104 protein-coding genes and 2 tRNA genes (1 of these 106 cut by a window edge) are annotated in these 115,343 nt (G+C 61.5%); 52 read left to right on the forward strand and 54 right to left on the reverse strand.

Translation table 11 applies throughout. From position 1 onward, the window contains the following. Nucleotides 1-1,031, forward strand: the 3' portion of a protein-coding gene (locus tag FFI94_RS07505; protein ID WP_138872427.1) for a sorbosone dehydrogenase family protein. 205 nt of this gene lie to the left of the window's left edge; 1,031 of the gene's 1,236 nt are visible here — the last part of the coding sequence; its start codon lies off the left edge, out of view; its stop codon occupies nucleotides 1,029-1,031. Nucleotides 1,032-1,070: 39 nt separating this feature from the next. Here FFI94_RS07505 and FFI94_RS07510 read toward each other — a convergent pair whose 3' ends face one another. The 5 genes from FFI94_RS07510 to FFI94_RS07530 all read right to left on the reverse strand — a co-directional run bounded on the left by FFI94_RS07510 (nucleotide 1,071) and on the right by FFI94_RS07530 (nucleotide 6,218). Further along, nucleotides 1,071-2,651 carry an SLC13 family permease gene (locus FFI94_RS07510; protein WP_138872428.1) on the reverse strand — a complete coding sequence of 527 codons (1,581 nt, stop codon included), beginning with the start codon at nucleotides 2,649-2,651 and terminating at the stop codon, nucleotides 1,071-1,073. Nucleotides 2,652-2,754: 103 nt separating this feature from the next. Next, entirely contained in the window at nucleotides 2,755-3,411 is a 657-nt protein-coding gene (locus FFI94_RS07515) for a hypothetical protein (RefSeq protein WP_138873652.1), read from the reverse strand. Nucleotides 3,412-3,660: 249 nt separating this feature from the next. After that, nucleotides 3,661-4,641, reverse strand: coding sequence for a ribose-phosphate diphosphokinase (locus FFI94_RS07520; RefSeq protein ID WP_138872429.1), 981 nt, complete (start codon nucleotides 4,639-4,641; stop codon nucleotides 3,661-3,663). Next, nucleotides 4,638-6,137, reverse strand: coding sequence for a bifunctional UDP-N-acetylglucosamine diphosphorylase/glucosamine-1-phosphate N-acetyltransferase GlmU (gene glmU / locus FFI94_RS07525; RefSeq protein ID WP_138872430.1), 1,500 nt, complete (start codon nucleotides 6,135-6,137; stop codon nucleotides 4,638-4,640). The genes FFI94_RS07520 and glmU overlap by 4 nt, the downstream gene beginning before the upstream one ends. A 10-nt stretch (nucleotides 6,138-6,147) precedes the next feature. After that, a tRNA-Gln gene (locus tag FFI94_RS07530) sits at nucleotides 6,148-6,218 on the reverse strand. Between the two features lie 184 nt (nucleotides 6,219-6,402). Here FFI94_RS07530 and FFI94_RS07535 point away from each other — a divergent pair. The 11 genes from FFI94_RS07535 to FFI94_RS07585 all read left to right on the forward strand — a co-directional run bounded on the left by FFI94_RS07535 (nucleotide 6,403) and on the right by FFI94_RS07585 (nucleotide 20,917). Continuing rightward, nucleotides 6,403-7,035 (forward strand): TetR/AcrR family transcriptional regulator, encoded by a 633-nt coding sequence (locus FFI94_RS07535; protein ID WP_138873653.1) that lies wholly within the window; start codon nucleotides 6,403-6,405, stop codon nucleotides 7,033-7,035. Between the two features lie 185 nt (nucleotides 7,036-7,220). Beyond that, nucleotides 7,221-7,862, forward strand: coding sequence for a ScbR family autoregulator-binding transcription factor (locus FFI94_RS07540; RefSeq protein ID WP_138872431.1), 642 nt, complete (start codon nucleotides 7,221-7,223; stop codon nucleotides 7,860-7,862). A gap of 335 nt (nucleotides 7,863-8,197) precedes the next feature. Beyond that, entirely contained in the window at nucleotides 8,198-8,671 is a 474-nt protein-coding gene (locus tag FFI94_RS07545) for a holo-ACP synthase (RefSeq protein ID WP_138872432.1), read from the forward strand. Then, a complete protein-coding gene (locus FFI94_RS07550) occupies nucleotides 8,668-8,910 on the forward strand; it encodes an acyl carrier protein (RefSeq protein ID WP_092807046.1) in 243 nt (80 codons plus the stop codon). Before FFI94_RS07545 ends, FFI94_RS07550 begins: the two co-directional genes overlap by 4 nt. After that, nucleotides 8,907-10,097 (forward strand): acyl-CoA dehydrogenase family protein, encoded by a 1,191-nt coding sequence (locus tag FFI94_RS07555; RefSeq protein ID WP_138872433.1) that lies wholly within the window; start codon nucleotides 8,907-8,909, stop codon nucleotides 10,095-10,097. Before FFI94_RS07550 ends, FFI94_RS07555 begins: the two co-directional genes overlap by 4 nt. Beyond that, entirely contained in the window at nucleotides 10,094-11,014 is a 921-nt protein-coding gene (locus tag FFI94_RS07560) for an amino acid--[acyl-carrier-protein] ligase (RefSeq protein WP_138872434.1), read from the forward strand. Before FFI94_RS07555 ends, FFI94_RS07560 begins: the two co-directional genes overlap by 4 nt. Beyond that, nucleotides 11,014-12,000 carry a DUF1839 family protein gene (locus FFI94_RS07565; protein ID WP_138872435.1) on the forward strand — a complete coding sequence of 329 codons (987 nt, stop codon included), beginning with the start codon at nucleotides 11,014-11,016 and terminating at the stop codon, nucleotides 11,998-12,000. The genes FFI94_RS07560 and FFI94_RS07565 overlap by 1 nt, the downstream gene beginning before the upstream one ends. Then, a complete protein-coding gene (locus FFI94_RS07570; RefSeq protein WP_260683906.1) occupies nucleotides 12,000-14,543 on the forward strand; it encodes a glycosyl hydrolase 2 galactose-binding domain-containing protein in 2,544 nt (847 codons plus the stop codon). The genes FFI94_RS07565 and FFI94_RS07570 overlap by 1 nt, the downstream gene beginning before the upstream one ends. A gap of 103 nt (nucleotides 14,544-14,646) precedes the next feature. Continuing rightward, nucleotides 14,647-18,273: a transcription-repair coupling factor gene (gene mfd / locus FFI94_RS07575; RefSeq protein WP_138872436.1), complete on the forward strand. Its 3,627-nt coding sequence runs from the start codon at nucleotides 14,647-14,649 to the stop codon at nucleotides 18,271-18,273. A gap of 7 nt (nucleotides 18,274-18,280) precedes the next feature. Continuing rightward, nucleotides 18,281-19,102, forward strand: coding sequence for a MazG family protein (locus tag FFI94_RS07580; protein ID WP_397495421.1), 822 nt, complete (start codon nucleotides 18,281-18,283; stop codon nucleotides 19,100-19,102). 333 nt (nucleotides 19,103-19,435) lie between these two features. Further along, the gene (locus FFI94_RS07585) at nucleotides 19,436-20,917 is read left to right on the forward strand and encodes a sugar transferase (protein ID WP_138872437.1); all 1,482 of its coding nucleotides are present in this window, start codon (nucleotides 19,436-19,438) and stop codon (nucleotides 20,915-20,917) included. Nucleotides 20,918-20,952: 35 nt separating this feature from the next. Here FFI94_RS07585 and FFI94_RS07590 read toward each other — a convergent pair whose 3' ends face one another. Then, a complete protein-coding gene (locus tag FFI94_RS07590) occupies nucleotides 20,953-21,465 on the reverse strand; it encodes a YdcF family protein (RefSeq protein ID WP_260683907.1) in 513 nt (170 codons plus the stop codon). Between the two features lie 327 nt (nucleotides 21,466-21,792). Between FFI94_RS07590 and FFI94_RS33595 the strand changes: the two genes are divergently transcribed. Further along, the gene (locus FFI94_RS33595) at nucleotides 21,793-23,517 is read left to right on the forward strand and encodes a hypothetical protein (RefSeq protein ID WP_185993151.1); all 1,725 of its coding nucleotides are present in this window, start codon (nucleotides 21,793-21,795) and stop codon (nucleotides 23,515-23,517) included. A gap of 33 nt (nucleotides 23,518-23,550) precedes the next feature. Here FFI94_RS33595 and FFI94_RS07600 read toward each other — a convergent pair whose 3' ends face one another. The 7 genes from FFI94_RS07600 to FFI94_RS07630 form a co-directional block, all read right to left on the reverse strand. After that, a complete protein-coding gene (locus FFI94_RS07600; RefSeq protein ID WP_260683910.1) occupies nucleotides 23,551-24,645 on the reverse strand; it encodes a cellulase family glycosylhydrolase in 1,095 nt (364 codons plus the stop codon). Nucleotides 24,646-24,874: 229 nt separating this feature from the next. Then, on the reverse strand, nucleotides 24,875-25,960 hold the full coding sequence (locus tag FFI94_RS07605) for a GH39 family glycosyl hydrolase (protein WP_138872441.1): 1,086 nt from the start codon (nucleotides 25,958-25,960) through the stop codon (nucleotides 24,875-24,877). Next, a complete protein-coding gene (locus FFI94_RS07610) occupies nucleotides 25,953-27,035 on the reverse strand; it encodes a glycosyltransferase family 4 protein (RefSeq protein WP_260683913.1) in 1,083 nt (360 codons plus the stop codon). The genes FFI94_RS07605 and FFI94_RS07610 overlap by 8 nt, the downstream gene beginning before the upstream one ends. Further along, nucleotides 27,032-28,621, reverse strand: coding sequence for a flippase (locus tag FFI94_RS07615; RefSeq protein ID WP_138872442.1), 1,590 nt, complete (start codon nucleotides 28,619-28,621; stop codon nucleotides 27,032-27,034). Before FFI94_RS07615 ends, FFI94_RS07610 begins: the two co-directional genes overlap by 4 nt. Before the next feature lie 10 nt (nucleotides 28,622-28,631). Next, nucleotides 28,632-29,564, reverse strand: coding sequence for a glycosyltransferase family 1 protein (locus tag FFI94_RS07620; RefSeq protein WP_260683915.1), 933 nt, complete (start codon nucleotides 29,562-29,564; stop codon nucleotides 28,632-28,634). 35 nt (nucleotides 29,565-29,599) lie between these two features. Beyond that, complete coding sequence (locus FFI94_RS34140) at nucleotides 29,600-31,003, reverse strand: O-antigen ligase (RefSeq protein WP_260683916.1); 1,404 nt, start codon at nucleotides 31,001-31,003, stop codon at nucleotides 29,600-29,602. Further along, the gene (locus tag FFI94_RS07630; RefSeq protein ID WP_138872444.1) at nucleotides 31,000-32,874 is read right to left on the reverse strand and encodes an alpha/beta hydrolase family protein; all 1,875 of its coding nucleotides are present in this window, start codon (nucleotides 32,872-32,874) and stop codon (nucleotides 31,000-31,002) included. Before FFI94_RS07630 ends, FFI94_RS34140 begins: the two co-directional genes overlap by 4 nt. Before the next feature lie 76 nt (nucleotides 32,875-32,950). Between FFI94_RS07630 and FFI94_RS07635 the strand changes: the two genes are divergently transcribed. After that, nucleotides 32,951-34,087, forward strand: coding sequence for a glycosyltransferase (locus tag FFI94_RS07635; protein ID WP_138872445.1), 1,137 nt, complete (start codon nucleotides 32,951-32,953; stop codon nucleotides 34,085-34,087). Here FFI94_RS07635 and efeB read toward each other — a convergent pair. Genes efeB through efeU form a run of 3 tightly spaced genes read right to left on the reverse strand, consistent with a single transcriptional unit; the run spans nucleotide 34,060 to nucleotide 37,381 of the window. Then, entirely contained in the window at nucleotides 34,060-35,340 is a 1,281-nt protein-coding gene (efeB, locus tag FFI94_RS07640) for an iron uptake transporter deferrochelatase/peroxidase subunit (RefSeq protein WP_138872446.1), read from the reverse strand. The genes FFI94_RS07635 and efeB overlap by 28 nt on opposite strands. A gap of 2 nt (nucleotides 35,341-35,342) precedes the next feature. Next, the gene (efeO, locus tag FFI94_RS07645; RefSeq protein WP_138872447.1) at nucleotides 35,343-36,470 is read right to left on the reverse strand and encodes an iron uptake system protein EfeO; all 1,128 of its coding nucleotides are present in this window, start codon (nucleotides 36,468-36,470) and stop codon (nucleotides 35,343-35,345) included. A gap of 14 nt (nucleotides 36,471-36,484) precedes the next feature. Continuing rightward, nucleotides 36,485-37,381 carry an iron uptake transporter permease EfeU gene (gene efeU / locus FFI94_RS07650; protein WP_138873656.1) on the reverse strand — a complete coding sequence of 299 codons (897 nt, stop codon included), beginning with the start codon at nucleotides 37,379-37,381 and terminating at the stop codon, nucleotides 36,485-36,487. Nucleotides 37,382-37,626: 245 nt separating this feature from the next. On the opposite strand from efeU, the gene FFI94_RS07655 reads away from it, so the two are divergent. The 7 genes from FFI94_RS07655 (at nucleotide 37,627) to FFI94_RS07685 (ending at nucleotide 42,669) form a co-directional block, all read left to right on the forward strand. After that, nucleotides 37,627-38,337, forward strand: a complete 711-nt coding sequence (locus tag FFI94_RS07655) for a lytic transglycosylase domain-containing protein (protein WP_260684464.1) — start codon at nucleotides 37,627-37,629, stop codon at nucleotides 38,335-38,337. A gap of 196 nt (nucleotides 38,338-38,533) precedes the next feature. After that, complete coding sequence (gene eno, locus FFI94_RS07660; RefSeq protein ID WP_033234550.1) at nucleotides 38,534-39,820, forward strand: phosphopyruvate hydratase; 1,287 nt, start codon at nucleotides 38,534-38,536, stop codon at nucleotides 39,818-39,820. Nucleotides 39,821-39,842: 22 nt separating this feature from the next. Then, nucleotides 39,843-40,511, forward strand: a complete 669-nt coding sequence (locus tag FFI94_RS07665) for a septum formation initiator family protein (RefSeq protein WP_138872449.1) — start codon at nucleotides 39,843-39,845, stop codon at nucleotides 40,509-40,511. Further along, nucleotides 40,508-41,053: a DUF501 domain-containing protein gene (locus FFI94_RS07670; RefSeq protein WP_033234548.1), complete on the forward strand. Its 546-nt coding sequence runs from the start codon at nucleotides 40,508-40,510 to the stop codon at nucleotides 41,051-41,053. Before FFI94_RS07665 ends, FFI94_RS07670 begins: the two co-directional genes overlap by 4 nt. Continuing rightward, a complete protein-coding gene (locus tag FFI94_RS07675; protein WP_138872450.1) occupies nucleotides 41,050-42,012 on the forward strand; it encodes a Ppx/GppA phosphatase family protein in 963 nt (320 codons plus the stop codon). Before FFI94_RS07670 ends, FFI94_RS07675 begins: the two co-directional genes overlap by 4 nt. Before the next feature lie 99 nt (nucleotides 42,013-42,111). After that, nucleotides 42,112-42,188: transfer RNA gene (locus FFI94_RS07680), tRNA-Leu, on the forward strand. A 136-nt stretch (nucleotides 42,189-42,324) separates the two neighbouring features. After that, entirely contained in the window at nucleotides 42,325-42,669 is a 345-nt protein-coding gene (locus FFI94_RS07685; protein ID WP_138873657.1) for a TraR/DksA C4-type zinc finger protein, read from the forward strand. A 337-nt stretch (nucleotides 42,670-43,006) separates the two neighbouring features. On the opposite strand, the gene FFI94_RS07690 is transcribed toward FFI94_RS07685, so the two are convergent. Together FFI94_RS07690 and FFI94_RS07695 are read right to left on the reverse strand one after the other, a co-directional pair. Then, nucleotides 43,007-43,354, reverse strand: a complete 348-nt coding sequence (locus tag FFI94_RS07690; RefSeq protein ID WP_138872451.1) for a DUF3703 domain-containing protein — start codon at nucleotides 43,352-43,354, stop codon at nucleotides 43,007-43,009. A 62-nt stretch (nucleotides 43,355-43,416) separates the two neighbouring features. Next, on the reverse strand, nucleotides 43,417-43,935 hold the full coding sequence (locus tag FFI94_RS07695; protein WP_138872452.1) for a hypothetical protein: 519 nt from the start codon (nucleotides 43,933-43,935) through the stop codon (nucleotides 43,417-43,419). 136 nt (nucleotides 43,936-44,071) lie between these two features. On the opposite strand from FFI94_RS07695, the gene FFI94_RS07700 reads away from it, so the two are divergent. Beyond that, the gene (locus FFI94_RS07700) at nucleotides 44,072-45,478 is read left to right on the forward strand and encodes an ATP-binding protein (protein WP_397495430.1); all 1,407 of its coding nucleotides are present in this window, start codon (nucleotides 44,072-44,074) and stop codon (nucleotides 45,476-45,478) included. On the opposite strand, the gene FFI94_RS07705 is transcribed toward FFI94_RS07700, so the two are convergent. Continuing rightward, nucleotides 45,475-46,155, reverse strand: a complete 681-nt coding sequence (locus FFI94_RS07705) for a response regulator transcription factor (RefSeq protein ID WP_138872453.1) — start codon at nucleotides 46,153-46,155, stop codon at nucleotides 45,475-45,477. The two genes, FFI94_RS07700 and FFI94_RS07705, sit on opposite strands and share 4 nt — an antisense overlap. A gap of 104 nt (nucleotides 46,156-46,259) precedes the next feature. Here FFI94_RS07705 and FFI94_RS07710 point away from each other — a divergent pair, with 104 nt between their 5' ends. Continuing rightward, complete coding sequence (locus FFI94_RS07710; protein ID WP_138872454.1) at nucleotides 46,260-46,940, forward strand: metal-dependent transcriptional regulator; 681 nt, start codon at nucleotides 46,260-46,262, stop codon at nucleotides 46,938-46,940. Between the two features lie 26 nt (nucleotides 46,941-46,966). On the opposite strand, the gene FFI94_RS33600 is transcribed toward FFI94_RS07710, so the two are convergent. Continuing rightward, nucleotides 46,967-47,134 (reverse strand): hypothetical protein, encoded by a 168-nt coding sequence (locus tag FFI94_RS33600; RefSeq protein WP_185993153.1) that lies wholly within the window; start codon nucleotides 47,132-47,134, stop codon nucleotides 46,967-46,969. Between the two features lie 324 nt (nucleotides 47,135-47,458). Then, complete coding sequence (locus FFI94_RS07715; protein WP_138872455.1) at nucleotides 47,459-48,136, reverse strand: tellurium resistance protein; 678 nt, start codon at nucleotides 48,134-48,136, stop codon at nucleotides 47,459-47,461. Nucleotides 48,137-48,493: 357 nt separating this feature from the next. Here FFI94_RS07715 and FFI94_RS07720 point away from each other — a divergent pair, with 357 nt between their 5' ends. The 7 genes from FFI94_RS07720 (at nucleotide 48,494) to FFI94_RS07750 (ending at nucleotide 57,936) form a co-directional block, all read left to right on the forward strand. Further along, entirely contained in the window at nucleotides 48,494-50,800 is a 2,307-nt protein-coding gene (locus tag FFI94_RS07720) for a bifunctional diguanylate cyclase/phosphodiesterase (RefSeq protein ID WP_260683922.1), read from the forward strand. A gap of 268 nt (nucleotides 50,801-51,068) precedes the next feature. Next, nucleotides 51,069-53,156, forward strand: a complete 2,088-nt coding sequence (locus tag FFI94_RS07725) for a bifunctional diguanylate cyclase/phosphodiesterase (protein ID WP_260683924.1) — start codon at nucleotides 51,069-51,071, stop codon at nucleotides 53,154-53,156. Between the two features lie 90 nt (nucleotides 53,157-53,246). Next, nucleotides 53,247-54,077, forward strand: coding sequence for an SDR family NAD(P)-dependent oxidoreductase (locus FFI94_RS07730; RefSeq protein ID WP_138873661.1), 831 nt, complete (start codon nucleotides 53,247-53,249; stop codon nucleotides 54,075-54,077). 3 nt (nucleotides 54,078-54,080) lie between these two features. Beyond that, entirely contained in the window at nucleotides 54,081-54,986 is a 906-nt protein-coding gene (locus tag FFI94_RS07735) for a TIGR03619 family F420-dependent LLM class oxidoreductase (RefSeq protein WP_138872456.1), read from the forward strand. Nucleotides 54,987-55,025: 39 nt separating this feature from the next. Further along, nucleotides 55,026-55,712: a nitroreductase gene (locus FFI94_RS07740; protein WP_138872457.1), complete on the forward strand. Its 687-nt coding sequence runs from the start codon at nucleotides 55,026-55,028 to the stop codon at nucleotides 55,710-55,712. A gap of 57 nt (nucleotides 55,713-55,769) precedes the next feature. Then, nucleotides 55,770-56,903 carry a methyltransferase gene (locus FFI94_RS07745; RefSeq protein ID WP_138872458.1) on the forward strand — a complete coding sequence of 378 codons (1,134 nt, stop codon included), beginning with the start codon at nucleotides 55,770-55,772 and terminating at the stop codon, nucleotides 56,901-56,903. Between the two features lie 175 nt (nucleotides 56,904-57,078). After that, nucleotides 57,079-57,936 (forward strand): Bax inhibitor-1/YccA family protein, encoded by an 858-nt coding sequence (locus FFI94_RS07750; protein ID WP_172937472.1) that lies wholly within the window; start codon nucleotides 57,079-57,081, stop codon nucleotides 57,934-57,936. Between the two features lie 51 nt (nucleotides 57,937-57,987). Here the strand turns inward: FFI94_RS07750 and FFI94_RS33605 are convergent, their stop codons facing one another. Further along, nucleotides 57,988-58,230: a PLD nuclease N-terminal domain-containing protein gene (locus FFI94_RS33605; protein WP_185993154.1), complete on the reverse strand. Its 243-nt coding sequence runs from the start codon at nucleotides 58,228-58,230 to the stop codon at nucleotides 57,988-57,990. Between the two features lie 151 nt (nucleotides 58,231-58,381). On the opposite strand from FFI94_RS33605, the gene FFI94_RS07760 reads away from it, so the two are divergent. Next, nucleotides 58,382-59,125 (forward strand): enoyl-CoA hydratase/isomerase family protein, encoded by a 744-nt coding sequence (locus FFI94_RS07760; RefSeq protein WP_138872460.1) that lies wholly within the window; start codon nucleotides 58,382-58,384, stop codon nucleotides 59,123-59,125. A 58-nt stretch (nucleotides 59,126-59,183) separates the two neighbouring features. On the opposite strand, the gene FFI94_RS07765 is transcribed toward FFI94_RS07760, so the two are convergent. Further along, the gene (locus FFI94_RS07765) at nucleotides 59,184-60,401 is read right to left on the reverse strand and encodes an acetyl-CoA C-acetyltransferase (protein ID WP_033234533.1); all 1,218 of its coding nucleotides are present in this window, start codon (nucleotides 60,399-60,401) and stop codon (nucleotides 59,184-59,186) included. Between the two features lie 123 nt (nucleotides 60,402-60,524). Continuing rightward, the gene (locus tag FFI94_RS07770) at nucleotides 60,525-61,484 is read right to left on the reverse strand and encodes an SGNH/GDSL hydrolase family protein (RefSeq protein ID WP_260683930.1); all 960 of its coding nucleotides are present in this window, start codon (nucleotides 61,482-61,484) and stop codon (nucleotides 60,525-60,527) included. An 80-nt stretch (nucleotides 61,485-61,564) separates the two neighbouring features. Here FFI94_RS07770 and FFI94_RS07775 point away from each other — a divergent pair, with 80 nt between their 5' ends. The 3 genes from FFI94_RS07775 to FFI94_RS07785 are packed head-to-tail and all read left to right on the forward strand — an operon-like array spanning nucleotide 61,565 to nucleotide 64,759. Then, the gene (locus FFI94_RS07775; RefSeq protein WP_138872462.1) at nucleotides 61,565-62,950 is read left to right on the forward strand and encodes a cystathionine beta-synthase; all 1,386 of its coding nucleotides are present in this window, start codon (nucleotides 61,565-61,567) and stop codon (nucleotides 62,948-62,950) included. A gap of 40 nt (nucleotides 62,951-62,990) precedes the next feature. After that, nucleotides 62,991-63,542, forward strand: coding sequence for a hypothetical protein (locus FFI94_RS07780; RefSeq protein ID WP_138872463.1), 552 nt, complete (start codon nucleotides 62,991-62,993; stop codon nucleotides 63,540-63,542). Between the two features lie 44 nt (nucleotides 63,543-63,586). Continuing rightward, the gene (locus tag FFI94_RS07785) at nucleotides 63,587-64,759 is read left to right on the forward strand and encodes a cystathionine gamma-synthase (protein WP_138872464.1); all 1,173 of its coding nucleotides are present in this window, start codon (nucleotides 63,587-63,589) and stop codon (nucleotides 64,757-64,759) included. 54 nt (nucleotides 64,760-64,813) lie between these two features. Here FFI94_RS07785 and FFI94_RS07790 read toward each other — a convergent pair whose 3' ends face one another. Beyond that, nucleotides 64,814-65,611, reverse strand: coding sequence for an FAD:protein FMN transferase (locus tag FFI94_RS07790; protein ID WP_138872465.1), 798 nt, complete (start codon nucleotides 65,609-65,611; stop codon nucleotides 64,814-64,816). Further along, nucleotides 65,608-65,856 (reverse strand): hypothetical protein, encoded by a 249-nt coding sequence (locus FFI94_RS07795; RefSeq protein WP_138872466.1) that lies wholly within the window; start codon nucleotides 65,854-65,856, stop codon nucleotides 65,608-65,610. The genes FFI94_RS07790 and FFI94_RS07795 overlap by 4 nt, the downstream gene beginning before the upstream one ends. 197 nt (nucleotides 65,857-66,053) lie before the next feature. Here FFI94_RS07795 and FFI94_RS07800 point away from each other — a divergent pair, with 197 nt between their 5' ends. After that, on the forward strand, nucleotides 66,054-67,130 hold the full coding sequence (locus tag FFI94_RS07800; protein ID WP_138872467.1) for a bifunctional lysozyme/C40 family peptidase: 1,077 nt from the start codon (nucleotides 66,054-66,056) through the stop codon (nucleotides 67,128-67,130). Nucleotides 67,131-67,192: 62 nt separating this feature from the next. Here the strand turns inward: FFI94_RS07800 and greA are convergent, their stop codons facing one another. Both greA and FFI94_RS07810 read right to left on the reverse strand, forming a co-directional pair. Beyond that, a complete protein-coding gene (gene greA / locus FFI94_RS07805) occupies nucleotides 67,193-67,687 on the reverse strand; it encodes a transcription elongation factor GreA (RefSeq protein WP_033234619.1) in 495 nt (164 codons plus the stop codon). Between the two features lie 287 nt (nucleotides 67,688-67,974). Beyond that, nucleotides 67,975-68,400 (reverse strand): DUF4307 domain-containing protein, encoded by a 426-nt coding sequence (locus FFI94_RS07810; RefSeq protein ID WP_185993155.1) that lies wholly within the window; start codon nucleotides 68,398-68,400, stop codon nucleotides 67,975-67,977. A gap of 184 nt (nucleotides 68,401-68,584) precedes the next feature. On the opposite strand from FFI94_RS07810, the gene mca reads away from it, so the two are divergent. The 3 genes from mca to FFI94_RS07825 are packed head-to-tail and all read left to right on the forward strand — an operon-like array spanning nucleotide 68,585 to nucleotide 71,803. Continuing rightward, on the forward strand, nucleotides 68,585-69,457 hold the full coding sequence (gene mca / locus FFI94_RS07815; RefSeq protein ID WP_138873662.1) for a mycothiol conjugate amidase Mca: 873 nt from the start codon (nucleotides 68,585-68,587) through the stop codon (nucleotides 69,455-69,457). 2 nt (nucleotides 69,458-69,459) lie between these two features. Beyond that, nucleotides 69,460-69,774, forward strand: coding sequence for a hypothetical protein (locus FFI94_RS07820; protein ID WP_033234527.1), 315 nt, complete (start codon nucleotides 69,460-69,462; stop codon nucleotides 69,772-69,774). Between the two features lie 19 nt (nucleotides 69,775-69,793). Next, nucleotides 69,794-71,803, forward strand: coding sequence for a thioredoxin domain-containing protein (locus FFI94_RS07825; RefSeq protein WP_138872469.1), 2,010 nt, complete (start codon nucleotides 69,794-69,796; stop codon nucleotides 71,801-71,803). A 5-nt stretch (nucleotides 71,804-71,808) separates the two neighbouring features. Here the strand turns inward: FFI94_RS07825 and FFI94_RS07830 are convergent, their stop codons facing one another. Beyond that, nucleotides 71,809-73,317 carry an aldehyde dehydrogenase family protein gene (locus tag FFI94_RS07830; RefSeq protein WP_138872470.1) on the reverse strand — a complete coding sequence of 503 codons (1,509 nt, stop codon included), beginning with the start codon at nucleotides 73,315-73,317 and terminating at the stop codon, nucleotides 71,809-71,811. 126 nt (nucleotides 73,318-73,443) lie between these two features. On the opposite strand from FFI94_RS07830, the gene FFI94_RS07835 reads away from it, so the two are divergent. Continuing rightward, complete coding sequence (locus FFI94_RS07835) at nucleotides 73,444-74,586, forward strand: acyl-CoA dehydrogenase family protein (protein WP_138872471.1); 1,143 nt, start codon at nucleotides 73,444-73,446, stop codon at nucleotides 74,584-74,586. Nucleotides 74,587-74,596: 10 nt separating this feature from the next. Then, nucleotides 74,597-75,289 (forward strand): GntR family transcriptional regulator, encoded by a 693-nt coding sequence (locus FFI94_RS07840; RefSeq protein WP_138872472.1) that lies wholly within the window; start codon nucleotides 74,597-74,599, stop codon nucleotides 75,287-75,289. Nucleotides 75,290-75,305: 16 nt separating this feature from the next. Here FFI94_RS07840 and FFI94_RS07845 read toward each other — a convergent pair whose 3' ends face one another. Continuing rightward, nucleotides 75,306-75,926, reverse strand: a complete 621-nt coding sequence (locus FFI94_RS07845; protein ID WP_138872473.1) for a TetR/AcrR family transcriptional regulator — start codon at nucleotides 75,924-75,926, stop codon at nucleotides 75,306-75,308. A 146-nt stretch (nucleotides 75,927-76,072) separates the two neighbouring features. On the opposite strand from FFI94_RS07845, the gene FFI94_RS07850 reads away from it, so the two are divergent. After that, complete coding sequence (locus FFI94_RS07850) at nucleotides 76,073-76,855, forward strand: oxygenase MpaB family protein (RefSeq protein WP_138873663.1); 783 nt, start codon at nucleotides 76,073-76,075, stop codon at nucleotides 76,853-76,855. Nucleotides 76,856-76,888: 33 nt separating this feature from the next. Here the strand turns inward: FFI94_RS07850 and FFI94_RS07855 are convergent, their stop codons facing one another. From FFI94_RS07855 to FFI94_RS07900, 10 genes are read right to left on the reverse strand one after another with little or no spacing between them, the layout of a single operon-like run. Then, a complete protein-coding gene (locus FFI94_RS07855) occupies nucleotides 76,889-77,794 on the reverse strand; it encodes an oxygenase MpaB family protein (protein ID WP_138872474.1) in 906 nt (301 codons plus the stop codon). An 8-nt stretch (nucleotides 77,795-77,802) separates the two neighbouring features. Beyond that, nucleotides 77,803-78,360 carry a mce associated protein mas1a gene (locus FFI94_RS07860; protein WP_138872475.1) on the reverse strand — a complete coding sequence of 186 codons (558 nt, stop codon included), beginning with the start codon at nucleotides 78,358-78,360 and terminating at the stop codon, nucleotides 77,803-77,805. Beyond that, a complete protein-coding gene (locus tag FFI94_RS07865; protein WP_138872476.1) occupies nucleotides 78,347-79,567 on the reverse strand; it encodes an MlaD family protein in 1,221 nt (406 codons plus the stop codon). The genes FFI94_RS07860 and FFI94_RS07865 overlap by 14 nt, the downstream gene beginning before the upstream one ends. Continuing rightward, a complete protein-coding gene (locus tag FFI94_RS07870; RefSeq protein ID WP_138872477.1) occupies nucleotides 79,564-80,634 on the reverse strand; it encodes an MCE family protein in 1,071 nt (356 codons plus the stop codon). Before FFI94_RS07870 ends, FFI94_RS07865 begins: the two co-directional genes overlap by 4 nt. Next, the gene (locus tag FFI94_RS07875; RefSeq protein ID WP_138872478.1) at nucleotides 80,631-81,728 is read right to left on the reverse strand and encodes an MCE family protein; all 1,098 of its coding nucleotides are present in this window, start codon (nucleotides 81,726-81,728) and stop codon (nucleotides 80,631-80,633) included. Before FFI94_RS07875 ends, FFI94_RS07870 begins: the two co-directional genes overlap by 4 nt. Then, the gene (locus tag FFI94_RS07880; RefSeq protein ID WP_138873664.1) at nucleotides 81,725-82,780 is read right to left on the reverse strand and encodes an MCE family protein; all 1,056 of its coding nucleotides are present in this window, start codon (nucleotides 82,778-82,780) and stop codon (nucleotides 81,725-81,727) included. The genes FFI94_RS07875 and FFI94_RS07880 overlap by 4 nt, the downstream gene beginning before the upstream one ends. After that, nucleotides 82,780-83,811, reverse strand: coding sequence for an MCE family protein (locus FFI94_RS07885; RefSeq protein WP_138872479.1), 1,032 nt, complete (start codon nucleotides 83,809-83,811; stop codon nucleotides 82,780-82,782). The genes FFI94_RS07880 and FFI94_RS07885 overlap by 1 nt, the downstream gene beginning before the upstream one ends. Next, entirely contained in the window at nucleotides 83,808-85,010 is a 1,203-nt protein-coding gene (locus FFI94_RS07890) for an MCE family protein (protein ID WP_138872480.1), read from the reverse strand. The genes FFI94_RS07885 and FFI94_RS07890 overlap by 4 nt, the downstream gene beginning before the upstream one ends. 3 nt (nucleotides 85,011-85,013) lie before the next feature. Next, nucleotides 85,014-85,871, reverse strand: coding sequence for an ABC transporter permease (locus FFI94_RS07895; protein WP_138872481.1), 858 nt, complete (start codon nucleotides 85,869-85,871; stop codon nucleotides 85,014-85,016). Then, nucleotides 85,871-86,680: an ABC transporter permease gene (locus FFI94_RS07900; RefSeq protein WP_138872482.1), complete on the reverse strand. Its 810-nt coding sequence runs from the start codon at nucleotides 86,678-86,680 to the stop codon at nucleotides 85,871-85,873. Before FFI94_RS07900 ends, FFI94_RS07895 begins: the two co-directional genes overlap by 1 nt. Before the next feature lie 293 nt (nucleotides 86,681-86,973). Here FFI94_RS07900 and FFI94_RS07905 point away from each other — a divergent pair, with 293 nt between their 5' ends. Beyond that, a complete protein-coding gene (locus FFI94_RS07905) occupies nucleotides 86,974-88,215 on the forward strand; it encodes a TetR/AcrR family transcriptional regulator (RefSeq protein WP_260683939.1) in 1,242 nt (413 codons plus the stop codon). A gap of 4 nt (nucleotides 88,216-88,219) precedes the next feature. Here the strand turns inward: FFI94_RS07905 and FFI94_RS07910 are convergent, their stop codons facing one another. Next, on the reverse strand, nucleotides 88,220-88,888 hold the full coding sequence (locus FFI94_RS07910; protein WP_138872484.1) for a hemolysin III family protein: 669 nt from the start codon (nucleotides 88,886-88,888) through the stop codon (nucleotides 88,220-88,222). 163 nt (nucleotides 88,889-89,051) lie between these two features. Between FFI94_RS07910 and FFI94_RS07915 the strand changes: the two genes are divergently transcribed. Next, on the forward strand, nucleotides 89,052-89,819 hold the full coding sequence (locus FFI94_RS07915; protein WP_138872485.1) for an isoprenyl transferase: 768 nt from the start codon (nucleotides 89,052-89,054) through the stop codon (nucleotides 89,817-89,819). A gap of 6 nt (nucleotides 89,820-89,825) precedes the next feature. Here the strand turns inward: FFI94_RS07915 and coaA are convergent, their stop codons facing one another. After that, complete coding sequence (gene coaA, locus FFI94_RS07920; RefSeq protein ID WP_138872486.1) at nucleotides 89,826-90,758, reverse strand: type I pantothenate kinase; 933 nt, start codon at nucleotides 90,756-90,758, stop codon at nucleotides 89,826-89,828. Between the two features lie 172 nt (nucleotides 90,759-90,930). Between coaA and FFI94_RS07925 the strand changes: the two genes are divergently transcribed. From FFI94_RS07925 to FFI94_RS07940, 4 genes are all read left to right on the forward strand, one after another. Further along, nucleotides 90,931-92,202 carry a DUF885 domain-containing protein gene (locus tag FFI94_RS07925; RefSeq protein ID WP_260683940.1) on the forward strand — a complete coding sequence of 424 codons (1,272 nt, stop codon included), beginning with the start codon at nucleotides 90,931-90,933 and terminating at the stop codon, nucleotides 92,200-92,202. Further along, nucleotides 92,199-93,506 carry a serine hydroxymethyltransferase gene (glyA, locus tag FFI94_RS07930; protein WP_138872487.1) on the forward strand — a complete coding sequence of 436 codons (1,308 nt, stop codon included), beginning with the start codon at nucleotides 92,199-92,201 and terminating at the stop codon, nucleotides 93,504-93,506. Before FFI94_RS07925 ends, glyA begins: the two co-directional genes overlap by 4 nt. A gap of 76 nt (nucleotides 93,507-93,582) precedes the next feature. Beyond that, nucleotides 93,583-94,542 carry a patatin-like phospholipase family protein gene (locus FFI94_RS07935; RefSeq protein ID WP_138872488.1) on the forward strand — a complete coding sequence of 320 codons (960 nt, stop codon included), beginning with the start codon at nucleotides 93,583-93,585 and terminating at the stop codon, nucleotides 94,540-94,542. A 319-nt stretch (nucleotides 94,543-94,861) separates the two neighbouring features. Next, nucleotides 94,862-96,241, forward strand: a complete 1,380-nt coding sequence (locus FFI94_RS07940) for a PhoH family protein (protein WP_185993156.1) — start codon at nucleotides 94,862-94,864, stop codon at nucleotides 96,239-96,241. Between the two features lie 44 nt (nucleotides 96,242-96,285). On the opposite strand, the gene FFI94_RS07945 is transcribed toward FFI94_RS07940, so the two are convergent. From FFI94_RS07945 to FFI94_RS07965, 5 genes are all read right to left on the reverse strand, one after another. Beyond that, nucleotides 96,286-96,690, reverse strand: a complete 405-nt coding sequence (locus FFI94_RS07945; protein WP_138872489.1) for a carboxymuconolactone decarboxylase family protein — start codon at nucleotides 96,688-96,690, stop codon at nucleotides 96,286-96,288. 30 nt (nucleotides 96,691-96,720) lie between these two features. Then, a complete protein-coding gene (locus FFI94_RS07950; RefSeq protein ID WP_138872490.1) occupies nucleotides 96,721-97,149 on the reverse strand; it encodes a limonene-1,2-epoxide hydrolase family protein in 429 nt (142 codons plus the stop codon). 13 nt (nucleotides 97,150-97,162) lie between these two features. After that, the gene (locus FFI94_RS07955) at nucleotides 97,163-98,773 is read right to left on the reverse strand and encodes a serine hydrolase (protein WP_138872491.1); all 1,611 of its coding nucleotides are present in this window, start codon (nucleotides 98,771-98,773) and stop codon (nucleotides 97,163-97,165) included. A gap of 88 nt (nucleotides 98,774-98,861) precedes the next feature. Further along, complete coding sequence (locus FFI94_RS07960) at nucleotides 98,862-100,433, reverse strand: MFS transporter (protein ID WP_138873666.1); 1,572 nt, start codon at nucleotides 100,431-100,433, stop codon at nucleotides 98,862-98,864. 97 nt (nucleotides 100,434-100,530) lie between these two features. Further along, nucleotides 100,531-101,196 (reverse strand): TetR/AcrR family transcriptional regulator, encoded by a 666-nt coding sequence (locus tag FFI94_RS07965; protein ID WP_260683942.1) that lies wholly within the window; start codon nucleotides 101,194-101,196, stop codon nucleotides 100,531-100,533. A 325-nt stretch (nucleotides 101,197-101,521) separates the two neighbouring features. On the opposite strand from FFI94_RS07965, the gene FFI94_RS07970 reads away from it, so the two are divergent. Continuing rightward, nucleotides 101,522-102,238, forward strand: a complete 717-nt coding sequence (locus FFI94_RS07970; RefSeq protein ID WP_138872492.1) for an NADPH-dependent F420 reductase — start codon at nucleotides 101,522-101,524, stop codon at nucleotides 102,236-102,238. Between the two features lie 55 nt (nucleotides 102,239-102,293). Here the strand turns inward: FFI94_RS07970 and FFI94_RS07975 are convergent, their stop codons facing one another. Together FFI94_RS07975 and glpX are read right to left on the reverse strand one after the other, a co-directional pair. Further along, a complete protein-coding gene (locus FFI94_RS07975; RefSeq protein ID WP_138872493.1) occupies nucleotides 102,294-103,697 on the reverse strand; it encodes a class II fumarate hydratase in 1,404 nt (467 codons plus the stop codon). A gap of 100 nt (nucleotides 103,698-103,797) precedes the next feature. Beyond that, complete coding sequence (gene glpX, locus FFI94_RS07980; protein WP_033234502.1) at nucleotides 103,798-104,832, reverse strand: class II fructose-bisphosphatase; 1,035 nt, start codon at nucleotides 104,830-104,832, stop codon at nucleotides 103,798-103,800. A gap of 180 nt (nucleotides 104,833-105,012) precedes the next feature. Between glpX and FFI94_RS07985 the strand changes: the two genes are divergently transcribed. Then, nucleotides 105,013-105,582, forward strand: coding sequence for a DUF4245 domain-containing protein (locus tag FFI94_RS07985; RefSeq protein ID WP_138872494.1), 570 nt, complete (start codon nucleotides 105,013-105,015; stop codon nucleotides 105,580-105,582). Between the two features lie 34 nt (nucleotides 105,583-105,616). On the opposite strand, the gene FFI94_RS07990 is transcribed toward FFI94_RS07985, so the two are convergent. Genes FFI94_RS07990 through FFI94_RS08000 form a run of 3 tightly spaced genes read right to left on the reverse strand, consistent with a single transcriptional unit; the run spans nucleotide 105,617 to nucleotide 107,699 of the window. Continuing rightward, nucleotides 105,617-105,847: an exodeoxyribonuclease VII small subunit gene (locus FFI94_RS07990; RefSeq protein WP_138872495.1), complete on the reverse strand. Its 231-nt coding sequence runs from the start codon at nucleotides 105,845-105,847 to the stop codon at nucleotides 105,617-105,619. Further along, nucleotides 105,844-107,115 carry an exodeoxyribonuclease VII large subunit gene (gene xseA, locus FFI94_RS07995; RefSeq protein WP_138872496.1) on the reverse strand — a complete coding sequence of 424 codons (1,272 nt, stop codon included), beginning with the start codon at nucleotides 107,113-107,115 and terminating at the stop codon, nucleotides 105,844-105,846. Before xseA ends, FFI94_RS07990 begins: the two co-directional genes overlap by 4 nt. Next, nucleotides 107,112-107,699 carry a lipid droplet-associated protein gene (locus tag FFI94_RS08000; RefSeq protein ID WP_138872497.1) on the reverse strand — a complete coding sequence of 196 codons (588 nt, stop codon included), beginning with the start codon at nucleotides 107,697-107,699 and terminating at the stop codon, nucleotides 107,112-107,114. Before FFI94_RS08000 ends, xseA begins: the two co-directional genes overlap by 4 nt. 109 nt (nucleotides 107,700-107,808) lie before the next feature. Here FFI94_RS08000 and FFI94_RS08005 point away from each other — a divergent pair, with 109 nt between their 5' ends. Next, the gene (locus tag FFI94_RS08005) at nucleotides 107,809-108,822 is read left to right on the forward strand and encodes a 4-hydroxy-3-methylbut-2-enyl diphosphate reductase (RefSeq protein WP_138872498.1); all 1,014 of its coding nucleotides are present in this window, start codon (nucleotides 107,809-107,811) and stop codon (nucleotides 108,820-108,822) included. 67 nt (nucleotides 108,823-108,889) lie between these two features. On the opposite strand, the gene FFI94_RS08010 is transcribed toward FFI94_RS08005, so the two are convergent. Continuing rightward, nucleotides 108,890-109,888 (reverse strand): DUF6542 domain-containing protein, encoded by a 999-nt coding sequence (locus tag FFI94_RS08010; protein WP_138872499.1) that lies wholly within the window; start codon nucleotides 109,886-109,888, stop codon nucleotides 108,890-108,892. Nucleotides 109,889-109,982: 94 nt separating this feature from the next. Between FFI94_RS08010 and FFI94_RS08015 the strand changes: the two genes are divergently transcribed. Continuing rightward, nucleotides 109,983-111,158 (forward strand): exonuclease SbcCD subunit D, encoded by a 1,176-nt coding sequence (locus FFI94_RS08015; protein WP_138872500.1) that lies wholly within the window; start codon nucleotides 109,983-109,985, stop codon nucleotides 111,156-111,158. Beyond that, complete coding sequence (locus FFI94_RS08020; protein WP_138872501.1) at nucleotides 111,155-114,133, forward strand: AAA family ATPase; 2,979 nt, start codon at nucleotides 111,155-111,157, stop codon at nucleotides 114,131-114,133. The genes FFI94_RS08015 and FFI94_RS08020 overlap by 4 nt, the downstream gene beginning before the upstream one ends. Here the strand turns inward: FFI94_RS08020 and FFI94_RS08025 are convergent, their stop codons facing one another. Beyond that, complete coding sequence (locus FFI94_RS08025; RefSeq protein WP_260684465.1) at nucleotides 114,134-115,252, reverse strand: AI-2E family transporter; 1,119 nt, start codon at nucleotides 115,250-115,252, stop codon at nucleotides 114,134-114,136. It abuts the gene before it with no gap. Nucleotides 115,253-115,343 lie beyond the last annotated feature (91 nt).

Genomic DNA, 115,343 nt, shown 5'->3' on the forward strand with positions numbered 1-115,343 from the left:
AACTCGCGGTCACCACAGTCCTCGACGGCCTGGACCATCCCTGGGATGTCGTGGCGGCACCAGACGGCACGATCTTGACCGGGCAGAGATCAAGAGGTTTTGTCGTCCGCCGCAGTGACAACACAACAGGTCCCGTCGCAGCAGATCTCTCGGACCTCTATGCCCGGTCCGAAACCGGTCTCATGGGAATCGCGCTTGCCCGTGACTTCGCTCAGTCCCGCACCCTGTACACCTGCCAGGGATTCAGCGCTGGGGGAGTGACGGACATCCGGGTGATCTCGTGGACAGTCGACGCCGGATGGACCGAACTGACGCGAACCGGAACCGTGCTGTCCGGCCTCCCGGTCTCGTCGGGGCGACACGGTGGGTGCCGGATTCTTGCCGCCGAAGACGGAACGCTGTTCGTCGGCACGGGCGACAGCGCAAACCCCGGTGTTCCGCAGGATCCGAACTCGCTGGGCGGCAAGGTCTTGCACGTCAACGCAGACGGCACGCCGGCGGCGGGCAACCCCGACCCGTCGAGTCCGGTGTACACACTCGGCCACCGGAACGTTCAGGGATTGGCCGTTCAACCCGGAACCGGCAGATTGTATTCGGTGGAGCAGGGCACCAGCGTCGACGACGAGCTGAATCTCCTGACCCCCGGCGGAAACTACGGCTACCGACCCGATCGGGCGCCGGGAACATACGACGAGTCGGTGCCGATGACCGATCCGTCCCGCGTGCCCGGCGCGATCGAAGCTGTGTGGAGTTCGGGTAACTCGACCCTGGCAACCGCGAGCGCGGCATTTGCGTCGGGCAGGCAATGGGGTCAGTGGGACGGCAGCGTTGTCATCGGCGGACTCAAGAGCAAGAAACTGATCTTCCTGCGACTGAGCGACGACGGCCGCAGCGTCGACGCCCAGGCGTACGGGTTGGAAAACCAGTACGGACGTCTGCGTTCGGTCACTCCCACGGCAAACGGATCGCTTCTTGTCACCACCGACAACGGCGACAACGACAGCGTGCTCCTCGTGACGCCGACTCCGTAGCCGATACCAGCAGTAGCCGGGCATCAGCGATAGCAGCTGTCAGAAGCTCCAGATCAGCGGAATCAGAACCGTCGCAACCACGAGGAACCACAGGAGCATCGGGAGTCCGAGCTTCCAGTAGTCGCCGAACTTGTAGCCGCCAGGACCCATCACCATCATGTTGGCGGGGGTGGCGACGGGGGTCAGGAACGACGCTGCGGCCGCGACGGTCACCGTCATGAGGAGCGGCACCACCGAAATATTCAGCTCGGAGGCCACGGAGATCGCGATTGGCGTGATGATCAATGCCGTTGCGGTGTTGCTGATGAGCTGGCCGAGCGTCGCGGTGACGACGAACAGTCCGGCAACAACGACGTACGGGCTGGCGCCGCCGATGACGTCGACAAAACCGTGAGCGAGCTTCTCGGCAGCGCCGGTCTCTTGAATTGCCGTGGAAAGCGGGATCATTCCGCCGACCAGAATGAGGGTGGTCCACGAGATCGAGCGGTGGGCCTGTTCGACGCTGATCACGCGCAGCAGGACCATCGCGCAGGCGGCAAGAAGACCCGCAATGGCAGACGGGACCAATCCGAACGTCAACATGACCACCATGGCGGCGACAACAACGAGGGACATGATCGCGCGGGTGCCGAGCGGCGCGGCCTGCTTGCGGATCAAGGCGGGCGGATCGACCACGAGGACGTTCGGGTCCACCGACGTGTGAGTGTCCAGATCGTCCCAACTGCCCTGCAGCAGCAGAGTGTCGCCGGCAGCGAGCCTGATACCGCCAGGGCCACAGGGCTCGCCGGCCCGCGCAGCGGCCAGAACCACCAGATCGCCGCTGTCGGTCACCATGCCGGGAAATACCTTGTCGCCGATGATCTCCGAACGGGGCGGAACGATCACCTCGACGACACCGTCGTCCTTGGTGATCAGCGGCGCATCGGATTGATCGCAACCGCCAGCGACGGCGTATTGCTGCGCGAGAGTCTTGGCATGGCGGCTCAGGTCCGGTGACATCGACGTCCCGGCGCGATGCGGCAATACGCGAGGGCCGAGAAACACTGCGATCGCGATGGTTCCGAGAACCAGCGGTGCACCGATCAAGGTGAAGTCGAAGAAGCCGAATGCGCCCGCACCGGCGTCGGCGGCGGCGTCGGAGACGATGATGTTGACCGGTGTGCCGGTGAGCGTGAGCATCGAACCGGCATGCGCGGCAAAGGCGAGCGGGAGCAGCAGTTGCGATGTGGACCGGCCGAGTCGGACCGCGAGGACGACCACCATCGGGATCAAGGCGGCTACCGCACCGTTCACACTGATCAACGCCGTCAGTGCGGCGACCAGCAACATGATTGCGCTCAACAACCGAACGCGTGAATCGCCGACCTTCGTCAGAAGTTTCTCGCCCGCCCACGTCGTGACTCCGGTGGCATCGAGCGCTTCGCTGACGACAAAGAGCGCTGCGATGAATATGACTGTGGGATCACCGAATCCGGCCAGTGCCTGTTGCACCGAGATCACGCCGGTGGCATACAGCGCCAGTGCCGTTCCGATCGCGATGATTCCGACCGGAATTCTGCCTATGACAAACAGCGCCACAACTACGGCAAGCACGACAAACGTGATGGTGATGTCATTCACGATTCGTAAAGCTACCTTCCAGCACGGCTACCGTCCTGCACCGGATACAGAACGACCCCGTCTCGGCAATGGAGACGGGGTCGAGGGGACGGACGCGGTGGAATTAGTTGGAGGCGGCGATGCGCGCCTTCTCGAGAGCAGCGAGTGTGCGAAGCACTGTTGCCTTCTGCTTGTTGAGATCGCTCAGGCGCGCGCGAGCAGGCAGACCCTGGGCAAGTTCGGCGACCTTGATCTGCTCGTCGATGGAACCGAGCTGGTCGAGAAGCCCCAGAACGCGTGTCTGCAGCGTGTTGATGTCGACGGTGTCCGTCTTCACCGGAGCGGCAACACGAGTCGCAGCGCCCGTGCTGGAGGGGCGGGAAGCGCGCGCAGGCGACGTGTCCGCAACGACGGTGGCCGCGCGCGGGCGAATCGCCTTGCGGACAGCGGCAGCGTCGGGGAGAACGTCCATGCGGATTTCGTTGAGGACGCGGCGGGCTTCGCGTGCCGTGACACGGTACTCGCGCTCTTCGTCGTCGTCGGACTGCAATGTTCCGCCGAGCGGGCGCAGACCGTACATGCCGAGGAACCGCTTGGCGTCGTCGATGATGCCTTCGTTTTCGCGGCAGCGTTCGCAGCGCGGTTCGTTGCGGAACATCTCTACGGAGTTGTCGTCGCCACACCAGACACAGGATCCTGGGCGCCACCGCCGGACCGTGGGAACTGAAGAATTCAGTGAATGAGATTCGGGCCGGGATTCCAGGGTTTGCGCGTCGATCACGACGAGCCACATTAGGCGAAGATTGCGGGCAGGTGAACATCAGCTCGGTATCGACCTGGGATTCTCCGCGAGGGCGTGACCAAGATCATGCCGATTGTCCGATTCTCGGGTATCTGTGTGTCGCACAAATGGTTTCGTGGAGACCTCTCGGTCTGGTTCGCCCGGTGAACGTCCCCGCGAAACACGAAGGGCGCGTACCCGCGACCGTCTGGTCACAGATACGCGCCCGCTCCGCGTAAACGCGAAAGACTATGCGCTGCCGTCGAACAGTGAAGTCACAGAACCGTTCTCGAAAACTTCCTTGATTGTCCGCGCTAGCAGAGGTGCAATCGACAGAATCGTCAGGGTCGGGAACTGCTTCGACTCGGGGATCGGCAGCGTGTTGGTCGTGATGACCTCTTTGGCGCCGCAGTTGGCCAGGCGCTCGGCGGCCGGATCCGAGAAGATGCCGTGTGTGGTTGCAATGATGACGTCGACGGCACCGGCGTCCTTGAGTACCCGGACAGCGCCGGCGATGGTGCCGCCGGTGTCGATCATGTCGTCGATCAACACACAGGTGAGGCCGTTGACGTCACCGACCACACGGTTGGACTTGACCTGGTTCGGAACCAGCGGGTCGCGGGTCTTGTGCACGAACGCCAGCGGCGCGCCGTCGAGGGCATCCGCCCACTTCTCGGCAACCTTGACGCGGCCGGCATCCGGGGAGACGACGCAGATGTTGTCGGTGCCGTAGTTGTCGCGCACGTACTCGGCGAGCTGGCCCTGAGCGTGCATGTGATCAACCGGACCGTCGAAGAAGCCCTGAATCTGATCGGTGTGGAGGTCGACCGTGATGATCCGGTCGGCGCCTGCGGTCTTGAGCAGGTCCGCGATCAAGCGAGCGGAAATCGGCTCGCGTCCGCGGTGCTTCTTGTCCTGGCGGGCGTACGGGTAGAACGGCAGCACCGCGGTGATGCGCTTCGCGGATCCACGCTTGAGAGCGTCGATCATGATGAGCTGTTCCATCACCCACGTGTTCAGCGGCGCCGGATGACTCTGCAGCACAAACGCATCCGACCCACGCACGGACTCTTCGAAGCGAACGAAGATCTCACCGTTCGCGAAATCGCGGGCAGTCTGCGGGGTGACTCGGATGTCGAGTTCCTTCGCGACCTGCTCAGCCAACTCGGGATGCGCACGACCCGAGAACAACATCAAGTTCTTCTGGTTGTCGATCCAATTCGCAGTCACTGGTTCATGCCATCCTTTTGTACTTGCTGATCTGTGCGCTCTGATTCCGAAGCCGTTGCTGCATCGGCCGCAGGAGTACCGGGTCGATTCTTCTCGACCCAACCCTCGATGTTGCGTTGCTGACCGCCCGAGACCGCAAGGGCCCCAGCCGGAACGTCGAATCGCAAGACGGTGCCGGCGCCGGTGTACGCGCCGTCCCCGACATGAACCGGAGCGACGAACATCGTGTCCGAGCCGGTTCGCACGTGCGACCCCACCACAGTACGGCGCTTGGTCACCCCGTCGTAATTGACGAAGACGCTCGACGCTCCGATGTTGCTGTGATGGCCGATGGTGGCGTCGCCGACGTAGGTAAGATGCGGAACCTTCGAATGTTCGCCGATCTCGGCGTTCTTGGTCTCCACGTACGCACCGAGTTTGCCGTGAGCGCCCAGGGACGTGGCCGGACGGAGGTATGCGAAGGGGCCGACGGTGGCGTCGTCGCCGATGGTCGACTCGCTTGCATGCGAACGGATGACAACGGCTCGTGCGCCCACAGTGACATCGGTCAGAGTGGTATCCGGGCCGATCACAGCGTCTTCGCCCACTGACGTGGTGCCGGCCAACTGCACGCCGGGGAGCAGGGTCACATCTTGCTCGAGAGTGACGTCGCAGTCGATCCACGTACTTGCCGGATCGACGACGGTGACGCCCGCGCGCATCCACTTCTCGAGGATTCGACGGTTCTTCTCACGTGCCAGCGTCGACAGCTGCACACGATCGTTCGCGCCGGCGACCAGAACCGAATCCGCAATGTGCTGAGCCCGGACACGCTTGCCGGCGCGACGGGCGATCATGATCACATCGGTGAGATAGAACTCGTGCTGAGCATTGTTGGAGTCGAGGGAGGACAACGCGTCACGAAGCGTCTCGACGTCGAACGCGTAGACACCGGAGTTGACCTCGGTGATCGAACGCTGCGAGTCCGTCGCTTCCTTCTCCTCGACGATCGCATTGACTTCACCGTCGGTGGTGCGCAGGATCCGGCCGTAACCGGTGGGGTCGGATGCCGTGGAAGTCAGGACCGTCACTGCGGCCGCCGGCGCGCTGGTGTGGCGCTCGAGTAGATCCGCGATGGTGGCGCCGTCCAGGAGGGGAACGTCGGCAGCAGTCACGAGTACGGTGCCGCGGAAATCTGCAGGCAAACCTTCGAGACCGCAACTGACCGCGTGGCCGGTGCCCTTCTGCTCGTCCTGAACGGCGATCGTGATCGAACGATCCAGATCGGTGGCGACGGATGCCACAGCTTCGGATACCCGTTCGCGATCGTGGCCGACGACGGTCACCAGATGCGTCGGATTCAACGACGCAGCAGCGTGGAGGGAGTGCGCGAGCATGGTGCGGCCGGCAAGAGTGTGGAGCACCTTGGGAGTCTTGGACTTCATCCGAGTGCCTGCACCCGCTGCGAGAACGATCACGGCGGTTTGCACTTGTTTGAGCTCCCTCTTGTCGATCATCAACTACCGGCTCCGCCGCCAGGACTCGAACCTGAACTATCTGAACCAAAATCAGAGGTGCTGCCATTACACCACGGCGGATTGCCACGCTCTCCGAACCTTGCGGCGGATTACGCGCAAGAATAATCGCATGCCGACCCGGTCTAGGTCGAACCGCTCCTCCGTTTTCGTGTCGAGCAGTGCCGATAGGCTTGCTGTGAGCGGTGCGGTGACAACCGTCCGGCGTGTGGGGAGAGAGGCAATCATGGCGACGGTTCCCAATCCGATGGGCAGTGATCGCGCACCTGAACGGGCAACTCGGGTGCGGATGACGGGAACACAGCGTCGTCAGCAGTTGATCGAGATCGCCAGGGCACTTTTTGCCGAACGTGGATACGAAGCAACCTCCATCGAGGAAATCGCGCAACGAGCAAATGTCTCGAAGCCTGTCGTCTACGAGCACTTCGGCGGTAAAGAGGGCTTGTATGCCGTCGTCGTGGATCGTGAGATGTCGCGACTGCTGGAGATGATCACGTCGTCGTTGTCGCAGAACCGCTCGAGAGTTCGAGTCGAGCGGGTAGCGCTGGCGTTGCTCACATACGTCGAGGAACACACGGACGGCTTCAGGATCTTGGTTCGTGACTCGTCCGTCGTAGCGCCGAGCGGCACCTATTCCAGTCTCCTCAACGACGCCATCAGTCAGGTGGGATACCTGTTGGCCGGAGACTTCTCGCGGCGTGGATTCGACCCGGGACTTGCAACGATGTACGCGCAGGCGCTTGTCGGGATGGTGTCGACCACAGCCACGTGGTGGCTCGACGAGCGCTCACCGTCCAAGGAAGTCGTGGCCGCGCATCTCGTCAATTTGTGTTGGAACGGACTCACCAATCTCGAGGCCGATCCGCAATTGGAGGGTTAACGCAGGCGTGCCTGTCGCTGAAGTGTGGAGCGCAGTCTAAGCTGTGTTGGCTGTATCACGATCGTTCAATGGGCAAACGTGGTTTTGTTTGCGTGGGGTGTTGTTCCCAAGCGCCTTCCATTTTGACGCTGTGAACGGGTAATGGTGAGGATTCGTTCGATGTGTGGTGATTGGAGGCCGGATCGATGGTGAGGCAGGAGCGGGCGGAAGCCACTCGTGATTCGGTACTGCGCGGTGCAGCGGGCGTATTTCTGCGTCTGGGTTACGCAAACGCCAGTTTGAGCGAGATCATTGCCGAGTCGCAGGTGACCAAAGGGGCGCTGTACTTCCACTTCGGTTCCAAGGAAGAGCTCGCCCGTGCGGTGATCGACGAAGGGTCTGCTCGTTTCGACGCCAAGTCGGAATTGTGGCTGGATCGACGAACGCCGGCATTGGAATCTCTGATCGGAGTCTCGTCGGTGGCAGTCGACACTGCCGCACACGACGTACTTGTTCGTGCCACGTTCCGTTTGTTGGTCGAGATCGGCGACTACCGGGGATCGGGTCCGGCAACGTTCGAGGGGTGGCTCGACATCTTCCGGGAACTCGCCACCAGAGCTGCCGATGAAGGTGACCTGAAATCCGACGTCGACTCCGCGGATATTGCGCGTTTCTTGTTGCAGATGGTGACGGGTGTCCGATTGATAGCTTCGGCCACGGGAACTATGCGCGATTTGTCTGACTCGATGAAGACGTCCTGGAACATCATTCTTCCCGTTGTCGTTCCGGAATCGAAGGTCGAGTACTTCCGACAGTTTGCTGCTCGTCGTCTGAGTAGCGACCACTGAGTCTGATCCGGTTGAGTCGGTCCGAACCACGTTCGGGTCGATGACCTGGGGTCCTTCTGGGATATATCTCCCGTTTGTGTTGAATTGACGGCGCCGCGGAAGTGGTATTCGCCTATATTGGGCTTTTGAAACAAACTCAGAGTATGTTTATCTCGTAACTAAATGTCCGATGGTTCGATCTTGCTGACTTGCTCGACGTTGCGGTATGTTCTCTCGGTAGCTGAACAATTGCTGCAAACGGCCGATCGGTCAGGGAGTTCGATTGTTCGAGACGAAGTCGGTGTACCGGGCGGGGTAGGGGGTCGCCCGGTCCATCGATGAAAGGGGTATCGAAGATGGGTGAATCTGTACCGTCGGGGACTTCGGCAGTTTCGGCTGTTTCGTCGGCACCATTCGATGCAAGTCCTCGGATCGGCTGCGACGTGGTCAATGTCGTGGATGTCAGTCGAAGCATCGACCTGTTCGGGAGTCGATACCTCGAGCGGACGTTCACTGCTCGCGAGTTGGAGATATGCAGCGGGGCCGCCAGGGACCAGCGACTCGCGGCGCGTTTTGCCGCGAAGGAAGCGGTGGTCAAAGTTCTTCGACCCGCTGACACGGCAATTCCATGGAATTCCATCGAGATTACGCGTGAGCTGTGGGGGGGATGTGGGGTAGAGCTTTTCGGCGAAGCAGCAAAACTTGCTGTGGCGCAGGATCTTCAGGATTTCCAAGTATCTATTTCGCATGAGGCCGACGTCGCCATCGCCATGGTGATTGCCATGCGTCGTGGCGGTTCGCAACAAACAGAAGGACGAAGTCACCGATGAGTGATCAGGCAATTCGCAAAGTGCTCATGGAACATGGTCGGCTTGCAGTCGATGTCGGCACTATCGACGTCGACGCCGATCTGTACGCGTTGGGTTTGACCTCTCACGCAAGCGTCAATGTGATGCTGGCGCTGGAAGATTCGTTCGATATCGAGTTTCCGGACGAGTTGCTTCGGAAGAGCACTTTTGCCAGCGTCCGGGCGATCGAGAGTGCGTTGATCGGCCTGGGTGAAGCGTGAGCATCCCGCATCCCGACGTCATTGTCGAGCCCGCCGTTGATCGGGCGCGCCGCGTCGCAGACGAAGTTGCCGCCGTGTGGGCGGCCGAAGTAGACGAAGACTCTCGATTCCCCGCCGAGGCGGTTGCCGCGATGCGCGAGCAGCGTCTGCTCTCGGTCGCCGTTCCCACCGAGCTCGGTGGCGACGGCTTGTCGTTGCGTGAGGTTGCCACGATCGCGCGCATCATCGGATCACGCTGTGCGTCCAGCGGAATGATCTTTGCGATGCATCAAACGCAGATCTACTCCCTGATCAAGCATGGCAACACGGAGGCGCTGCGGGCATTTGTAGTCGAATCCGTCGACAAGCAGTTGCTGCTTGCATCGGCAACAACGGAGTTGGGGATCGGCGGCGACGTCAGCCGAAGCTATTGTGCTGTAGAGGATCTCGGTGGCCATCTGCTGCTGATCAAGAACGCCCCTGTGATTTCGTACGGCCGGCATGCCGACGCGATTCTGGTCACCGCCCGTCGTTCGCCGGAAAGTCAGCCTAACGATCAGGTACTTGTTATCTGCCGCAGCGGGGATCTCACTCTGGAAAAAACCGCCGAATGGAACGCATTCGGATTGCGTGGAACATGCAGCCTCGGGTACATCCTGCGGGCGACGTCCACGCCGGACATGATGATCGCAACTCCGTACGCCGATATTTCCACCAACACCATGCTGCCGGTGTCACACATCGTGTGGAGTTCGGTGTGGCTCGGCATCGCGGACGCGGCACTCGACAAGGCGCGCAAGTACGTGCGTGCCGCCGCGCGTAAGCAGCCGGGAGTCTCGTCGCCGGCAGCGCTGCGATTGGCTGAAACAGCATCGACTGCACAACAATTCGCTGACCTGGTGGAGGCGTCCGCGTGCCGCTACGACCGCGCCGTCGGATCTCGCGGCGAGTTGGGCGGGGCGGCGACAACAGATAGCGTCGGTTTCTCGCTGGCAATGAACAACCTGAAGGTCGCCACCTCGAGATCGGTGGTGGAGATTGTCGGTCAGACGATGTTGATCTGCGGTATCTCCGGATACCGCGAAGACAGTGAGTACTCGCTCGGGCGTCATCTCCGTGACGCCCACGGGGCAGCCGTGATGGTGAACAACGATCGCATCATGGCGGGATCCGCTCAAATGGCCATCGGATACCAAGGAACACTATGACTACTGAACTCGATCTAGCCAGGGCCGAGTTTCAGCGTGAATTGCTGACCGCCGGAATTCTCATCAAAACAGATGTCTTAGGTCTTTACGGTCGTTCCGGATTGTTCGAGGACATCATCGACGGAATCGACCGGGTGGTCGTGGCTGCGGGTCCCGGATCCGCCGCGACGCGTCTGCGTTTCCCACCGGTGTTTCCCCGCACGAGTTTCGAGCGCACCGATTACATCGCGTCGTTCCCCAATCTGACCGGTGCGATCAATACCTTCAACGGAAGCAATCGTGATCACGCACAGTTGCTGGCAGATCGCGCCGGCGGTGAATCGTGGGATCGCTATCTCGAACCGACCGAGACCATGTTGGTGTCGGCTGCGTGTCACCCTGCCTACGCTCAGTACACGGGTGAGCTGCCCGAAGGTGGAGTGCTCCTCGATATCTACGGTTTCTGCTTTCGGCACGAGCCCGCAATCGATCCGGCCCGTATGCAGGCGTTCCGGATGCACGAGTTCGTGACAATCGGCGACGCTGACGCCGCCGCCGCCCACCGCAAGAAGTGGATCGAACGCGGGATGGAGGTCTTGGGTGACCTCGGTCTCGACGCCACGCCAGTCATTGCCAACGATCCGTTTTTCGGAAGGGCTGGTCGGATGTTAGCGGCTAACCAGCGAGAGGAAAACCTGAAGACGGAGTTGACAGTTCGGTTGTACGGCGATCTCGACGAGGGTACGGCGATCGTGTCGTCCAACAACCATCTCGATCATTTCGGCAAGACCTTCGACATCACCACCGCCCGCGGTGAGGTCGCCCACAGTTCCTGCGTCGGTTTCGGAATGGAGCGAATCGCTTTGTCTCTCTTACGAACTCATGGACTTGACATTGCTGCCTGGCCGGGTGGCGTCCGCGGACATATGGGTTTGTGATGGCCAGACTCCTCGATATCACCCCTGACCGCTACAACTCGCATGCCGTGCATCACGAGGATCGGGTGTGGGCGCAGACCAACTGCTACCTGGATCTGTGGATCGAGGTTCTGCATTCGCTCGGCCTCGATCCGGTGCCCGCAATGGCATGTGCGTTTTCGTCGAGGTTCGACGGTGCGCAGTGGACGTTCCTCAAGTTCAAGGCCGAGGATATTTTTGCGCTGTACGGGATCGACGTGGCGGAGATGAACGTCTGGCGCGCGCCACTGATACACATCGAGGACAATCTCGAGGCGGGAATGCTGTCCACGGTGGAGGTGGACGGTTACTGGCTGCCCGACACGTTGGGTACGAGTTACCATGAGACGCATACCAAGACAACAATCGTTCCCAACCGTATCGATCGGATAGCGGGAGAACTCGAGTACTTCCACAACAGCGGATATTATGTACTTCGGGGCGACGATTTTTCCGGGGTGTTCGATCTCGATCGTTCCAGCATTCCGCCTTTCGTTCCGTATGTCGAGCAGGTCCGACTCTCGCCCGTTCACGAGATGAACGCGGGAAATATCGCCGAGGTAGCGCGGCGGAACGTGGCAGTTCGGCCCCCGGGAAATCCGGTGCGAGAGCTGGGACGCAGGGTCGTCGAGGATTCGGAATGGATCCGCACAGCCGGCATGGAGGCATTCCATTTGTGGTCGTTCGGGCTGCTCAGACAGTGCGGCGCCAGCGCTGAACTCGCCGCCGATGTCAGCGAATTTCTCGATGCTTCAGGGTTTTCCGGTACATCAGAGGCATCAGCGGGGTTCCGCAGCGTAGCGGCCGGCGCGAAGAGCGTCCAATTCCAGATGGCACGTGCGGCGAGGGGACGCGTCGTGGATCCCCGTGACCAACTCGACGAGATGGCGGTGTCCTGGACACAGTCCATGGACATCATCACCTCCATTGTCGGAGTTGATTCCCAGCGACATCTCAGGTTGGTGTGATGCCGCGGAAATTTGCCAGCGATCTTCTCGAAGAAGCCGAGTGGCGCTGTATTGCAACGCTACCCGGTGAAATAGCGAATCCCACGCAGCTGTCGGGAAAGACCGGATGGCTTGCGGCTACGGTGCCGGGCACGGTGGCCGGAGCGATCCGCGAATCCGACGGCTCCGCCGCGGCACGCCGGGTAGCGGCCGACGTCAATGATTGGTGGTTTGTCAGCAGGGTTGCCACGGCTGGTGAGGGTCCGTGGCTGCTCCAGCTACAGGGGCTGACGGCAGGCGCGGAGGTCTGGGTCGATGACACTGTTGTCTTGTCTTCGGACTCCATGTTCGTTCCCGGTGAAGTAGTCGTAACCCGGGAGGTGGCCAAGAGTAGTGAATTCACACTCGCGATCCACTTTCATTCTCTGGCAAATGTTCTGAGTTCGCGTCGACCGCGTGGCAGATGGCGTTCGTCGCTCGTGCGTGAGCAGGGTCTGCGATGGATACGTACAACTCTGCTGGGAAGTGCGCCCGTGTTCTCCGGCGTTCCGGTGCCGGTCGGACCGTGGCGGGGTATTCGAATGTTGGATGTCGGCAAGGCAAGTGTCGTGTCTCGGACTCTCGACGTCACCGCTGACGGAGCGTCCGGGGCCGTCACGATCTCGGCGCGTCTCACGGGTGTTCCCCACGACGTTACAGCAGTGCCGGTGACCGTCGGAATCGTTCGCGGTTCCCTCACCGTGACATCGCGAGACGGCGGACTCGCCGTCGTATCGGGCGTCGTCGAAATTCCGGATGTGGATCTCTGGTGGCCGCACACGCACGGTCGGCCGCATCGATACCCAGTGTCGATAGAGGTAGGAAGACAAGTTTTCCGATTGGGGCACATCGGGTTTCGTAGTATCGAGGTCGATCGAACCGGTGGTGGATTTCGGGTATCGGTCAATGGGGTCGACGTGTACTGCCGGGGATCGGTGTGGGTGCCCACCGATCCGGTCGCCTTCCGCGGCGAGGAGCAAACAACGTCGGTGCTCGAACGTTGTGCAGCGTCCGGCGTGAACATGCTGCGTGTACCCGGAACCATGGTTTACGAGAGTGATCACTTCTGGAACGAATGCGCGAGGCTGGGCATTCTTGTCTGGCAGGACGCGATGCTCGCGACCCTCGATCCGCCGGACACCGACGAGTTCTTTGCACTCTTTGCCGCTGAGGTACGTGCGTTCGTGGAACAGGTCGGTGGCAACCCGGCGCTCGCAGTTTTCTGCGGAGGCAGCGAAACCGAACAGCAACCGACCATGCTCGGTCTGGTCGATCAGCACATCTCGATCGTTCACTCTCGCTTGCCTGCGTTGCTCGAGGAAATCGCACCGGGACTCGCGTACGTGACCTCGTCCCCGTCGGCGCCGCCTGAGCATGAAACATTGGCCACTCACGTAGGTACCGGAATCGCCCACTACTTCGGAATAGGTGGGTACCGGCGTCCACTCGACGACGTGTTGAGCGCGCGGGTGCGATTCGCTACGGAGTGCCTGGCGTTCTCCATTCCGCCGTCGAACACTGTCATCGAGAACGAGTTCGGCTCGGTGTCCGTAGCGGGCCACCACCCGTCGTGGAAGGCCGCTGTGCCACGGGACAACGGGTCGTCCTGGGACTTCGAGGACGTTCGTGATCACTACGTCACAACATTGTTCGGCGAAGATCCGAGCGAGGTTCGCTGGTCCGACCCGGAGCGCTATCTCGACTTGGGGCGCGCAGCGATCTGCGAGGCCTTCGGCGCAGCGCTCGGTTACTGGCGTCGAGCAGATTCCGGGTGTGACGGTGCGCTGACTTTGGCATTGATGGATCTCGAACCTGGTCCAGGGTGGGGTGTTCTCGACTGGCAGGGCACACCGAAAGCTCCGTGGTACGTGCTGCGTCGATATTCGAAACCAGTGGCCCTCATCGTCACCGACGACGGCCTGGACGGACTCCGACTCGACGTGATCAACGAGACCGGCGACCCATTGGTCGCCGAAATTCGCATCCGCGCGCACAGCAGGTCTGGTGTGGTGCCGGTCGATGTGGTCGCACCCGTCAAGGTCGACGCCCACGGGAAACGGAGTCTGACAGTAGACGAGGCGGTGGGGCGATTCACCGATCTCACACACGTCTTCAAGTTCGGGCCACGCAACTACGACGCCGTCACCATCACTCTCGAGAGCGAGGAAGGCGTGGTTATCGACGAGGTTGTGCACCTGTTGGGAAGCCCGGCCAGACCCCTCGAACGCACAGTCGGCCTCGCTGCCATCGCCCGAAGCGTCGGCGACGGCTGGGTTGTCGACGTCACCTCGGAAGGTACGGCGCAATACGTGTCGCTGGATCTGCAGGGGTTCGAGCCGGAAGATTCCTGGTTTCATCTCGCACCAGGTGGTGCGCGGACGGTGAGGCTGCGTCGCACCGGTCAGGCGAAGATGGTGATCGGTCGCGTTCGAGCACTCAATTCCCATTCCAGCGCCCCGGTCAGTCCGCCGTCGGTTGCCGATCCACCTCGCCAAGCGGCCACCAAGCGGGTTCCGCGGAGGTAGGGCGCGCTCGCGGATAGAATCGACTCGGCGTCACGCCACCGTTGGTGGGTGACGCTCGGGTTGTTCGTCCGCAGCTCGCCGTCACCGCCGAGGAGCGCATTCGTTGACTGCCTTGCCCGCTGCCCAGACTTCGCTTGCCGGCCTTGCCGAGGCCGCGCTCGCAGACGCGGCCTTCACGTCGGTGATCGAGGCGATCGGTCGAGCCACCCTCGACATCGTTGCGCCGAAACCGGCGAGACCGTTCATCGCGGCCGCGCTTGCATCGCGAACACCGGTGCTGTTGGTAACAGCAACGGGTCGTGAAGCCGACGATCTGACTGCCGAACTCACGGAGATGATCGGCGGGTCGGTTGCACAGTTCCCGTCCTGGGAAACGTTGCCTCACGAGCGACTCTCTCCCAGCGCGGATACCGTCGGGCGACGCATCGAGGTTCTCCGACGCCTCGCTCGCCCGGACGATTCCTCGTATGGTGCGCCGCTGCGGGTTGTAGTCACGACCGTGCGTTCTCTGGTCCAGCCGATGGCCCCCGGATTGGGTGAGATCGAGCCGATCACACTGCGCGTCGGCACCGAGATCGACTTCGAGTCGGTTCTGGTCCGGCTGGTGGAAATGGCGTACACACGCGTCGACATGGTCGGCAAGCGCGGCGAGTTCGCGGTGCGCGGCGGCATTCTCGATCTCTTCTCACCGACCGCGGATCACCCTGTTCGCATCGAGTTCTGGGGCGACGAGGTTTCGGAACTGCGCTACTTCTCCGTTGCCGATCAGCGTTCGCTCCCGGAGATCGACGTCGACCTCGTCATCGCTCCGCCGTGCCGTGAATTGTTGTTGACCCAAGACGTTCGGGATCGGGCCGCGGCGATTGCCGCAGAGAACCAGGCCGACGCCTCCCTGGTGGAAATGCTGGACAAGATCTCAGCGGGTATTCCGGTCGAAGGCATGGAGGCATTGCTTCCGGTCCTGAAACCTGGTGAATTGCAATTGCTTTCCGATGTTCTTCCCGCCGGAACCCACATCCTGCTCTGCGACCCGGAGAAAGTGCGCACCCGTGCAACGGATTTGGTGCGCACCGGGCAGGAGTTCCTGGAAGCGTCGTGGACTGCGGCGTCCATCGGAGGCGCGGCGCCACTCGACACCTCCATCCTCGGCGGCGGCGACTCAGGGCTCGGCGCCTCCGCCTACCGGTCGTTGCGCCAAGTTCGAGAATCAGCCGAAGCGGGCGGGCGTCCGTGGTGGAGCGTCAGCCCGCTGGCATCGGGGAGTGGCGAGGAACTCGAACTCCCGATTCAGCCTGCCCCACAGGTACGTGGGTCGGACGATCTTCTGGCCGAGCTGTTCGTCAGCCTCCGCGCGCACGTGACCACCGGCGGACGCGCTGCGGTGGTTGTTGCCGGTGCCGGTACGGCAAAACGCGTCCTCGAACGACTTGGTGAGGCCGAGGTTCCCGCCACAATGGCTGAGCCCGGAGCGGTTCCGGCCCGCGGTCAGGTCTCGGTCTTGCGTGGATCGTTGCACGACGGTTTGGTTCTGCACGGGGACGGCGACGTTCCCGGAATGGTTGTTGTCACCGAATCCGACCTCACCGGCAATCGAGTTGCCGCGGTGGGCGACGGTAAGCGGTTGCCGGCCAAGCGTCGTAACCAGGTGGATCCGCTTGCACTTGCCGCGGGCGACATGGTTGTTCACGACCAGCACGGTATCGGCCGATTTGTCGAAATGGTGGAGCGCACCATTGGCGGGGCGCGGCGCGAGTATCTGGTCATCGAATACGCCGCCAGCAAGCGTGGGCATCCGGGGGACCGGTTGTTCGTGCCCATGGAATCGCTCGATCAGCTCTCGCGCTACGTGGGCGGCGAGCTGCCGGCGCTGAGCAAACTCGGCGGATCCGACTGGGCGAACACAAAACGTAAGGCACGCAAAGCAGTTCGCGAAATCGCGGGCGAACTCGTGCAACTCTATGCTGCGCGCCAAGCAGCCCCCGGCCACGCATTCGGCCCGGACACTCCCTGGCAGAAGGAACTCGAGGACGCCTTTGCCTTCACCGAGACGGTCGATCAGCTGACCGTGATCAGTGAAGTCAAGGGGGACATGGAGAAAGCCGTCCCGATGGACCGCGTCGTAATCGGTGACGTCGGATACGGCAAGACCGAGATCGCTGTGCGGGCCGCGTTCAAGGCGGTGCAGGACGGTAAGCAGGTGGCTGTTCTAGTTCCGACAACTCTGCTTGCGCAGCAGCATCTTCAGACCTTCACGGAACGAATGGCGTCGTTCCCGGTGAAGGTACGCGGACTGTCGCGCTTCACCGACGCCAAGGATTCCAAGGAAATCATCGCGTCCATGGCCGAGGGCGAGATCGACATCGTCATCGGCACACATCGCCTGCTGCAGACCGGGGTGCGGTGGAAGGACCTCGGTTTGGTGATCGTCGACGAGGAGCAGCGATTCGGCGTCGAGCACAAGGAACACATCAAATCCTTGCGAACTCACGTCGACGTGCTGACCATGTCGGCAACGCCGATCCCTCGTACGCTGGAAATGAGCATGGCCGGCATCCGCGAGATGTCCACCATTCTGACCCCGCCCGAAGAGCGTCATCCGATTCTGACGTACGTCGGAGCTTATGCAGACAAGCAGGTCGCCGCCGCCATCAGGCGTGAGCTCCTGCGCGACGGTCAGGTGTTCTACGTTCACAACCGCGTCAGCTCGATCGACAAGGCTGCCAAGCGAATCCGTGAACTGGTGCCGGAGGCGCGGGTTGTGGTCGCCCACGGTCAGATGAACGAGGACACTCTCGAGAAAACGGTTCAGGGATTCTGGGAGAGAGACTTCGACGTCCTGGTATGTACCACGATCATCGAGACGGGGCTCGACATCTCCAACGCGAATACGTTGATCGTCGAGCGCGCCGATTCCCTCGGGCTCTCACAGCTCCACCAGTTGCGAGGCCGCGTCGGGCGCAGCCGGGAACGCGGATACGCATACTTCCTGTACCCGCCGGAGAAGCCCTTGACCGAAACGGCATACGACCGCCTGGCCACCATTTCGCAGAACTCCGATCTCGGCGCCGGTATGGCCGTTGCCATGAAGGACCTCGAAATCCGCGGCGCCGGTAACGTTCTCGGCGCCGAGCAGTCCGGACACGTTGCCGGAGTCGGGTTCGACCTGTACGTCCGACTGGTCGGTGAGGCTGTCGAGGCCTACCGCGCTGCCGCTGACGGGCTCCCGATTACAACCGACGAGGGCCCGAAGGAGGTTCGCATCGACCTACCCGTCGACGCGCACATCCCGCCGGACTACGTCACCAGTGATCGGCTTCGGCTCGAGGGTTATCGAAAGATCGCTGCCGCAACCGATTCCGACGGTATTGCAGCCGTGGTCGAAGAACTGGTCGATCGGTACGGGCCGCTACCGGAAGAAGTGCGTCGACTCGTGTCGGTGGCGAAGCTGCGGCTGCTGTGCCGCGAGTACCAACTCGAGGAAGTGGCGGTCACCGGTACTCAACTCAAGATCTCGCCCATGTCGCTGCCGGATTCCAAGCAGATCAGGCTCAAGCGTATCTATCCGAGCGCGCAGTACCGGGCTACGACAGGCTTGGTGCAGTTGCCACTGCCGCGAACCGGGGGAGTGGGTTCCGATCGCCTACGGGACGTGGAGTTGCTGCAGTACATTGCCGATTTCATCCTGGCGATCGACGGTCGTGCTGCGAGTGCCGTGGTGATGGAGGCGTGAGCCGGTCGTGACCGAGATATCGACGATCGTTCTGCTCGATCCGCTGCGCCCGCACGTTTTTCCGCTCGCGGCACTCTCGTTGTTGTCCGGACCGATCCGGATCGACGACACTGTGCCGGCGTCGGTTCGGGATGCGCTTCCGAAGTCGACTTCAGACGCCGCAGTGGTCGTGACGTTGGACGCCGGCTACGCGGAAGTACCCGCACAGGCGAAAACCGGGGTGCAGATCATCCGGGCGGTGCCTGTTCAGGGTGATCGACTCGTCGAGGCGGCGTCCATCATGGATCGGCTGTGGAGCCGTGGCGGATGGGAAGCGACACAGACTCACGAGAGCCTCTCGGTCTACCTTGTGGAGGAGACGTACGAAGTGCTCGACGCCATCCGCAGCGGTGACGAGATCGACCTTCGTGAGGAGCTTGGCGACCTTTTGCTGCAGGTTCTCTTCCATTCACGGATTGCACAAGCCCACCATGTGTTCGACCTGGACGACGTAGCCGCGGCATTGATCGAAAAGTTGATCCATCGAAGCCCTCACCTGAGAAGTTTGGGTGTGGTCGATATTGCCGAGCAAGAGCGCGCCTGGGAAGAGTTGAAAGCTGCCGAGAAGGCTCGGGCTTCGGCGATGGACGGAATCGCCACGTCGCAACCCCCGATCCTCCTTGCCGCGAAGGTTCGGGCGCGGGCAGAGAAAGCTGGAGTGAGTGACGTCATCGACGAGCAGGAGTTGGCGAGACTCGTTGCGCAGTGCACGCAAGCGGATGCGGAGCTAGCCGGTGCACTGCGCGCGCTGATCGACGAGATTCGCGCGCGCGAATCCGAATCCCGCTGACTCGCAATTTCGTCCGATTTGAAATGATTGACCGGTAATTAGTTGGCAATCGTTCCAATAGCTCGGTGCGGGCGTGTGCGAAGAAAACAAACCTGAGGTATGTTTATGCACGGAACGAGGAACCTGTGGTCGTTTTTCCAGTGAATAGTCGCCTGAACGGCGATGATGCCGGGTGAATGATCGTCAGTTCGTTTCCGCACTGTGAGAGGCCAGGTACGGCAGCCGGCGGGGTGTTGCCGTGCTTGGCTCCGGGGTTGGTTAACGATCAGCGACCACCATACGGACTTCGAAGTAGCCGGTGCCGCCGCATGTAGACACGAAAGACTGATGATCATGAGCGTTCATGCCGAGGTGGGGATCCAGCCGAGAACACGGCGGGTGGACGCAGAACTGCGGATGGACTGGCGGCGTGCGTACAGACGAAGGATAGCGATTACAGATACGGTCATCGTCACCTTCGTGATCGCGCTCGCGCAGGTTGGAAGCATGTGGCCCAACCCGATCGAGTGGCTGACACTACTCAAGGTGGTTGCATCAATTGCTTTGGGCGTTCTGTGGATGACAGTGCTTGCGCGCGGACGCAGTCGACATCAAGCGATGCTGGGCGATGGACGCGACGAGTACGAGCGGGTAGTCCTGGCCACCGGCCAGGTTTTCGGGTTGGGCGCGCTCGCGGGAATTCTTCTCGGGATCGAAATTGCGCGAAGCTATCTGATGATCGCTCTGCCGCTCGGACTGGTGGCCCTGATACTTGGTCGCTACCTGTGGCGCCGCCGTATTCAGGCGAAGCGCTCAGCGGGCCTGTGCCGCAACTCAGTTCTGCTGGTCGGTGGTCATGCGTCCGTGGTTGCGACTACCAGATCCTTCGTTCGAGAGTCCGGAGCAGGCTACGACGTTGTGGGCGTGTGCATTCCACGACGATCGACGGCCCTCGACGATCACATTGTTGTCGACGGCGCACGTGTGCCCGTGCTCGGCAATGAATTCGAAGTAATCGAGGCAATGCGGGCGAGCAATGCCGACACCGTGATCGTTACGGGAACCGAAGACCTCGGCCAAGTTGGAATTCGGAAGTTGATGTGGGACTTGGAAGCTGAAGGTATCGACCTCGTCGTTTCGCCGGTCATCGCAGACGTGTCCATGACCCGCTTGATGATCCGGCCGGTAGCAGGAATCCCGCTGATGCATGTTGCGCGTCCGCGATACGAAGGCGCGAACGGCTGGGCGTCAGGGGCATTCGACAAAGCGTTCTCGGCTGCGATGCTTCTGCTTGTTGCGCCGGTGATGGTTGCCGCCGCACTTGCTGTGAAAACCACGTCTAAAGGCACGGTCTTCTACAAGGCCGAACGGATCGGACTGAACGGAAAACCGTTCCCCATGTACAAGTTTCGAACGATGGTTGCGGGTGCCGATCAACAGGTCGTCGATCTGATGGGCGACAACGAGGGCGCCGGTGGAGTGCTGTTCAAGATGCGTGAGGATCCGCGAATCACGCCGATCGGCAGAATTCTTCGCCGGTTGAGTATCGACGAGCTTCCACAGTTCTTCAACGTCATACGCGGTGAAATGAGTGTGGTCGGTCCGCGTCCGCCGTTGCGACGCGAAGTCGAGATGTACGACGATGAAGTGTCTCGTCGTTTGTTCGTGAAGCCGGGAATCACGGGGCTGTGGCAGGTCAGCGGTCGGAGTGATCTGTCGTGGGAAGAATCAGTTCGACTCGATTCTTCGTACGTGGAGAACTGGTCTGTGGCGCAGGATCTTTCGATCATCGCCCGCACGGTCTCAGCGGTGGTCCGCAGCGACGGAGCTTACTGAGACACGACCCGTGCACGCACAGTGAAGCGGATACCTCAGCAACCTGCTCGCAGGTTTCTGAGGTACCCCGCTGTTTGGTAGACGTAGTTGTATGCCCAGGCACCGATGGATAGGTCGGGACGACTCGCGACCATCAGTAGTTCCCCCGAATAGCACCGAGAAATGATGAATCGGGCGCGCGAAATATGAGGAACAAAGGTCACGACGATGACAGTTTTCCAACCGTTCAGGCGTGCCAGCCGATCGATTTCGAGTCCTTCGCCCTCTGTCGTCGAAGGTGAAGGCACAAAGCAATCGACCGGAAAATCGAATGACCCGCCACAGATCGATTGCATCTTCTTGTCGTTGTCGCGGTAGGGATTGGAGAAGATGATCCGTGGTGCGTATCCACGTCGTACCAGATCGAGTCCCACTTCTTCGCGACCGTCGTGTGCGCCGCCGAGTACCACGACGGCGTCGGCAACTCGAGGTTCGTCGATCTTCGGGGACACGTAGAGCGGCCATCCTGCCGCGGTTGTCAGGGCAAGCGCGCATACCGAGATTGTCACGATCTTCGAGGCTTTCGACATTTTTCTGATAGCTCGACAATACCTGGATCGAGGCACCCGATATTGATGGAGATGAACCTCCCGGGGATATGCCGGTTTTATGTCATTGCGGATTGCCCACGGGCAAAGCGGGTCTGGGATCGTATCGCTGCGCGGACCGCGTAACTTCGTCGGCGCCGGAATTGTCAGGTATTGCCCGGAGTCGCCGAAACCTTGGTGCCTGCTGGGTAGCTGATTACCGTACTTCGGGTATGTTTGTGGTGATTCAGCAAACTTGTGGTTCCTATTGTTGATCTTGAACTGTAGGGCCGAATTGGAGGTTTCGACGTGTCAGATGCGCGGGCTAGGGACGCAGCGATTCGTCGTGAGTTGGGCGTGCCGCCGACATTCGATCTGGTAGCGCACGTTCGAAATCTCTCACGGGTGATGTTGCCCGCGTTAATGATTGCATTGATCGCCGGCGGCGCGATGTATCTTGTTCGGGGGAGTGAGTCGCCAGTCTATGAATCGGACATTGTTGCCGAAGTACAAGCAGGTGCCCAGGTTGTCGTCAGCGATGCAAATTTGGGGCAACTGGTTGCGCCATACATCGCCCTATCCTCTGATAGCGCAGTAGTTGCCAGTATCCAAAGTCGGATGGACAACGGTTGGGCGGCATCTGACGTTTCCAGTCACATCACGGTTACTCCCGGCACGTCGCCGGCCCTGGTGTTGGTGAAGGCGACCGGATCCAGCCAGGAGGAGGCCGACCGTCTCGCTCGCACCGTGGTCGAGATACTGAGCGATGCGCAGGCTCAACGCAACGCCGAAACTCTTGCACTGCGCACCAAAACGTTGACTGACGACATTGCGCGGCTCAACTCACAGCTCGCGGCTGCTCGTCAGGAGAGCATCGACAACGACGAGACACCGATCGCAGATCCGACCACCTCAGCTGACCTGGATGCAAGGCTCGAGCAACTCAGGCAACTACGTGCTTCCGACTCCGCCGCGGATCGGTTACAGCTGTTGTCGGCACCGACCGGGACCGGTCTACCGGTAGCGCCGAAACCTTTGGCAGAAGCTGCAGTGGTGTTCCTGGTCGTTCTGATACTGGTGGCAGAGATTCTTGTGGGTTGCCGTGGACGATTCAGTTCTCGGGTCACCGATGCGTGGGCCCGGCGAGCCTCCAAAAAGTTTGGTGCATCATTGCTGGTACAGCACACACCCGTCGCCGAGATTCCGTCGAATGTTGCTCTCACGCTGAGCCAGCGAGCGAGCTTGGGCGACGATGTGCTCGTGTTGCTGGGGGACGGCGTCGACACCAACTCGTGGCACGTGCCGGAAAATCTGCAATCCCGGATAGCCATCCACCCCTTGAAATCGGAATGGTGGAGCAAGATCGATTCGAGTGGCACGGAATTCGCCATTGTGGTCGTCTCGGCCCGGAAGGCGCAGCAGCAAGACCTCGTCGATACCCTCAGGGCTCTAGCCGAAGTTGATGTCACACGCTCGCTGGTGCTTGTCGGTCCGGCTGCGCCCGAACCGTTCATCGAACTAGTAACCTTGTCGCGATTTCGGGGCAGACGCGACACATCGTCTCCAGCGAGTCCACGACCTAAGCCTGGATCCCCCGCACCGCCCATGTCGGTCCCGCCTGTGGCTGTGCCTCAAGCACATTCAGTTAACCTGATCAAGCCCGTCGATCGCACAGACCGCGGGAAGTTGATCGATGCACAGACCGTGACAATCGAACGAAATTGCTTGCCTGCGTCTGCCGCCAAGAAGACCCGAGAGACTGGTGTCGAAACGGCCGTACCGCGAACCGATCAGGATGGTGACGGTGCGCCCGACGGAGTTGATGCCGCCACCGACGGCGGCGACATCAACTCCGGCGACATCAACTCCGGCGACATCAACTCCGGCGACATCAACTCCGGCGACATCAACTCCGAGGCACCCACCGAGCGAATTATGTTGATGAACAAGAAGAAAAGTGATATTCGCAACGGGCAGTCCGTGACGCGCGTCGGCTTACTGCGTCATGAAGGTGCCGAGGGGGAATCGGATTGACCTACCGGGAAATTGGCCCACCGGGAATCGGGGTCATATCTTGGGGGCGCTGCAACCCCCGATTGCCTTCTTGACTGCGTCCAGCGCAGGCTTCGGCGTGTAGTTGATCGTCACCAAACCGAAATTCTGCTCGATGTCTCGGGAGTTGGTTCCGCGATCACGCATACTGTAGATGAATATGCGTTCGATGTAACCGAGTGCCTGTGCCTGCGCAAATCCGTCGGAGATGATGCTGGCTTGCAATTGCGGAGTTACAGCAGTTGCTCCAGATCCGGTAGGAGCGCCGAATTCGGTTGCCCAGACCTTCTTTCCGGTGTCGCCGTTCTTCACCATGATGTCACGCATCAAACGAATCCGGTAGAAAGTGTTCCAACTCGACGTGGATGCGTCGGATGGCAATGCCGGCCAACTGTACGGGTGGATGGAAAACACATCGAAGTACGGTTTGGCCCCAGCGTTATAGAGGGCGTTCAGATAGGTGACCGGTGAGATGTCGGAGCCGTTGTCGACTGCGGGTGCCAATCCGCCGTTGAGGATCTTGGCCCCTGGTTGGACTGCTCGGATACTGGTTGATGCAGCCTTGAGGATCGATGCGTACGTGTCGACGTTTGGCTTTGGGCGGAAGAACTGTACGAGGTTCGGCTCGTTCCAGATCTCCCAGGTGCTGATCCTCGTTGAATAGCGTTGTGCTGCTTGCTGAGCGAACTTGGCGAATGTCGCAGTGTCAGCGGGGTAACCGTGGGTATCGGTTGCGCCGGCCACACGGGCCCAAACCGGGGTGTAGGTGACGATGCCGACGAGACTCAATCCTTGTAGCCTGGCTCGATCGACAACACGGTCAGTTGCTGCCCAGTTCTGTTGCCCCTTGGTCGGTTCGACGGCAGACCAGTCGATGTCGAAGCGAAGCCAGGTCGTGCCCGCGTTCTTCATGGCACTCAACTCGGTGTCCAGATCGGCTTGTGAAAGCCAATTCAGTGGCGCTCCGCCCGCGATACCCAACCCGACGGAACTGCAGGCTGCCGGCGGGGCTGATGTCGTTGTTGTTGGTACAGGTTTGGGTGCACAGGCGCTCAACGATCCGATCGTCAGTAGTAGCGCGCACACGAGTGGTAATCGAAGTCGACGCACGCCGACCACCTTCCTTCCACGGGATTGCGAAATCGGCATATCTGACAAAATGGATATTCCGGATTTCGCATATGAATCCGACGAACATCAGAATTGCACGAATTCGCTCAGTGGTTGGCGGGCGGTAGGTCTTTTCTTCAGTACTTATGCCCGCTTGTGTAGTCGGTGGAAATGCGCCGGTTGGTATTGTCCGTTTTTTACGGGCTGCAGATGAATGTTGCGAAATATTTCAGATACAGCCTCCGGTTTCGTTGGCAGCGAGCAGTACGTCCATTGCAGGTTTCGGATTCGAGTTCACATCCAGGAGTCCGAAGTTTTGTTCGCGATCGCTTGTGTCGGATCCGCGGTCCTGGAGGCTGTACACAAATACTTTTGCGACGAATCCGAGCTCTCGAGCCTCATTCAGGCCATCCTGGAGAATGTCGGCTTGGACCGCATCGGTGACGGCGTCCGGGCCGTCGCCGGTTGGGGAACCGAATTCCGTTGCCCAGATCGACTTGGTTTCGTCGCCGTTCTCGATCATGGTGTCGCGCATGAGTCGCATTCGATAAAACGCGTTCCAGCTCTGTGTCAGCGAATCGGAGGGTAGTGCCGGGAAGCTGTACGGGTGCATCCCGACGACGTCGAACTGCGGGCCGGCCCCGGCCTCGTACAGGTCGGTGAGAAAGGTTGTAGGGCTGATATCGGTGCCGTTATCCGTCGCCGGCGACAGCCCGCCGGAGACGACGGTCGCGTTCGGTTGCGATTCTCTGATCGAGGTACTCGCCACGGTCAGAAGTTCGGCATATGAGGTGACATCGGGCGCCGGGTTGTAGAACGCGCGCAGATTAGGTTCGTTCCAGATTTCCCAAGAAGTCACCGAATTGGCGTAGCGCTCCGCAGCGAGGCCGGCGAAGTTGGCAAATGTATTCGGGTCCTCGGGGCGGGTATGGCTGTCAGATTCGGCGACGGAAGGATCACGCGCCCACTCCGGCGTGTAGGTGATCAGACCGAGCACCTCGAGCCCTGCATCTGTCGCCGTTTCGACCAATCTGTCGGTACCTGACCAGTCGAAGCTTCCCTGAGTCGATTCGATATACGACCAGTCGAAGTCGAATCTGACCCAATTCACGCCGGACGCTCGAATATCTTCGACCACCTTCTCCATTTCGGATTGGTCCAATGCGGTGTAACCGGATCCGAGAGCGATACCGGTGTTGTCTGTTGGAGGAGCCGTTGCGCACGGCTGGCCTAACGCCGGAACCGACGAGTGCACGACAATCCCGATACCGACGAGAACAATCGCGGCGACTGATAATCGAAGAAATTTAGTCATGAATGAGCTCCTCGAGTAGTGCCGGAAGATTCTTTTGTATGTCGTACCGATCGACAACCTTTTCTCGTCCGGCGCGCGCAAATGCGGATCGCGCCTTATCGTCGTCCAAAAGCCTGGTGATTTCTGCGGCTAGGCGATTCGGGTCGTCGACAGGGATGAGTGAACCTGCTCCACCTGCTAACAACTCGCTGGTTCCACCGTGATCGGTTCCGATTACTGCTATTCCGACGCTCATCGCTTCGAGTACCACCAATGGGCTGGCTTCGGGCGACGTGCTGGCCGAGATGGCCAGGTCCCAATTTCTCAGGGTGGACAGTGAGTCGACATATCCGAGGAATTTGACGCGCCCCAGCAAGTCCGACTCCTCTGACCGTTTGCGCAGAGTTTCGGCGTACGGTTCGTCTCCGGGGAACGGGACGCCGCCGATCTCGAGATGAACATCGGTAATTCGGGCAACGGCGTCCAGCAGAACGGTATGCCCCTTCCACGGAGTGATGGATCCGATGATTCCCACGATGCGCCGGGCGGGCGACTGAATTTTCGCAGCATCGGCAGGCACCGCAACGCCGAGTCGCGCGATACTCGTGGGAATGCCAAGTGCGCGTACAGGTATTGCAGTGGGTCCGGACACGGCAACCGCGCGTCGTATCGATGGCCTCGCAATCCGTACGACGATGTTCTGTTTGGTGTTGGACAGAGTATCGTGGATAAGCCAGGTCGCACCGCCTTTCACACGGCCGAGCCTGATCGCCGGCAAGGCAAACAGTGAGTTGACAATGACTTTGGCGTTCTCGGCCAACGCGCGGGCGGCAATGACACGTCCGGCAATCCGCCAGTTCTTCGCCACCGTGGCGATGCCGAGAATTCGACTGACGCCGCCCTCTCCCCGCAGTCCGAGGGCGGGTAGTTCGACAACTTCACAGATACCGGTGACGCGTTCTCGCAGTGGGCCGTTCGGGCAAGCCAATATCACCCTGGAACCACGTTCTCGTGCAAGTGTCATTACTTGGATCATGACGAGTTCGGCTCCGGATACTTCACCGGTATGGCTGACGAAGATCAACGTTCGAGTCATGGGGTTTCTCCACCAGGTTTGATGAGTGACAACAGGGGTTTTCCGCCATAGATGGGGAGTACTACGAGGATTCCGATGACGACGGTTGGCGCGACGACGGCCACGATCAGCCACGGTATGTCGAAACGTTCGACACAGAACGTTCCCGTTACCGCGACCAGTGCGCCCACGACGGACGTAGCAGTGAACGGGACTGCTGGAAACAGTTTGTGCACTGGAAGTGTCCGAAAGATCACCGTCCAAATCGCAACGAACAGAAGTATTTCGGTCAGTACCGTTGCCAGGGCGGCGCCGTTGAACGACAGTCGTGGAATGAGGGTGAAGTTGAGCACGATATTGACGCTCAGACCGCCGAGCGCCACCCAGGGATACGTCCGATGTCGTCCACTGGCGACCAATATCATCAAACCGAGCTGTGTCAACATCGAGAAGCACGCGCCAAGTACCAACAGTCGTGTCGAAGTGCCTGCAACAGTGAATCTCTCGCCGTACAGCAGTGAAAGAACCTCTGCGGCAACCGGCCAGAAAGCGGCAATGGATGCGCCACCCAGGACGGCCAGGACAATGAACGCTTCTCGGCTTCGTTCCCGGAATGCGTCGAGTTTGTCGGGCCACGACGACACAAGGAGCGTCGTCACAGGCGTGACGATGGTGATTGCGACGATCTGTAGGAGATCCGCGAACTTGTATCCGATGCTGTACAACCCGACAGACTCGAAAGAATCGAGTTGTCCGAGCATGAGTACGTCTACACGGGAAAGTAGTGTGATGAAAGCAAATCCGATGCTCAGCGGAATTGCCTCGACCAGCATTTCCTTCCAACGTCGAAATTGAGCACGCGACGCCGGAAGTGGGCCCGCAATTCCTCTGCGGACACCTCGAATCTTGATTCCGGCGGCAACCACTTCGTTGATCACTGCCGGAATCACGAAGACGATCAGGATGGGTTGCCATAGAACCGCTGCGATGGTTGCGATCAGTTGAGCAAGTTGTCCGGCCCCTTCGGCGACCGCTACGTACGTCATCTTGAGGCGGCTTTGATACATCACGGACAGTGCGTGACTCGGCGTCGCGACAACAACGACGAGGCCGGCAACGGCTGTCGCTTCGATGACCTCCGTCGGATAATTCAATAACCAGACGTAGCCGACAGCGAGGATGTACCCGAGTAGTCCCAGGGCGACACGCAGCGAAATAAAGGCAGTCGTTACCAGCGATATTTCCCAGGGATTGCTTTCGACCAATTTCGCAAGGACAACTCGACCGACTCCGAGATCGGTGATGACGGACAATAATCCGAGGAGGCCGAAGATCAACGAGAACTGTCCGAATTGCTCGGGGCTGATGGCGCGAGCGATCAGGACCGAGCCGATCCACCCCATTGTCGCTACCGCGACCCTGCTCCCCAACATGATGACGGTGCTACGGCGTGCTGCGCTCGCGGTCAATTCGGGTGTCGACGGTTCGTGGATCTTGCTTTCTCGTTCGCGTCGTTCTTGTGCGAACGTTTCGAGTGCGGCCTGTCTCAGTTCCGCGAATTCTCGCTGCGATACGTATTCGCCGTCCGTTTCGCGGCGGTTTGTCATGAAGCGCACATCACACACTCAATCCAGCGAGTCGGTATGCACCGACGGTGAGTTCGGCAGTTCGTGCCCAGGTCAGTCGTGATGCGACTTGGGGTGCGGCGGTTCGTAGGGCCAGGTTGCATTCTGGATCGTTGATCGCCGAGCGCAGAGCACGCACCCACGAGTTCTTGTCATGGGTCTTCACCAGTATCGCGGCATCGTCGATAAAATCGGGGAGGCCACCGACTGCGCTGGCGACGACAGCGCCGCCACAGGCCATGGCTTCGAGTGGAGGTAGCCCGAAACCTTCGTAGCGTGAGGCGTACGCAACGACTGTGGCTGCGGAATACAGAGCTGGGAGATCCTCTGTTGCAACGTATCCGAGCCCAATCGCAGAACTCGGTGCCGAGGGTCCGCGAGAGCCGGAACCGGCGAGGACAAAAGGAATGGAAAGTTCCGAGCAGGCATCGGCAACAAGTGCGACGTCCTTTCGGGGTTCGATCGTGCCGACCTGAAGCACAAATCTATCGGGCAGGTTCAGTCGTACACGAACTTCAGCGACTGCATCAGGGGTGGGGACGACTGCCCACGGTGCGGGGGCCAATGGGGTGACCACTGCCGCTCGACCACTGAAAGCCTTGATTCGTTCGGCAGTGAAGTCGGATACCGCGATGAGCACGTCCGCTTTGCGTAGGGCTCGTGAGAGTAGCCGCCGTTCTCCGGCCCCGCGGAACTTGCTGAATGCCCATGGGACATCGAACACCGACATATCGTGAAACGTCGAGACCGTAACTCCCGCTTGCCTGATCGGGAGATCCACGTCGAGGCTGTGGTACAAAGTGGACCCGGCAACCGGAACCATTGCCCAGGCGGCCCTACGAACACCGGCGACGACGGGCCGCTCGATCGCGCTGAGCGACGACGGAATTTCGGAGACGGCATCGCGTTGGATTGCCGCGCTCAACCTCACTGTTCCATCGACCTGTAAGGCGATTTCTTTCAGGATTTCACGAGCGTAGGTTTGGACTCCTCCACCTCCGGGGCGCAGAGCCATTGCTCCGAAGGAGACCTCCGAACGTACGTCTTGTGTTCGTCCGAGTGGTGTTGACTCAATGCGCATCCCACGGTTCCAATCAGTAACCAGAAATAGAGGTCGAGAGGGAATATCTCGAAGTAAGTGGCAAACACCGACGCGCATGCTGCGGCGATGACGGAGGCGCCGACACCCAAGGCAAACGCGCTGTCCTGGCCCCGAAGTACCCGAGAACTTCGGATTGCAGTGACGGTCGCCGAGATCAGAAGCAGGAGAAATATCCACATCCCGATCGGGCCGAGTTCGACCGCGACCTTCATGTAGTAGTTGTCGGGTTGGTACGGAATCAAACCCAGCGTCGTTGCTGCCTTGATAGTCAGCGTGTCCAGCATCGGGTGAGCGATTTCAGCGGCTTTCGCAGCTGCCGATCCGGTGGCGCCAAGTCCCTGGCCGAGCGGATGGACGTACAGCGAACTGATCGTGGACGACCAACCATTGCCGCGTTCCGAGAGGCTGTACGACGAGAACAACGGTGCGACAATCGAAGACGGCGCGAGCAGTAGCGCAACCGGGACTGTAACGGCAATGCCGGCGAAGACGACCAGCAATGAGCGGTAGCGGTAGATCGCCAAACAGAAGATGCCCACAGCAAAAGCGATGTAGCTGGCGCGCACGATCGACACGCCCATCCCGGCAATCATGATCGGAGTTGAGGCGAGAAAGATGATGTTCCGCAACCGCTTCGGATCCGCCAAGCTGACGGAAGTACCGACGATCAGGCTGAGGCTGACGAACAATGCAAATGCGAATGGTCCGGTAAACGTGCTGAAACTACGCAGCAGCGAACCGGTAATTCTGATCTGTTCGGTGTAGCTGTAGCCGAGTTCGACAAGATACTCCGGACCGACGAGTTGCTGAAGCAGGCCGATCACGGAAGTGAGAATGCCCATTCCCATCAGAATCGTGACCAGATGGTCGCGGTCCGACCGTGTGAAGGGCGCTCTCCAGAGGATGACCGGGATCAGAACGTAGAAGTAGGTGATCTTGATCGAACCCAGCCCGCCGATCCCGGACAGGATCAGGGCGGACGCCGACCCGAGGACAACCCAGGCAAGTGCGGCCGGCCACCACGGCATCGACGGGTGCACAACACGGTGACGGTTGGGGCTGACAAAGGTGCTCAACAGCGTAAGCAGGATGAGGACTTCCTTCCAGCCAGCGAAAGATTGCCCGCTCGGGATGATCGCCAATAGTCCGTGAAGGGGCGCAAAAAGTGCGAGAAGGAGGAGTCCACGCTGCGGCCGACGATAGAGGGCCAACGCTACGGGGGCTGCGGCCACCGCACCGAGCGCCATGATCACCGGGTTCACACGGTTGACCGCTTCGTCGGGGGTCTGTGTGCCGATTGTGTTGCAGTTCTTCCGAATTGCTTTGCCACCACCGACATAGATTCTCGGCGGATGACGCTGCGAAGGTCACGATGATACGACGGGTGATCGCCGACCTCTGCCATGACGGCGTCGAATGTATATCCACGGCGAGTCAGGCGCGCGATGCCCTCGTCTCCTCGCTGTTGACGGAACCACTCGGCATCAGCAGGTGAGAGAATTACTTTTGTCGGGATGCCACGCCTATGCAATGCGTCCAGCAAGACTTCGGGAACTTGAGTTATTCCCCTGTGTCCCAGTATTTTCCATGCGAAATATGGAAGACGGGCTTGAAGTTGCGCCTTGATCAACGTGCGTAAGGGTGGTGTGGTTGTGTCGCCGCCCGAATTGATCTTCGGGGATTCGGGCAGTACCGCGTCGGTGAGCGACCGCTTCCTGCGCGTCGACCACAAGATCGTATTCACAAGAATTGTCGACCGAGCGCCAATCCGCAGGGCCACCGACGCCGCAGTCCATCCGCCCGAGCACAATCCCGCGAGTATCACGTTTTCAGGTGCAGCGCCAAGGGCGGTGACTGCTGTCAGCGCATCTTCGTCAGAAGAGCGTGAATACACCGACGTTGGATTGTTTGCGTCGATATGTCCGGTGTCGCCGACGCCACGTCGGTCGAATCGCAGGCTGGTGACGGAGTGCTCGGCCGCATCGCGTGCAATGTGTACCCAAGAGCGTCCAGGTCCGATGCGGTGTTCTATCGCAGTTGTGAAGAAGACCATGCCGCGTTCGGGTTTTCCGAAAGAAGTAGTCGGGACGTCGATGGAGGTGTGTTTGTCCGAGGTTGCGGGATGAGTCCGGATTGCGAACAGTTGATCCGCGCCAACTCGTTCGAGTGACTCGTAGACGTCGCCACCCGTCGGCGTCACTGCTACCCGCGCAGTGAGTTCGATTGTGGGGCTGACGGTATGCATCGCCGTCGGTGCATTCCGGTCGATCCATTCGGCGATCTCGTCGATGTGGCGGTATGGGATGTCGACGTAGAAGCTTGGCGGAGACGTAAATGCCTCGTGATTCTCGAGCACCAGCACATCGGGTTGTAGTTCCGTTGTCAGTTTGGTGATCGCGACGCTGTCCGTCATCGAGGACCGAACAGCAAGGAGGGTCTGCGGGTTTCCCGGGAATGGGTATTTCAGTTGGGTATTGGTGAGTTGGTCGGCGCATTCGGGTGCTAATGCGCCACCCATGATCGACACACGCGGGTCAGTGGGATCGTCGTCGCCGACGCTGATGGAGTAGAAGGCTCGCTGCTCCCGAATGAATTTGCGCCCGTTGGTAACCGGATCCCAGAGGATCACCGAATTGATTGCCCCGCAGTCTTCGAGCGCTGAAGCGGCCAAGAGCGCGCCGAGTCGCAAACCGACGATGCTGACGGATTGAGCGCCGCACTGGCGGACGAAGTCAACTGCGCTGACGATGCTGCTGCGCCATCGATTCATCGAGTCGGGTGCGTCCTCATTGCCTGAAGAGTCGCCGACACCCTCGTAGTCGAACCGGAACGCGACTATTCCCCGGGACGCCAGTTCGTCGGCCAGGAGCCGAATTCCGCGGTAGGTGTCGATGTGCTCTTTGCCGATGGGGGAACACAGGACGACCGCTTCGCGTGCAATGCCCGACGTTGGAACATGGATGAATCCGAGCAGTGGTGCCTCTGTCGGGCCGAACCAGGTGGCCAATTGAGTCTCGATAGTGATCACTCCGTGTTGTGGGCTGCCGACTTTGAAGATTGACGTGCTGTTGCCTACCTCACCGTGAGGAGAGAGTCCGGCGGTCGAGGTTGCCTGTATGTTGCTAGTAAACATACCATCGGTTTGTTTGATCGCGCTTTTACCGGCGATAAGTATCAAACCGTACAATTGACGCGTACTGGAGTCCGAAATGGCTGGTGTTCTGGTCCATGAATGGATTGAACGTTCGGGGGGAGCGGAGAAGGTTCTCGACGAGTTTGTCAATTGCTACCCGGATGCGGACGTGTACTGCCTCTGGAACGATGCCCCGGATCGATATCCGGCGACGAAGGTCCGCGAAAGCGTGCTAGCGGGGACGCCTCTGCGCGGCAGGAAAGCGCTGGCACTTCCGGCGATGCCGTTCACGTGGCGTGGCCTCGAGAATCGTGATTACGATTTCGCTTTGATCAGCTCTCATCTATTCGCTCACCATGCAACATTCGCGGGAGCGTCGACGGAACTACGCAAGTTTGTCTACGTTCACACGCCTGCGCGATATGTGTGGAATCCAGAGCTCGACGAGCGGGGTAACTCGCTCTCGGCGCGGATTGCTTCACCGATGTTGCGACGGATCGATCGTAAGCGCGCATCGGAAGGTGCGTCCTTTGCAGCGAACAGCAAGTTTGTCAGCAAACGCATCGAACGTGCGTGGGGTATTGGGTCCGAGGTTATTCATCCACCCGTCGATGTCGATCGAATTGTCGCTATTGACGACTGGAGGCTGAAATTGACGGCGGATGAACTCCAGCTACTTTCCGGCATTCCCTCCGTGTTTGTTCTAGGCGCATCGCGCTTTATTCCGTACAAGCGACTCGACTGGGTTATTCGTGCCGCGGAGAAGGCCGGCGTTGCGGCTGTTATTGCCGGGTCGGGGCCCCAGGAGGAGCGGCTGCGCGAAATGGCTGCTGAAGCGTCGGTGCCAGTACGGATTATTCATCGACCGTCGGACGCTTTGCTGTTCGCTTTGTATCAGCAGGCGCTGGCATACGTGTTTCCGCCGATCGAAGACTTCGGGATCATGCCGGTGGAGGCCATGGCAGCCGGCGCACGACTGATCACGAACAGCACCGGAGGCGCCGCAGAGACGGTGATACACGGCGTTGACGGTCTGCATTTTCACGATGACAGGTGGGAGGCGATCGCAGAGTGCATACACGAGATCGATCGTGTGAATACGGTCAGGTCGAATACCTACGACAAGTACTCGGTGCGACGATTCCACGATGAGATAGCGATGTGGACGGGTGTCGAATCAGCTTCCTATGCAAAAAGTTTCGAGCCCCAATAGCTATCGCCCGAGAGTCCGCCGGGGCAGGCGAAGACGGCAGAACCGACGTGCTGGATGTATTCGTTCAGAGCGTCGTGCCGTGAGAGGTTTTGCTGCATCGGAACAAACTGCTCGACAGGGTTCCGGCAGTAGGCAACGAAGAACAGGCCGGCGTCGAGGTGGCCGAACCCGTCGGATCCGTCGGTGAAGTTGTATCCGCGCCGCAGGATTTGGATTCCGCCGAGTTCCTCGGACGACGCCAGACGGACATGTGCGTCCGCGGGGATGACGAAGTCGTGGCCTTCTTTCGAGTCCAGATCGAGTTCGTCGAACTCGTCCTTTCCGCCGAGGGGAGCGCCGCTGCGCTTCGACCTGCCGATGACGGCTTCCTGTTCGTTGAGGACTGTGCGATCCCATTGCTCGATCAGCATCCGGATGCGGCGGGCGACCAGAAATGATCCGCCCGCCATCCACTCTTGATCGTCGGCGCCGTCAACCCAGACATGCTCGCCCAGAACCGCTGGGTCCTCGGCCTTGATGTTGGCGGTTCCGTCCTTGAATCCGAACAAGTTTCGCGGTGTCGCCTGCGAAGTCGAGGTCGAGGAAGTTCGCCCGAATCCTAGCTGTGACCATTTGACCGATGCCGTTCCGAAGGCAACGCGCGCGAGGTTTCGAATGGCGTGAACTGCGACCTGTGGATCGTTGGCGCAGGCCTGGATCGCGATGTCGCCGCCACTGCGCGTCGGATCGAGATTGTCGGCCCGAAAATGTGGAAGGTCGAGTAGGGCAGCAGGTTTCTTGTCTGCCAGTCCGAATCGGTCGTCGAACAGTGACGGTCCGAAGCCGATGGTGAGCGTCAGTTGTGAGGCAGCCAGGTCGAGGGCCTCACCGGTGTCACTCGGCGGTGCGTACGGGCTGTCGCCCGTTGCGCCGTCCTCGGTTGCTTCCTCACCCTTGGTCATTCGCTCGGCCATCGTCGTCCAGGTCTGCAACAAGGCGATCAGTTCGTCGCGGGACGTCGTCGTCACGTCGAACGCGACGAAGTGCATACGATCCTGGGCGGGTGTCGTGATGCCGGCCTGATGTTCACCACGAAAAGCCACCACGTCGGAGTGGTCGGTGCTGGAGTTGTGATCGGCAGCAACCCATCCGACTGCTGCGCCGGTGCCGGCCAGGACTGCGCCCGCTCCCACGGCGCCGAACAATTTGCGCCGTGAGAGTCCCTGCGGTGCTGCATTTTCAGGCGAAGGTGTGCCCTCTGGTGAATCAGTCATTACTACCCCGCAACTACTTCCTGAACCTGGCTGACCTCTGCGGACAGAGCGTCGATCTTGCGTGAGAGCTCCTGGCGCTGAGCTTCGGTGACCGAGTCGTAGAAAACAAATCCGTCGCCGACGCGGAACTGCGCGAGTGCTGCGTCGAGGTCGGCAAATCGATCCGAGATGCGCTGGGCGAGTTCTGGATTACGTTCCTGCAGAATTGGATTCAGAGCGGCAATCGCGGCCTGTGAACCGTCGACGTTGGCCTGGAAATCCCACAGGTCGGTGTGCGAGAAGATGTCTTCTTCGCCGGTGATCTTGGATGTCGAGATCTCGTCGAGCAGACCCTGAGCGTCGCCGGCGATCTTGGTGGGATCGATCGAGTAGTCCTCGGCGTTCACCTGATCTGCCAGATATTGAATGTCGACGAGCAGTTGATCTGCGACGGCGTTGGTGTCTGGCTGCAGACCGGTGACCCACAGGTCCTTCTCAAGGCGGTGGAAGCCGGTCCAGACCTGGCCAGGCTCGAGATCGGCTTCGCGCAAGTCGAGCTTGGGATCGAGCTCACCGAAGCTCTCGGCCTCGGGTTCGATGCGCTCGTAGTAGGTGCGAGTGACAGGGAACAGCGCCTTGGCCTGCTCGATGTTGCCGGCCTGAACCGCCGCGACGAACTGCGCGGCGGTGTCCTGCAATGCCACGATCTGACTGCGGATGTATCGGCGGTACCCGTCGGCGGCTTCGGCGAGCTGGCCGCTTTCGTCAGTGGCTGCCAGCGAGTCGCCGGTGACGACGAAGTCCTGGCGGATGCCGGTTCCGACCATGCCGGGCTTGCAGGCAAGCTGGTACGTCGCGGCTTCGGGGAGAGAGACGATGAGCTGACGCGTCAGTCCGGGGCCGATGTTCTCGACCTCGCCCATCGCGCGGTCACCTTCGGCGAAGACATAGAACTCGGTGACCTTCGTGCCGTTGTTCGTCACCTGAAATGTCGACTTGCCCGTCGAGGCTGTGGTGGCGCTGACGTCGCACGAGTCGTCGGTGGCGGTGACGATGATGTCGCCGTCGCTCGACGTCGACTTTTCGGTGCAGGCGACCAGGGACAAGGGCAGCACCGCTGCCGCCGCGAGCACGAGGGTGGTTTTGCGCATCGGAGAAATGCCTCTCAGGATTCTTTGTTGTCGGACGCTGGGACAGCTGTATCGGCTACGGGCGCCGGCGAAGATTGCGGGCGCAGGAAGAGCGCCAGCACGATGACGAGATACACGACCCACGCGGTCGCTTGCAGAACCGTCGGATCGGGGCGGAAGTTGAAAATGCCGGCCAGGACGGTGCCGTACCAGGTGGACGGGTCGTAGTCCGGTGTGAGGTTGAACGCGATGTTCTCGACTCCGGGGAGGACGTTTCCGATCTGCAAGGCGCGGATGCCGTACGAGAGGATTCCAGCGGCGACAACGATGAGGAAGATCGCGGTGTAGCGGAAGAACGTAGTGAGGTTGAGACGTAGCGCCCCGAAGTACATGGCGACAGTCAGGACGGCAGCGAGGAGAATGCCGAGCAGCAATCCGATGAGCGGCCAGGAACTACCGGCCGTGTTCTCGGCGTAGCCGACCATGAGCAGCGCCGTCTCGACGCCCTCGCGTCCGACGGCAAAGAATGCGAGTGTCAGGATCGCGATCGGTCCGGCGACGAGGGCTTTCTCCATGCCGGCCTTGAGGTCGCCGGAGATGTTCTTGGCCGCGGTACGCATCCAGAGGACCATCGCGGTCACGATCACCACGGCGATCAGCGACGCAACTCCGGCGATGACTTCCGCAGTCAAACCGTCGACGGTGGAGGTTCCGTAATGTATGGCAAAGAAGATGATCGCGACCATCGCCACCGCGGCGACAACCCCGAGCCACACCCACTTCAGTGCATCCCGGCGCTGTGCCTTGACGAGGTACGCGGCCAGGATCATGACCACGATGCCGGCTTCGAGGCCTTCGCGGAGACCGATCAGGCCACTGCCGAATAGCTGCGTGGCAACTGACGGACTGCTCGAGGCAGCGAGTACCGACACGGACACAGGTGGCTCCTTCGCTGGAGGACGCGTGGCTGCTCCGGGGAAGCGGCCGATAGTAGGACAGCCTTAACTCCGATGAAGATACTCCACCTTGCGGCTGGTATCCATATTCTGACCTGGCCTTTTGCTTCTCTTTACTATTGAATTCGAGTGTTCGGTCGACTCGTGTGGATGATGGAGGGGTGTACCGAACCACTGGTGAGACCTCGAGACCCCGGCGCGTCGTGCGCGTCGTCGCCGCGATAGCTGCCGGAACGGTGCTTGCCGGAGTGGGTATTGCAGCGTGTGGATCCAACGAACCGAAGATTGCGATTCCCGAGGGAATCCCTCCGGGAGTCGGCGCGCCGACACCGCCGATCGATATCAATGCACCCGGCCGCAGCGCCGATCAGCTTGCTGACTGGGCAGCCGGGCTCAGTAGTGACGTGGGAATCGGCACCACCGCTCTCGAGGCGTACGGGTACGCCGCAGCCGTGATGGCCGAAACGTTGCCCGGTTGTGGGATCGGGTGGACCACGCTCGCCGGGATCGGGAGCGTCGAAAGCCGCCACGGGACCTACGACGGTTCCGCGGTGGACGCGATGGGTCAGGTCAGTCCGATCATTCGCGGCATTCCACTCGACGGTGGGCCGGGTGTGGCCGAGATCCCCGACACGGACGGCGGCACCATGGACGGAGATTCCGTACACGATCGAGCGATGGGGCCGATGCAGTTCATCCCGGAAACCTGGTTGAAGTGGGGCGTCGACGCCAACGGTGACGGTCGCGTCGATCCCGACAATATCGACGACGCCACCCTCACCGCGGCGCGGTATCTGTGTGCCCGCGGGGGAGACCTGACAGCCGCGCAAGGTTGGCAGCAGGCTCTGATGGCGTACAACCTCTCCGGTGACTACCTCGCGCTCGTGCGCGATCGGGCGTCGGCGTATTCCGTGGGAACGCGGCCGGCGTGAACGATCATGACCGCAGTTCAGGCCTGTGTGAGCGCGTCGATAAAGAAGCCTTCGCGCGCTGCGGTTAGGCTGTGTGCTGGCACTACGGGGGCCCCGGCACGATCGTGGTCCAATGCCCATGCACGCAGTGTGTGTCCTAATGTCCACGCACGCGGAGTGCGCCCCAATGCGAAGCCCATCGAAGGAGAACCACACAGTGGCCAGTATTGAGCAGGTCGGAGCTCGCGAGATCCTTGATTCCCGTGGCAACCCCACGGTTGAAGTTGAGGTTTTGCTCGACGACGGAAGTTTCGCCCGGGCAGCAGTGCCCTCCGGCGCATCCACCGGTGAGCACGAAGCCGTCGAGTTGCGCGATGGTGGCGCTCGCTACGGCGGAAAGGGTGTCGAGAAGGCAGTCGAGGCAGTTCTCGGCGAGATCGCGCCCGCAATCATCGGTATCGACGCCACCGAACAGCGCACTGTCGACCAGGCGCTGCTCGACGCTGACGGCACTCCGGACAAGTCTCGCCTCGGTGCCAACGCACTCCTCGGTGCGTCGCTGGCAGTTGCCCGCGCCGCAGCGGAGTCTTCGGGCCTGGAGCTGTTCCGTTACGTCGGTGGCCCCAACGCTCATGTGCTGCCTGTTCCGATGATGAACATCCTCAACGGTGGCGCTCACGCCGACACCGGTGTCGATGTCCAGGAGTTCATGGTTGCTCCGATCGGTGCACCGAGCTTCAAGGAATCCCTGCGCTGGGGTGCCGAGGTCTACCACTCCCTCAAGTCCGTCCTGAAGGAGAAGGGTCTGTCCACGGGCCTCGGAGACGAAGGCGGATTCGCGCCTGACGTTGCCGGTACGAAGGAAGCTCTCGACCTCATCACGATTGCCGTGAACAAGACCGGACTCAAGCTGGGCACCGATGTCGCGCTCGCGCTCGACGTTGCAGCTACCGAGTTCTACACCGACGGCACCGGCTACAAGTTCGAGGGCAAGAACCGCACGGCGGCCGAGATGGCAGCGTTCTACGCCGAACTCATCGACGCATACCCGCTCGTCTCCATCGAGGATCCGCTCGACGAAGACGACTGGGACGGCTGGGTTGCACTCACCGACCAGATCGGCAACAAGGTTCAGCTCGTCGGCGACGACCTGTTCGTCACCAACCCCGAGCGCCTCGAAGAGGGCATCGTCAAGGGCGCGGCAAACGCACTGCTGGTCAAGGTCAACCAGATCGGCACGCTGACCGAGACCCTCGACGCAGTCGACCTCGCTCACCGCAACGGCTACAAGACGATGATGAGCCACCGGTCCGGCGAGACCGAGGACACCACCATTGCGGACCTCGCAGTTGCCGTCGGCAGCGGCCAGATCAAGACGGGTGCGCCGGCTCGTAGCGAGCGCGTCGCCAAGTACAACCAGTTGCTGCGCATCGAGGAGAACCTCGGTGATGCCGCTCGTTACGCCGGCGAGGTTGCATTCCCGCGCTTCGCGTTCGAGGCCTGAGCAACGCATTTAGGTATCAGCAGTGTCTGCACAACGCGGTAAGCCACGATCCCCCGGAGGAAGTCCGGGGGGTCGTGGTTCCGGGCGCGCGGACACTGCTCGTCGCACGAAATCCAGCAGCACCCGCCGGGCACGCGGTACAGATGCCGAGACGACGGAAACAGCGTCGACCGGAACCAAGTCAACGACGGCGTCGACGCGTAAGTTCTGGTCGCGATTGCCCAGTTCCGACCACACGGTCTTCGGGCTCTCGACCAGCCGGGCGGTCGTTCTCGCGATGGTCGTTCTGATGCTCGCGTTGACGTTGGCGGTGCCGTTGCGCACGTACATCTCTCAGCGTTCCGATGCCGCTCAGATCGCTGCCGAACGACGCGTTCTCCAATCGGAAGTTGATGCGCTTCGACAGCAGAATGCGCGTTTCGACGATCCCGCCTATATCGAAGCTCTTGCGCGGGAACGTCTTCGGTACGTCAAGCCCGGCGAAACGCCGTTCCAGGTACAACTTCCCGGTGACTATCAAGAACCCGAGAAGAAGCAAGTTGAAGAAGCCCCGCTGACAGGTCCGTGGTATCGCGATCTGTGGCAGACGATTTCGGAGCCACCAGTGGTTCCCGAAACGAAGGCAACACCGGCGCCGATGCCGGTGATGCCGACAGAGCAGTCAGAAGAACAAGGAGTACCCACCGGGTGAGCAAGCCGTCCGAAAATTCCCCTCACGTCGCGCAGGCCGATCTTGACGCCGTCGCAGCTCAGTTGGGCCGTGAGCCGCGCGGAGTGCTCGAGATTGCGTACCGCAGTCCCGATGGCACACCCGGCGTGGTCAAGACAGCTCCCAAACTTCCTGACGGAACACCTTTCCCGACGCTGTACTACTTGACGGATCCCCGGCTGACCGCGGAGGCCAGCCGTCAGGAATCTGCCGGTGTGATGCGTGAGATGACCGAGCGCCTGACGCAGGATCCTGAGTTGGCTGCCGCGTACCGCCGTGCGTACGAGTCGTATCTTGCCGAGCGTGACGCCATCGAATCCCTCGGTACCGACTTTGCCGGCGGCGGGATGCCGGATCGCGTCAAGTGCCTGCACGTTCTGATGGCGCATTCACTGGCCAAGGGGCCGGGCGTCAATCCGCTCGGTGACGAGTCGGTAGCTCTGGCAGGGAAGGGCAAGCTGCGCGGCACCGCCATTCCCGCTGACTGGCCGGGCATCGACGACGCAGTAGATCCCGAGAAGTGACAGTGCGCGTTGCCGCCGTCGACTGCGGCACCAATTCCATCCGCCTACTGATCGCTGATGTCGGGGCAGACGGACGATTGGTCGACGTCCGCCGTGAAATGCGGGTTGTCCGCCTCGGTCAAGGTGTCGACGCAACAGGAACTTTGGCTCCCGAAGCCATCGAACGCACACGGATCGCATTGGTCGAGTACGCGGGCATGATCGCCGACGCCGAAGCAAGTGCCGTTCGCATGGTTGCCACCTCGGCGACGCGCGATGCATCCAACCGCGACGACTTCTTCACGATGACGCAGGAAGTGCTGGGTAGCGTGATCCCCGGCGCGGGCGCTGAGGTGATCTCCGGAGACGAGGAAGCACGACTGTCCTTCAGTGGCGCTGTGGGAGAGCTCGATCCGTCTGAAGGCCCCTTTGTGGTGGTCGATCTCGGTGGCGGTTCCACAGAGCTGGTTCTCGGCGACTCTGCTGGTGTTCAGGCTGCGTATTCCACCGACATCGGCTGTGTTCGGGTGACCGAACGGTGCCTGCATTCCGATCCTCCGACCGATGAACAGGTCTCCGAGGCAACAGAATTCGCGTCCGCCAAGCTTGCGGAAGCCTTCTCGGTGGTACCCATCGAGAAAGCGCGCACCTTGGTTGGTGTTGCGGGAACAATGACCACGCTTTCGGCAATTGCGCAGGACCTGCCGGACTACGACGCAGACAAAGTGCACTTGTCCCGAATTTCCTTCGGCCGTTTGATCGACGTGTGTGAGCGACTCACCGCGATGCCACGCGCCGAGCGAGCAAATTTCGGGCCGATGCATCCCGGTCGCGTGGACGTGATCGGCGGCGGAGCGATTGTCACGACCATCCTCGCGCGAGCCTTCGAGGACAAGGCGGGAATCACAGAACTTGTGGTCAGCGAGCACGACATCCTCGACGGTATTGCCATGTCGATCCCGCTTCGCACCGCCCAATAGTGCTGATGGGCATCACGATCGGTGGGTCTGATGACGATGCCTCTGAGCGCACGATAGTGTGATCCCTGTTGTTGTCGGGAAACCGGCAGCAACAGGTAGGCCCCCATAGCCCAATTGGCAGAGGCAACGGACTTAAAATCCGTCAAGTGTCGGTTCAAGTCCGACTGGGGGCACCAAAAAGACCAGCTCACCGCATGATTCGAAGCCTCGGATGTTCATCCAATTTCGCTTCGGTACGCAGAGGGTACGCAGCTCTCCGACCAGCCGATCGCACGCATTGTGCGCGGTGCTCGGGCAGCGTTGAATACAATGATGCAGGATTTCCACGCGACCATCGGCCTTGAACGGCGGCGGGCAGAGCACCGATTGGCATCACTCCGCGAAGGACTCGAATCCATAATCGAAGGTTCCCGCTGGACGACTGACGACGATGAACACGATCCCGAGGGGTCGACTATCGCGTTCGAGCGGGCCAAAATCGCGTCTCTAATTGCCGATACCGAAGCCGAATTGCGGGATTTGGATGCGGCGACAACCCGCCTCCGGTCAGGTGAATACGGAATCTGTGAGGTCTGCCAGAAGTCGATTGCAGACGCCAGACTGGAGGCGCTACCCACTGCGCGGCAGTGCATCGAGTGTGTGCGACGGAGTCGATGACGGTTTAGCGCGTGTATCCGGCATCGAGAAGACTGTCGTGCTCCCGGGTAGCTGGAGTCTTGATTTGACGACTGTGCCCCGAGTTGGACTCCGAAACAAGCGCATTCGGTCAAATCGAATGAGTTGGTCGACGCCGTACTTCGCCCACCAACTATCGCATCGTCAAGACGTCTCGGCGATGCTGTAACTGTCGTTTCCGGCCAGGCCGGCCGCTGTTGGTGAGCGGCCCCTGTAGCACGGATCAACGTCGAGCAGTCGTGGCGTCCGCACAGTCGCCGCCCGCATTGCGGGTTGGCCATTCCAGTTCGAGTCGCCACCGAAACCAGTGGTGGGTCGGCTAAGTCGAATTGGTGAGAAGGTTGGCCAGATGATCCGGTATCGGCATCGGTGTCGTGAGCCCAGCAGTAGTGCGTCCGGTGTTGCCGGAGGGGTAGCGGCGCAGAGCGGAACCGGGCGCAGCAACAACGATCCGCACGAGTTGACCTCGAGCTTCACTCCAGTCACGTTGTCGCACTGCGAGAGTGAGCATCGCGATGTGATTGCGCGTATGTGGCCACGGGTAGGGCTGCGCCAAGATGTGCGCCTGCTCGAGGTGAATCCATTTCTGTGCGTCGTCGCTGGTAGTTCCGACGTCGTACATTTCGGCGTTGTACGCGGCGCGAATACGCTCGGGCATCCTTGTCATGACGGGTTCCTTCGTTCGGATTCGACTGTGTGGTGTTCGCGCCGCGTGTGCAGTCAGACGCTCTAGCTGCCGAACTGGCTCAGTACGCCGTCGAGCAGGCCCTTGATGAGTGCGGACGGGTCAAGCGAACCGGTAGCCGGCGGAGTGGTGCTGGTGACGGTGACGCGGACCGATGCGATGGGGTCCTGGTAGTCGGTGTCGCCGTCTTCCTTGCACTTGGTACGGACCTGGTATTCACCGTCGGGGAAGACGGCGGAGGTGCCGGTGCCGGAGGCGTTGGTCAGGATCTGGCCGGCGACCATGGTGTCGCCCACGACGAGGTAGCTGGAGCCGACCTTGGTGGTCGAGTCGAGGATGGTGGCGTCGGCGCGGTAGACGGTGCCCTCGCACTTGACGAATGCCTTGGTGGTGTTGAGTCCGGTGATCGAGGTGGTGATGGTGCCTGCCCCGGCGTTTGCGTGCACGGATGCGCCGCCGGTAATTGCCGCGGAGCCGATTGCCGGGTTGACGACGAGGGCAAGTGCCGACAGGCCGGCGATGGTGCCGGCAACGGCCAGGCGGTGCCCGGTACGAGTAGCCATGAATGGTGTCCCTTCGATTTGTGTGGTGACGACCGCACCTCGGCAAGTCGCACAGAATGCATCCTGGACCAGCAATACTTAGGGGACGCTGAGTTGCACTACGGATCGACCGCATGGCGCGGCTACTGTCTGACTCGTGCACTCCTCACTCACTGCGTGGACCGGCCGCATTCGGCGGCGGCTCAGGCCTGTGCGTACCCGTCTGACGGTGCTGGCGACATTGCTCATGGCACTCACGTTGACTGTTGCGGCCGGGGCAGTGCTCTACGCCCTGCACCAGTCGTCGCGGCAATCCGCCGACGTGGCAACAACTGCCCGCGCGAGGCAGATTGCGGCAGTTGTCGAGTCGAAGGGGCTCGCCGGCCTCGACGAGTCGTTGCTGACCGACAGCCGATACGTCGACATCATCCAGGTGGTGGACGACGCTGGGCGCGTGGTGTTCAGTGGGGAGCGCTATCCGGCCGGTCCGCTCTCCTCGGGGATGAATCCTGGCGAGGAACGACGGGAAAGCGGTCTGCAAACAACCCCGGATGGCCCCCTGTATCGGGGCGCACTTATCGGTGTACTCGCTCCCGGGGGCGAACCGGTCACAGTGGAGGTCGGCGCGGCGGAGCGTCGACTCGACTCGCTCTTCCGCTTTGTTGCCGCGCTGGCTGCTGTGGTGATCCCGACCATCGTGATCGGGACAGCTGTCCTGACCTATTACTTTGTCACCCGGACACTGAAACCGGTTGACGATATTCGCAAACAGGTCGACGACATTACCGGCGGAGATCTTGATCAGCGGGTGCCGGTACCCGATACCGGGGACGAGATCGCCACTCTGGCAACCACAATGAATGCGATGCTCGACCGCATCGGCACTGCCCGAGCAGAGCAGATGCGCTTCGTGAACGACGCGTCGCACGAGCTCAACAGTCCGCTGACCACACTGGTGGGTCTGCTTGATCTGTCCCGAACAACGCAGCAGCCCATCGACCCGGATACCGTGGCGACGGTCATGATGCCTGAGGCGCTTCGGCTACAGGGAATGGTCTCGGACCTGCTGTTCCTGGCGCGCGCCGACGAGCACGGAGTGCCGTTGCGGCTGGCCGACGTTGACCTCGACGAAGTGGTCAGCGCCGAGGTTGCACGCCTCGAAGCGTTTGGCCGCCAAACGATTACCGCGAAGATCAGCGCTGTGCGGGTGCAAGGCGACGGTGAGAAACTTGCTCGAGTCTTGCGGAACATCGCGGACAATGCGTCCCGTCACACCCGTGACCGTCTGGACTTCGCAATAACCGTCGATGCCGATCGGCGCCACGTGAGTGTGACCGTGTCCGACAACGGGCCGGGGATTGCCGATGCCGATAAATCGCGGGTCTTGCAACGCTTTGTCCGTCTGGACACCGTCCGCGAACGCAGCAGTGGCGGTTCGGGTCTCGGTCTGGCGATTGTCGACGAGATCGTGCGGGCGCACCACGGAAGCGTCACTGTCGCAGACGCACCCGGCGGTGGGGCCGTTGTCGGATTCAGGCTCCCGGTAGCGCCGTGGGTCGACTAACCTCCGCCGTCGGCTGCGAGTCGGTAGCCTACTCCGCGGATCGTCTCGATCGACTTGCATCCGAAGGGGGTGTCGATCCGTCGCCGCAGGTAGCTGACGTACACCTCCACGACGTTCTCGTCACCTCGGTAATTGATGTCCCACACGGACTGGAGGATTTCGGTTTTGGTCACGACTTCGCCTTTGCGTCGCATCAAGAACTCGAGCATTCCGAATTCCCGCGGCGCCAAAGTCAATTCGACATCTCCTCGTTTGGCGACGTGAGCTGCGGGATCGACGCTCAGCGACCCAGCAGTCAACACAACCGGCCGCTCCGGTGCGCCGCGGCGCACCAGCGCCCGCAAGCGCGCGATCAGCACGACAAACGAGAAGGGCTTGGTCAGGTAGTCGTCAGCACCGAAATCGAAGGCGTCGGCCTGGTCGTACTCTCCGTCCTTGGCGGTCAACATCAACACGGGTGTCCACACACCGTCGCGACGCAATTGCCGTACCACCTCGTACCCGTTGAGGACGGGCATCATGATGTCGAGAATGACGACGTCGAAATGTTCGGTGGTCGCCTTCTCCAGTCCGGCGCGGCCGTCATGTTCCACGTCCACGACCCAGCCTTCGGCCACGAGCATCCGCCGCACAGTTTCCGCGACGTTTCGGTCGTCGTCCACCACAAGAATTCGCACACCTCTACTATCCCTGCTCCGATGCGGCACAACCAAAGTGCGGTATCGGAAACATCACTCGGTTCGAGCAAACTCGACTCCTGTTTGGAAAGGCGCCCGGCCGCGTGAAGGAAATCGTCAACACCACTGAAATGTATCTGCGCACCATCTACGACCTCAACGAGGACTGCGTCCCGGTGCGGCAATCCCGACTGATCGAACGAATGCGCCAAGCTGCGCCGACGGTATTCCAAACTGTGGCACGTATGAAACGCGCCGGTCTGGTCTCGATCGACGACGATAACCGAATCGGACTTACCGAGGAGGGAAGCATCCGTGCCATCGAGGTCACTCGCAAACATCGACTTGCCGAGCGACTGCTCACCGACATCATCAATATGCCGGCAACACTCGTGCACGGGGAAGCTTGTCGTTGGCAACATGTCATGAGCGAGGCCGCCGAGCGCCGCATCGTCGACATCCTCGGTGGCCCGACTACGTCTCCGTGGGGAAACCCCATTCCAGGGTTGGAGCACTTCGGGATCACGGTTGAAAAATCCGTTGCAGCAACAAAATTGGCCGACATTTCGGAATCGACACTGCCTGTAGTCGGCATCGTCCGGTGCATCTCCGAGCATGCCCAGTCCGACCCCGAACTCATCACATTTCTGGTGAACGCCGGCGTCATTCCCGGTGCCCGCGTGACGATTCGGCTATGCGAGAAGTCCTACGCCGTCCGAGGGCTGGACGAAATAAAGCTTCCGATGAAACTGGCCCACATTATCGATGTCGACTGCGGTACTTGATTATTCGTTGACATCAATGCCGAAGATCAATTCGGGGAATGGAATCCGTGGATGAATCCGCACGCAATCCAGCAGATTGTGGCAGCGGCGACGGTGACCCCGATCGATGCGACGAGGTGAGCACTCGAGATCCACACCATGATCCCGAGAATGACGGCAACGATGACGATCAGTGCTGTGTCGGTTCGCTTCACCCACATCCGGATCACCAGTTCTGTCTTTAGAGAAGCTCGCGGAGAACTTCCTCCCTGGTACCCGTGCCGGAGAGCTGTGAAACCAGACGTGACATGGCGAAAGTGCGGCGCAGGTGCGTGACGATCGAGTGAGGCGATGCCCCGATCTCGAGGGAATCGGGGCATCACCGCCGACCGGACTAAGCACATAGCACGGCCGACCCACTAGCGGTGTCGAGTTGACCCCTCATGTCTGACCCCACAGAAATCGAGCCTAGCCAACTCGAGAGTCAAATATGGACAAATTGCGCAATAGCGGCAGCGCTTGATTGTTTGTGTCCCTGCTTATTTACGCCCCGCAGACCACTGCATGCCCCAACTGTATGCGCGGTCGAGGTCGGACTGGCTGCCGTTGATGTACTGCACTTCCCGGGTAACGCTCACGCCTTGCCCGGAACTCTGGATGAAGGCGATTGCGCAGATGCGCGCCTGATTGCTCGCAGAGTCCAGTCGAACTTCCACCTGGGGGCCGCTGGTCGGTATCAGGGTGACGACGCCGTCGACGGCGGCCCAGTTGGGTGCGCCGTCGTAGATCATCGCGAAGATGAGAATCCGTCGGAAGACGCTCGGGTCGGCGAGATTGATGTGCATGTTCTCGCCGCCGGTGTTGGAACCGCTGCGATCGTCACCGTCCAACATGATGTACGGCGGGGTGTTCAACGCTCCGAAGCTGTTGCCCAGTGCCTGGACAACCCCTTTGGAGCCGTCTGCGAGTTCGTAGAGACAGCCGAGGTCAAGATCTACTGCGCCAGATCCCGCGCCGGCTAGTTTGGCCAGAAAACCCGTCTTCTTCGGGGCGGCGCCTTGTGACCAGTTGAGATTCACGCGCATGTTTCCCTGGCGTTCGCCGGCCTTGGCGAGATTGACCGTCGGTGCGGCCTTGGTCAGTGTGATCTTGCTCAGATTGACCGAGCCTGTGGGGGGCGTGGATTCCGAGGGGCGCCGGGTGTAGTCGATTGCCATCGTTGTTGTCCTTCTCTGAACCCGAAGAGTTCGATCGTGGAACCTGGTGCGCGATCTTGTGCGATTTTTGTCGTTTGATGGTCGATCAGATCCCATTGTTCCTGATGTCCGATTTTGGCGACGGTGCGGACATCTACCGAGCCTCCTCGGCCAGTGCACAAGCTGGCCGATTTCACATGATGTTGTCATGATGGCGCTCGTAGTTTGCTGACTTCGAGGCAATCGTGTGGTTTCCTACCGTAGTGCCACTTGGACGTCCATATCGATGCGCGGATTCTTGTTACGGCATAATTGCCCGATTGGTGAAAGGCTGCACATAGGTCGGTCCGCACAACGTCAGACGGGCGAGGGGGCTCGATGGTTTTCGAACCGCGTTCGGCACTGCTCGGCGAGGTACGCGCCCTGACAGCGGCGCAGCGTCGTGACCTCAGGAGCCGGCAGATCACGGTCAGCTTCACGATGCTGCCGTGGGCCTCAGCGGTACACCTTCTGGTGGTGTTCGGATTATCGATATATGTCGTTCCCGAAGACGGCGGCCTGTGGCTCAGGGTCTGGCCGATTGCCGCCGGAGTAGTCGGCGTTGTCGGCGCGTATGTGGGTTTTGCCGTCAGGCGAGGAGCGATCATGCAGTCCGATCGCCTCGCCTTTTCTTTCCTGGTATTCGAGTTTGCTGCAGCCGGCATTCTTTATTCAGTGCTTGCGATTGTCTTGTACCCGATTCTCGACGCCGCCGGTGACCTGATGATGACGGCCACGATGGCGGCGATCATCGGTGCGGGCGCACTCGCCACGGCGGTGCTGCGCTCGCTGGGGGTCATCTGGATTGCCTCGAGCACGGTAACTCTCGGCATCGCTTTCTGGCAGCAACCGGGCCCGGAATTCGGACGGCTTCTGATCAGTCTCCTGGTGTATGGAAGTGCACTGATCGCCGGCACGATCGTGGTGTCCGGGCATATCGAAGGGCGCTACAAAGCTGAGCTCAGCGCCGCGGCAGAGCGCACTGTCGCACAAATGCTGCTCGACGATTTCGAAGGTAATGCCGCGGACTTTGTGTGGGAGACCGATAGCAAAGGTCGGTTCTTGCGGATTCCCAGCAGACTCGCGTTCGACGCCGGGATCGATCCTGCCGCGGTGCGAGGTGTGTCGTGGCAGGAACTTTTTGCCGAGTTGGGGTCTTACGACCTACCAGGCGGACGTGACGCGTTATTGGAACTCGAGACGGCGCGTAGTGCAAAGGACGCGTTTGTCGACGTCATGCTTCCGGTGCGGGTACGTGACGCCATACGGTGGTGGAAACTGTCCGGGCGACCTGCACCAGCGCTGGCACCCGACGATTTTGTCTGGCGCGGCGTCGGCTCTGACGTCACCGATGTGAAGATTCAGAGCGACGAAATCGTTCGTATGGGATTGATCGACGCACTGACCGGAATGCCCAACCGGCACAATTTCTGGCTGGAACTCGAACGTAGCGTGCGTAACTCGGAGCAGGGGAAACCTCGGATCGCGCTGGCGATGCTGGATCTGGACAACTTCAAATCGGTGAACGACACGCTGGGACATTCGATCGGCGACGAAGTGTTGAAAGAGGTGGGAGCACGAATGGCGGAGGTGGGCGGTGCATCACACCTCTGTGCGCGCCTCGGCGGTGACGAGTTCGCAATCTTGTTCCGAGAGGTCGACGATCACGACAGCGTGCACACGGATTTGCTGAGTTACGTCGATATTCTCCGAGAACCGATCTTGGTGTCCGGCAACCGGCTGGATATCGGATGCAGCATAGGTTTCCACGTTCCGGATGCTCCCGGACAAACCGCTGATGCGTTACTGATTGCGGCGGATCTTGCACTCTACGCCGCCAAGGAATCGGGCCGAGGAACAATCCTCCAGTATCAGCATTCGATGCAACTGATTGCGACCAGGCGCGCACATCTGTTGGAAGACATAGGAAATGGCATCTCCCCGGATGATATCGAGCTCAGCTTTCTGCCGCAGCTCGACGTGGCTTCGCGTGCGATAGTCGCGGTAGAGGTCAAGGCGACATGGAATAACCCGAGACTGGGAATGGTCCCCGCAACGGAATTCATGGTTGTTGTCGATGACGCCGGACTGTCATCGACCGTCGGCTCAGTGCTTTTCGAGAAGGCATGTAGCGCTGCGTCGAGAATGCCGGGTGACATCAGGTTGGCGATCAGCGTATCCGGGCGCGAACTCGAATCGGATGGGCTTGTCGACCATGTTGCAGACGCATTGGGCAGATGGGGTGTTCTCGCTCGTCGAATCGAGTTGCAGCTCACCGAATCATCGGCGATCTCGGATCGAGCTATGGCTGGGATGCGTGGAGTTGCCGGGCTTGGTGTTTCGTTGACCGTCGACGAATTCGGAGCTGGATTCTCGTCCCTTGCATCGCTGTCGGATCTGCCCTTCACCCGCGTCCGCGTCGATCGATCATTCTCGGGAACCGTTCGGGGGCAATGGCCGATTCTTGCCGCCGTTGTGACCTTGGTCGAGTCGTTGGGCCTGGAGGCAGTGATGCTGGGGGTCGACAGCGAGGAGCAACTCGCGGCCGCTGCTGACATGAAAGTCCAGACGGTGCAGGGTCGAGTCGCGGGTGACGCGATGACGCTCGAGCAACTGATGCGGATCGTGTCGGTGCACCATGAGTGAGAGCCCAGGGATGAGGCAGCAGGCATTCCACACTCTGCTTCATCTGATCGACCCGTCGTGGACCGGCGACCCCGCGTCGTACTACGAAGATCGCAGACTCCTCCTCCGCCGATTACACTACTCCGCGCGTGTCATGCCCTTGTCATTCCTCATCGCAGCTTGTTCGTTGAGCATTATCGTGGCTTTCATACCAGTCGAAACCGGTTGGTTCAGATGGACGTGGATGGCATTAATACTTGCAACAAATGTCGTGCTTACCGTTTTCTGGTTGACGCGGCTCAAGACGCGCGAGCCCTCGTGGGAGATCACGGGCCTTGTCGTCATGGCGGTTCAGGTACTCGTGTGGGGGGCGCTGCTGGCGTGGGCGGCGGTAGTTCTCTTCCCGCTTCTCGAAGCTGCCGAAGAATTGACGCTGACGGCAATCTTGTTGGGAGGCATAGTAGTAGGGATCGTTCCGGTAGTCATGTTCCGGGGTTTGACGACAGTGTGGATCTTGTTTGTCGGCGGGGGTCTGGCGTGGGGGTTCTGGACTGAACCGGGCCCGGAGCGTTGGGTGCTACTGGCATTGCTCGGCGTCTATCTCGTCTCACTCCAATGCGGCACATTGGTATTGGCAACCGTTTTCGAGCGTCGCCTCCGAGCCGAACTTACTGCGGAAGATCAGCGCGATCTTGTCGAACTCCTACTCAACGACCTCGAAGACGGTGCGCAGGACTGGCTGTGGGAAACCGATGACGAGGGCGTCGCGGTGGTTGTGTCCCATCGTTTTGCGGAGAGTGTCGGATTGCCGGTCGACGAGATTCGTGGACGGACGATGAACGAGATTCTCCGAAGCGTCGGAGCCGACCGAACAGCGACCGGTCGCAGTGCCCTTGACCAACTTGTCGAATGTCTTGACAGCGGTGACGAATTCCGTGACCTCGAACTGGACGTGTGGATCGGTGGTCGATCTCGACGGTGGTCGATGTCGGGGCATCGTGGGAGCAACCGGCTTTCCGACGGCGGGTGGCGCGGTGTCGGCTCCGACATCACTCGCATTCATCAGCAACGGGAGTACATTCGCGAGCTGGCCGAGGTGGATTCGCTCACCGGACTTCAAAATCGCTACACATTCAGTGCGCAGTTGTCGGAGATGATCGCCGGCGGAGCCGGCATCTGGCTGGCCATGCTCGATCTCGACAACTTCAAGTCGATCAACGACCGCTGGGGGCATCGTGTCGGTGATGACGTACTGGTCGATGTGGCGGCGCGGTTGAACGCAGTGCTGCGCCCGACGGAAATCTGTGCCCGTCTCGGTGGAGACGAATTTGCCGTGGCTTTCAGCGGGATCGACGACGGTCAGGAAGTCAAGGCTCGGTTCCAGGCGATCGTCGATGCGATAGACGTTCCCTTCGTCTTTGCCGGCAACTCGATCAGGGTTCGGGGAAGCCTCGGATACGGCTGCCTCCCGAATGATGCGACGACCCTCGATGATTTGGTAGTTGTCGCGGACCTCGCGCTCTATCACGCGAAGGTGAGCGGCCGGAATCAGATTCGACGCTTCGACTCGACTCTGCGTGAGCGCGCTACCGGTAGGGCCAGGGCACTGCTGGATCTTCGGATGGCGGTGCAGAACGGTGAGTTCGAACTTGCTTACCAACCACAGGTGTCGGCGGCCACTGGAGCCGTCGTGGGGTTCGAGGCGTTATTGAGGTGGAATCACCCCGTGTCCGGTGTAGTTTCACCGGCTGATTTCATCCCGGTCGCGGAGGAAACAGGTCTGATCGTTCCCATCGGGGCGGAGGTCTTGCGCACCGCGTCCGCTTTGGCGACGACCTGGCCGGACCACGTGCGCATTGCGGTGAATGTCTCTCAGGTGCAGTTGCGTTCGGTGGGGTACGTCGAATCCGTTCGCGAAGTTCTCCGCGAGACAGGCTTGGCTGCGGAGAGACTCGAGCTCGAGGTGACCGAATCGTTGGTCATCGACGACTCGGATCGAGAAGTCCTGGTTCGTATCGCGGAGTTGGGTGTTGCCATCGCAATGGATGATTTCGGTACCGGGTACTCCTCGGTTGCGAGCCTGTCCATGCTGCCCGTGGACAGATTGAAGATCGACCGCGCTTTTGTGAGCCAACTGGACGTAGACCCGACGGAGTCGAGAACCGCGGTATTTCGCGCCATTGTCGACATTGCCGAGTCGATGGGCTTGGAAACCGTTGCCGAGGGCGTCGAAACCGACCGTCAAAGAGCCGTAGTGACCGAGTGTGGGTGTCGCGTCGTCCAGGGTTATCTGGAAGGCCGTCCGATGCCGGCGGCCGACGTCGACGCGTTCATCGAGTCTCGCCGGAAGAACAGATTGTCCTCGGCCGCTGAGTGAGAACGTCGAGGCGTTTGTTTTCTCTTTGTGTGATGGTGCATTCCGTAGCGGCCTCATCTCGAGTTGCCGAGCGAGAAAAGTGACGGAGTGATGTTTGTGGTGAGCGATTCGGCGTTTGTCCCGGGGCCGATGTTGACGGGCAAGAAAGCCGTGGTGACGGGTGGTGCGCACGCTATCGGCGCCGCAATTGCGCGGGCATATGCGAGCCACGGTGCACAGGTGCTCGTCGTCGACGTCGACACCGAACCAGTCGCGGACATCGAATTCGATTCCACAGCAGGTGGTTCGGTTTCGAGCTTGTCTTACGACGTTCGCGAAGCGGAAGTACCGCAGGAGCTGATCGACTTCGCTCCTGACATTCTGGTGAACAACGTCGGCCATTTTCTGGCAGCGCCGCAGACTTTTTCGGCCACGACGCCGGCGTTCTGGTCGGATATGGGCAATATCAATTTCGACCACGTTCTGCGCCTGACGCATGCGCTGCTTCCCGGCATGATCGAGCGCGGCGCCGGTGGATCGATCCTCAACCTGACCACGGTGGAAGCTCATCGGGCCATCCCGGGGCACACCGTGTACTCGGCGTACAAGGCCGCGCTGACGCAGTTCACCAGAAGTCTCGGCGTCGAGATCGGTAGTACGGGCGTGCGCGTCAATGCAATTGCGCCCGACCTCATCGAGTCGGTGCAGGTGCCGTATCGGTCGATCGTCGCCGCTGACGATTGGGCCAAGTGGCCGCAGTGGGCACCGCTGGGTGGTCCGGGTCAACCGGTGGATATTGCCGGGCCGGCTCTGTTTCTTGCATCGGACCTGGCGAGGTACATCACCGGCACCGTCATCCACGTCGACGGTGGCTCACACGCTGCGGGCGGCTGGTTCCCCAAAGAAGAGGGTGGTTGGACCAACCGCCCCCGAAAGGCCTGACCCATGACAACTTTGAGTCTCAATGTGCCGAACTTCGGCGCTACGCTGGCCGCTGATTCCTACGGGAAACTCGTTCAGGTCTGTCAAAGCGCGGAGACAGTCGGGTTCGATCGAGTCCTGGTCACCGATCACGTCGTGATGGGTTCGGACAACTCCGCGTACACGTGGTCGGCGTTTCCCACCGAGCCGGACGCGAATTGGCTCGAACCCTTGAGCGTGCTGGCTTTTGTCGCCGGACAGACCACAACGATTCGACTGGGTACGGGCATCGTGATCGCGGCGTTGCGCGGGGGAGCCGTGCTGGCCAAGACCGCTGCGACCATCGACCTTCTCTCGCGTGGCCGCTTGGATCTCGGAGTCGGAACCGGTTGGCAGGAACGTGAATACGACGCTGTGGGAATGGACTTCGGCAAGCGCGGACCGCTGCTGGACGACGCATTGGCAGTCTGCCGTGCACTGTGGACTTCGGCGCCGGCAAGCGTCGACACACCCCGTCTGAAGTTCGACGATGTGTACTGCGCACCCCGCCCGGCCGCTGGAATCCCCATCTGGGTGTCCGGTTCGCTGTCCAAGGCCGTGGTGCGACGCGTCGCGACCTGGGGTGACGGGTGGATTCCGATCATGGGCGCCACCAATGACGACCTGCGCGAGGGTGCAGGCGTCATCCGCAAGGCGATGGCTGACCTCGGCCGGGATGCGTCGACCCTGGGCATTCGTGGACGCCTGACGATTGCCAAGGCGTCGGACGGATCGATCGACTTACGTGCGACGATGCTCGGGGCCGAAGAACTTGTCGACGCGGGCGCGACCGACGTGCTGGTGGCTCTGGGCGCGCTCGACCCGAACCCGGACGATGCGATGGCCGTCTTCGGGGAACTGGCGTCAGCTTTCAAATCCGCAACCGCGTAGGGTCTAACGAACGCTAGTGAAGAACGAGGAGACGAATACATGACCGAGAACACCGCCACCTTGTCGAGCCTCGAATCGCTCCTCGACTCCCGAATCAGTTGCCGGGCGTACGAGGATCGTCAGGTTCCTCGTGAGGTCATCAACGAGATCCTTCGACTCGCGCAGAAGACACCGTCGTGGTGCAACACCCAGCCGTGGCAAGTGGCAATCACGGAAGGTGACGGAACCGAGAGGTTCCGGGCCGGTCTGGGCGCCTATGTCATGGCCAATCCGCAGGAGTCCGATTTCGAGTTCCCGCGCGAGTACCAGGGGGTGTACAAGTCGCGCAGGTTCGATTGTGCGATGGCACTGTATTCGAGCGTCGGCATCGAACACGGTGACCGTGCCGGGTCAGGCGCTCAGACGATGAAGAACTTCGAACTCTTCGGCGCTCCGCACGTTGCCATCATCACCACGGACGAGGCTTTGGGGACGTACGGGGCCGTCGACTGCGGTCTTTATGTCAACAGCTTCCTGCTCGCCGCTCAAAGTCTTGGTGTCGCCACGATCCCTCAGGCCGCACTTGCCGGTTGCTCGAAGTTCATTCACGAGCACTTCGGCATCGACGACACTCGCAAGGTCGTGTGCGCGATTTCCTTCGGGTACGCCGATACGGACCACCCGGTAAACGGGTTCCGCACCGACCGCGAGGACGTCGACAACGTCGTGCAGTGGATGTCGAACTGATCACCTGCTCGGAGCGGGATTGAGTGTTGGGCAGGCGGACCTGAGAGACTGGTCCGCATGTCCGACACCCCCGAAATGTTCGATCGACTCCGCCGTTTTCCCGACATCGAGGCACCCAATCTTTTTGCCGTCGACGCTGCCGATCGGCTGATTCTCGACGAGGCCGCCGACGCACTTGCGGCGGCGCCGTCAGGATCAGTGGTGGTGATCGGCGATCATTACGGCGCGTTGACCGCCGGAGCGGTTCTCGAGCACGGCCGGTCCGAGGTGCGGGTTCACCAGGATCCGCTCACCGGTGAACTGGCGTTGGCGAACAACGCCCGCGAACTCGGCTTCACCGAGCACTACACGTCGCACGGACTCGATGAGGATCTGCTGCGTGGCGCTCGTGTTGTCCTCATGCAGTTGCCTCGCAGCCTCGCCGAACTGGGGGAGATCAGCCAGTTGATCGCGCTCCACGCCGATCCGGAGGTGCGCGTCTTCGCGGGCGGGCGCGACAAGCACATCACCCCGGCCATGAACAAGGTTCTTGCAGAGTCCTTTTCATCGGTTAGCGCGTCGCGAGGCAGACAGAAGTCCCGGGTTCTGCGGGCCGCCGAGCCGAAGCCCGATGTCGCGGTCACATTCCCGATGACCGAGTGGCTCGACGAATTCGGTCTCGATGTAGTCGCGCACGGAGCGGTGTTTGCCGGTGCAAGCCTCGACATCGGAACCCGGTTGTTGCTCGAGAACCTGGGAAAGATCGACATCACCCCCCGCGACATCGTCGACTTGGGCTGCGGCAGCGGCATTCTGGCGACGGCGATCGCTCTGAAGTTCGCAGACGCGCAGGTGGTTGCCACCGACCAGTCGTCAGCGGCGGTGGCGTCGGCGTTGGCCACGGCGTCGGCCAACGGAGTCGCAGATCGGGTGCGTGGTCTGCGCGACGACGCCATCAGCACCCTGCCAGACGCCAGTGTTGACCTTGTTCTCCTGAATCCGCCGTTCCACGTCGGTGCCGCCGTTCACACCGGTGGCGCGCTCAAGTTGTTCGAGGCAGCGGGTCGGGTGCTGCGTCCGGGCGGGCAGCTCTGGACCGTGCACAACGCTCATCTGGGGTACCGGGAACCGTTGAAAGCTGCGGTCGGTGCGAGTGAGGCGATGGCCAAGAATGCGAAGTTCATCGTCATGCGATCGATCAAAGCGTCCTAGTATCGGAAACTGTTGACGTACCGGAAACGCGCCGGGAACTACGGCGCCTGCTTCGACGTTGTAAATTACGAGTGCTTTACTTTTTGTAAGTACACGGACCGGTCGGAAACTCGGATCCGTTCGGCGAACCCGCGACGCATCCGTCGCAGGTCACCACGATGAAGGGATGATCACGGTGCGCACCACCAGCAACCCGGTGTTCCGCAATCTGCCCAAGCAAGAGGGCAACGGATACGCCTCGTTCGGATCTGCGACGGCGGGCGCCTCGCAGGTCACCCAGCAGTTCGGTCAGCCGCAGTACGCTCCGGCCGAGCCCTATCAGACCGGTCCCACCTCGCGGGCCATGACAATCGACGACGTTGTCACCAAGACGGGCATGACGCTCGGTGTGCTCGCGTTGACCGCACTGGTCTCGTACTTCCTCGTGAACAACGACCCGAGTCTCGCATCGCCGTTCGTGATCGTCGGCGGTTTGGTCGGACTTGTTCTGGTTCTCGTTGCGACTTTCGGTCGCAAGATGGACAACCCGGCCATCGTGCTGGCTTATGCCGCGTTCGAGGGTCTCTTCCTGGGTGCTCTGTCATTCATGTTCACAGCCCCGATCGAAGCGGCCGGCGGTGTATCGGCTTCGGTGCTGATCTCACAGGCAGTTCTCGGCACGTTCGGTGTGTTCTTCGGCATGCTCGTGGTCTACAAGACCGGCGCCATTCGTGTGACGCCGCGACTGACCCGCATGATCATCGGTGCCTTGATCGGCGTCGTGGTCTTGGCTCTCGGTAACCTCGTCGCCAGCTTCTTTATCGACGGCGGGCTGGGTCTGCGTGACGGTGGCCCGATCGCCATCATCTTCAGCCTCGTCTGCATCGGTCTTGCAGCCTTCAGCTTCCTCCTCGACTTCGATGCCGCTGATCAGCTGATCCGCGCTCAGGCTCCGGAGAAGGCAGCCTGGGGCGTCGCACTCGGCCTCACCGTCACCTTGGTGTGGCTGTACGTCGAGATCCTGCGCCTGCTGAGCTACTTCAGTCGCGACTGATAACTCCTGGTAACAAGAATGGCCTCCGCGATATGCGGGGGCCATTTTTTGTCATAGTGCGTTCTGTCGAAGCCTGCTCGCGAGGAACCACGCCGCCGGTCCGAGGATCGGCAGGATGACGGCGAGGGCCGACCAACCGATCTTTGCGACTGGATCGGCATCGGATCTCACGATGGACACCACCGCTGCCACCGTGAGAACGATCCACAGGATCATCATCACAGACCAGGCGATGTCGAAACCGATCGGCACCATCGGCTGAGAAACCTCATTGTCCACGTTCGAATCCTCCATTTCGTCTTTCCTGACCGTAGCTGAGTCGAGGGAGGTACTGGCATTGACCGTATAGACCGGGTTTCCCTTCTCCTGTCGGTGCGGTCGGGTTACGGTGCTTGGACCTAGCAGTTGCTTGGTTCTCGATTGATGAAGGGCGTACGTATATCCCATGTCGACACCTGTACTCGTTTCGGACAACGGATCAGTGCGGACCGTGACGCTCAATAATCCCGAACGGCTCAACGCCTTCGCCCCGGCGGGCTTCCGGGCTCTGACCACAGCGCTCGACGACGCAGCAGCAGATCCCACCGTCGCGGTTGTCGTGATCGAAGGTGCCGGCAAGGCGTTCTCGAGCGGAGTTGACCTTCGTGCACTCTCCGAACCGGGAGCGGACACCGCTGATTTCGGCCACGCGTTTGCGCCGTTGATCGTGGCTTTGGTGGAGTTTCCGAAGCCGCTCGTCGCCGCCGTGCATGGCGTTGCTGTCGGAATCGGATTGACGATGCTGCTGTTCTGCGATGTCGTCTATGTTGCCGAGGACGCCAGGTTGCGGGCCCCGTTCACATCCCTGGGGACGGCGCCGGAGGCGGCGAGCAGTTGGATGCTGGCCAAAGTGATTGGTACTCAACGTGCGTCGGAGCTCCTGCTGACAGCGCGTTGGCTCAGTGGGGTGGAAGCCGCGGAGTTCGGTCTGGCTGCCGCAGCAGTGCCTGCCGACAGCGTGCGTGCGCGCGCCCAGGAAGCGGCTGCCCAGATTGCAGGCAATGTCGGGCCTGCGGTCCTCGCCGCGAAAAGGCTACTGCGCCAGGGATGGTCGGAGGAAGCCAGAGCAGCGGTAGCGCGCGAAGACGATGCCGCGCGAGAGTTGATCCGCGAGTTGGGAAGCTTCGCTCAGGGATTCACGAAGGCATAGAGCACAAAAGCGGCCACCCAGCGAGAAGCTGGGTGGCCGCTTTCAGCAGTTCAGGAGATCAGCTGAGGCGCTCGATCACCATTGCCATGCCCTGTCCGCCACCGACACACATGGTCTCGACGCCGAAGGTCTTGTCCTGCTCGCGCAGGTTGTTGATCAGGGTGTTGGTGATGCGTGCACCGGTCATGCCGAAGGGGTGGCCAAGTGCCAGCGCGCCACCGGAGATGTTGAGCTTGTCCTCGTCGATGCCGAGTTCACGAGCAGAGCCGATAACCTGGACCGCGAATGCCTCGTTGATCTCGAACAGGTCGATGTCGGAGATCGACTTGCCCGCGAACTTCAGGGCGTTCTTGACGGCCTGGATCGGGCCGAGGCCCATGATCTCGGGGGACAGACCCGAGACGCCGGTGGAGACGATGCGGGCGAGGGGCGTCAGACCCAGAGCCTTGGCCTTGGTGTCGGACATGATCACCAGAGCGGCAGCGCCGTCGTTGAGCGGGCAGGCATTGCCGGCGGTGACGGTGCCGTCGGGACGGAAGACGGGCTTGAGGCCGCTGATGCCTTCGTAGGTGGTGCCGGCGCGCGGGCCGTCATCCTTGGAGACGACGGTGCCGTCGGCGAGGGTGACCGGGGTGATCTCACGCTCGAAGAAGCCACGGTTGATGGCTTCCTCTGCGCGGTTCTGGCTGCGAACAGCGAAGCGGTCCTGATCTTCGCGGCTGATGCCGGTAGCGGAGGCAACGTTCTCGGCCGTCTGGCCCATGCCCAGGTAGACGTCGGGGAGCAGGCCTTCTTCGCGAGGATCGGTCCAGGCGACTCCACCTTCGGCGAGCTTGGCGCTACGAGCCTGGGCTGCGTCGAAGAGCGGGTTCTTGGTGTTCGGCAGGCCGTCTGCGTTGCCCGTGACGAAGCTGGAGACGGACTCGACGCCGGCGGAGATGAAGACGTCGCCCTCGCCTGCGCGGATGGCGTGCAGGGCCATGCGGGTGGTCTGCAGCGACGAGGAGCAGTAACGGTTGACGGTCACGCCGGGGAGGAAGTCGTAGCCCAGCTGAACTGCGACGACGCGGGCGATGTTGAAGCCCGACTGTCCGGCAGGCTGGCCGCAACCCATGATGAGGTCGTCGATCTCGGTGGGATCGAGCTCCGGGATCTTCGCCAGCGCGGCTGCAACCATCTGGGTAGCGAGGTCATCCGGGCGGATGTCCTTGAGCGAACCCTTCATTGCGCGGCCGATGGGCGACCGTACTGCTGAGACGATTACTGCCTCGGGCATGAAAACTCCTTTTGTGTACTGCGTGGTCGGTGCAGGCGACTGCGCGACGTGCAGGGCAAGATGAATGCAGCTTCGAGTGCCAATTTACGTTGCCGACCGCAAGTAGGGGTCAGGCAGTCTCACTCAGTCGTCGCCAAGCTCCTGTACTGCAGGTTTCGGCTGTCCGATCCACCCGACGCGATGTAGTGCCGTGGAGACGCGGGCAGTCATCGTCTGGGCCTGAGCGGCGTCCGAGACCTGGGGGAGATCGGGGAGTGGCCCGCCGGTCCATTCGCCCAGCGCCGCAGCGAGCACCGGCACTATCTGGCGGGCTGCCAGCTCGTAGCCGGCCGCCGACGGGTGGAAGCGATCAGCCGAGAACATGGTGTCAGGTGACGCGAGGAATTCTTTTGCGAGCAGATCGGCCAGCGGAACGGGATGCCCGCCCGCAGCTTTTGTCGCCGACGCCTGCGCTGCGGCCAAACGGTGCCCCCACTCGCGGACGACGGTTCGCAGCGGTTGCGGGATCGCGGTGACCACCCCCAGATCGGGACACGTGCCCACCACGACGACGGCGCCGCTCTCACGCAAGCGTCGCACCGCGTCGCCGAGCCGTCTGGCCGACGCTCGAATAGCGTTCTTGGCAGTCACGTCGTTTGCGCCGATCAGGATCACTGCCGCGTCCGGCGCCGCGCCGGCAATGAACATGGCGTCGACCTGCCCGCTCAGCCCCCGCGACGTTGCGCCGCCGATGGCCTTGGTGCTCAAACGGATTCGCTTCCCGGTTTCCTCCGCGAGGAGCTTCGCGATCCGGACTCCCGGTACCTCGTCTGCCGTCACGGCGCCCACGCCGGCGGCTGACGAATCGCCGAAGATCATCAGATGGAGGTCGAACGGAACACCACGCCACCACCGCTCCGGTGCGTCGACGCCCGGGGAATACACACCGTCGGCTTCGGGTGGTTTGGAGACATTGCGTCCGATCACGCCGCGTGCGGCACCGGCCTGCGACATCAGATAGTGGTATGCCAGCCACGTCGCCGTGCCGGCGCTCGACCCGGCCACCACTGTGGCCACCGACGCTTTCACTCCGGTCCGACTCACAATGGTCAATCTAGCCGGATCGTGGCGCCTTCGCCCGACGTCTACGCGCAGCGATTCGTCGGATCTGGGAACATGGAGCGATGCGCATCGCGGAACACGTCGTAGACCTCATCGGCAACACCCCACTCGTCAAACTCACGTCCGTCACGGGCGAGAATTACGGCACCGTGGCAGCCAAGGTCGAGTACCTCAACCCGGGCGGTAGCTCCAAGGACCGTATCGCCGTCAAGATGATCGACGCGGCGGAAGCCTCCGGAGAATTGAAGCCGGGCGGCACCATCGTCGAACCCACGTCAGGTAACACCGGAATCGGCCTGGCTCTCGTCGCTCAGAAACGCGGATACAAGTGTGTGTTCGTCTGCCCTGACAAGGTCAGCGAGGACAAGCGAAACGTTCTGCGTGCTTACGGAGCCGAGGTGGTCGTCTGCCCCACAGCCGTCGCACCCGAGCACCCCAACAGCTACTACAGCGTCTCCGATCGCCTCACCCGTGAGATTCCGGGCGCCTGGAAGCCCAACCAGTATTCCAACCCGGGCGGACCGGCAAGCCACTACGAGACCACCGGCCCCGAGATCTGGGCTGACACCGACGGCAAGATCACGCACTTCGTCGCAGGCGTCGGCACCGGCGGAACCATTACAGGCACCGGCCGCTACCTGAAGGAAGTGTCCGGGGGCACCGTCAAGGTTGTCGGCGTCGATCCCGAAGGTTCCGTCTACTCCGGCGGCACCGGTCGCCCGTACCTGGTCGAAGGCGTCGGCGAAGATTTCTGGCCCACCGCCTACGATCCGTCCATCCCGGACGAGATCATCGCTGTGTCTGATGCGGACTCCTTCGAGATGACGCGTCGTCTCGCCCGTGAAGAAGGCCTGCTGGTCGGTGGATCGTGCGGCATGGCTGTCGTCGCGGCACTCGAAGTCGCCAAGCGCGAAGGCCCCGACGCACTTGTTGTCGTGCTCCTTCCCGACGGTGGCCGCGGCTACCTGTCCAAGATCTTCAACGACCAGTGGATGGCGTCGTACGGCTTTTTGCGGACCCCGCTCGACGGCAAGGCAAATGTCCCCACCGTTGGCGACGTGCTGCGCGGAAAGTCGGGAGAACTGCCCGACCTCGTGCATACTCACCCGTCGGAAACCCTGCGCGACGCCATCGAGATCCTGCGTGAATACGGTGTGTCTCAGATGCCGGTGGTCGGCGCTGAACCGCCCGTCATGGCAGGCGAGGTTGCCGGCAGTGTCACCGAACGGGATCTGCTCAGCGCCGTCTTCGAAGGCCGTGCGCAGCTTGCCGATTCGGTCGAAAAGCACATGAGTGCGCCGTTCCCGCTTATCGGATCAGGCGAGCCGGTCTCGGCCGCTACCAAGGCGCTCGGCGACACCGACGCGCTTATGGTCGTGGACGACGGCAAGCCCGTCGGTGTCATCACACGCCACGACCTTTTGGGATTCCTCAGCGCCGGATCCTGAGACATCCGAGTTTGTCCCCCGGACGGTAGCGTCAGCGCCCATGGGGGACAAACTTGTCGGCTGTATCGGTGTTCTTGCTGCCGTGCTGGTGGCGACGTCGTGTAGTTCGACGGTTGCGGGCACTCCGCAAGCGGCATCGGGGGCAAAGGTTACTGCGTCGCCCACCGCCCCGCCGGTGAAGTCAGCGCCTACGACGGCTCCTACGACGGTTAGGCCGACGATCTCTGTCGCACCTGCCTTCTCCGGGACGGTGAAGTGCTCGACGCTTATGCCGGCAGTCCGTGACATTGTCGAAACCTACGGCCCTCCTAACGACATGCCGAACGGGTGCATCTGGATGGAGGGCGGCCGGTCTCTGGCGATCACGTCCTTGACGCTGGACAACTCGGAGAGCACGCGCAACACGATGGCGAAGAGCGGATACGACCTGCAGGACCCGCGACTGACAAAGTTAGGGGCGGTTGCCAAAGGTGGTCTGACGATCACTGTACTTTCTCGCACCCACATGACCATGGTGTTGTACAGCTCGGACCTCACCGAGACCGCCGCGCTGGATGCGGCAATCAGGGTCGTGGAGTTGGTCGAGAACTGACACAGCCGCCCTGCATCGGCGGGGTGGCTACTAGTCTGGTGGGCATGAGCGAGCAACGCAGCAAGGCCGACAACATCAGCTGGCAGGGTTTCTCCACGAAGGCGGTACACGCGGGCTACGAGCCTGATCCGCTGACCGGTGCCGTCAACGTTCCGATCTACGCGAGTTCTACCTTCGCGCAAGACGGTGTGGGCGGGATGCGCAGTGGATTCGAGTACGCACGCACGGGCAATCCCACTCGTCGACCGCTCGAAGCGAACCTTGCGGCACTCGAATCAGGTAGCTACGGTCGGGCTTTCAGCTCGGGTATGGCTGCCACGGACTGCCTCCTTCGATCCGTTCTGCGCCCGGGTGACCACCTCGTCATTCCCGACGACGCCTATGGCGGAACCTTCCGGCTCATCGACAAGGTCTTCACGCAGTGGGGCATCGAATACACTCCGGCTCCGGTGTCGGACGTCGACGCGGTGCGCGCAGCGATGCGCCCCAACACCAAGCTGGTGTGGGTGGAAACACCCACGAACCCGCTGCTCAACATCGGTGACATCGAGCTCTTGGCCGAGGTTGCGCATGAGGGCAACGCAAAGATTGTGGTGGACAACACCTTTGCCTCGCCGTACTTGCAGCAGCCCCTGCAGTTGGGTGCCGACGTCGCTCTGCATTCCACTACCAAGTACATCGGTGGACACTCCGATGTGGTCGGTGGCGCACTGGTCTGCGACGACGAAGAACTCGACCATGCTTTCGGGTTCCTGCAGAACGGTTCCGGCGGTGTCCCCGGTCCGTTCGACGCGTTCCTCACCTTGCGCGGCATCAAGACGCTGGCTTTGCGGATGGAGCGTCACAGCGACAACGCCGAAAAGGTTGTCGAACTGCTCGACGGGCACCCCGCCGTCGCGAGCGTCATCTACCCGGGCCTCGCCTCGCATCCGTCGCACAAGGTTGCGGCCAAGCAGATGCGCCGATTCGGCGGCATGATCTCCGTGCGACTCAAGGGCGGCAAAGCTGCCGCTCTCGACTTGTGCTCGCGCACCGAGATCTTCACGCTCGCAGAATCTCTCGGCGGCGTCGAATCGCTCATCGAGTTCCCCGGCGCCATGACCCACGCGTCGACGGCCGGTTCCGCGCTCGAGGTTCCCGACGACCTGGTTCGCCTGTCGGTTGGTATCGAGGATGCTTCCGACCTGGTCGGCGATATCGAGCAGGCGCTGGCGTAACACTTTTGCTGTGCGCCTTTGTTAACCGCGGGCGGTTAACAAAGGCGCACAGTGTCAGTCGTCCGGCCACCCCGCCAGGGTGGTTACTCGGAACTCTTGGTCGACCAAGCGGGCCGGACGATCCAGCTTGTGCAGCCAATCGATGGCCGAGCCGCTCATTCCCACGGCTACCCGGCTCAGTGCTGCTGCCTCCGCGCAGGATTCGGCAATCACCGATACCGTCCGCCACATGGATGTTGCCGTCGATTCCCGGGCAAGTGGCTTGACGGTACTGGCCGTTGCGATGCCGCACCCGGAGGGGACGGCGACCTGGCACGTAGGGTCGCCGGGGAGGTCCTGAACCTGAATCTGCCAGCCGCTTTCCGGTGACGGTCCAGCCACGGCTATGTCGCCGCCCAGTGCAACCAAAACGCCGCAGCCGAGAAGCTCAGCAGTGGTCGCGGCGCAATGATCTGCGGAACTGGCACGCGCGGTGGCGGAAAGATCGAGGGCAACGTCTGCTGGGCTGAATACCCGGTTGCCCTCGACGCGGATCTTCCACCAGGAGTGCGGATCTCGCGAGCCTGCCGTCGGGGTGAGTTTGCCGTCGGTGAGGCGCGCGATCGCAAGTGCGTCGGTCAGGAAATGCGCAAACATCGGAGTGATGGCGGCGCCGTCGACCTCGAGGTCCGGCCCGGATCCGAATGTGCGGATCTCAGAATCTGCGCGATCGCGATTGGTTGCCGCGTCGGCAGCGCTCAGATAGCCCCGCACGAGATTTGCCGCCGACGCGAGGGCGCCGGGATCGGTGACGACAACTCTGGCTTGGACGCCCCAGGTGAGCCATTCGGTTGCGGCGCGAGGTGCGTTCACGAACCGTTGGAGACGGCGTCCGGAACGCCGAACCCGCTGGCTACGACCAGCCGCGATGCGGCCACATGATTCGAGGTGGTGTCGGTGGAGATGGCCGACGTCGTGGAACTGTCGGTGGGGTTGGAAACGAGGGATAAGCCGCCACTTGCGATGGCGCCCGCAACAGCCGTCGCAGCAAGTGCGAGGTGAACGGGTCGGTATGCCGATGTGCGAGCCCGAGTGGGCCGTGTCCGATCGTCGCTCATGTCCACAGACTGCCCGTCGAACCTGAGAAAAGCCTTGGGGTATGTGGTCATTTGGGTAACGTCTGACGTGATAAATGAGACATTGGTTACAGGTTGGTGCGCCACCGGGGGTATCGAATGCATGTTCGAAATCGTAAACGGTGTCACCGACAGGTTCGGCCGGCTCGTGGATCGCTTAAGTTATCGGAGGTTTTTTGATGGCAGTGAGGGTTCTGGCGATCACTGTGTCGATCGGTACGGCGTTGGGGGTGATAGCAGCGACTGTGGGGACGCCCGCCGAAGTCTCCGAGGTCAAGGCAGCTCCCGCCGTGGAGGTTTCCCTGGCGTCCTGGAGTGGACCGGCCCGAACACAGGAGAATCCGGAAGGGCTTGTGCCCTCGGTGCCGTCCAATTTTCCCGGCGCTGCTCTGGCACCGGTCGGAGCGGTCGCGGTATTTGCTCCGTGGGTCAAGAAGGCGGGCGCAATCTGTTCGGAGATAACCCCGGCAGTGGTGGCATCGCTGTACTCGACGCGCAGCGGCTTTCAATACGGCCCCGGCGCAGAAGTATCGGAAGAGGGTGGGCGCGGGCCTGGCCGATTCACCACAGCAGCGTGGACGGCCTACGGCAAGGACGGCGACGGTGACGGCAAGATGGACATCTTCGGTGTCGCGGACCCCGTGATGACAACCGGATACCGGCTGTGTGAACTGGTCAAGCAGGCCCAGTCGTGGCAGCAGTCAGGGGAGGTTCAGGGCGATACCGTCGAACTGGCACTGGCCGCATACGACGTCGGACCCGAGGCAGTGCGGGCCGCGCACGGAGTTCCGCAGGATCAGGCTGCGGCGCCCTTCGTCGCGCAAGTCACGTCGTTGCAGGATTCCTTTGCGCTGATGCTGGCGCCGTTCAATTACAACAACCTCGCAGCCGCGGTGGGCGGTGTAGTCCAAGCCGGACTGAAATTCCTGGGACTGCCGTACGTGTGGGGCGGAGGCAACATCAACGGTCCGTCGATGGGCGGTTTCGACTGCTCGGGACTGACGTCGTACGCCATCCATGCCGCGACCGGAATCACCTTGCCACGCACGTCGGAAACCCAATGGGGAGTTGGCGTCGAGATCCCCCTCGATCAAGCCCAACCGGGTGATCTGCTGTTCGGAAACTGGCAGGCGGGCGGGCCGGGGCACGTCGCGATCTACGTCGGAAACGGCCAGATGCTGCACGCGCCGACCTTCGGCGACGTCGTGAAAGTCGGTCCGATCTTTGTGGGTATGAAGGCACGACGAGTGATCTAGGCACGAAAAAACGTCGCCCGGACGCATGTGTCCGGGCGACGTTCTGTTTCGTGTGTAACTGATCAGCTGTGGTACGGCTCCGCGCTGACCAGCGTGACCTTCATGGTGCCGCCGTTAGGCAGGTTGTACTCGCGAGTCTCGCCTTCCTTGGCTTCGAGAAGTGCGCTACCCAACGGAGAGTTGGGGGAGTAGACCTCGAGCTTGGCGTCGCGGGCACCCTCTTCGCGGGTCGCGATCAGGAAGGTCTCGGTGTCGCTCTCGTCACCGTCGTAGTACACCTTCACTACCGAACCCGGGAGTGCAACACCGGACTGGGTGGGTGCTTCGCCGACCTTTGCGCTGTTGAGCAGATCCTGAAGCTGGCGGATCCGAGCTTCCTGCTGCCCCTGATCCTCACGTGCAGCGTGGTAGCCGCCGTTCTCCTTCAGGTCGCCCTCTTCGCGACGCTCGTTGATCTCGGCGGCGATGATGGGGCGGTACGCGATGAGCTGGTCGAGTTCCTTCTTGAGCCTGTCATGTGATTCCTGCGTAAGCCAGGTCACCTGGGTCTCGGTCATCTCGATCACTCCCTAGTAGTCGGAGCCGGGGGCTCCCTCGACAGATCACTGCGACAGCAATGAACTCACCGCAACAGCACTGAACTCACTGCAACAGCAATAAACAACGGCTCGAACGCGCCTGGACTAGGCGTGATCTTGCCGTCAACGCTGCGTTCGACGCCAACCTGGCCGTCAATGCAGCAATACACGGTTCCACCCGGAACCGTGTACCAAGCAATTCTATCACGCAGGACTACCCGCCCTGTCCGAACTCAAACGTCGGACGGGGCGGGTAGTAGGCGCAGTCAGTTTTTAGTCAGATACTCCGGGACATCGAGGCTGCAGCCGAAGACGTCGGCCATGCCTGGTGGGAGGGACGTCTTGATCTCGGTGTTGAACTCCAGGGTCTGGTACGTCGTCGCGGGAATGTAGACCTCGCGTCGGCCGGTTTCGGATCCGCCCTTGGAGCGGGCACGAACGATGCAGACAGCTTCCTGGCTGGGGTCGTCGCGCGTGACGGTGAACCGGATCTTCATGGTCGAGTTGTCGACGATGTCGTACGAGATCGTCTCGGTCGTGATCTCTTTCACCGAGAACTTGGTGTATCCGATGTAGGCGATACCGGTGCCGACGACGATGACGATGGCGGTCAGAGCCCACACGATCCACTTCTTGGAACCGCCCGTGCGAGTCGCGCTCGGGTACCGATCTTGGGGAAGCGTATTACTCATCACTCTGCTCTCGAAGACTCGAGTTCGTGTTCTACGCAACCGCGGACTGGGGTCGTGGCTGCATCAGGAACTCTCGGGTGGAACTATAGAGGACGCGCCCACTGGCGCTGCCGGTAGGTTTGACGGCAAGAGTTCGGAGCAGACGCCGGTAACGGCTACAGGTGAAGTTGAGGTGAACGAACACGTGAGCGGATTCCGGCTCATGGCCGTGCATGCCCATCCCGACGACGAGTCGAGCAAGGGCGCGGCCACCACCGCCCGTTATGCAGCCGAAGGCCACGAAGTGATGGTCCTGACGCTCACCGGGGGTGAACGTGGCGACATTCTCAACCCGGCCATGGATGTCCCCGGCGTCCGCGACCGCATCAGCGAGGTGCGCCAGGAAGAAATGGCGGAAGCTGCGCGGATTCTCGGCGTGCAGCACCGCTGGTTGGGGTTCGTCGACTCGGGTCTGCCTGAGGGCGATCCGTTGCCGCCGCTTCCGGAGGGCTGTTTTGCCCTGGTGCCGCTCGAGGAATCGACGCGTGCGCTCGTCAAGGTGTTCCGTGAATTCCGTCCGCACGTCATCACGACGTACGACGAGAACGGTGGATACCCGCACCCTGACCACATTCGGTGCCACGAGGTGTCGATGGCTGCGTACGAAGCGGCCGCCGATCCCGAATATCACCCCGAAGACGGCGAACCGTGGGAGATCAAGAAGGTCTACTACTCACACGGCTTCATCCGTAAGCGTCTCGAACTTTTCCAGGAAGAGTACGAGCGTCGCGGCGAGCCGTTCCCGATGGCGGATTGGCTCAAGAAGTGGAAGACCGAGCGCGGCGACATGATGGTCCGGGTCACCACCCAGATCGCCTGCGGCGATTACTTTCCCCAGCGCGACGACGCTTTGCGCGCACATGCGACGCAGATCGACCCCAACGGTTCGTTCTTTGCGGTGCCGCTCGAGATCCAGCAGAAGATCTGGCCCACCGAAGAATTCGAACTCGCGAAGACGCGGGTTTCTACGTCCATCCCGGAAACCGACCTGTTTGCAGGTCTTGAAGAGGACGTCTGAAAGTGAATGCACTATCCGCCGAGTTGGTAATCGGCACAACACAATTGCTTGCACAGAGCCCGAGTAACCCCTCGGGACCTGAGTTCGGCAAGTCGTCGCCGGTCGGACTGGTTGTCGTCTTGGCATTGTTCATCGGTGTGATCCTGTTGGTCGTGTCGATGAACCGTCAGCTCAAGAAGTTGCCGGAAACTTTCGAGCCCGAGCACCCGGAAGCCGATCAGCAGTTGGACGAAGGAACGGATCGTGGTGCGATCGCCACGCCGGAAACGGATGCCGGCGACGCATCAGCCGAGAAGACTCCCAAGCACGATTCCTGACGCGAGCGAGGTAGGGCACATGGACCCACGGATGAAGAACAATCTGGGTGAGTCCACCAGTCCCTATCTCCGTCAGCACGCCGACAATCCGGTCCACTGGCAACAGTGGGGGCCGGAGGCGATGGAGTGGGCGCGCGAACGTAACGTGCCGATTCTGTTGTCCATCGGATACTCGGCGTGCCACTGGTGCCACGTGATGGCCCACGAATCGTTCGAGAACGACGACATCGCGGCGATCATGAACGACAATTTTGTCTGCGTGAAGGTGGACCGCGAGGAGCGGCCGGACATCGACGCCGTCTACATGAATGCCACAGTCGCGATGACAGGTCAGGGCGGCTGGCCGATGACCTGCTTCCTGACGCCGGACGGTTCGCCGTTCTACTGCGGCACGTACTACCCACCGGTGCCGCGCGGTGGAATGCCTTCGTTCGTACGGCTTCTCGAGGCAATTGCCGAGACGTTTGCCAACCGCCGCGGCGAGGTCGACGATGCAGCGGCGTCCATCGTGACGGAGTTGCAGCGCTCGTCGGGTGGAATCCCGTACAGCGGTGCGCCGATCGATGCCGCGCTGCTCGACTCCGCCGGGCTGGCGATTCTCGCCGACGAAGATCTACCGCGCGGCGGTTTTGGCGGCGCCCCGAAGTTTCCGCCGTCCGCATTGCTCGAAGGACTGCTGCGGCAGTTCGAGCGGACCGGTTCCAGCGATATTCTCGGTGGACTGCAGCGCACCGGTGAAGCCATGGCGCGTGGCGGCATCTACGACCAGTTGGGCGGCGGTTTCTCCCGATACTCCGTCGACGCGGAGTGGGTTGTGCCGCATTTCGAGAAGATGCTCTACGACAATGCTCTGTTGCTCCGGTTCTACGCGCACTGGGCACGCCGGACGGGTTCGGACCTGGCAACCCGTGTCACCGCGGAAACCGCAGGCTTCCTTCTGACCGACCTGCGGACCGAAAATGGCTGCTTCGCTTCGGCTCTGGACGCCGACACCGACGGGGTCGAAGGACTGACATATGTGTGGACGCCCAGTCAGCTGATCGATGCGCTCGGGGAGGACGACGGACGGTGGGCGGCAGAGTTGTTCCGCGTCACCGACAACGGCACTTTCGAAGAGGGGGCGTCGGTGCTGCAGTTGCTGAGCGATCCGGACGACTGGTCGCGCTGGCAGAAGGTTTCCGATGCTTTGCGCGCCGTGCGACATGACCGTCCGCAGCCGGGCCGAGACGACAAAGTGGTGACCGCGTGGAACGGGCTCGCCATCACAGCGCTGACGGAAGCCGGACTTGCACTGGATCGACCCGAATGGATTGAGGCTGCAGCTGATTGCGCCCACACCATTGTGAGTCTGCACCTCGTGGACTCCGGCTTACGTCGGGCATCGCTTGGTGGTGTTGTCGGTGAGCCCACCGCGGTTCTCGAGGACTACGCAGCCCTGGCCACCGGACTCCTGGCGCTGTACCAAGCAACCGGGCAATCGGAGTGGCTCGATACAGCGCAGCGGTTGCTCGACCTCACGCTTGATCATTTTGCCGATCCAGCCGAGCCTGGAAGCTGGTTCGACACAGCCGATTTTGCCGAAAGCCTGGTGACCCGGCCACGCGATCCGCTGGACGGCGCAACGCCGTCGGGAGCGTCGAGTATCGCGGAGGCACTGTTGACGGCGGCCGCGCTCACCGAACCCGAGCGTGCCTCGCGCTACTCCCAAGCAGTGTTGGACTCATTGGCACGCGCAACGCTGCCGCTCGAACGCGCTCCGCGTTCAGCCGGACACTGGCTGGCGGTGGCGGAAGCGTCGTTGCGTGGGCCGATTCAGGTAGCTGTCGTCGGTGACGGTGATCTGCTGGCGACTGCCCGTCGACTCGCCCCCGGCGGTGCCGTGATCGTCGGAGGTGAGCCGGGTTCTTCACCGCTGCTGGCAGATCGGCCGCTGGTCGACGGCAGCCAGGCTGCGTACGTTTGCCGAGGCTTCGTCTGTGACCGGCCGGTCACAGACGAAGCGGGCTTGGCGCTTGCGCTGGCACACTGATCGGGTCAGGACTTGGCGTGTCGCTTGGCCAACATCCAGCGTGAGATCTTCATGTCGCGGGCTTTCCGCTCGATGGTCAGTAGATCCAGTGGCGCGCTGAACTTCTGAACAGCCATCGATTTGACGCTGCTGAACTCGCGCAGGCCGTCGGCTCCGTGGATGCGGCCGAATCCGGAATCGCCGACCCCACCGAACGGGAGGGCAGCGATTCCGGCAAATCCGAGAACCGAATTGACCGTGACCACACCACATTCGAGCTTTTCGGCGATTGCCCGCCCCTTCGATGTGCTCTTCGTGAACACCGACGCGCCTAATCCGTACTTCGACGCGTTCGCACGCTCGATGCCTTCGTCCATGTCGGCAACCTTGTTCACGACGACGCTCGGTCCGAACGTTTCCTCGGTCACCGCGGTGGAATCTTCCGGCACGTCGGTCAGAACGATCGGATCGATGAACGGGCCGCGGAAGGAATCGAGGCCGCCGAGAACAGCTTTGGCCCCTCGGCCGAGCGCGTCTTCGATCTGGCCTCGCACGATTGCCGTCTGCTTGCCCAGCGTCATGGGGCCGTAGGTCGAACCGGCGTGGGCATCGCGCAGCGCCGCAGTGAGTTTCGTAAGGAAGGTGTCGTAGACCGGGGCAGCGACGTAGATGCGCTCGACACCGGCGCAGGTTTGTCCGGCGTTGCCGACCGCCCCGAATGCCGCGAAGCTCACGGCGGCATCAAGATTGGCGTCCGAGTCCACCAGCATGGCGTCCTTGCCGCCGCACTCGGCAACCAGGGGAGTCAGGGTGTCTGCGCACGCTGCCATGACCCGTTTTGCAGTAGCCGTCGAGCCGGTGAACGCAATCTTGTTCACACCGGACGAGCACAGCAGTGCGCCGGTCTTGCCGTCGCCGGTAATGGTCTGGAGGACAGGATGTCCGGGTGCGGCGATGTTCCACAGGCGGGCCAGTTCGACGCCGACGCCTGGTGAGAGTTCGCTGGGTTTGAAGACGACGGCGTTGCCGGCGGCCAGCGCGTACCCGATGGATCCCATCGGTGTGTACAGCGGATAGTTCCACGGACCGATCACGCCGACGACGCCCATCGGCCGGTAGCCGACGGAGGCGGACTGGTTGGCGCTGATCAAGCCGGCCCCGACGCGTCTGCGGCGCAACACCTTCTGCGCGTTGCGGGCGGCCCAGTCGAGGTGCTCGACTGCCAGCATCACTTCGAGGAGTGCGTCGTCGCTCGGCTTCCCGGTTTCGGTGCTGATGATCGACGCCATTGAATCCGCGTGGGCTGCAATGGCGGCGCGGAAGTCGCCGAGAACCTTCTTTCGCCCGGCAAACCCGAGTTGATCCCACCACGTGGCCGCAGTGTGTGCCGCGGCCACGGCCGTGGCTACTGCCGCCTGGTCGGCGACGGGATAGCGAGCGATCACGGTGTCGTCGCGGGGATCGAGGCTCGCGAACGTGGGATCGCCTGATTTCGAGTCTGTGGACGTGCCGTGTCGGCCGAGCTGTTCGGTCATGTGTGTCAGATCCTCCAGAGTCGACGCATCACATATATGTGATGTGATTTACTGTGCTGGTAGTCACAGTATGCGTCGGGCGCAGCTCCGACAAGCCTCCAGCCATTTCTCACTCGGGAGTTTTCGATGTACATGGATTTCACGCAGGAGCAGTCTGATTTCGCCAAGTCGGTAGCAGCGTTCTGCAAGAAGGAAAGCGGTACTCGTGAGCAGCGGGATCTGCTGACCGAGCACGGAGCGCATAACCACAACCAGGCGTTCTACGAGAAAATGGCTGAGCTGGGATGGCTCGGACTGACAGTGCCGGAGGAGTACGGCGGATCGGCCGGGAGCACGGTTGATCTGTGTATTTTCCTCGAGGAGGCGGCCAAGGGGATGGCGCCGATCGGTGGGCTCGGCCCGACGGTCATCACGGGGGCGGCGTACGAGAAGTTCGGCAGCCCGGCGCAGAAGGAGGCCGTCCTCGGCGGCATCGTTCGCGGGGCGTCGCAGTCGATCTCGATGTCCGAACCGGAGGCGGGTTCGGACGTCGGCAATCTGAGTTGCCGCGCCGAGAAGGTCGACGGCGGGTGGCTGATCAACGGACAGAAGACGTGGTGTTCCAACGCGCACTTCGCCGAAAACATCCTGCTCGTCGCGCGCACGTCGAGAGGCGAAGGCAAGCATGAGGGCCTCACGATGTTCCACGTCCCGGCAGACATCTCCGGCCTGAAGATCAGTGGAATCGACACCATGGGCGGCAAAGAGGTCAACGACCTCTACTTCACCGATGTCCTGCTGCCCGACGATGCGGTGGTGGGTGAGGTCGGCAACGGATGGCGTCAGTTGATGGCCGGTCTCAATATCGAACGCCTCATCCTTGCGGCGATGATGCTCGGGACGGCACAGCGCGCATTTGACGACACTCTCGAATTCATCACCACGCGCAAGCAATTCGGCCGTCCCGTCGGGTCGTTCCAGGCGTTGCGACACCGTGTGGCGGATCTGGCTACGGAGATCGAATGCGGCCGGTTGCTGGTGTACAGCGTCGCCAAGATGGTGGACGCGAATCCGACCAAGATGTTCCCGCGCGAAGCGTCGATGGCAAAACTCAAGCTCACCGAGACCGCCAAGAAGGTTGCGCTCGAGGGCATGCAGATGATGGGCGGGTACGGTTACGCCACGGAATTCGACATGGAGCATCATGTGCGAAAGACTCTGGTGTCCTCCATTTATGGTGGTACCAACGAGATTCAGCGAGACATCATCGGCAAAACGTACGGACTGTGAGGATCGGTAAGTGGCAACGTCTGCACGCACTCGGAGGGTGACGTCTGAGCTGAGGAGACGGCCACAGCTGTCCGAGGATGTTGCCAACCACGTTCGCAACCTGATCATGTCGGGGGAAGTGCGACCGGGAGAGTTCGTTCGGCTGGACGAAACCGCCGCCGACCTCGGAGTCAGTGTCACGCCGGTCCGGGAGGCTCTGGTCGCGTTGCGCGGCGAGGGGATGGTCGAGTTGGTTCCCCATCGCGGCTATCTGGTGTCGCCGCTCAGCCGCCAGGACATCGAGGACATCTTCTGGCTGCAAGGGCAGATCGCAGTCAAACTGGCGTTGCGGGCGACCGACAACATCACCGCTGACGAGCTTGCGGAGTTGGTAGAGCTCAATGCCGACCTACGGGCAGCGGTCGACGCGTCCGATGCGGCTGCGATCGAGCAGTGCGAATTCCAATTCCACCGCCTGATCAATCTTGCGGCGGGCGGGGCAAAACTGGCGTGGTTCCTGTTCGGCGCAATTCGCTACACTCCCGCGCGGCTGTACGCGACCGACCCCGGCTGGGGCGAACTGACTGTGTCCAGTCACGACAAGTTGATCGAGGCGTTCGAGAAACGGGACCTCGAGCAGGTGGACGCGCAGATGCGAGTTCAGTTCTCCGACGGGGCCGCTCGTCTGCTCGCCCACCTCGACAGCATCGGTCTCTGGGACTGAAGTTCGAGTAGGGACCTCAGGACGGCGGCATTGCGGGAGCGAGCAGTATCGCCGCGCATTCGGCGACCAATTCGTCTTCCGTGACGTCGATATATCCGTCGAGCCACGCGCTCAGTGTCTGCGCGAGGCCGCCGACCAGGAAGGTTGCCGTCAGCGTCAGTTGGCCGCTGTCGCCCAGGCGGTAGAAGGTCTTGGCGTTGGCCGCGAGGAGGCCGACGAATATCGTCGTCGACGCCCGGCGTTTCTCGGCGAGGAGCGGGCTTGTGAGCGCGGTCGAGAAGAGTAGTCGTCCGCGTCTCGGGTCACGGGCAATGGTGCGGACGATGTTGGCTATCGCTGCCACTGCCTTGTCGCGCTCGGCGTCGGCCGCGTCCACTGCTGCCTGGGTGGAGACGGCGATGTCTGTGATGACCGTGTCGTATACCGCGGATATCAGGGCGTCGCGGTCGGTGAAGCTCTCGTAGAAGTACCGGGCAGCTACGCCAGCTTGTTTGCACACTCCGCGCACTGTCAGTTCGGGTTCGGCTGATCCCATCAGTTCGAGACCGGCTTCGATCAGCGTCTCGCGGCGCTTAGCGACGCGGAGGGCGCCGTCGACGCCGCCGTACAAACGCGGTTGGTCATTCATAAGGACCATCTTGGCATCTCGAAGTTCTTGACATCGTGAGGTTTCAGCGCTTCACTCATCTGAGAACATGCGTTCGCAGATATTCGACTCGAAGGGGTAAAGCCGTGACGGTGAGTGGAGATTCGATCAACATCGATGCCGAAGTCGAGAAGGCGATGTCCGGGTTGGGACTGCTGGCTGCCGGCGCAAACGTGATCATGCAACTTGCGCGCCCTGCGGTGGGGTACGGCGTGTACGAGAGCAAGGTCGAGACGGGCCGGTTGGATCGGCATCCGGTCAAGCGCACTCGCACGACCCTGACCTACCTGGCGGTGGCAAGCCTGGCCACCGAGGACGAGAAGAAGCAGTACCGGCGCGCAGTCAACGGTGCGCACAAGCATGTTCGCTCCGACGAGAACAGTGCCGTCGAGTACAACGCCTTCGACCCCGAACTGCAGTTGTGGGTTGCTGCCTGCCTGTACCGCGGCTTCGAGGACGTCTACACGGCGTTGTACGGAGATCTCGACCCGGTAACCCAGGACGCTTTCTATCAACGCAGCGCAAGTTTTGGCACCACTCTTCAGATGCGCCGCGACATGTGGCCGGTGGATCGAGACGCGTTCGAGGTCTACTGGAACGACAGCCTGGGCAAGGTCAGCATCGACGACACCATCCGTGAGCACCTGTACGGGATCGCATCGGCCACCTTCACCCCGAAGTTACTGCATCCCTTGGTCGGGCCGCTCAATCGCTTTCTCACGACGGGGTTTCTGCCTCAAACCTTCCGGGAAGAAATGCATCTGCCGTGGTCCGAGCGAAGGCAGCGCGGATTCGATCGATCGATGCGGGTTGCCGCTGCGGTTAATCGTGTTGCCCCGAAGATTCTTCGTATGTTCCCGTACAACTTCTACCTGTGGGATCTGCGTCGCCGAATCGCGAAGGGGATACCGTTGGTCTGACGGGGAAGTTGGTCTGACGGGGAAGTTCGACGCTCAGACGAGGTTCTTGCTTCGCTTGATCCGGCGGCGGAGGTCGCGCATCTGAATGGTGTTGCCCGCCTGCCGGATCGACCGAGGTATGAATCTGTTGACGAAGGACACGAAGATGAAGAGGTGCTCGAAGCGTCGACGGTCGTCTTCGGTCCACTCCAGTCCGAGCTGGTCACGGTAGATCGGGGGAAGGAACCCGATTGTCAGAAAGCGCAACAGGTTTCGAAAAACCAGACGCAGTGGCCAGGCAATCATGCGTAGGTCGATCAAATCGTTCAGATAGCGGCTGGTGCGTTCGTCGATGATCACGCGTTCACAGCCGATGTTCCAGAATCGTTCGAAATCCGCGCGCGTGGCCGGCCACATCTCTTCCGTGACCTGCAGAGTTGTTCCCAGGGTTGAGGCGGATTGGTAGAACGACTGCGCCTGTTCCTCGGACATCACACCGTGCAACAACTGGTGACTGTCTTCGAATCCGATGAACAGACAAGCAGCGACCCACAATTGGAGTTCCCGGTTGAAGGCGTTGTACTTGACCGGGCTGTTTGCGTCCGACCGCACGTGCCGGTGCACCGAGTTCACGGCTTCGCGGTATGCCAGACGCTCTTCCTCGTTGCCCAGAATCGCCACCGTCAGGTATTGCGTGGTGGTTCGCGCGCGCTTCCACGGATGCGCTGTCAGGGCGCCTGATTCAACCTTGCTTTCCATGACGCCGTACGCCACCTCCGGCCAACCGAGTTGCAGGACAACGTTGGCGGCGGCGCCGGCAAACGACCAGAAGTCAAGGGCATCGGTGATGTGCGCAGGTTTACGGGCCCACCGTCGACGCACACCACTGATGGTGATTCGCGTCTGAGCGGTTCGAAGAGACGACTCGGTCTGCTCGATGTTCAGATAGTGAGTGGGCATCGATCCTCCTATTTTGTCTCGACGTTGCTGACGAGCCACTGGTCGTTCGATCGGATCATCGAGATGACCATCCGATACTTCTGGGCATTTCCTTGCGGCGCAGCAACGTTTTTGGCTTCCTGATCGACGAACACGAGAACCGTTGCCGATGAACTGTCCATGGACTCGATGCCTACGTGAGCTGCCGTTGCGCTTGCCTGACCCTGCCCACCGGCGACAACATCGCGCAGCGAATCGACCATGGTTCGGTAAGTGCCGGCAAATTCGTCCGTCGACATGGCGGCGATCGAGTCCTTGTTCGCGTCCAGATCCTGGTAATCGAACGAGGACATGATGATCGAGTATTCGCGTGCAGTGTCGAGAGCTTCGCGGCGCAGAGCGCCGTCCCGGTTTTCCGAATACACCGCAAAGCCCCACGCGGCCACTGCCGCGACCAGTGCCAGAGCCAACACGAGGGTCAGCGCGGTGCGCGGCGTCTTCAGGCGTCGCAGTAACGACGGGCGGCCCGGTTGGTCCGCCGATTCATGCTCGGTCTTGTCGATCACTGTGCTTTCAGCGGGTGCCATTTCCCAGTCCTTCCAACATCGATCTCCAATAGTTCAGTGCGTCGACGCCGGTCGGAATGAGAATCGGGTCAGCCACAACGGGCGGTCCGATCGGCGTGCCGGGAATGGTGGCATTCTGCAATCCGAGATCGTTGGGCCTGGGAGCATTTCGCGCTCCGCGTTGGACCAGGTCATCGGCAGGTGGGCAGTACATTGCGAGGTTCGGACTGGTGGGGGAGAGATCACCGACTTCACGTCGGGGAGTGTCGTAATTACACACCGGGCCCTGTGTGGCGACCAGCGCAAAATCTGCACGATCACCCTTGACGATCGAGGCCAGATCCGCAAGGCCGCGAGGGATCGTGACCAGTCCCGTTTCCAGTGCATCCGTGCGGTCCGAGATGATCGGAGCCACAGTGACGAGGTTGGCCAGGACCGCACCAAAAGTGTTGTGGTACTGGTCGAACAACTGCTGCGCACTGCTCAACGCGGCCGGTGAATGGTCGGTGAGGTAGATCAGAACCGGTGCGTTGGAATCGAGTTGTTCGGTGAAGTTCTTCGCGGCCGACATCCCGCGGACAAACGAGTCCGATTGTGTTGCCATGGAATCAACCAACGTCGAGGTCCGCGAGAGAAGAGCCGCGAGTTCCGCGGACTGATCGTTCAACTGTGCAGACAGCGTCCCGCCGTTATCGATCATCGTAGACAGACTCGGTCCGAGTCCGTTGAACGAGTTTCCCAATTCGGTTCCGATGTCGCTGATCGCCTCCGGATCGAGACCCTCGAGTACGTCGGACGCCTGAAGCATCAACTGGCTCATCTGAACCGGCTGTTGGTCCGCCGGCATCGCGATCTCGTCGCCGTCCCGAAGGTAAGGCCCCTGATCACTGTTGGGATAGATATCGACGTTCTGGATTCCGGCGGCAGTTCCCATTGTCACCTTGGCAACACTGTCTGCGGGTATCTCGCTGTTTTCGTTGAGCGAAAGCTCGACGCGAGCAGATCGGGTACTCGAATCGAGAGCAACCTCGCTGACCTTTCCCACCTGCACCCCGCGGTAGGTGACCACCGTTCCCGCGGTGAGGCCAAAAGCGTCGGACATGGTGGCGTGCAGTCGAATGTGATCTCCGAAGCCTTGTGGACCGACGACGTAGACGATGCCAAACGGAATCACCACGGCAGCGGTGAGCGCAAACAAGACAAGTTGCACGAGCGCAAGGCGTTTCATCGTCGTCCTCCCTGAAGAAGATCGGCCAGAGTTCCGGGTGCCGCGATAGCTGCCGCGCCGCCCGCCATCCCACCGGTCCAGAGCGTGTCGATCGTGCCGGGAATGTCGAGGGCGCCGTCGAACATCAGATAATCGCCGCGAACCGCAGAGGTGAAACTCTCGAGCATTCCGTTCATGTTTGCCAGCGTCTGACCGATTTCGGCGTTGAACGAATCCAGTGTCCCGACAACAGTCGACGCGTCGCGCAGCATGCTGTCGAGCCCACCAGGCGAGGCATCGAGAATTGTGTTCGCGTTGAGTGCGAGTTGGACCGTCGAGTTCAACAGGCTGGAAATCTGGTCCTTCTGCCCCACCAGGATCGATACCACCTGGGGGACGGAATCCAAGTAGTTGTCCACGATCTCGCGTTGCCCCGCAAGTTGCGACGAGACCCGAGCTGCGAGATCGACGGCCTCGTTGAACTCGTCCTGATGACTACTGGCCTCCGCCATGAGAGAGGTGAGTGTATCGGTCAGTGACCGCACCTCACCGGACCGGCCGGCGAACGCAGTATTGAGCTCCCGCACGACGGTATCGAGTTGGTCGATGCCGCTGCCGGTCAGAACCGTGCCGAGCGTTGCCAGTGCACTCTCCACTTGCGGCCCGATCTCGGTGCGAGACTCGGGAATCGTGTCACCGCCGCGGAGTACCGAACTCGATGGAACTTCGGGCAGGCGCAGCCGAATGAACGGGTTACCCAGCGCTGAGGGAAGCTCGACGGATGCTTCGATGTTGTCCGGCAACTGCGTCGCGGTATCAAGGCTCAGAGTCACCCGGGCTCCGATGACGTCGGCAGCCAGTTCGGATACCCGTCCGATCACCTTCTGGCCGCTTCGGACGTCGGCTCCCAGAACAAGACCGTCGGCGCCGGCCAACTGCACTGCCACCGTGTACGCGTCACCGTCTGCCGAGCGGCCCAACGGAAGATCCTGGATTCCGGCGCTGCAACCGCCGAACGCAAAGATCACCGCGCACCCACCACCGAATGCCACGACTCCGGTGACTATCCGAACAGACTGCCTCGTCAATTGCCACCTCCAGAGGCCGCGCCGCCGGACACAGCAGATGCGATTCCGAGCGGATCGGACGCACTGAGCGGGAAGGAAATGGGGTTCGTAAATCCGGCTCCGGTGCAGATCGGCAATTTGTAGGCATCGCACAACGGTTGCGCCACAGCAAATTGCGTCAGCGCTGTCGAGACGTTGAGGCGAATGCGTCCGCGCTGATCGGGGCCGATAGTGCCGGACAGGTTGTGCATCATCAACGGCACGAGGTCCATGAACTCGGCGAGACCCGGTTGTTTTGACGCCAGTACCTCGCCGAGGACTTGAACGTTTCCGGCGATGGCACCGACGTCGTCGCCGTGCGTGGTCATGAATCGTTCCAGCTGATCGAATACCACCTGAAGATCCTGCAACGGCCTCGAGATGTCCATGTTCTGACTCGACCACTGATCACCCAATTGGCCCAAGTCGCCGACAAGTTGGTCGAGACTGACCTGCCGTTCGTCCAGAGCTGCCATCAAGGTGCTGAGATTGTCGACGAGGGCGCCGATGTCTTCGGACCGAGCGCCGACCACTCCCGTTGCCGTACTAAGGTTTCGGATCGCTGTGTTGAACTGATCGCCCTGCCCCTGCCACCCCGCCGCGCCGCGGCTGACAAGGTCGCCGAGATTGCCGCCGTCGCCGGCAAACGCTTCGGCCAAGGTGCTGACACTTCCCATCAAACCGTCGAAGTCGATGGGGGAGTGCGCACGTTCGATGGGGATCTGATCGCCGTCCTCCAACGTGTCTCCACCGGTGTATGCCGGGCCGAGTTCGATGTGGCGATCACTGATCACCGAAGGATTGAGAACATACGCGGACGCATCCGCCGGAAGTTCCACGGAAGTAGGCATGGACATCGCCACCCGAACCGACGTTCCGCGGGGCTCGACCGCCGTGACCGTTCCGACACCGACACCGAGAACGGTGACTTTGCTTCCCTCGTAGATCCCACCGACGTAACTGAAATCGGCGTAGACGGTCTTGGACTGATCGGTGCGTCCGAAGATGTACCACCCCGGGAGGGCAATCGCCAGGGTCACCACGAGCAGTGCCGTGACGGCTTTACGCGGATTCACTTGCAACCCTCCATGATCCCCAGTGCGCAGAGAAGGTTGTCCGGGATCACGGCTGCCGGTGCATTGACGTCGGTCCAGTCGCCGGTGCCGGTGGCATCGGTGACCGAGCGCAGTGCAGACGGAAGACGCGTCATCAGCATGTCGATCTGATCCGCGTTGTTCTTCAGCGTTGTCGTGACGGCGACCAGATTGTCTGTCAGCTCTCCGAATTCGCTCTCGCGTTCGGTGAACGTCGTGGACAGCTTCGAGATGATGATGGTCAGGTTGTCCACGAGCTGAGTGAGCGCGTCTTTGCGCAGGGCCAGGGTACGGACGATGGTCTGAGCATTTGCGGCCGTGTTCACTATCGAATCAGTCTGTGCCACAGCCATGTCCGACAACTCTCGAGACATCGTGAGAACCTGGTCGATCTGCTCGCCGTTCTGGGCGAAGGCTGCGGAGGCGCCACTGATCCCGGCGAGCGCTCGGCCCACCTGGTCGGAGTCGGTCGGAATCACCTGCGCCAGAGTGTTCATCATCGATTCCATCGCTTGCAGGTCGACGCCGGTCGCAACCTGAGTTGCGTCGGTGCTGACGTCGTCGAGGCTGTACGCCGCGGTGGTCCGTGAGAGCGGAATGACGCGTCCGTCGGTGTCGTCGACAACTCCGGCGGGCACGACCTCGAGGTAACGCTTACCCAGGACTGTCTTGAGCCGGACCGTCGCGGTGCTCTGATTGCCCAGCGGTTGATCCTTGTCCAGTCTGAAGCTGACGACGACGTGGTCGCCGGCAAGTTCGATGGAATCCACCCGTCCCGCCGGAACCCCCGCCACGTAGACCGGGTCGGTGTCGGACAGGCCACCGGCATTGGAAAACTCAGCCGTGTATGCCGACGTGCGAACGTTGTACCAGAGCTTCGGAATGCCGAGCGCGGCGGCAAGTCCGACCACCAGGACTACGATCCCGAGGCTGCCCAAGGCGAGGGCAGTTCCGCTGCCGCTCTGTCGACGATCGCCCTTGAACAGGAAGAGCATGATGCCGACAAAGACGTCGATCAGCTTGACCAGAAACATCATGAGCACACCGGCGAATGTGTTGCGCCGAAGATATTGGCTTCCACGTCCCCTGCCTTCAGTGTGAAATTGCACAGATACAGATTGATGAAACTTCCGTAGCTGCCGATCCGGTTTGCGGCATCGGCGAACTGGGGGAGGTTCGCGACCAATCGATTGAATTCGTCGGTGCTCGCAATCCAACCGGCAGTCACGTTTTCGAGTTGCTGAATTGTCGTACCGAAGTAACCGTTCGATCCGGTCATCAACTGAGCCAAGGACGAGACGGTGCGGTTTCCCTGGTCCAGAAGCGCGGCAAGTTGGTCGTTCTGATCGACGACCGAGGTGCTCAGAACGTTCAAACCGTCAAGGAGGCTGATCATTTCGGGTTGGCGATCGTCGACGGAAGTGAGGAGTGTGTTCATGTTCGTGAGCAGTTGCGCAAAAACATCTTGGCGGTCGACGAGTCCTGATGTCATGGTGGCAATCTGGTCGAGAAGCGCCGAGATCGCGCCGCCCTGCCCGTTGAACGTCTCGATAAAACTCCGAGTGAGAGAGTTGACCTGCTCGGGTTGCAGTGCGGCGAACAGCGGTTTGAAGCCGTTCATCAACGCAGTCAGGTTGATCGGGGGCGTTGTCTGCGTCAGCGGAACTGTCCCACCAGGTTCCAGCGTTCTCACTGATCCCAATGAGGCGCCGTCATTGTGCGTCAGAGCCAGGTAGCGGGCGCCCAGCATGTCGCCGTAGCGGACCGTAGCCCGAACATCGGACGCGAGAATATAGTGCGATTCGATCTCCACGTCGACTATCGCCTTACTTGTGCCACCACCGTTGTCGGCGAAGGCGACCGAGTCCACCCTGCCGATTCGGACACCCGACAGGGTCACCGGGTTACCCGGGTTCAGGCCTTCCACATCGGTGAACTCGAACGAATAGGACTCGGTGTCTCCACGAACCGGCACCGACAACGTGTTTGCCACGAACGACGCGCATGCCAGGCCGGTGATACAGAACAGGGACAACCGAACTACCTGAGCGGTACGAATTTTCACGGAACACTCACCTCGTTGCCCCGAACCAACGGCCCCAACATGAGTGTTGTGGCGGGGTTGGGCGCAGCGGTATCGCCGGCCTCGTTGCCGAGTAGCTGGTTCTCGAGAAACATCAGCGCCGAGACTTCGTCCGCGCCACCGGCGACCGGCATCAGATTGGTGCCCGAGCAGTACGCGCCCCGCTCATCCGCGTACTGCGGGCAATCCTCCCCCGTATAGGGGAGTGGATCGACAAACGTGGGAACAGCGGTGATGTTGAATTTTCCGGTGGCGAAGACCCGGGCACCGGCGGCGCCGAATGTATTGGCATTGGCCAAAGTGGAGCGTAGACCCTCAGGATTGGCCGCTGTTGTTGCGAGTATCTTTCCGGCCGAGTCGATGACGGTGATGACGTTGCCGGTGTTCTCTGCGACGAAGTTGTCGAGCGTCGCGGTGAAGACCGCAGCCGCACTTATCGACCTCTCGAGGTTGCTGCGGTTCGCCACCATGGTGTTCGAGACGGATGTGGCTGCTGCCAAGGTATCGAGTATGTCTGGAGTGGCGCGGTCCAACGCCTCGATCACCGACGTGAATTCCGGTGTCGAATCAAGGAATTGGTGTGCTGCCGGGCTCAGCACCACCGAGGCGGCACTGAGATTGTCGATGGTAGTGCCGATCTTGGCTCCGTTTCCGTCCAGCGCCTGACCCAGCGCGGTCAGGGCGGTGTGCATTTTCTCCGGTCGCATTGCGGTGAGGACAGAGACCAATTGGGTGTAGACGTCGTAGAGTGCGACGGCTTCGGGACCGGTGTCCATGGAGATGGTGTCGCCCGCCGCGAGTGTTGCCTGGCCCTGGGCATTCGGATTGTCGACAAGTTGCAGGTAAATGTCGCCGAAGAATGTTCGAGGTACCACCCGCGCCATGACGGTTGCTGGGATTTTCGACGTTTCACCGGTGTCGATCTGCAGTTGCACCACCGATTCTGTGGTGCCCGAATCGATATCGCCGATGCGGCCGATGTTCACCCCGTGGTATCTGACCGGGGCCTCGCCACTGATCAGGCCGGCGTTGGCGGGGACGGCAACGTAGATGTCGGTGCTGCGTTCGAGATTGCCCGAGCCGCGCAGCACCATGGTGACTGCGGCGACGACGGCCACCACTATGGCGACCGCTCCGCGTAGGGCGTAGGCGATCTTGGTGCGCGTAGTGAGTCTGTCCACGGCTCAGACCCCCATTCCCGGGATTTGGGGAACAAGACCCCACAGGCCGAAAGTCATGATGACATCCAGGATTCCGATCGCCAGGATCGCAGTTCGGAGGGCCCGGCCGGCGGCCTGACCCACACCCGCTGGTCCGCCTGATGCGTAGTACCCGTAGGCGCAGTGCACCAGTGCGACAACGGCTGCGAAGACCACGGCTTTGAGGCCGGAGTACAGAAGGTCCTGCGGCGAAATCGCGAGATGGAAGAAGTAGTCGTACGTTCCCGCAGACGCGCCGTTGAAGAAGACGACAACCAGGCGCGTTGACAAGTAGCTGGCCAGCAGACCGATCATGTAAATCGGGATGACACAGATCATTGCCGCAACAACCCGGGTGCCGGCCAGGAAAGGAATGGATCTGATGGCCATGGAGTCCAAGGCATCGATCTCGTCGGAGATGCGCATGGCGCCGATCTGCGCGGTAAAGCCGGTTCCGACCTTGGCGGCCAACGCAATTGCAACAACAACCGGTGCAAGTTCACGCGTGTTGGCCACGGCCGACAGCATTCCGGACAGTGAGGTCATCCCCACCAGTTCCAGTCCGCGATGCATTTCGACGCCCAGCATCATTGCAGCCGCCAGGGACATCGCGAACACGATGCCAATGGTTCCGCCGCCGGAAAGTAGAGAGTTCGTGCCGAAGCTGACTTCGCTGATCTGACTGAGCACATGCTTGCGATATTTGGTGAGGGCAAACGGAATTGATGCGACCGTGCGGACGTAGAACGTCACATGCTGACCGAGTGAAACCAAACCGTCGCCGACGGTGCGTAGCGGTCGGCTTGCCTGGTGGGCTCTGATCCGGAGATCGACGAGCGACATCAGAATTCACCGACTGCCGGAACTATCACGGTGTACAGCGCAGACAGGACGGTGTTCGCGATGAATACCAGAGCAAAAGCGATGACGACGGCTTCGTTGACGGCATCGGCGACTCCGCGGGGGCCGCCTTTGGCGTGGAGGCCTTTGAATGTGGCGACCAAAGTTGAAGCGAGGCCGAAGATCGCAGCCTTCACCAAGGCCATGACAAAGTCGGATGATCGCCCGTACTGGCTGAACGTCGCCATGAATGTTCCGGCGGGAAGATGCTGAACATAGATGTGGTACAGGTAGCACGCGATGACGCCGCCGAAGGTGACCATGGAGCACAGGGCAAGAGAAACGATCACCGCTGCAACCAATCTCGGTGCAACGAGACGCTCGATGACGTCGATTCCCATGACTTCCATCGCGTCGATCTCTTCGCGGATCTTGCGTGAACCGAGATCGGTGCAGATGGCCGATCCGGCAACGCCCGCCATCATCAGTGCACACACCAGAGCCGCTGCCTGACCCACGATGATGAATGCGACAACTGCGCCGGAGTAACCGCCGGCTCCGATTCGGCCGGCGAGCTCACCCACCGACACCGCGATGAAGACGCCGATCGGGATCATGAGCAGCAGGGATGGGCCGGTACTGACTCTGCCGATGAACAGGGTTTGAGTTATCGTCTCGTGCAACGAGAGTCGCCTGCGAATAATGGCCGTGAACAGGCCGAACAGGGCCTGAACGGAGAACCCGATCAGATAACCGCCCTCGAGCGCTACGTCCCGTACCGGGCCTTTCGGGGCTGGTAGTTCGTACGTCACCGGATTCTATTCCTCTGCAGCTCAAGTTCTTTCAATGAAGATATCGAGTGTGTTCAGGCATCGAAACGGGTCGATGTGATGCGTGCGGTCGTTGCGGATGGTGTGTGAATCATTTCACAGTGGTTCCCGTGCGGCAAGACTTATGTGAATGGAAATTCTTCCTACAATTGGCCCGTCTGGCGTCTCAGGCTTGATATAACTACAGTTGAAAGCCATATCACCGTGCGTATTGCCAGTGGATGCGCGCACGATGTGTACGAATATTCTCAATACAGGGAAGCAGGCCGGAGATAGTGACAACAAGAGACCTGAGGGTTGCTCCGGCCGTCGGTCGGAGCCGTGCGGCCGAAGTGAAGAAGAGGCCGAAAGACCGTAAAGCTCAAATTGCGGCCGCGGCAGCGATTGCCTTCAGTGAACGCGGCTATCACGGTGTCAGTGTCGAAGACATCGCGTCGTCGGTGGGTATCTCGCCCTCGGCGCTCTACCGTCATTTTCCGAAGAAGTATGCACTGTTTCAGTATTCGGCGCTGTCGTTGATGGAAGCGCTTACCGAGGCCCTCGATTCGGAGGAAAGCAACGGGCCGGACGCCGATCCGCTTCGGCGAGATGTGCTGGCCGTAATCCGAACCACCGTACGTAATCGCCGGACCGCCGGCATCTACCGGTGGGAGAGCAGGTTCCTCGAACCCTCGGATCGGGCGGTGATTCGCGAACATTCGATTCTGCTCAATCGCCGTGTGGGTGACCATTTGTCACCGTCGGAGACTCCGATCGGTGAGCACGACACAAAGCTTGTGGTGGCCGCGATGTTCAGTGCGATCGGAAGTATCACTGCACACAACCTTGTATTGCCGCAGAAGACAATTGAACGCATCCTGCTGAGCGCGTGTGTGGCAATAGATCGGACGAGATTTGCCTGCGGGCGCCAGGGCGCTCCACTGAGCCGCCGTTCGGTGCTTGCGCCGCTGGGGGACAACAAGCGGGAACGTCTTCTGCACGAAGCGGTTCAGCTCTTCGACTTCCACGGTTACCACGACGTCAAGATCGAAGAGATTGCTGCCGCGGCTGGTTTGAATGCGTCCGGCATGTACCGGTACTTCGCAAGCAAAGCCGATCTCCTCTCCGCCATCTTCTACCGGGCCGCAGACCGCTTGGACGTTGCTACGGTGTCGGTACTGGACGCGTCGGATTCGCCGGCCGAGGCACTGGCATCGCTTTCGCTGATGTACGTCGACTTGTCTTTTGCGCAACACGAGTTGATGTCGATCTACTTTTCCGAGATGCACAATCTGCTGCCGAGTCATCGAAATGACTTGAAGAGTCGGCAAAAGCTCTACGTGGCCGAGTGGGCGCGGTTGCTCCGTGAGATCCGATCAGAACTCACGGAACCCGAAAGCATCTTCATCGTGCATGCCGCGCTGAACGTGGTTCCCGATGTCGGCCGTCTGCTCGGATTTGATCCCGAACCCGAGAACGTGTGGAAAGTTCACTGCTTGGTTTCGGCGGTTCTGTTCGGTGGACCGACCGAACCGTGACGCGTCAGTTGAAGACGACGAGCCAGACGGCGATGTAGTGGCAGATAGCCGCGACGACCGTTGCGGCGTGGAAGAACTCGTGATGCCCGAACGTCGTGGGCCACGGGTTCGGCCATTTGGTGGCGTAGAGAATTGCCCCGACGCTGTAGAGGATTCCGCCGATGAGGAGCAGCACCATGGGTGCCACTCCTACCTGATGGGTCAGCTCGCCCACGACGGGCACGATGGCCCATCCCAGAATTAGGTACAGCGGCACGCCCACCCATTTCGGGGCTGTCGGCCACAGCATCTTGAGTGCGACGCCGGCCAATGCTCCGGCCCAGACGACCGCAAGCACGATAGTGCCGGTTTCACTGGGCAAGCCCAGCATCGCAAACGGTGTGTAGCTGCCGGCGATGAACAGGAAGATCATCGAATGGTCGGCTCGCTTCATCCAGATGCGAGCGTCGACGGTCTTCCAGTGGATGCGGTGGTAGGTCGCGCTGATGCCGAAGAGGCCGCAGATGGTGACGCTGTAGATCGCGGTGGCCAAGGCTGCCTTGGCGCCGACTTGAGCGCCGGCCACGGAGACGAGAACGATACCCGCGACGACCGAGACGCAGAGTGCCCACAGATGGATCCATCCGCGCATGCGTGGTTTGACCGGAAGTGCGTCCAACTCGATTGCTGTCATCCGTTGTCTCCTCTCGGCAACTCCACCAGAACCTACGACACCGTAGGTTACGTGTCAGTAGCATAACCTACCTGCGGCTTTTCGACGCGCTTGTAAAGCGTGACGGCGCTCGCAGGTGGGGCCAAGGTCCCGGCGTAGTCTTTGTCACCATGGTGATGTCACGGTGAAGGTGCGCGGACTGCTGTACAGCATCTACGAACGACGGCTCTTGAAGCATTTGGATGGACTCACCCATCCGAGGCATGTCGCGGTGATGTGTGACGGCAATCGGCGCTGGGCGCGCGAGAACGGTTTCACGGACGTCAGTCACGGGCACCGGATGGGCGCACTCAAGATTTCCGAGCTACTCGACTGGTGCGATGCCGCCGGAATCGAGATGGCCACGATCTATCTACTTTCCACCGAGAATCTGCGCCGCGACCCCGAGGAGTTGGACACTCTCCTCGAAATCATCACGGATGTGGTCGAGGAAATTTCCGGGCCGAGTAAGAACTGGAGCGTGCAGATCGTCGGCGCTCTGGATCTGCTCCCGGCCGAACAGTCACGGCGCCTTCGTCAGGCTGCGGACGGAACCGACGGCCGCACCGGCACTCACGTCAACATCGCGATCGGATACGGCGGTCGCCAGGAGATCGCCGACGCGGTCCAGTCGCTGTTGAGTGAGAAGCTCAGCGAGGGACTCAGCGGCGACGACCTGGTTCAGGCGATCACCGTCGACGGCATCGACAGCCACCTCTACACGTCGGGTCAGCCCGATCCCGACCTGGTGATCCGCACGTCGGGGGAGCAGCGACTCTCTGGATTCCTGTTGTGGCAGAGCGCCTATTCGGAGATTTGGTTCACCGAGGCGTATTGGCCCGAGTTCCGCCGGGTCGACTTCCTCCGCGCACTGCGTGACTACGCCGCCAGGCACCGCAGGTTTGGTGTCTGAGCAGTATCAGAGCTTGCGCAGGCGAAGTCGATTGATCGTGTGATCGGAATCCTTGCGCAACACCAGCGTTGCTCGCGGACGGGTGGGGAGGATGTTCTCCACCAGGTTCGGAAGGTTGATCGAATTCCAGATGTCCTTGGCCGCACTGGTCGCGTCACGGTCCGACAATCCCGAGTAGTGGTGAAAATGAGCGCTCGGGTCGGCAAACGCCGTCTTCCGTAGCGCCAGGAATCGTTCGATGTACCAGGCTTCGATGTCCTCGATCCGGGCGTCGACGTAAATCGAGAAGTCGAACAGATCCGAGACCATCAGACGGGGCCCCGTCTGCAGCACGTTGAGGCCCTCGATGATGAGGATATCCGGCTGGCGGATCAGGTGGAACTGACCGGGGATGACGTCGTACAAAGTATGTGAATAGACCGGTGCCGCTACCTCTTCGGCACCCGACTTCACTTCGGTCACGAATCGCAGGAGCTTGCGGCGATCGTAGCTTTCGGGAAAACCCTTGCGGTGCATGATGCCCCGACGGTCCAGTTCCTTGGTGGAGTACAGGAAGCCGTCGGTCGTCACGAGATCGACGCGGGGGTGGTGGTCCCAGCGAGCCAGGAGTGCTTGCAGCACACGGGCGGTCGTGGATTTACCGACAGCCACCGAACCGGCCACGCCGATTACGAAGGGAACTTGTCGATCGGGATGTTTCTCACCGAGGAACGTCGCGGTAGCGGCAAACAGGCGCTGGCGTGCTGCAACCTGCAGGTGGATAAGTCGAGCCAGCGGGAGATAGACCTCGGCAACTTCCTCGAGGTCGATCTGCTCACCGAGGCCACGGAGGCCGTACAGTTCGTCCTCCGTCAGGACCAGGGGAGTCGACTTACGCAGTGTGCGCCACTGCTTGCGATCGAACTCGACATACGGGCTGGATTCGCCGGCGCGTGCCATCAGCCCAGCTCACCGGCGCCGAGGAACTGCGATGCCGTGGGTACGGGCGAAGCGTGCGAGCAAGCCAGGCGCGAGTGCGCACGATCCAAGTGCATATCCGAATTGTGCTTGGTGCCACGTAAGGAGTTGTCGTCGGGTCGCATTCCGGGCGCGGGCGCTAGGCTTGTGCCTTATGGATCCAGACTCGCTCGTTCGCCGATATCTGCTGCTGGGACTAGGTTTCGATCGACTCGAGGAAGGGTTTGTCGACGCGTTCACCGGCGATCCCGCTCTGCGTCGGCACGTAGAGAATGCACCGAAGCCGGACCCGCTCGTACTCGCCCGCACCGCTCGCGAACTCCGTGCCGAATTACCGGCAAGTGGTCTGAACGCCGAGCGGGCTCACTTCATCGACGTGCATCTCCGTGCTCTCGAATGCTCCGGACGCAAGTTCGCCGGCGAGGAAATCGGGTTTGTCGACGAGGTCGAGGCCTACTTCGACGTCCGGATTTCCAAGGGAAACGAAGATGAATACGCCGATGCGCATCGCCTGATGGGTGAAGTGCTACCTGGCCCGGGAACGCTGGCGGAGCGCGTGCAAGCGCATCGCAAGGACGACGAGATTCCCGCTGCCAAACTGGCCGAGTGCGTCGACGCGATGTCAAGCGCCCTGCGTGATCTGGTGCGCGGCACGTTCCCGTTGCCTGCTTCGGAAACCGTCGAATACGAAGTGGTGGGCGACAAGCCGTGGTCCGGGTTCAACTATTACCTCGGTGACTATCGCTCCAAAGTGGCGATCAATTCCGATCTTCCGCAGTTCATGGCCAACCTGCCGAGACTGATTGCTCACGAGTCGTATCCCGGTCATCACACCGAGCACTGCCGTAAGGAAGCCGGATTGGTGGGCGCCGGGCAGCTCGAGCAGACGCTCTTCCTGGTGAACACGCCGCAGTGCCTCATGGCGGAAGGCCTGGCGGATCTCGCGCTCGAAGCGATAGTCGGCCGCGACTGGGGCCTGTGGGCGCAGGAGATCTACGCCGATCTGGGGCTGGCGTTCGACGGCGAGAAGGCGCAGCGGCTGTCGGCGGCGTCCGGTCAGTTGATCAGCGTCCGGCAAGATGCCGCGCTGATGCTGCACGACGAGGGACGCAGCCACGACGACGTTGCCGGATTCCTCGAACGGTGGTCACTGTCGACACCGGAGCGGGCGCGGCAGTCGCTACGATTCCTGTCCTCGCCGCTCTGGCGGGCATACACCAGCACCTACGTCGAGGGATATCGGTTGCTCGGCGGGTGGCTCGATCAGGCTGCAACGCCGTCCGACCGCACCGACCGATTCCGGCGTCTGCTGGACGAACCGCTTGTACCGAGCTCACTGCGTTCGGCACCGGGTGGAGATGGCGGGAGCGAACTTCGTAGACTGGACGCATTCGATTCCGCATCCACCTTGGAGATTCCTCGATGACCGCTGTGCCTGGCTCCGACGTCAACTCTGCACCACTCGCCGAACTCGACCCCGAGGTCGCCGAAGCGATGGCGGGTGAATTGGCTCGTCAGCGCGACACTCTCGAGATGATCGCGTCGGAGAACTTCGTCCCACGCTCGGTTCTGCAGGCTCAGGGCAGCGTCCTGACCAACAAGTATGCCGAGGGATACCCGGGACGCCGTTACTACGGCGGCTGCGAGAACGTCGACATCATCGAGGACCTCGCGCGTAACCGCGCCAAGGAACTGTTCGGCGCCGAGTTCGCCAACGTGCAGCCGCACTCCGGCGCACAGGCAAACGCAGCCGTTCTGATGGCACTGATGAACCCGGGTGAGAAGCTGCTCGGCCTCGACCTCGCTCACGGCGGTCACCTCACGCACGGCATGAAGCTCAACTTCTCGGGCAAGTTGTACGACGTCGCGTCCTACGGCGTCAGCAAGGAAGATCATCGCATCGACATGGACGAGGTGCGTTCCATCGCCCTCGCCGAGAAGCCGAAGGTCATCGTCGCCGGTTGGTCCGCCTACCCGCGTCAGCAGGACTTCGCTGCCTTCCGCGCCATCGCCGACGAGGTCGGTGCGTACCTGTGGGTCGACATGGCGCACTTCGCCGGTCTGGTTGCCGCTGGTCTGCATCCGTCGCCCGTTCCGTACGCAGACGTCGTGTCCTCGACCGTCCACAAGACCCTCGGTGGCCCGCGCTCCGGTCTGATCCTGGCGAAGAAGGAATGGGCCAAGAAGCTCAACTCCGCTGTCTTCCCCGGCCAGCAGGGTGGACCGCTCATGCACGCCATCGCAGCCAAGGCCGTCACCTTCAAGATCGCTGCCGGTGAAGAGTTCAAGGACCGTCAGGCACGCACCCTCTCCGGTGCACGCATCCTCGCCGAGCGTCTGGGCAACAAGGACGTCGCAGATCAGGGCATCAGCGTTCTGACCGGCGGCACCGACGTCCACCTCGTTCTCGTGGACCTGCGCAACTCGAAGCTCGACGGCCAGCAGGGTGAGGATCTTCTGCACGAGGTCGGCATCACCGTCAACCGCAACGCAGTTCCGTTCGACCCGCGCCCGCCGATGACCACCTCCGGTCTGCGTATCGGTACCGCAGCCCTGGCCACCCGCGGATTCGGCGACGCCGAGTTCACCGAGGTCGCCGACATCATCGGTACCGCCCTGGCCGGCAATGCCGATCTGGTTGCCCTGCGCGCCCGCGTCGCCAAGCTCGCTCTCGACGTTCCGTTGTACGACGGACTCGAGGACTGGGGCCTGCTCAGCAAGAACGTCTAAGCATTCCTTCACTGACGGCCCGGTACCCGTTGCGGTGCCGGGCTGTCGGCGTTCCTGCGGCGCCTACGATGGTCGGATGGCGCAGTCTCGGACAGTTGCATTGGCACTCGGTTCCGGTGGCGCCCGCGGCTACGCGCACATCGGTGTCATCCAAGTGCTCGAGGAGCGTGGCTACTCGATAGTCGGGGTGGCAGGTTCGTCGATGGGCGCGTTGATCGGTGGGTTGTATGCAGCCGGAAAGCTCGATGAATTCACCGAGTGGGCCATGACGCTGAAGGCTCGCGACGTTGTTCGATTGCTCGACGTATCCATGTCGGCGCCAGGGGCTATCCACGCGGAGAAGGTGCTGGGGCGGGTACGAGAGATCCTGGGTGAGACGCATATCGAGGACATGCGCATCCCCTTCACCGCCGTTGCCACCGATCTGGCCGCGGGTAGGTCGGTGTGGTTTCAGCACGGGCCCGTCGACGCAGCGATCCGTGCCTCTATTGCGATCCCCGGCGTCATCACACCACTGGTTCTGAACGGCCGGGTGCTGGTGGACGGCGGCATCCTCGATCCGCTTCCCGTCGCGCCGACGCTGTCGATTCGCGCAGACCTGACGATCGGTGTCAGCTTGGGTGCGGAGGCACGAGAAAGTCGAACGCCCGCCCGAGTGGGAACGGAACCACGTCCCGTCGACGAGTGGGTGGGCCGATTCAAACGGGGCACCGCGCAGTTTCTCGACCGCGAGACGGTGAAGTCCGTGGTGTCTCGATTCGGTGGGCACTCGACGGGCATCGGTTTGGACGAGGTGAGCCTGGACGAGGCGGGCCCTGACATTGCTCCGAAGATCGGGCGCTTGGAGATCATGGGGCGATCACTCGAGGTTGTGCAGTCTGCGCTGGCCAGGTACCAGCTCGCCGTGTATCCGCCGGACATCCTTATCCAGGTGCCCCGCAAATCGGCACGGAGTCTCGACTTTGCGCGAGCCACCGAGATGATCGCGATCGGCCGGGCGCTGACCGAGTCCGCGCTTGATGCCGAGGTTTTCTGAGCGCACGAGTCGACGCTGTTGGCGGCGTCGAAAAAGTACCTCTGGGGTCGTAAATGACACGAGTGGCATTTTGTAACCTGGCGTTCACGCATTGTGCGTCCGATTTCGTGGCGGGATGGACCGAAGCACAGTACCGTCGGCAGTATCGAGTAGCGCAGAAGTTACTTGTGCGGGAGGTTCTGATCGTGACTGAAAAACTCAGTTCGAGGGGGCCGGCGCCCGGCCCTTGTTTCAGCTGACACAGCGTCACCTGACACCAGAGCCGACCGGTCCAGCGAGAACGAGTTTGTGCGGCGTAGCGCAGACCTAGGAGCCCACCGTGACTGCATCACGCTCCGTTTCTGCCCACTCGGTTCCGGGCAGTATTTCAGCCGGCAAATCAGCCGGGAGTCATTCGGTAGATGCACTTCGCACGTACGTCCTGGATACTTCGGTCTTACTGTCCGATCCGTGGGCTGTCACAAGATTCGCCGAGCACAACGTGATCCTTCCCTTGATCGTGGTCAGTGAACTCGAAGGTAAAAGGCATCATCCCGAACTGGGATGGTTTGCCCGAGAAGCACTCCGCATGCTCGACGATCTGCGTATCGAGTTCGGTCGCCTCGACCGGCCGGTACCGATCGGAACTGAGAACGGCACGCTGCAGGTAGAACTCAATCACACCGACCCTGCGGTCCTTCCAGTCGGATTCCGCACGGACAGTAACGATTCGAGAATTCTTGCCTGCGCGCTCAATCTTGCAGCCGAGGGCAGGGATGTAGTTCTTGTCAGCAAGGACACTCCGCTGCGAGTCAAAGCGGGAGCCGTTGGCCTGCCCGCTGACGAATACCATGCTCATGACGTCGTGCCCTCCGGGTGGACCGGCATGACTGAGTGTGATGTCGCGTCGACGGATATCGACGAGCTGTTCTCCGAGGGCTTCCTCGATCTCGAGGAGGGGCGAGACCTTCCCTGTCACACCGGGGTTCGGTTGCTCGGCGGTTCGTCGAGTGCCTTGGGGAGGGTGACACCCGACAAGCGGATTCAGCTTGTTCGCGGCGAGCGCGAAGCATTCGGTCTGCACGGCCGCAGTGCCGAGCAGCGGATCGCACTGGAGTTGTTGATGGACGAAAGTATCGGAATCGTTTCTCTCGGCGGCAAAGCGGGCACCGGAAAGTCGGCGCTGGCGTTGACCGCGGGGCTCGAAGCGGTGCTGGAGCGTCGAAGTCAACGCAAGGTTGTAGTGTTCCGGCCACTGTATGCCGTTGGCGGACAGGAGCTTGGATATCTCCCGGGCAGTGAGAGTGAGAAGATGGGCCCGTGGGCTCAGGCAGTCTTCGACACGCTCGACGGATTGGCGTCACCGGAAGTTCTCGAAGAAGTGCAGGCCAGAGGGATGCTGGAAGTATTGCCGCTCACACATATTCGTGGACGTTCGTTGCACGATTCGTTCGTGATCGTCGACGAGGCGCAGTCCCTCGAACGAAATGTGTTGCTGACGGTGCTTTCTCGACTCGGAACCGGATCTCGAGTGGTGTTGACGCACGATGTTGCGCAGCGCGACAACCTGCGAGTGGGCCGCCACGACGGTGTGGCCGCCGTGATCGAAAAGCTCAAGGGGCATCCACTGTTCGCGCACATCACGCTCACGCGAAGCGAGCGTTCGCCGATCGCCGAATTGGTTACCGAAATGTTGGAGGAGTTCGGACCGACTCCCTGAGAATTGTTCTCCCCGTGCGGCACTCGTGCCGCGCGGGGAGAAGCTCAGTTCTCCAGCGGTCCCAATTCTGCGTTGAGGACTTCCTGGACCACGCGCATCGCGGCGAGTCCGGCCGGGGCGCCGCAGTACGCGCTGGCATGTATCACGGTTTCGACGATCTCGGTGCGCGTCAAGCCATTTCGCAACGCGCCGCGGACGTGGCCTTTCAGTTCGTTCTCCGCGCGCAGGGCGATCAGCATTCCCAGATTGATCAGGCTGCGGCTGCGTCGATCGAGACCGGGACGCGTCCAGACCGATCCCCAGACGTTGGCCGTCACGAAGTTCTGCAATTCTTCGCCGTCGGTTCCTCGCGTGCGCTCGAACGCTGCGTCGACAAAATCGGCGCCCATGACTTCTGTCCGCACGGCCAGTCCGGCGTCGAAGGAATCGGATGTGTTGTTTTCGGTCATCGGGCGATTGCTCTCTTCCGGCAGGTGTTGTCAGGCCGGAGCCAGCCTACTGCGAGAGCCCAGGCCCAACACTGCCTGCCCGATTGCGGTCACCACACCCCACGCAACGTCGCGCAGCGAGAAGTAGTCCCGCCATACGGCGATCTTGCCGTCGCGTAATTCGAAGGTTCCACACACCCAGAACTCGATGCGCAGTGGCCCGACGGTCAGGATGTCGGTGCGTTCGGTGAGGACGGTGAACTCGTCGCCGACGATGTGGTGCATGTCGGCCTCGAACTTGAGCGACGGCTTCGTGACCATCCGAAGCGCTCGGACCACGGTCTTTCTCCCGCGCAGCGTCGGTAGTGAGACGTTCTGCCAGATGATGTCCTCGGTCATCAACTCGGCTGCGCCATCCACATCGAAATCGGTGAGGGCGCGGAACATCTTTCGAACTGTCGTGACCGAATCAGTGTTCATCTCGATCCCCTGTTCATCGCGGTGCTCTGACAAATGTGCCAAAACCGTCGCTGTCGAAGTATTCCAAGGTTAGCGAGTTTCCGTCGAAAATGGCTCGAGAAATGGTTCCGATCGGTGCGTTCTCGGTGGCAAGGGCAAAGGTGAAGGTGTTGCCGTCCCAGTGGGTCAACGGATATGTGGTCCGCGCTGGTCCCATGGTCAATGTCAGCCCGCCGTTGAGCTCGGTGACTTCCGCGCCGCCCCAGTACGGATTGTCGTAGGTCCCTGCCAGCGCCTCGAGGGGCGCAGACGGTGCCGGATTGGCGGGTGGGCTCTGACCGGCCAGCTCGCCTTCTGGTTCCAGCTGCGCGGAGAGCATCGCCTTGTACGGTGTGCGCCAGTCGCGAGTGATCTCGCCGAATTGAACGAGGTCCGCAAATTCGGCCGTCAGCGTCTCGGGAACTCCGGTAGGGCTGCCGTTGGTCAGGGCGATGATCCCGACATCCGCCGACGGAATCATCAGCATGTGGGTGGCAGCACCGAGAATGAACGCTCCGGAGTGTCCGAGGGTGACGCGTCCGGTCGAACTGTCGGACACGTTGAAGCCGAAACCGTAGAAGCCTGCGCGCTCACCGAGTTCAGCGGGATGACGAGAGACGATCTCCGGGCTGACCGCCGGAACCAAGGCTTCCGTTTCGACGACCTGCTTGCCGCCCGACTCACCGCCGCCGAGGACCATGTCCATCCACTTCGCCATATCGTTCACCGACGACGTCACGCCCCCAGCGGGCGATTGAGCATCCGGCTGGCGTACGACGCCGGCCGTGTATTCACCGTCATGCAATTGGTGGCCGACGGCGCGGTTCGCGCGAGCTTGATAGTCGGCAAAGCTCGACGACGTCGATGTCATCCCCAGCGGTCCGTAGATGGTGTTCTGGGACAGCGATTCCCAGCTTGTACCGGCCGCGGCCGCGACAGCCTCGGCACCCACGGTGACTCCGAAGTTCGTGTATTCGTAGGTGACCCGGAACGGTTCGAGGGGGAGTTGGCGAAGCTTGTCGAGTATTTGCGCCCGGTCGTAACCGATATCCTCGAGCGCGTCACCGGCATGGTCGGGCAGCCCGGATCTGTGCGCGTAGAGATCGGAAATCATCAGGTGATCCGTCACCCACGGATCACTCAACGCGAAGTTCGGCAGTTCGGACTTCACGAGCGTGTCCCACTCGACCGTTCCGACACCCACCTCGTGGGCGACAACCGTAGCACCGACCGGCTTGGACAGTGATGCGAGCTGGAAGACGGTATCGGCGTCGACGGGAGCGTCCTTGCCTTGCTCTCGGATGCCAAAGCCCTTGGCGTACACGGTCTTGCCGCCATGGACGACGGCGATTGCCATGCCGGGTACGCCGGAACTCTCCATGAGTTCCTGTGCCAAGCCATCGAGTTTTCCGACGGCTGAGTCGATCTGACCGTCGGGGATCGGGACGCCGACATCGAGACCGGGATTCGTATCGTTGATCTGTGGGCCAGGCGCCGGCTCGTTCGGCGAGTTGTCCGACGCGCACCCCGCGAGCAAGGTAACCGTCAGTGCGACAGAAACCGTCGCAGCGGACAGTCGTGAGCCGCTTCTACCGGTGATGGACACGCAGATCTCCCTCATGGGGCTGTCGTCGGTACCGCCGTCAGTCCAGTATCGGGGAATCCGGTCTGGGTATCAGGACAAATCGGAAACTCTATTTTGGTGTCTTGGGCGCCAAACTGCTCAGGATCGATCCGTCGGTGGTGGGTTTCCAGGGGAGGAACAACGCCACCAGCAGGGCAGTGACCAACGCCGCGCCAACCGTGAAGTACGACGCGATGGCGAATCCGTCCAGGCACGCGGTCTTCATCGTGAGGATCAGACTTTCCTTCTGCTGCTCGAAGAGCGGGCTGATGTCGCGGGAGCGAATCTCGATGACGCTGAGCACAGACTCGCGTGCGAAGCCCTTCTCCTGGGCGGACATCACGGCGTCGGGGATTGCGTCGACTATCGGGGCCACCTTGGATGTGTAATACGAGGCAACGATCGAACCGATCACTGCGACGCCCAGGGTTCCACCCAGTTCACGAGTGGTGTCGTTGACGGCCGAGCCGGCGCCGGCTTCGTCGAGAGGAACCGAAGACATGATGGAGTCGGTCGCGGGGCCCTGGACGATCGCGAGGCCGAGGCCCATGAGCACCATCGAGATTACGACGGGCCCGAGATAGGGGGTGTCGACGGTCGTCTGGCCTGCCAGGAACATTCCGCCGCTGAGGACGAGGAGGCCGAACACCATCACTGCGGTCGTACCGAGTTTCTGTGCCGCCAAGGTGGCGACTGGTGCGCCGACGGCAACGGCGGCAGCGAAAGGCAAAGAGTGGATGCCGAATTCAAGCGGGGAATACTCGCGAACTCCCTGGAAGTACTGCGTGATCAAGAACAAGAATCCGAACATGCTGAAGTAGCTGACGGCAATGGCCAAGGCGGGGAACGAAAAACGCCGGATCCGGAAGAGATTCATATTGAGGATCGGTGAATCGGTACGCAGTTCCCACACTACGAAAGCGGCCAACAGCACTGTCGCAGAAAGGTATCCCGTGATGCTCAACGTCGATACCCATCCGCGATGCGGCGCGTCGATGATGGTCCACACCAGAATGACGATGCCGAGAAGCGAGAGAATTGTTCCGACGAAGTCGAATCGGCCGACGTGGAACGCCTTCGACTCCGGAACAACCAGCAGCACGCCGACGATGACCAACAAAGCGGCTGGAACGTTCATCCAGAACACCGAGTGCCAGGAGAAGTGCTCGAGCAGCCAACCGCCTGCCGTCGGTCCGATGGCAATCGCAAAGCCGGCCATTGCGGTCCAGGCCGCGATGGCAATCGCTCGTTCTTTGGCGTCGGTGAAGATGTTCGTGATCATGGCCAAAGTAGCCGGAAAGACCGCTGCGGCAAAGACACCCATAGCGGCTCGCGCCATGATTACCTGTTCGAGGTTGGAAGCCAAGGCGCCGACGAGCGACATCGCACCGACGCCGATCAAGCCGATAATCATCACTCGGCGGCGTCCGAAGCGGTCACCCAGGTGGCCGAAAGTGAGTAGGAACCCGGCGAAGGTCAACGTGTACGCGTCGACGATCCATTGCAGGTCGCTGACGCCGGCGAACAGGTCGACGCTCATCGTCGGCAGCGCGACGTTGACCACCGTGTTGTCCAGCACGACAAGGAGTTCGGCGAGGCAGATGAAGATCAGTGCGGTGAATCGGCGGGATTTTGTCATCATGGGCGCCGAGAGCGCCGGTGCAAGTGTATGAGACATGTTTGTACGCCATCTCTGCTCCTGCGCGAACGGCAGCAGCGATTGGAAGTAGAGGGGTCGGTCAGCTCGGGGCTGAGACCAGAGCCTTGAGGTGAGCGCCGATGCGATCGAGAGGCGCGGTGGTGTGCTGAGCTTTTGCCATCAGGGTCGCGCCTTCGATCGACGCGATGACGACGGTTGCACACTGTGCTGCAGTCTCGGACGGGTGTCCCTGCTGCCAGAAGAACGACGTGAGAAGCGATTCCCACGAGGTGAAGGATTCTCCCGCGGCAACCAGTGCCGCCGGCGTCGACGCGCCCTCCACCGCCGCGGCTGCAACCGGACAGGAGGAGGCGAAATCGCTCTCTACCAAGCTGTTTCGAAAAATGGTGACAACCGCGTCGATGATCTCCGGTGGGGAAGACTGCGCGATCATCGAACTGATGGCTGCGCTGACTCCCCGGCCGAAGTACGCGACGGCTTCGCCGGCCAATTGTCCCTTACCCTCGGGGAAGTAGTGGTACACCGACCCGCGGGGTGCTCCGGACCGTTCGACGATCTCGCTGAGTGAAGTGGTGGCGATCCCGTGTTCGCGGAAGGCGTTGATGGCGCCGACCAGCATCAGAGTGCGGGAATCGGAGTCGGCCATCCCGCCATCGTATGCAATCGCGGCGCTGCTCGATTCCTTCGGTGCGCCCCACTTGCGGCGCGCTGCGGCGATCGGACACCGCGTTTGTGGGCTGGTCATGAGGATGAGGCGTCTTGAGGTGGGTTCATCTCTGCCTCCCGGTATGTCGATCGGTATAGGAACGAACCTGAGACTAGATGTAACTCGTAGATACAGTCAAGTGTTGCATGCAGGTAGTGTGCAGTAGCTGATGTTCTTAGTGGTAAATCTCCGCGATCAGTGGTTATATCGTGCGATATAGAGATTGAGTTGACCGAGATCGAGACAGTGGGCCGGCGGACCGGATTACTCTCACGGCTGCGGGTGCAGACTTGTCAAGCAATGGAATCAACCGGAGTTGAAATGGCCGGTACGGAATGCCCGGATGTGTTGCCGTCGTTGACGAGTGCAGCAGTGGTGGAATCGCCAGTGCACGCAACGAAGGAGCAGGATCATGCGCATCGGAATCATCGGAGCCGGTCAGATCGGTGGAACGCTCACACGCAGGCTGACTGCGCTCGGTCACGACGTGCGCGTCTCGAACTCTCGCACACCGGAAACGCTTGCAGAACTCGAGGCGGAAACCGGTGCAAAGGCGGTACTGAATACCGAAGCCGCCGAAGGTGCCGACCTGGTGATCGTGAGCATCCCGCAGAAGAACGTCGTGGACCTTCCCGCCGGCATCCTCGCGGGCGCGGCCGACGGCGCTCCGGTGATCGAGACCAACAACTACTACCCGCAGCAGCGAGACGGTTTGATCGCCGCAATCGAAGACGGTCAGACTGAAAGCGATTGGGTGCAAGAGCACCTCGGCGTTCCGGTCTTCAAGGCATTCAACGGAATCTGGTGGAAGCACCTTCTCGAGAAGGGCCTACCGGAAGGCACGAGCGGCCGAATCGCGCTCCCGATCGCCGGTGACGACGAGCTGAAGAAGCAGGTTGTCTTCGACCTGATCAATCAACTCGGCTTCGACCCCGTCGACGCGGGCACCATCGAAGACTCCTGGCGCCAGCAGCCGGGAACCCCTGTCTACGGCAAGGACTTTGATCGGGACGCTACGTTGAAGGCACTTGCTCAGGCAACACCGGAGCGCACCGACGAGTGGCGTGCTGTCGCGGATTGACGTGACTTGCGCGAGCGGCGGTTCCCGAATACGGAACCGCCGCTCGGGCAGTGAATTAGTCCTTGACCTTCGCCATCGCCAGTACGTCGAGACGCTTGTCGAGTTCGGCTTCGCTGAGCTTGTCCGGAACGAGTCCGCGCTCGACAACAACCTGCCGAATCGTCTTCTTCTCCTTCAGAGCCTGCTTTGCAACCGACGCGGCCTCCTCGTACCCGATCGCCGAGTTGAGCGGCGTCACGATCGACGGCGAAGATTCGGCGAGGGTCTTGAGGTGCTCCTCGTGCGCCACCAGTCCGCTGACGCACTTGTCCGCGAACAACCGGGAAACATTGGCCAGCAACGTGAATGACTCGAGCAGGTTGCGTGCCATCATCGGGATGTAGACGTTGAGTTCGAACGCGCCGGCAGCGCCGCCCCACGCGATGGCCGCGTCATTTCCGATAACCTGCGCAGCTACCTGCGTAACAGCCTCCGGAAGAACGGGATTGACCTTGCCTGGCATGATCGAGCTGCCTGGCTGCAAATCCGGGAGCGCTATCTCGCCGAGACCGGTCAACGGTCCCGAGCCCATCCAGCGAATGTCGTTGGCAATCTTCGTCAGCGAGACCGCGATGGTGCGCAGGGCGCCCGACGCTTCCACCAGACCGTCACGGGCAGCCTGCGCCTCGAAGCTGTTCTTTGCCGGAACCAGCGCGTCGACCCCCGTCGACTTGACCAGCTCCGCAACAACTTTGGGCCCGAATCCGTCCGGTGCATTGAGTCCGGTACCCACCGCGGTGCCGCCGATCGGCAGTTCGCCGAGCCGGGGGAGTGTTGCCTTGATTCGTTCGATGCCGGCCTCGATCTGGCGTGCGTAACCGCCGAACTCCTGACCGAGGGTCACCGGAACCGCATCCATCAGGTGGGTGCGTCCGGACTTGACGACGGACTTCCACTCGGCGGATTTCGCGGCGAGCGCTGCGTGTAGATGCTCCAGAGCCGGAACAAGATCCGTGACGGCGGCTTCCGTCGCTGCGACATGCGTGGCCGTCGGGAATGTGTCGTTGGAGGACTGCGACATGTTGACGTCATCGTTCGGATGCACATCCACGTCGTTGGCCTGCGCGATCGACGCGATGACCTCGTTGGCGTTCATGTTGGAGCTGGTGCCCGAGCCGGTCTGAAAAACATCGATGGGGAACTGATCGTCGTGCTTGCCGTCGGCAATCTCGTTGGCGGCCGAGATGATGGCATCGGCTTTGTCGGCGGCGAGAAGGCCAAGATCCTTGTTGACCTGCGCACACGCGGCTTTGAGAAGGCCCATCGCACGAATCTGAGTGCGTTCGAGGGGGCGGCCGCTGATCGGGAAATTCTCGACTGCGCGTTGGGTTTGTGCTCGCCACAACGCGTCGATGGGCACCCGAACTTCACCCATGGTGTCGTGTTCGATTCGGAACTGCTGCTCGTTGCTTTCCGTCATGTGTCCACAGTGCCACTTTCGGAGGGCCTGTAGGGGACTACGCACCCTGTGCGTCGTTGTGGCAGTGCCGAACCACACAACGACGCACAGGGCGAAGCCGTCAGAACGTCGGGGGAACTGCGCCCTCTTCGCCGTCGAAGTCCACCGAGCTGTACTCGCGGAGCTTCTCGAGACGGTGGTACGCGTCGATCATGCGGACAGTGCCGGACTTGCTGCGCATCACGATGGACTGCGTGCTGGCGCCGCCGCCGTAGTAGCGGACACCGCGCAGCAGATCACCATCGGTGACGCCCGTCGCGCAGAAGAAGACGTTCTCGCCCGAGACCAGATCTTCGGTGGTCAGGATGCGATCGAGATCATGGCCGGCGTCGATGGCCTTCTGACGCTCTTCGTCGTCGGTGGGAGCCAGCTTGCCCTGCAACGATCCACCCATGCAGCGCATGGCCGCAGCGGCGATGATGCCCTCGGGCGTGCCGCCGATGCCGACCAGCATGTCCGTGCCGGACTCCGGACGCGCAGCGGCGATAGCGCCGGCAACGTCACCGTCGGAAATCAGACGGATACGAGCGCCCGTGTCGCGAACGTCCTGGATCAGCTGGTTGTGGCGCGGACGGTCCAGGATGCAGATCGTGATGTCGGAGACCGACGCCTTCTTGACCTTCGCGACGCGCTTGATGTTCTCGGCAATCGGGGCGCTGATGTCGATGACATCCGCAGCGTCCGGTCCGACAGCGATCTTCTCCATGTAGAACACAGCAGACGGATCGAACATCGCGCCGCGCTCGGCCACAGCCAACACCGAGATGGCGTTGGGCATGCCCTTGGACATCAGCGTGGTTCCGTCAACCGGGTCGACAGCAAAGTCGCAGTCCGGGCCGTCGCCGTTGCCGACCTCTTCGCCGTTGAACAGCATCGGCGCTTCGTCCTTCTCGCCCTCGCCGATGACAACGATGCCGCGCATGGACACCGAAGAAACAAGCTGACGCATCGCGTCGACGGCAGCACCGTCGCCGCCTTCCTTGTCGCCGCGTCCAACCCAGCGACCTGCAGCCATCGCGCCGGCTTCGGTGACTCGGACCAATTCGAGAGCGAGGTTACGGTCCGGGGTCTCACGATGAATGCTGCTGGCCGTCATGTGCGGTGCCTCCTGGCGCGGTCGCGGTCGACGGGGTGTGTCGACGCAAGTGGTTTCTTCAGGCGTGATTGTCCCAGATGGGAGCCACTGTGTGCGCTGCTGGGTCAGGGCCGTGGTGATTTGTCACGCTTAGGGGTACCGGGAATCGTTACAAGCGGCCGGTACCTGGATACTGGGAGTGTGGCATCGAAGAAACCCCGCATTCTCGAAGACAACAAAGACATGGTCTGGTCTCTCGTACCGCTGGTGCTGTTCTGCATCATCATCGCGGGCATCGCCAGCCAGTGCACGTTCAGCCCGGGAGGCCCCACTCAGGGACCGATCCCGAGCGTCGACATCGACGCAGCGCTGAACTACGACGCCAAAGAGTTGGGCTTCCCGATCCGCAAACCTGAAGTTCCCGAGGGCTGGACCCCGAACTCGGGTAGCCGGAAAGTGATCACCGGCGACGGTGGCGGCGATTCCAGCACTGTGGGATTCATCACCTCGAACGGCAGCTACATTCAGCTGACGCAGAGCAACGCCGAAGAATTTCCTCTGGTGTCCTACGTCGCCGGCGGTCAGCGTTTTGCGACGGGTGTCGAAGACATCGACGGCCACACCTGGAACGTCTTCGGCGGCGAGGGCGTCGAATCAATCTGGGTGACCGACGTAGACGGAGTTCGTCTCCTCATTACCGGTGCCGCGCCGGCCGAGGACTTCACGACCCTGGCGCGCAACGCCGGCCAGGCCGAGCCGATCGTCCCCTAGATTCCCGGGCCTATTCGTCCGACCCGGACAGCCTCTATTCGTCCGACCCGGACAGCGCTGTCTCCACGCGAGCCCTAGCGCCCGCCAAGTGCTCCTCACATCGCTTGGCGAGCGCTTCGCCACGCTCCCACAAGGCCAATGAGGCATCGAGGTCCAGGCCGCCCTGCTCGAGGATCTTCACGACGCCCACCAGTTCGTCGCGGGCAGCTTCGTACCCGAGTTCGGTGATGTCGATGTCTGCGGGGTTGTTGTCGGCGTTGCTCATTTTTCTCTTCCCATTACTGCGGCGCGAACAGCGCCGTCTGCAAGTCGAACTCGTATCTGAGTGCCAGGCGGCGCGTCCTCGACCGAGCGCAGTACTTCCGGATCGCCGTCCGCGATGATGCGCTGCACCACTGCATAGCCCCTGGCCAGCGTGGCTGCCGGACCAAGAGTTGTCAGGCGCGCCCGCAAATGCTCGACGGTTCGCGATTCGGAGTCGATCAGTCTGCTGACATCGCGTCGGCCGGCGGCTTGGAGTCGTTCGACTTCCTCGGCCCGACGGTCGATGGCCAGCAGCGGCGACGCCATCACCGGGCGGGTGCGTAGTTGCTCGATGAGGTGCGACTCGCGCTTTACCCAACTGCGTAGCGCCGCGGCACTGCGATCGCGGAGTTCGGAAACCAGCGCTGCTTCCGCAACGGCGTCGGGAACCACCCGCTTCGCGGCATCGGTCGGTGTGGCAGCGCGAAGGTCGGCGACGTGGTCGCTCAACGGACTGTCTGGTTCGTGGCCGATCGCACTGACGACGGGTGTCGTGCACGCCACGATGGCCCGGCACAGTGCCTCGTCGGAGAACGGAAGCAGATCTTCGACGCTTCCACCGCCGCGCGCGAGGATGATGACATCCACTTCGGGGTTCGCGTCGAGGTCCTTCAACGCCTCGATGATCTGAGGCACGGCCGTCGGACCTTGAACTGCTGTGTTACGCACCGCAATTGCGACAGCGGGCCACCGTCGATGGGCGACGGACACGACGTCCTTCTCGGCGGCACTCGCCCGTCCGGTGATCAGCCCGATCGTTCCGGGCAAGAACGGCAGCGGACGCTTGAGCCGGGGATCGAACAGACCCTCAGCCGCCAACAGTGCGCGCAGTCGCTCGATCCGCGCGAGCAATTCACCGATGCCGACAGCCCGGATCTCGGTTACTCGCAGCGATACGGTGCCGCGTCCGGTGTAGAACGAGAGCTTCCCGAACATCACGACCCGAGAACCTTCCGTCAACGGGACGGGAGAGTTGTGCAGTAGTTGCGGTGAGCACGTCACGGACAACGACATGTCAGCCGACGGATCACGGAGAACCAGAAACGCAGTCCTGGTACCGGGGCGCGCATTGATCTGGGTGATCTGACCCTCGACCCAGATACTGCCGAGACGATCGATCCAGCCGGCAACCTTGGCCGAGACGGTGCGAACCGGCCACGGCTGTTCTGGGGAACTGGCACCCGAACCCGTCGGGCGTTGCTGTGCGGGGGGACGCTGGGCGGAAGTCACTTTGCCTTGGCTGTGGTGATGCGGTTGGTCAACATGGTCACGTACGGCGCACGCGAACGAGTTGCGTTCTCGTAGTCGAGGAGCGTCGTCAGATTGTCGACACTCAACGACTTGATACGGGCGCGCAGCTCCGCGAGCGTCAGGTTGGCGTAGTCGAGTTCGGCGACGATCGCAGGCTCGGACGCAGTGGTGTTGTCGGTATCACCATCCGGCGCGGTGTCTGCTTCGGACGCAGGGGTTGCACTGCCGGAAGTATCAGCTGTGGGATCGACCGAGTACAGAGCGAACCGACCGGCGTTAGTGGGGCTCTCCCGAGGCTTCGGCGGCGACGGCTTCACATCCTCGTCGAACACTGCCCACTCCGGCTGCTCGTCGTCGCCGGACCAACTGAGCAGCGCAAACGCTTGATCGCCCTTGATTGCGAGGGACGTGATGGACTGCTGCAGTCGCATGCTCGTCTGGAGCATCTGACTGACAGCGGTCATGGGCAGGGCGACTGCGGTAGTCGGAAGCTTCTTGGCTTCTTCCAACGCTGTGACTGCGAGTCCTGCGGCCACACGTGCCACGAACGGGGGTCGAATCATTCCAACAGCTTGCCGTAAACCACCGACAATCGGTAGCCGACTCGGCTGTATCGCGGAGGTAGACCTTCGCCGAAGTGTTGCACAGGGAAGCTGCCAGTAGGCTGGTGCCATGTCTTCGGCTGTTCCACTCAATCTCGGCATCGCGCACTCCGCGGATTCGGCGTCCATTCGTAAGGGCACAGGCAAGCGGGTACTTCTCGCCGAGCCGCGCGGCTACTGCGCCGGCGTCGACCGGGCGGTGGAGACCGTCGAAAAGGCGTTGGAGAAGCACGGCGCCCCCATTTTCGTGCGCAAGGAAATCGTTCACAACCGCCACGTCGTCGAGACCCTGGAAGATCAGGGTGTGATCTTCGTCGACGAAACCGACGAAGTTCCCGAGGGCTCGCTCCTCGTCTTCTCCGCGCACGGCGTCTCACCTGCCGTTCACGAATCGGCGGCCGAACGCAATCTGCGCACCATCGACGCGACGTGCCCACTGGTCACCAAAGTGCACCAGGAAGCAAAGCGGTTTGCGCGTGACGACTACGACATCCTGCTCATCGGCCACGAAGGTCATGAGGAAGTCGAAGGCACCGCAGGTGAGGCCCCCAATCACGTCACGATCGTCGACGGCCCCGCCTCGGTAGATGCCGTCACGGTTCGCGACGAGAACAAAGTGATCTGGCTGTCGCAGACCACATTGAGCGTCGACGAGACGATGCAAACCGTCGCGCGTCTGCGAGATCGCTTCCCGAATCTGCAGGATCCCCCGTCCGACGACATTTGCTACGCCACCCAGAACCGTCAGGTCGCGGTCAAGGCCATGGCGCCCGAATGCGATCTGGTGATCGTGGTCGGCTCGCGTAACTCCTCGAACTCGGTTCGGTTGGTCGAAGTCGCACTCGGGGCAGGCGCACGCGCGTCGTACCTGGTCGACTATGCCCGCGAAGTTGATCTGAGCTGGCTCGACGGCGTCGAGACAGTCGGAATCACGTCCGGCGCTTCCGTCCCGGAGGTGCTGGTTCGCGGAGTGATCGACCTATTGGCAGAGCACGGTTTCCACGACGTGCAATCGGTGACCACCGCCAACGAGACTCTGGTGTTTGCGCTCCCACGCGAGCTGCGCGCTGCGCGCACCCAGTAGGTACAACAGGTACTACGAAAAAATCCCGGACCTTCGCAGGTCCGGGATTTTTTGTGGGCATTAAGTGTCAGCTCGGCGTTTCGTCGCGGTCGCGGTAGCGCACTCGAGGAGCCGGGTAAGCCGGAAGGTCGGCGCCTGCCGGACGTCGACGCGGGGGTAGCGGCACGTCGTCGGCTCCACCTGAGGCGAAGAACGGTTCCATGCGCTCCTCGGAGGGGCGACCGGCTTCCGGGGTACGACGCTCGCTGTGGGAGGGGTACTCGCGACGCTCACGGTAGGACGGGGCATCGCTGCGTTCGCTCACCGGCTGGTTGCGCCGCGGCGGTTGGTAGCGATCGTGCTCGACCGGAGCGGAGCTACGACGCGGCGGTGTGCGGTCGGGCGCGGCAGCCGGACGGTACGACGGACGCTCGTTGTAGACAGGGCGGTCGCTGTAGGCGGGGCGATCGGTGTCGCGTCGCCGGGGCTGCGGCGGAATCAGGTCAGTTGCCTCGGCCGCGTCCGGTCGGCTCGGTTCGGGGCGACGGCGCCGACGTTGCGCAGGATCGGAATTTTCGCTGGCACCACGCGAGTTCGTGGCGGGTGGAGTGTCTCGCCGGGTTCGGGTGGATCGAACCGGACCGGTCGGCCGCTGCTGCAGCAGGAAGTAACGGACACAGCCGATGATCAGGACCACGATGCTGGTGGCCAGCATGACGGGGAAGCGGTCTACCAGTGGGTATGCGATGTTGATGGCAATGTCGCGGAGTGAGGTGCTGTTGTCCTTGCCGATCATGGTCTGCGCAAGCGGTACCGCGACCAGAAGTAGGAGCGGAGGCTGCGCCATTGCCGTGAACAGAGATTTGTTTGCGGCAGCAACCACGGCGAAGAAGCAACCGAGGAAGTAGAACGTCGAGAAGACGGACGTCAGCTCGCCGCCGCCACCGGATGCATCGATCAGGACACCGATCGAAGTGACACCGGCAGCGAGCAGTACTACTCCCCACCAGGGCAGACCGGGGACCGTGACGACCAGAGATCGTTTGTCCAGCGGTACCCCGGAGCGAGCACGTTGGGTTGCAGACACACATTGACATTAGCCGCTTTCTCGGCGTGAGCAGTGTTTGTGCCGGTCGTGGCTTCGGGTTTATCTGTCGGTGGGGTCCTCTACCGTCACTGGAATGAAGATCTTGCACACCTCCGATTGGCACATAGGTCGCACTTTTCACGGTGTGGACTTGTTGGCCGATCAGGCGAGTGTGTTGAGCGCCATCGCTGCTCTCGTCCGTGAGCACGGCGTGGACGTCGTGGTTGTTCCGGGCGATATCTACGATCGCTCCATTCCGAGTTCCGACGCGGTCACGGTGTGCAATCGAGGGTTCGAGGCTATTCGTGATGCCGGAGCGGTCATCGTCGCCACGTCGGGCAATCATGATTCGGCTGTGCGCTTGGGTGCCGGCGCGTCGTTTGCCGCGGCCGGCGGGCTGCACCTGATCACTCGGGTCGGTCAGGTCGATTCACCGGTTGTGGTCGACGACGAGTTCGGCCCGGTGGTGTTCTACGGAATTCCGTATCTCGAACCGGAGATCACGAGAGTCGAGTTGGACGTGCCGCGTGCGCGTAGCCACTCGGACGTTCTGGGGGCCGCTATGGCTCGGGTGCGGGCAGACCTGACGGGTCGGCTGGAGAGTGACCCTAAGACTCGGTCGGTGCTCTTGGCGCATGCCTTTGTTGTCGGCGGTGAAGCGACGGGTGAGGAGCGCTCCATTTCGGTGGGCGGCGTCGAGACGGTGGCGGCCGGCGAGTTCGACGGTGTCGACTACGTTGCGTTGGGGCATCTCCATTCGCCACAGATGTTGTCGGATCGGGTCTGGTATTCGGGTTCACCGTTGCCGTACTCGTTCGGTGAGCGCAGCCACAAGAAGGCGGCGCTGTTGGTCGAACTCGACGGCGCCGGCCTCGTCTCGACGTCGCGTCTCGACCTTCCCGTTGTTCGAGGGTTGCGGCAGTTGACGGGCACTCTCGAAGATTTGCTCAACTCGCCGGACTACGTCGATGCCGAGGATTGTTACGTCTCGGCGCTGCTCACCGATCCGGTTCGCCCGATCGATGCAATGCGCGCGTTGCACACGAGGTTCCCGTTTGCCGTCCACCTCGAATGGCAGCGGCCGGAAGGTAATTCGGAGCTCAAGTACCGCGACGCTATGAGTGGCCGAGACGACATGGAGATCGCCCGGGGGTTTGTCGCCGCGGTCCGGAGCGAACCCACCGAGGGTGAAATTTCTCTGATGGAAGCTGCACTCGGTTCCGCTGATCGAGCTGAGGAAGTCACAGCTGAACTGGGAGTCACTGCGTGAGGCTTCATACGCTCGAAATCACGGCCTTCGGTCCGTTCGCCGACACCGTCAAGGTGGACTTCGACAGGTTGGGGGCCGACGGCCTTTTCCTGCTGCACGGCGATACCGGCGCGGGAAAGACTACCGTCCTCGACGCCGTTGCCTTTGCGTTGTACGGCAGAGTGCCGGGTGCTCGAAACGAGGGTAAGCGGTTGCTGTCCGATCACGCTCCGGTTGGTTCGGTACCGCAGGTGACCCTCGAAGCCACCATCAGTGGTCGACGCCTCAAACTTGTTCGCAGTCCGGAGTTTTCCCGTCCGAAAAAACGTGGATCCGGTTCGATCGTCGAGAATGCCAAGGCGACCCTGACGTGGCTCGACGGCCGCGGCGAGAACCTCTCACGCATCCCGGACATCGGTGACGAGATCAACCGTCTGATGGGGATGAGCGCCGATCAGTTCTTCCAGGTTGTCCTGCTACCGCAGGGGGAGTTCGCCAAGTTCCTGCGAGCCGAGAACGATGAACGCGGAAAGTTGCTCGAGCGACTCTTCGACACCAAGAAGTTCGTGTCGGTGGAGGCGTGGTTCGACGAGAAGAAAAAAGCCAGTACCAGTGCTCTCGCGGACAGGGAGCAGGCTGTGCAGGTTTTACTTGCACGGGTCGAGACTGCGGCGGGTTTGGAAGTGGGAGCGGAAGCGCATCCGCTCGAATGGTCGCGCAAGTTGCTCGCGGAGGCGCAAGACGGCCGCGATTTGGCAAACGGAGTGCTCGAGAAGTCCAAAGCTGCGGCAGCGGAGGCCCATCGAGTGCTCGGCGTTGCCGAGCGTACTGCGGATTTGGTGCGTCGCCGCGACCGTGCGCGCGCAGAGATCATTGCATTGGACGAGGGGTCGGCAGATCTGGCCCTCATTGCGGATGAGTTGGCTACAGCCGCACGGGCGCAACCTGTTTCGGTAATTTCGCAGGATTCGGACGCGGTGCAGCGCGTGGTGGCGTCGGCACTCGCGCTTGCCGAGAAGGCGGTGACGCAGTACTCGGCGCACGGTGGTCCCGACATCTTCGGCGGGGGAGTGTGGCCGCCGCGAGACGGTGAGCGCGACGCGGTCTTGGCTCAGGTCAGAGACTGGCGAGACGAGATCGTGCGACTGGATTCGGTGGCCGAGCAGGCACGGATCGCGGATTCGGCAGAGTCGGAGATCGGCACACTGTCGGCGCGGCATGCCGCGATGGCCGCCCGCACCGAGGGCATCGCGCGTGAGCGTGCGCAGCTACCTGAGCAATTGAGCTCTGCCGCATCAGAACTCGCCGATGCGCAGCGCTGTGAGGCGTCGTTGCCGGGTCTTCGGACTGCTTACGCGGCAGCAGCAGACAGAGCTGCGGCAGCACACGAGATCGGCCGCGCGCGTGTGAAGGCCGAGGCGATGCGTGCCACAGTGCTCGATGCGCGCGACGTCCATCAGGCGGCTCGCGGGCGTTGGCTCGATCGGGTGCACACACGCATCGAGGGGATGGCCGCGGAGCTGGCGGGTTCTCTCAAACCGGGCGACGCGTGTCAGGTGTGTGGTTCGCCGGAGCATCCCGCTCCCGCACAGCCCGGAACCGACACTGTGACTGAGGCTGACGTCGAGAAAGCCGCAGTTCGCGAACGCGCCGCAGAAGGTGCCTTGACGGTTGTTCTCGAGCAGGAGAGCGCCCTGGCGTTGGAGATCGATCGATTGATCGCTCGCGGCGGCGACGGTGACGTCACAGAACTCGAAGTAGCGCGCGAACATGCGCAGTCGACTCTCGAGAGCGCGCAGTCGAAGGCCGACCAAGCAGCGAGTGTCGCGGCGCGGGTTGCGGAACTCAGTGGCCGAGACAACGCACTCGAGCAGGAGTCTGCAGCGTTGGCCACGGAAGCGGCCACCGTCGTCGAGCGCATCTCAGCTCTGACGCTGCGAGCACGGGAAATTCGGGCCGCGATTGTCTCTGCGGCGGGGGAGGATTCGAGCATCTCGGCGAGGCGGGCCCGGTTCGAGACTTGGGCAACCGCGGCTACGACGGCGTCGGAAGCTCGCGACGACGCGGCCCGGGCACAAGCTCGAGCTGTCGAGTTGTCGACAAAGCTGGTTGATGCGGCACTCTCCGCTGGTTTCGAGTCGGCTCCGGCCGCGCTGGCAGCTGTTCGGACGCCGGCACGCATCGTAGCCATCGAGGCAGAGGTTTCGCGGGCACGTGATCGAGGAGTGGCTGCGCGTTCAGTTCTCGACGACCCGGATGTTGCTGCTACGGCTGATGTTGCGACTGTGGACGTGGAAGGACCTGGACTTGCTGCGCGTGAATGCACAGCGGCCGTCAACGAGGCAGTTGCAGCGGCGTCGCTGGCGGAAAATCGGGTTGCGGACCTCGAACGCCTCAACGGCCAGCTCGAGAAAGCATACGAGGCAATTGCACCGCAGCGTGCGCGTCACGACGAGTTGGCGGCGCTGGCAGATGTGATCGCCGGCAAGGGGCAGAACAGCCGCAAGATGTCTTTGCGGTCGTATGTGTTGGCGTCTCGGCTCGAGGAAGTTGCACTGTCCGCGTCGGTTCGGTTGCGTCGAATGTCCGGTGGGCGATACGAATTCGTTCACAGTGACGAAGCCGGATCCCGTGGTCGGCGCGGTGGCCTCGGCCTCGACATCCGTGACGATTTCACCGGCGTCGTGCGGTCGGCAAAAACACTCTCGGGTGGTGAGTCCTTCCTGGCGTCATTGTCTTTGGCGTTGGGGCTTGCCGACGTTGTTGCCGCTGAATCCGGTGGTGTTGTGCTCGACACCATGTTCATCGACGAGGGATTCGGAACCCTCGATGCCGACACCCTCGATTCGGTGATGGGTGTGCTCGACGAGCTTCGCGACGGTGGACGTGTTGTCGGGATAGTCAGTCACGTCGACGAAATGCGGCAGCGAATCCCGAGTCGCCTGCACGTCATTCGTGGACGTGCAGGCTCCTCGGTAGAAGTGATTGCGGGCTGATCAGGCCTTCTGGTCTTCGTCCGTGGTGGCCGCGTCGTTCTCGGATTGTTCGACCAGGTCGGAGGCGTTGCCCTTCGGCATAGGTTCGTTGTCCGTTGCGCGTTCGTCGATCTGCTCGCCGATGTAGCGGATGACGACGGCGGCGACAGCGGCCACGGGAACTGCGAGGAAGGCGCCGACGATTCCGTAGAGGGAGCTACCCGCAGCGACGGCAAGAAGCACGATAACCGCGTGGAGTTTCATCGACTTGCTTTGCAGGACAGGTTGAAGGACGTTTCCTTCGATCTGCTGCACCAGCAGGATGATGATCAACACGATGATCGCCGTGGTCAAGCCGTTGGCTACCAACGCAACCAGCACTGCAAGGGCGCCGGCAACAAATGCGCCCACAATCGGAATGAAGCCGCCGATGAATGTCAGAATCGCGAGCACCGGTGCCAGGGGGACGCCGAGGATCAGCAGTCCGGCGCCGATGAACACTGCGTCGATCAGACTCACCAGAGCCTGGGTGCGGATGAATCCGCCGAGGGTGTCCCACATACGCGTCAGAACTTCTTCGAGGTGCCTGCCGGCCTTTCCGCCGCCCACTGCGTGGAGCCACGGGATGAAGCGCGGGCCGTCCTTGATGAAGAAGAACGACAGAACCAGAACGAGGCCCAGCGTGACCAGCAGGGAACCGGCGGTGCTCACACCACTGAAAACGCCTGAGGCGATAGCTGTTCCGCTCTCCTGGACCTTGGCGACAACTGAATGGATAGCATTGTCGATCTGATCATCCTGGAGGTTGAGCGGTGGTCCTTGCATCCAGTCCTGGACCTGGTTGATGCCCTCGGTTGTTTTGTTTGCCAGTTCGGGGGCTTGCCCGACGACGGACGGGATGATGCCCGCGATCACGCCGGCCAGCACACCGATCGACAGCACCAAGGTGATGGCTGCTGCCGCTGCCGGCGGCAGTCCTCGTTTGACCATTTCGCGGGTGGGCGGCCACATGACAGTCGCGAGGACGATCGCCAGGGCAACGGGCAGCACGATTACCCACAACTTTTCGACGAGCCAACCAAATATCAGTGCGCCGATCGAAATGGATGCCAGCACCAACGACCACTTGGCGAGCCACATGCCGCCCTGTCCGATGATCTCGCCGCGGTCGCGTTTACGCGTGGGAGTCGGCCCAGTTACCTCGTTGCCTTGCTCGCTCACTGATCGTCCT

This window comes from Rhodococcus sp. KBS0724 (assembly GCF_005938745.2).
Lineage (GTDB): Bacteria > Actinomycetota > Actinomycetes > Mycobacteriales > Mycobacteriaceae > Rhodococcus_F.

Bases quoted from the DNA above. Each gene is read 5' to 3' on its own strand.
- glmU (WP_138872430.1), bottom strand. From the start codon at position 6,137: ATGATCGACAAGAGGGAGCTCAAACAAGTGCAAACCGCCGTGATCGTT.
- FFI94_RS07950 (WP_138872490.1), bottom strand. From the start codon at position 97,149: ATGAACACTGATTCGGTCACGACAGTTCGAAAGATGTTCCGCGCCCTC.
- FFI94_RS07760 (WP_138872460.1), top strand. From the start codon at position 58,382: ATGTCGACACCTGTACTCGTTTCGGACAACGGATCAGTGCGGACCGTG.
- FFI94_RS07745 (WP_138872458.1), top strand. From the start codon at position 55,770: ATGTCCGACACCCCCGAAATGTTCGATCGACTCCGCCGTTTTCCCGAC.
- FFI94_RS07860 (WP_138872475.1), bottom strand. From the start codon at position 78,360: ATGGCACCCGCTGAAAGCACAGTGATCGACAAGACCGAGCATGAATCG.
- FFI94_RS07865 (WP_138872476.1), bottom strand. From the start codon at position 79,567: ATGAAACGCCTTGCGCTCGTGCAACTTGTCTTGTTTGCGCTCACCGCT.
- FFI94_RS07740 (WP_138872457.1), top strand. From the start codon at position 55,026: ATGACCGAGAACACCGCCACCTTGTCGAGCCTCGAATCGCTCCTCGAC.
- FFI94_RS07635 (WP_138872445.1), top strand. From the start codon at position 32,951: ATGGCTGGTGTTCTGGTCCATGAATGGATTGAACGTTCGGGGGGAGCG.
- glpX (WP_033234502.1), bottom strand. From the start codon at position 104,832: ATGACGGCCAGCAGCATTCATCGTGAGACCCCGGACCGTAACCTCGCT.
- efeB (WP_138872446.1), bottom strand. From the start codon at position 35,340: ATGACTGATTCACCAGAGGGCACACCTTCGCCTGAAAATGCAGCACCG.
- FFI94_RS07720 (WP_260683922.1), top strand. From the start codon at position 48,494: ATGGTTTTCGAACCGCGTTCGGCACTGCTCGGCGAGGTACGCGCCCTG.
- FFI94_RS07780 (WP_138872463.1), top strand. From the start codon at position 62,991: ATGGGGGACAAACTTGTCGGCTGTATCGGTGTTCTTGCTGCCGTGCTG.
- FFI94_RS07910 (WP_138872484.1), bottom strand. From the start codon at position 88,888: ATGACAGCAATCGAGTTGGACGCACTTCCGGTCAAACCACGCATGCGC.
- FFI94_RS07690 (WP_138872451.1), bottom strand. From the start codon at position 43,354: ATGACAAGGATGCCCGAGCGTATTCGCGCCGCGTACAACGCCGAAATG.
- FFI94_RS07545 (WP_138872432.1), top strand. From the start codon at position 8,198: ATGGGTGAATCTGTACCGTCGGGGACTTCGGCAGTTTCGGCTGTTTCG.
- FFI94_RS07550 (WP_092807046.1), top strand. From the start codon at position 8,668: ATGAGTGATCAGGCAATTCGCAAAGTGCTCATGGAACATGGTCGGCTT.
- FFI94_RS07850 (WP_138873663.1), top strand. From the start codon at position 76,073: ATGTCCGGGTTGGGACTGCTGGCTGCCGGCGCAAACGTGATCATGCAA.
- FFI94_RS07560 (WP_138872434.1), top strand. From the start codon at position 10,094: ATGACTACTGAACTCGATCTAGCCAGGGCCGAGTTTCAGCGTGAATTG.
- FFI94_RS07935 (WP_138872488.1), top strand. From the start codon at position 93,583: ATGGCGCAGTCTCGGACAGTTGCATTGGCACTCGGTTCCGGTGGCGCC.
- FFI94_RS07605 (WP_138872441.1), bottom strand. From the start codon at position 25,960: ATGACTAAATTTCTTCGATTATCAGTCGCCGCGATTGTTCTCGTCGGT.
- FFI94_RS07730 (WP_138873661.1), top strand. From the start codon at position 53,247: ATGTTTGTGGTGAGCGATTCGGCGTTTGTCCCGGGGCCGATGTTGACG.
- FFI94_RS08005 (WP_138872498.1), top strand. From the start codon at position 107,809: ATGTCTTCGGCTGTTCCACTCAATCTCGGCATCGCGCACTCCGCGGAT.
- FFI94_RS07585 (WP_138872437.1), top strand. From the start codon at position 19,436: ATGAGCGTTCATGCCGAGGTGGGGATCCAGCCGAGAACACGGCGGGTG.
- greA (WP_033234619.1), bottom strand. From the start codon at position 67,687: ATGACCGAGACCCAGGTGACCTGGCTTACGCAGGAATCACATGACAGG.
- FFI94_RS07965 (WP_260683942.1), bottom strand. From the start codon at position 101,196: ATGACCAGCCCACAAACGCGGTGTCCGATCGCCGCAGCGCGCCGCAAG.
- FFI94_RS07825 (WP_138872469.1), top strand. From the start codon at position 69,794: ATGGACCCACGGATGAAGAACAATCTGGGTGAGTCCACCAGTCCCTAT.
- FFI94_RS08015 (WP_138872500.1), top strand. From the start codon at position 109,983: ATGAAGATCTTGCACACCTCCGATTGGCACATAGGTCGCACTTTTCAC.
- FFI94_RS07565 (WP_138872435.1), top strand. From the start codon at position 11,014: ATGGCCAGACTCCTCGATATCACCCCTGACCGCTACAACTCGCATGCC.
- efeO (WP_138872447.1), bottom strand. From the start codon at position 36,470: ATGCGCAAAACCACCCTCGTGCTCGCGGCGGCAGCGGTGCTGCCCTTG.
- FFI94_RS07630 (WP_138872444.1), bottom strand. From the start codon at position 32,874: ATGTTTACTAGCAACATACAGGCAACCTCGACCGCCGGACTCTCTCCT.
- FFI94_RS07735 (WP_138872456.1), top strand. From the start codon at position 54,081: ATGACAACTTTGAGTCTCAATGTGCCGAACTTCGGCGCTACGCTGGCC.
- FFI94_RS07880 (WP_138873664.1), bottom strand. From the start codon at position 82,780: ATGTTTCTGGTCAAGCTGATCGACGTCTTTGTCGGCATCATGCTCTTC.
- FFI94_RS07695 (WP_138872452.1), bottom strand. From the start codon at position 43,935: ATGGCTACTCGTACCGGGCACCGCCTGGCCGTTGCCGGCACCATCGCC.
- FFI94_RS07945 (WP_138872489.1), bottom strand. From the start codon at position 96,690: ATGACCGAAAACAACACATCCGATTCCTTCGACGCCGGACTGGCCGTG.
- FFI94_RS07610 (WP_260683913.1), bottom strand. From the start codon at position 27,035: ATGACTCGAACGTTGATCTTCGTCAGCCATACCGGTGAAGTATCCGGA.
- FFI94_RS07925 (WP_260683940.1), top strand. From the start codon at position 90,931: ATGGATCCAGACTCGCTCGTTCGCCGATATCTGCTGCTGGGACTAGGT.
- FFI94_RS07990 (WP_138872495.1), bottom strand. From the start codon at position 105,847: ATGAGCAACGCCGACAACAACCCCGCAGACATCGACATCACCGAACTC.
- FFI94_RS33605 (WP_185993154.1), bottom strand. From the start codon at position 58,230: ATGGAGGATTCGAACGTGGACAATGAGGTTTCTCAGCCGATGGTGCCG.
- FFI94_RS08000 (WP_138872497.1), bottom strand. From the start codon at position 107,699: ATGATTCGACCCCCGTTCGTGGCACGTGTGGCCGCAGGACTCGCAGTC.
- FFI94_RS07535 (WP_138873653.1), top strand. From the start codon at position 6,403: ATGGGCAGTGATCGCGCACCTGAACGGGCAACTCGGGTGCGGATGACG.
- FFI94_RS07895 (WP_138872481.1), bottom strand. From the start codon at position 85,871: ATGTCGCTCGTCGATCTCCGGATCAGAGCCCACCAGGCAAGCCGACCG.
- FFI94_RS07775 (WP_138872462.1), top strand. From the start codon at position 61,565: ATGCGCATCGCGGAACACGTCGTAGACCTCATCGGCAACACCCCACTC.
- FFI94_RS07855 (WP_138872474.1), bottom strand. From the start codon at position 77,794: ATGCCCACTCACTATCTGAACATCGAGCAGACCGAGTCGTCTCTTCGA.
- FFI94_RS07540 (WP_138872431.1), top strand. From the start codon at position 7,221: ATGGTGAGGCAGGAGCGGGCGGAAGCCACTCGTGATTCGGTACTGCGC.
- FFI94_RS07845 (WP_138872473.1), bottom strand. From the start codon at position 75,926: ATGGTCCTTATGAATGACCAACCGCGTTTGTACGGCGGCGTCGACGGC.
- FFI94_RS07830 (WP_138872470.1), bottom strand. From the start codon at position 73,317: ATGACCGAACAGCTCGGCCGACACGGCACGTCCACAGACTCGAAATCA.
- FFI94_RS07835 (WP_138872471.1), top strand. From the start codon at position 73,444: ATGTACATGGATTTCACGCAGGAGCAGTCTGATTTCGCCAAGTCGGTA.
- FFI94_RS07570 (WP_260683906.1), top strand. From the start codon at position 12,000: ATGCCGCGGAAATTTGCCAGCGATCTTCTCGAAGAAGCCGAGTGGCGC.
- FFI94_RS07800 (WP_138872467.1), top strand. From the start codon at position 66,054: ATGGCAGTGAGGGTTCTGGCGATCACTGTGTCGATCGGTACGGCGTTG.
- FFI94_RS07715 (WP_138872455.1), bottom strand. From the start codon at position 48,136: ATGGCAATCGACTACACCCGGCGCCCCTCGGAATCCACGCCCCCCACA.
- FFI94_RS07795 (WP_138872466.1), bottom strand. From the start codon at position 65,856: ATGAGCGACGATCGGACACGGCCCACTCGGGCTCGCACATCGGCATAC.
- FFI94_RS07975 (WP_138872493.1), bottom strand. From the start codon at position 103,697: ATGACGGAAAGCAACGAGCAGCAGTTCCGAATCGAACACGACACCATG.
- FFI94_RS07960 (WP_138873666.1), bottom strand. From the start codon at position 100,433: ATGATGACAAAATCCCGCCGATTCACCGCACTGATCTTCATCTGCCTC.
- FFI94_RS07615 (WP_138872442.1), bottom strand. From the start codon at position 28,621: ATGACAAACCGCCGCGAAACGGACGGCGAATACGTATCGCAGCGAGAA.
- FFI94_RS07810 (WP_185993155.1), bottom strand. From the start codon at position 68,400: ATGAGTAATACGCTTCCCCAAGATCGGTACCCGAGCGCGACTCGCACG.
- FFI94_RS07685 (WP_138873657.1), top strand. From the start codon at position 42,325: ATGCAGGATTTCCACGCGACCATCGGCCTTGAACGGCGGCGGGCAGAG.
- glyA (WP_138872487.1), top strand. From the start codon at position 92,199: ATGACCGCTGTGCCTGGCTCCGACGTCAACTCTGCACCACTCGCCGAA.
- FFI94_RS07765 (WP_033234533.1), bottom strand. From the start codon at position 60,401: ATGCCCGAGGCAGTAATCGTCTCAGCAGTACGGTCGCCCATCGGCCGC.
- FFI94_RS07785 (WP_138872464.1), top strand. From the start codon at position 63,587: ATGAGCGAGCAACGCAGCAAGGCCGACAACATCAGCTGGCAGGGTTTC.
- coaA (WP_138872486.1), bottom strand. From the start codon at position 90,758: ATGGCACGCGCCGGCGAATCCAGCCCGTATGTCGAGTTCGATCGCAAG.
- FFI94_RS08025 (WP_260684465.1), bottom strand. From the start codon at position 115,252: ATGTGGCTCGCCAAGTGGTCGTTGGTGCTGGCATCCATTTCGATCGGC.